The sequence below is a fragment of the Algibacter sp. genome, from assembly GCF_039977455.1.
GTDB lineage: Bacteria > Bacteroidota > Bacteroidia > Flavobacteriales > Flavobacteriaceae > Algibacter_B.
This window is the reverse complement of the sequence record NZ_JBDWDG010000020.1, coordinates 1-115,343: the sequence shown is the minus strand read 5'-3', so window position 1 is coordinate 115,343 and position 115,343 is coordinate 1. Positions and strand designations below refer to the sequence as shown.

At 32.6% G+C, this 115,343-nt stretch carries 73 protein-coding genes and 1 tRNA gene (1 of these 74 running past the window's edge); 32 read left to right on the top strand and 42 right to left on the bottom strand.

What is annotated here, in order from left to right; genetic code table 11:
- On the bottom strand, positions 1-90 hold the 5' end (the start) of the coding sequence (locus ABJM36_RS08825; protein WP_348451094.1) for a CPBP family intramembrane glutamic endopeptidase. Its footprint begins 537 nt before the window's first position; only the first 90 of its 627 coding nucleotides appear in the window; it begins with the start codon at positions 88-90; its stop codon lies beyond the left edge, outside the window.
- Complete coding sequence (locus ABJM36_RS08820) at positions 91-549, bottom strand: Lrp/AsnC family transcriptional regulator (RefSeq protein WP_348451093.1); 459 nt, start codon at positions 547-549, stop codon at positions 91-93. It abuts the gene before it with no gap.
- Positions 550-707: 158 nt separating this feature from the next.
- Between ABJM36_RS08820 and ABJM36_RS08815 the strand changes: the two genes are divergently transcribed.
- From ABJM36_RS08815 to ABJM36_RS08775, 9 genes are all read left to right on the top strand, one after another.
- Entirely contained in the window at positions 708-1,907 is a 1,200-nt protein-coding gene (locus ABJM36_RS08815; protein WP_348451092.1) for an aminotransferase class I/II-fold pyridoxal phosphate-dependent enzyme, read from the top strand.
- A 482-nt stretch (positions 1,908-2,389) separates the two neighbouring features.
- On the top strand, positions 2,390-3,859 hold the full coding sequence (gene nhaC / locus ABJM36_RS08810) for a Na+/H+ antiporter NhaC (RefSeq protein WP_348451091.1): 1,470 nt from the start codon (positions 2,390-2,392) through the stop codon (positions 3,857-3,859).
- Between the two features lie 146 nt (positions 3,860-4,005).
- The gene (locus ABJM36_RS08805; RefSeq protein WP_348451090.1) at positions 4,006-4,650 is read left to right on the top strand and encodes a peroxiredoxin; all 645 of its coding nucleotides are present in this window, start codon (positions 4,006-4,008) and stop codon (positions 4,648-4,650) included.
- A gap of 92 nt (positions 4,651-4,742) precedes the next feature.
- On the top strand, positions 4,743-5,051 hold the full coding sequence (locus ABJM36_RS08800) for a thioredoxin family protein (protein ID WP_348451089.1): 309 nt from the start codon (positions 4,743-4,745) through the stop codon (positions 5,049-5,051).
- A gap of 73 nt (positions 5,052-5,124) precedes the next feature.
- A complete protein-coding gene (locus ABJM36_RS08795) occupies positions 5,125-5,382 on the top strand; it encodes a hypothetical protein (protein WP_348451088.1) in 258 nt (85 codons plus the stop codon).
- Positions 5,383-5,582: 200 nt separating this feature from the next.
- Positions 5,583-6,338: an ABC-three component system protein gene (locus tag ABJM36_RS08790; RefSeq protein WP_348451087.1), complete on the top strand. Its 756-nt coding sequence runs from the start codon at positions 5,583-5,585 to the stop codon at positions 6,336-6,338.
- The gene (locus ABJM36_RS08785) at positions 6,339-6,572 is read left to right on the top strand and encodes an ABC-three component system middle component 7 (RefSeq protein WP_348451086.1); all 234 of its coding nucleotides are present in this window, start codon (positions 6,339-6,341) and stop codon (positions 6,570-6,572) included.
- Complete coding sequence (locus ABJM36_RS08780; RefSeq protein WP_348451085.1) at positions 6,556-8,157, top strand: DUF2326 domain-containing protein; 1,602 nt, start codon at positions 6,556-6,558, stop codon at positions 8,155-8,157. The genes ABJM36_RS08785 and ABJM36_RS08780 overlap by 17 nt, the downstream gene beginning before the upstream one ends.
- Positions 8,158-8,485: 328 nt before the next feature.
- Positions 8,486-9,706, top strand: coding sequence for a hypothetical protein (locus tag ABJM36_RS08775; RefSeq protein ID WP_348451084.1), 1,221 nt, complete (start codon positions 8,486-8,488; stop codon positions 9,704-9,706).
- Between the two features lie 181 nt (positions 9,707-9,887).
- Here ABJM36_RS08775 and ABJM36_RS08770 read toward each other — a convergent pair whose 3' ends face one another.
- Both ABJM36_RS08770 and katG read right to left on the bottom strand, forming a co-directional pair.
- Positions 9,888-10,358 (bottom strand): ankyrin repeat domain-containing protein, encoded by a 471-nt coding sequence (locus ABJM36_RS08770; protein WP_348451083.1) that lies wholly within the window; start codon positions 10,356-10,358, stop codon positions 9,888-9,890.
- 273 nt (positions 10,359-10,631) lie between these two features.
- Positions 10,632-12,812, bottom strand: coding sequence for a catalase/peroxidase HPI (gene katG / locus ABJM36_RS08765; RefSeq protein ID WP_348451082.1), 2,181 nt, complete (start codon positions 12,810-12,812; stop codon positions 10,632-10,634).
- A 312-nt stretch (positions 12,813-13,124) separates the two neighbouring features.
- Here katG and tpx point away from each other — a divergent pair, with 312 nt between their 5' ends.
- From tpx to ribB, 6 genes are all read left to right on the top strand, one after another.
- On the top strand, positions 13,125-13,631 hold the full coding sequence (gene tpx / locus ABJM36_RS08760) for a thiol peroxidase (RefSeq protein ID WP_348451081.1): 507 nt from the start codon (positions 13,125-13,127) through the stop codon (positions 13,629-13,631).
- A complete protein-coding gene (locus tag ABJM36_RS08755) occupies positions 13,624-13,992 on the top strand; it encodes a diacylglycerol kinase family protein (RefSeq protein ID WP_348451080.1) in 369 nt (122 codons plus the stop codon). The genes tpx and ABJM36_RS08755 overlap by 8 nt, the downstream gene beginning before the upstream one ends.
- A 160-nt stretch (positions 13,993-14,152) precedes the next feature.
- A complete protein-coding gene (locus ABJM36_RS08750) occupies positions 14,153-16,546 on the top strand; it encodes a DNA translocase FtsK (protein ID WP_348451079.1) in 2,394 nt (797 codons plus the stop codon).
- A 46-nt stretch (positions 16,547-16,592) separates the two neighbouring features.
- Positions 16,593-17,228: an outer membrane lipoprotein carrier protein LolA gene (locus tag ABJM36_RS08745; protein ID WP_348451078.1), complete on the top strand. Its 636-nt coding sequence runs from the start codon at positions 16,593-16,595 to the stop codon at positions 17,226-17,228.
- Between the two features lie 9 nt (positions 17,229-17,237).
- Positions 17,238-19,208 (top strand): LptF/LptG family permease, encoded by a 1,971-nt coding sequence (locus ABJM36_RS08740; protein WP_348451077.1) that lies wholly within the window; start codon positions 17,238-17,240, stop codon positions 19,206-19,208.
- A 16-nt stretch (positions 19,209-19,224) separates the two neighbouring features.
- Positions 19,225-20,385: a 3,4-dihydroxy-2-butanone-4-phosphate synthase gene (gene ribB / locus ABJM36_RS08735; RefSeq protein WP_348451076.1), complete on the top strand. Its 1,161-nt coding sequence runs from the start codon at positions 19,225-19,227 to the stop codon at positions 20,383-20,385.
- Between the two features lie 126 nt (positions 20,386-20,511).
- Here the strand turns inward: ribB and ABJM36_RS08730 are convergent, their stop codons facing one another.
- Both ABJM36_RS08730 and ABJM36_RS08725 read right to left on the bottom strand, forming a co-directional pair.
- On the bottom strand, positions 20,512-21,705 hold the full coding sequence (locus ABJM36_RS08730) for a DegT/DnrJ/EryC1/StrS family aminotransferase (protein ID WP_348451075.1): 1,194 nt from the start codon (positions 21,703-21,705) through the stop codon (positions 20,512-20,514).
- Between the two features lie 134 nt (positions 21,706-21,839).
- Positions 21,840-22,544, bottom strand: a complete 705-nt coding sequence (locus tag ABJM36_RS08725; protein ID WP_348451074.1) for an NAD(P)H-dependent oxidoreductase — start codon at positions 22,542-22,544, stop codon at positions 21,840-21,842.
- A gap of 113 nt (positions 22,545-22,657) precedes the next feature.
- Here ABJM36_RS08725 and ABJM36_RS08720 point away from each other — a divergent pair.
- The 6 genes from ABJM36_RS08720 to ABJM36_RS08695 all read left to right on the top strand — a co-directional run bounded on the left by ABJM36_RS08720 (position 22,658) and on the right by ABJM36_RS08695 (position 32,530).
- Positions 22,658-22,742 (top strand) — tRNA-Ser (locus ABJM36_RS08720).
- A 1,215-nt stretch (positions 22,743-23,957) separates the two neighbouring features.
- Positions 23,958-24,551 carry an RNA polymerase sigma-70 factor gene (locus ABJM36_RS08715; RefSeq protein ID WP_348451073.1) on the top strand — a complete coding sequence of 198 codons (594 nt, stop codon included), beginning with the start codon at positions 23,958-23,960 and terminating at the stop codon, positions 24,549-24,551.
- Between the two features lie 132 nt (positions 24,552-24,683).
- Positions 24,684-25,895 carry a FecR domain-containing protein gene (locus tag ABJM36_RS08710; protein WP_348451072.1) on the top strand — a complete coding sequence of 404 codons (1,212 nt, stop codon included), beginning with the start codon at positions 24,684-24,686 and terminating at the stop codon, positions 25,893-25,895.
- A 205-nt stretch (positions 25,896-26,100) separates the two neighbouring features.
- A complete protein-coding gene (locus ABJM36_RS08705; RefSeq protein WP_348451071.1) occupies positions 26,101-29,526 on the top strand; it encodes a TonB-dependent receptor in 3,426 nt (1,141 codons plus the stop codon).
- A 21-nt stretch (positions 29,527-29,547) separates the two neighbouring features.
- Positions 29,548-31,062, top strand: a complete 1,515-nt coding sequence (locus tag ABJM36_RS08700; RefSeq protein ID WP_348451070.1) for a RagB/SusD family nutrient uptake outer membrane protein — start codon at positions 29,548-29,550, stop codon at positions 31,060-31,062.
- A gap of 262 nt (positions 31,063-31,324) precedes the next feature.
- On the top strand, positions 31,325-32,530 hold the full coding sequence (locus ABJM36_RS08695; protein WP_348451069.1) for a TlpA disulfide reductase family protein: 1,206 nt from the start codon (positions 31,325-31,327) through the stop codon (positions 32,528-32,530).
- Between the two features lie 1,429 nt (positions 32,531-33,959).
- Here ABJM36_RS08695 and ABJM36_RS08690 read toward each other — a convergent pair.
- The 15 genes from ABJM36_RS08690 to ABJM36_RS08620 form a co-directional block, all read right to left on the bottom strand.
- Positions 33,960-35,381, bottom strand: coding sequence for a DUF3526 domain-containing protein (locus ABJM36_RS08690; RefSeq protein ID WP_348451068.1), 1,422 nt, complete (start codon positions 35,379-35,381; stop codon positions 33,960-33,962).
- Between the two features lie 3 nt (positions 35,382-35,384).
- A complete protein-coding gene (locus ABJM36_RS08685) occupies positions 35,385-36,788 on the bottom strand; it encodes a DUF3526 domain-containing protein (RefSeq protein ID WP_348451067.1) in 1,404 nt (467 codons plus the stop codon).
- A 1-nt stretch (position 36,789) separates the two neighbouring features.
- On the bottom strand, positions 36,790-37,503 hold the full coding sequence (locus ABJM36_RS08680; RefSeq protein WP_348451066.1) for an ABC transporter ATP-binding protein: 714 nt from the start codon (positions 37,501-37,503) through the stop codon (positions 36,790-36,792).
- A 525-nt stretch (positions 37,504-38,028) separates the two neighbouring features.
- Positions 38,029-39,531, bottom strand: coding sequence for an aminotransferase class V-fold PLP-dependent enzyme (locus ABJM36_RS08675; RefSeq protein WP_348451065.1), 1,503 nt, complete (start codon positions 39,529-39,531; stop codon positions 38,029-38,031).
- A gap of 98 nt (positions 39,532-39,629) precedes the next feature.
- Complete coding sequence (locus ABJM36_RS08670; protein WP_348451064.1) at positions 39,630-39,965, bottom strand: hypothetical protein; 336 nt, start codon at positions 39,963-39,965, stop codon at positions 39,630-39,632.
- Positions 39,966-39,969: 4 nt separating this feature from the next.
- Positions 39,970-41,925, bottom strand: a complete 1,956-nt coding sequence (locus ABJM36_RS08665) for a cytochrome c biogenesis protein CcdA (RefSeq protein ID WP_348451063.1) — start codon at positions 41,923-41,925, stop codon at positions 39,970-39,972.
- Between the two features lie 16 nt (positions 41,926-41,941).
- A complete protein-coding gene (locus ABJM36_RS08660; RefSeq protein ID WP_348451062.1) occupies positions 41,942-44,746 on the bottom strand; it encodes an insulinase family protein in 2,805 nt (934 codons plus the stop codon).
- A 497-nt stretch (positions 44,747-45,243) separates the two neighbouring features.
- Positions 45,244-46,632 (bottom strand): TlpA disulfide reductase family protein, encoded by a 1,389-nt coding sequence (locus tag ABJM36_RS08655; protein ID WP_348451061.1) that lies wholly within the window; start codon positions 46,630-46,632, stop codon positions 45,244-45,246.
- A 1-nt stretch (position 46,633) separates the two neighbouring features.
- The gene (locus ABJM36_RS08650) at positions 46,634-48,004 is read right to left on the bottom strand and encodes a TlpA disulfide reductase family protein (RefSeq protein ID WP_348451060.1); all 1,371 of its coding nucleotides are present in this window, start codon (positions 48,002-48,004) and stop codon (positions 46,634-46,636) included.
- Positions 48,005-48,007: 3 nt separating this feature from the next.
- Positions 48,008-49,393 (bottom strand): TlpA disulfide reductase family protein, encoded by a 1,386-nt coding sequence (locus ABJM36_RS08645; protein ID WP_348451059.1) that lies wholly within the window; start codon positions 49,391-49,393, stop codon positions 48,008-48,010.
- A 227-nt stretch (positions 49,394-49,620) separates the two neighbouring features.
- The gene (locus ABJM36_RS08640; protein ID WP_348451058.1) at positions 49,621-50,703 is read right to left on the bottom strand and encodes a DUF4465 domain-containing protein; all 1,083 of its coding nucleotides are present in this window, start codon (positions 50,701-50,703) and stop codon (positions 49,621-49,623) included.
- A 15-nt stretch (positions 50,704-50,718) separates the two neighbouring features.
- Positions 50,719-52,236 (bottom strand): RagB/SusD family nutrient uptake outer membrane protein, encoded by a 1,518-nt coding sequence (locus ABJM36_RS08635; protein WP_348451057.1) that lies wholly within the window; start codon positions 52,234-52,236, stop codon positions 50,719-50,721.
- A gap of 13 nt (positions 52,237-52,249) precedes the next feature.
- Entirely contained in the window at positions 52,250-55,675 is a 3,426-nt protein-coding gene (locus ABJM36_RS08630) for a SusC/RagA family TonB-linked outer membrane protein (protein WP_348451056.1), read from the bottom strand.
- A gap of 140 nt (positions 55,676-55,815) precedes the next feature.
- Positions 55,816-56,970, bottom strand: a complete 1,155-nt coding sequence (locus ABJM36_RS08625) for a FecR family protein (RefSeq protein ID WP_348451055.1) — start codon at positions 56,968-56,970, stop codon at positions 55,816-55,818.
- 196 nt (positions 56,971-57,166) lie between these two features.
- On the bottom strand, positions 57,167-57,727 hold the full coding sequence (locus tag ABJM36_RS08620; RefSeq protein ID WP_348451054.1) for an RNA polymerase sigma-70 factor: 561 nt from the start codon (positions 57,725-57,727) through the stop codon (positions 57,167-57,169).
- Positions 57,728-58,241: 514 nt separating this feature from the next.
- Here ABJM36_RS08620 and ABJM36_RS08615 point away from each other — a divergent pair.
- On the top strand, positions 58,242-59,150 hold the full coding sequence (locus tag ABJM36_RS08615) for a serine protease (protein WP_348451053.1): 909 nt from the start codon (positions 58,242-58,244) through the stop codon (positions 59,148-59,150).
- A gap of 1,043 nt (positions 59,151-60,193) precedes the next feature.
- Here the strand turns inward: ABJM36_RS08615 and nagB are convergent.
- The 10 genes from nagB to ABJM36_RS08565 form a co-directional block, all read right to left on the bottom strand.
- On the bottom strand, positions 60,194-62,134 hold the full coding sequence (gene nagB / locus ABJM36_RS08610; RefSeq protein WP_348451133.1) for a glucosamine-6-phosphate deaminase: 1,941 nt from the start codon (positions 62,132-62,134) through the stop codon (positions 60,194-60,196).
- 27 nt (positions 62,135-62,161) lie between these two features.
- Positions 62,162-65,080 carry an FAD-linked oxidase C-terminal domain-containing protein gene (locus ABJM36_RS08605; protein WP_348451052.1) on the bottom strand — a complete coding sequence of 973 codons (2,919 nt, stop codon included), beginning with the start codon at positions 65,078-65,080 and terminating at the stop codon, positions 62,162-62,164.
- A 23-nt stretch (positions 65,081-65,103) separates the two neighbouring features.
- Complete coding sequence (locus ABJM36_RS08600) at positions 65,104-66,570, bottom strand: glycosyl hydrolase family 18 protein (RefSeq protein ID WP_348451051.1); 1,467 nt, start codon at positions 66,568-66,570, stop codon at positions 65,104-65,106.
- Between the two features lie 19 nt (positions 66,571-66,589).
- Entirely contained in the window at positions 66,590-68,275 is a 1,686-nt protein-coding gene (locus tag ABJM36_RS08595) for a glycoside hydrolase family 3 protein (protein WP_348451050.1), read from the bottom strand.
- Between the two features lie 23 nt (positions 68,276-68,298).
- Entirely contained in the window at positions 68,299-69,108 is an 810-nt protein-coding gene (murQ, locus tag ABJM36_RS08590; RefSeq protein ID WP_348451049.1) for an N-acetylmuramic acid 6-phosphate etherase, read from the bottom strand.
- Positions 69,109-69,271: 163 nt separating this feature from the next.
- On the bottom strand, positions 69,272-70,723 hold the full coding sequence (locus ABJM36_RS08585; protein ID WP_348451048.1) for a sodium:solute symporter: 1,452 nt from the start codon (positions 70,721-70,723) through the stop codon (positions 69,272-69,274).
- A 59-nt stretch (positions 70,724-70,782) separates the two neighbouring features.
- Positions 70,783-71,022 (bottom strand): hypothetical protein, encoded by a 240-nt coding sequence (locus tag ABJM36_RS08580; RefSeq protein ID WP_348451047.1) that lies wholly within the window; start codon positions 71,020-71,022, stop codon positions 70,783-70,785.
- A 133-nt stretch (positions 71,023-71,155) separates the two neighbouring features.
- Positions 71,156-72,643: a SusD/RagB family nutrient-binding outer membrane lipoprotein gene (locus ABJM36_RS08575; RefSeq protein WP_348451046.1), complete on the bottom strand. Its 1,488-nt coding sequence runs from the start codon at positions 72,641-72,643 to the stop codon at positions 71,156-71,158.
- 12 nt (positions 72,644-72,655) lie between these two features.
- Positions 72,656-75,844, bottom strand: coding sequence for a SusC/RagA family TonB-linked outer membrane protein (locus ABJM36_RS08570; protein WP_348451045.1), 3,189 nt, complete (start codon positions 75,842-75,844; stop codon positions 72,656-72,658).
- 136 nt (positions 75,845-75,980) lie between these two features.
- Positions 75,981-77,090 (bottom strand): DUF5009 domain-containing protein, encoded by a 1,110-nt coding sequence (locus ABJM36_RS08565; RefSeq protein ID WP_348451044.1) that lies wholly within the window; start codon positions 77,088-77,090, stop codon positions 75,981-75,983.
- Between the two features lie 145 nt (positions 77,091-77,235).
- Here ABJM36_RS08565 and ABJM36_RS08560 point away from each other — a divergent pair, with 145 nt between their 5' ends.
- The gene (locus ABJM36_RS08560) at positions 77,236-77,985 is read left to right on the top strand and encodes a DeoR/GlpR family DNA-binding transcription regulator (RefSeq protein WP_348451043.1); all 750 of its coding nucleotides are present in this window, start codon (positions 77,236-77,238) and stop codon (positions 77,983-77,985) included.
- A gap of 43 nt (positions 77,986-78,028) precedes the next feature.
- Positions 78,029-79,288: a DUF1343 domain-containing protein gene (locus tag ABJM36_RS08555; protein WP_348451042.1), complete on the top strand. Its 1,260-nt coding sequence runs from the start codon at positions 78,029-78,031 to the stop codon at positions 79,286-79,288.
- Positions 79,289-79,724: 436 nt separating this feature from the next.
- Here ABJM36_RS08555 and ABJM36_RS08550 read toward each other — a convergent pair whose 3' ends face one another.
- The gene (locus ABJM36_RS08550; RefSeq protein WP_348451041.1) at positions 79,725-81,218 is read right to left on the bottom strand and encodes an arylsulfatase; all 1,494 of its coding nucleotides are present in this window, start codon (positions 81,216-81,218) and stop codon (positions 79,725-79,727) included.
- A 359-nt stretch (positions 81,219-81,577) separates the two neighbouring features.
- On the opposite strand from ABJM36_RS08550, the gene ABJM36_RS08545 reads away from it, so the two are divergent.
- From ABJM36_RS08545 to ABJM36_RS08530, 4 genes are all read left to right on the top strand, one after another.
- The gene (locus ABJM36_RS08545; protein ID WP_348451040.1) at positions 81,578-85,690 is read left to right on the top strand and encodes a response regulator; all 4,113 of its coding nucleotides are present in this window, start codon (positions 81,578-81,580) and stop codon (positions 85,688-85,690) included.
- A gap of 1 nt (position 85,691) precedes the next feature.
- Positions 85,692-87,143 (top strand): sulfatase, encoded by a 1,452-nt coding sequence (locus tag ABJM36_RS08540; RefSeq protein WP_348451039.1) that lies wholly within the window; start codon positions 85,692-85,694, stop codon positions 87,141-87,143.
- Positions 87,144-87,557: 414 nt separating this feature from the next.
- Positions 87,558-88,703: a leucine-rich repeat domain-containing protein gene (locus tag ABJM36_RS08535; RefSeq protein WP_348451038.1), complete on the top strand. Its 1,146-nt coding sequence runs from the start codon at positions 87,558-87,560 to the stop codon at positions 88,701-88,703.
- 81 nt (positions 88,704-88,784) lie between these two features.
- Entirely contained in the window at positions 88,785-90,635 is a 1,851-nt protein-coding gene (locus tag ABJM36_RS08530) for a sulfatase (RefSeq protein ID WP_348451037.1), read from the top strand.
- An 82-nt stretch (positions 90,636-90,717) separates the two neighbouring features.
- Here ABJM36_RS08530 and ABJM36_RS08525 read toward each other — a convergent pair whose 3' ends face one another.
- The 5 genes from ABJM36_RS08525 to ABJM36_RS08505 form a co-directional block, all read right to left on the bottom strand.
- Positions 90,718-91,827 carry a glycoside hydrolase family protein gene (locus tag ABJM36_RS08525; RefSeq protein WP_348451036.1) on the bottom strand — a complete coding sequence of 370 codons (1,110 nt, stop codon included), beginning with the start codon at positions 91,825-91,827 and terminating at the stop codon, positions 90,718-90,720.
- Positions 91,828-91,847: 20 nt separating this feature from the next.
- A complete protein-coding gene (locus ABJM36_RS08520) occupies positions 91,848-94,148 on the bottom strand; it encodes a glycoside hydrolase N-terminal domain-containing protein (protein WP_348451035.1) in 2,301 nt (766 codons plus the stop codon).
- 21 nt (positions 94,149-94,169) lie between these two features.
- Positions 94,170-95,984: an alpha/beta hydrolase-fold protein gene (locus ABJM36_RS08515; RefSeq protein ID WP_348451034.1), complete on the bottom strand. Its 1,815-nt coding sequence runs from the start codon at positions 95,982-95,984 to the stop codon at positions 94,170-94,172.
- Positions 95,985-96,173: 189 nt separating this feature from the next.
- A complete protein-coding gene (locus ABJM36_RS08510) occupies positions 96,174-97,616 on the bottom strand; it encodes a sulfatase-like hydrolase/transferase (protein WP_348451033.1) in 1,443 nt (480 codons plus the stop codon).
- Positions 97,617-97,831: 215 nt separating this feature from the next.
- Positions 97,832-98,917, bottom strand: a complete 1,086-nt coding sequence (locus tag ABJM36_RS08505) for a glycoside hydrolase family protein (protein WP_348451032.1) — start codon at positions 98,915-98,917, stop codon at positions 97,832-97,834.
- A 341-nt stretch (positions 98,918-99,258) separates the two neighbouring features.
- Here ABJM36_RS08505 and ABJM36_RS08500 point away from each other — a divergent pair, with 341 nt between their 5' ends.
- The 4 genes from ABJM36_RS08500 to ABJM36_RS08485 are packed head-to-tail and all read left to right on the top strand — an operon-like array spanning position 99,259 to position 106,162.
- Positions 99,259-101,817 carry a hypothetical protein gene (locus ABJM36_RS08500; RefSeq protein ID WP_348451031.1) on the top strand — a complete coding sequence of 853 codons (2,559 nt, stop codon included), beginning with the start codon at positions 99,259-99,261 and terminating at the stop codon, positions 101,815-101,817.
- 15 nt (positions 101,818-101,832) lie between these two features.
- Positions 101,833-103,596, top strand: a complete 1,764-nt coding sequence (locus tag ABJM36_RS08495; RefSeq protein ID WP_348451030.1) for an FAD-dependent oxidoreductase — start codon at positions 101,833-101,835, stop codon at positions 103,594-103,596.
- Between the two features lie 8 nt (positions 103,597-103,604).
- On the top strand, positions 103,605-104,711 hold the full coding sequence (locus tag ABJM36_RS08490) for a hypothetical protein (protein WP_348451029.1): 1,107 nt from the start codon (positions 103,605-103,607) through the stop codon (positions 104,709-104,711).
- Positions 104,708-106,162 carry a carbon starvation protein A gene (locus ABJM36_RS08485; protein ID WP_348451028.1) on the top strand — a complete coding sequence of 485 codons (1,455 nt, stop codon included), beginning with the start codon at positions 104,708-104,710 and terminating at the stop codon, positions 106,160-106,162. The genes ABJM36_RS08490 and ABJM36_RS08485 overlap by 4 nt, the downstream gene beginning before the upstream one ends.
- Positions 106,163-106,444: 282 nt before the next feature.
- On the opposite strand, the gene ABJM36_RS08480 is transcribed toward ABJM36_RS08485, so the two are convergent.
- The 5 genes from ABJM36_RS08480 to ABJM36_RS08460 form a co-directional block, all read right to left on the bottom strand.
- On the bottom strand, positions 106,445-108,040 hold the full coding sequence (locus ABJM36_RS08480) for a sulfatase (RefSeq protein ID WP_348451027.1): 1,596 nt from the start codon (positions 108,038-108,040) through the stop codon (positions 106,445-106,447).
- A 5-nt stretch (positions 108,041-108,045) separates the two neighbouring features.
- Entirely contained in the window at positions 108,046-109,980 is a 1,935-nt protein-coding gene (locus ABJM36_RS08475; RefSeq protein ID WP_348451026.1) for a glycoside hydrolase family 97 catalytic domain-containing protein, read from the bottom strand.
- Positions 109,981-109,987: 7 nt separating this feature from the next.
- Positions 109,988-111,487 carry a sulfatase-like hydrolase/transferase gene (locus ABJM36_RS08470; RefSeq protein WP_348451025.1) on the bottom strand — a complete coding sequence of 500 codons (1,500 nt, stop codon included), beginning with the start codon at positions 111,485-111,487 and terminating at the stop codon, positions 109,988-109,990.
- A 10-nt stretch (positions 111,488-111,497) separates the two neighbouring features.
- A complete protein-coding gene (locus tag ABJM36_RS08465; RefSeq protein ID WP_348451024.1) occupies positions 111,498-114,101 on the bottom strand; it encodes a fibronectin type III domain-containing protein in 2,604 nt (867 codons plus the stop codon).
- Between the two features lie 68 nt (positions 114,102-114,169).
- Positions 114,170-115,343, bottom strand: a 1,174-nt coding sequence (locus ABJM36_RS08460; RefSeq protein WP_348451023.1) for a T9SS type A sorting domain-containing protein, incomplete at its 5' end; no start/stop codon positions are given.

Sequence of the window (115,343 nt, the reverse complement as noted above, 5' to 3'; positions counted from 1 at the left end):
TAGCCAAGGCGAATAAGGCACCACAAAACTTATTGGGATAACTATAAAAATAATAACAAACTCTATAATTTTATATGTAACAGATTTCATTTAGAAACTAATAGCGTTAGTGTATTTTACTTCGGAAATAACAAACATACTATGCGTACTACCTATATGGTTTATATTAGTAAGTTTATTAACCATAAACTCTCGGTATTCAGCCATATCCTTAACAATAATTTTAAGTAAATAATCGTAATCACCACTTAAATGATAGCACTCTAAAACCTCGTTTATAGAAGTTACTTCTTTCTCAAAACGTTTTACAAACTCCTGACTATGCTGCAAGAGTTTTACATGGCAAAACACTACAAAACTCCGCCCTACTTTTTCTTTATTAACAACAGCTACGTAACTATTTATATAACCTTCTTTTTCCAGTTTTTTAATTCGTTCGTAAACAGCGGTTACCGATAAACCTAATTTATTAGACAGTTCTTTATTGGTTTGTTTACTATCCGCTTGGATATATTCTAGTAATTTTTTGTCGGTATTATCAAATATCATAATTTAAAAAATGTCGTTAAATAAGCCTATTGCACTACTAATTTAAACTTTTAATCTAACAAATAGATAATTTTTAGTTTTATTTTCTAATTACCTAACAAACTATTGTTTATAAATCTAAAATTACAGAATATTGTATTAAACCTAAAATCCATATTATGTCATTTAATCCAGCTAATAATATTCAAGACTTACAGTATTTTGGAGAGTTTGGAGGCGTTAATCCTTCAATTTCAGACTCATCAACCTATACGTTTCTTTCGGCAAAAACCATGTTTGATACCTTTGAAGGAAATGCAGATGGCTGCTATCTATATTCACGTCATTCTACCCCTTCAAATTTATATTTAGGCGAAGCATTAGCTGCTATGGAAGGTACAGAAACCGCTAATGTATCTGCCTCTGGAATGGGTGCCATAACACCAGTTGTACTTCAGTTATGTGGTGCAGGAGATCATATTATTTCTAGCAGAACCATTTATGGAGGCACCTATGCTTTTTTTAAAAATTTCACTCCAAGATTCAACATTAAAACAACGTTTGTTGATATTACGAAACTGGATAGTGTTGAAGCATCAATAACAAAAAACACAAAAATTTTATATTGCGAGTCTGTAAGTAATCCCCTTTTAGAAGTTGCTGATATAAAAGGCCTATCTGAAATTGCCAAAAGACATAATTTAAAATTAGTGGTCGATAATACATTTTCGCCATTATCCATATCTCCAGCAACTTTGGGAGCCGATATTGTTATTCATAGTTTAACCAAGTTTATTAACGGCTCTAGCGATACGGTTGGCGGTGTGGTTTGTGGCACCCAAGATTTTATAGATGAATTGCGAAATGTAAATGATGGTGCGTCTATGCTTTTAGGGTCTACTATGGACAGCCTAAGAGCGGCTTCTATTTTGAAAAACTTAAGAACGCTTCACATTAGAATGCAGCAACACAGTAAAAACGGATTGTTTTTGGCCGAAAAATTTGAAGCAGATGGTTTAAAAACGGTCTATCCTGGACTAAAATCACATCCTTCTCACGAGTTATTTAAAAGTATGATGAATGAAACATACGGATTTGGAGGCATGCTAACCATTGATGTTGGTTCCTTAGAAAAAGCTAACGAACTTATGGAATTGATGCAACATAGAAATTTAGGATATCTTGCTGTTAGCCTTGGCTTTTACAAAACTTTATTTAGCGCTCCTGGAAGCTCTACGTCTTCTGAGATCCCGGAAGATGAACAAGAAAAAATGGGATTAAGCCATGGTTTAATTCGGTTTTCTATTGGCTTGGACGCTGATATTGAGCGCAGCTATAAAGTAATGCGTGACTGTATGGTTGAATTACATATCATATAATTCTTAAACATGTAACTCTTAAAGATACAAATCAGGAAAGTACTAAAAAACGAATTTATTATTTTAAAAAAGAGGATATTGTTGGAAGCGTAAAGGATTCTGCAAACGCTCTAAGCAGCATAACTTTTTAAATGACAGCGAGAAGTAAATAACTTACATCCTTGTATTCAATAATTTTTTAATACGGAAAATACACTTCGTCCGGAAGTAAAATCGCTGAAACGCAAGTTTTAGTTCGAAAAATAATTTTGTCTTTTTCTGTAAGCGCCTTCTTTTTTAAAACTTTTATCGAATTAGCCTTTGGACTAAATTTAATATATATCAATACATATAAAGCGGCTAAAAAAAGCACTATTACTACTGTCAAAATCATGATCTAATGTGTTATTTATTACATAGTTAGGACTCTAATTTTCAAATAAGTCACATTATTTTGAAAGAATTTAAGAAAATCGTAACATTACAACACCAAAATATTTTACATGGAAGACCAAGAAAACATTTCTGAAATTAAGGCAGACCACCAAACTATTATAGAAAATAAAGAACTTAATTTCATTGAAGCCCTTATACCGGTTGTTCTTCTAATGGCTCTATTGTTTTATAATATCTTTTTTGCCGATGGCGTGCTTTTAGGTGATTATTCCAATCAATTTATTTTATTAATAGGCGGTGGTATTGCTGCCATTGTTGGTTTTTTTAATAAAGTATCTTTAAAACGGATGTATACCGAAATTTGGGAAAATGTAAAAAGTGTTTTTATCCCAATCATGATTTTATTTCTAGTCGGTGCCTTAGCGGGTACATGGCTTGTAAGTGGTGTAATACCGGCTATGGTTTATTACGGTTTACAAGTGCTAAGCCCAGAAATATTTTTGCCCGCTTCTGTTATTATTGCAGCTATAATTTCTATTGCAACAGGAAGCTCTTGGACCACTTCTGCAACCGTAGGCATTGCGCTTGTAGGTATTGGAACCGCTTTAGGTATAAACCCTGGAATGATTGCTGGTGCTGTAATTTCTGGAGCCTATTTTGGAGATAAAATGTCGCCATTAAGCGATACCACTAACCTTGCTCCTGCTATGGCTGGAACCGATTTGTTTACACACATTAAATACATGAGCATTACAACAGTACCTACCATAATTATTACACTTGTTGTATTTGCTATTATAAGTGCTTTAATTACCACTACAGGTAGTGCCGATGTTAGTAACTTACTAAGCACAATAGACTCCACGTTTACCATTACACCGTGGTTATTTTTAGTTCCTGTTACTGTTGTTGCCTTAATTCTTTTAAAAACGAAACCTTTAATAGCCCTATGTTCAGGCGTTATTTTGGCAGCTATTTTTGCTTTTATTTTTCAAGGTACCATTCTAGATGGTTTAGGGGATTCTAAATTTTCATCCATAACAACTTCTATCCTTACAGATACTCAAATTACTACCGATAACGAAAAACTAAACGACCTTTTCTCTGCCGGAGGCATGCAAGGTATGCTTTGGACTATTTATTTAATTCTTTGTGCCATGGTTTTTGGTGGTATCATGGATGGTATTGGTGCACTTGCTAGAATTACTAGCGCATTACTTTCTGTGGCCACTTCTGTGTTTGGGTTATTTGCAAGCACCGTTATAAGTTGTTTAGGTTTAAATACTATTGCTTCCGATCAGTATTTGGCCATAGTAATTCCTGGAAAAATGTTTAAAAAAGCATACCAAGATAGAGGTTTAGCACCAGAAAATTTAAGTAGAACCTTAGAAGACTCCGGAACCGTAACATCGGTATTAATCCCTTGGAATACTTGTGGCGCATACCAATCTGGCGTTTTAGGTGTGGGTGTTGGTGAGTATTTCTTGTATGCTATTTTTAATTGGCTAAGTCCTTTTACCACGCTATTATTTGCAGCTTTAAACCTAAAAATCAGACAGTTAAAAACAATCAAATAAACCCAAACTATACAAAATCAACTTTAGTATAAATTATATCTATTCCTAGATAAAAATTTAAAATTTTATTCATTCTGATAACACATTTTCAAGTGTATATTTGCACAAGAAAAAGAACAATCAATTAATTATAAAATTTTAATAAAATGGCATTAGTAGGAAAAAAATTTCCAGATTTAAACGTTGACGCAATGAACGAAATGGGCGATACTTTTAAAGTAAACGTTCTAGAAGAAGCGGTAAACAACAAAAAGAAAGTTGTATTATTTTGGTACCCAAAGGATTTCACTTTTGTTTGTCCAACAGAATTACATGCTTTTGAAGCTGCTAAGGCAGAATTCGAAAAAAGAAACACGATTGTAATTGGAGCATCTTGTGATACACCAGAGGTTCACTTTGCATGGTTAAGTACTGCTAAAGATAACGGCGGAATTGAAGGAGTAACTTACCCAATTCTTGCAGATAGCAACCGTAACTTATCTAGCATTTTAGGTATTTTAGATATTACTAACGAAACTTACGACGAAGCTACAGGAACTGTACAAGTTGAAGGCGATAACGTTACATACAGAGCTACATATATTATTGACGAAGATGGTGTTGTACAACACGAAAGCATTAACAATATGCCATTAGGTAGAAATGTTGGTGAGTACCTTCGTTTAGTAGATGCTTTAACTCACGTTCAAGAAAAAGGAGAAGTTTGTCCTGCAAACTGGGAAGAAGGAAAAGATGCTATGAGCGCTAATGCAAAAGCAACTGCTGAGTATTTAGCTGCACATGCTAACTAATTAATTATTCCTTTTAGTAAAATCCAAATTCCAAATACTACGGATTAACAGCTTTTGGAATTTGGAATTTTACTTCTGAAAATTTAAACATTATGATACAAGAATTAAGTCAAGATAATTTAGCTGAAATCATTGCTGCTAACGATACTGTTGTGGTGCAATACTCTGCAACGTGGTGTGGTAACTGTCGTATTATGAAACCAAAAGTTAAGAAATTAGCTAGCGAGTTAGAACATATTACGTTTGTTATCGCCGACGCAGAAAAATTCCCTGAATCAAGAAAATTAGCTACGGTAGATAACTTACCAACTTTTGCAACCTTTAAAGATGGTGCTTTTGTAAACCAAACGCAAACCAATAAAGTAGATGTTTTAAAAGAATTAGTTGACGAAGTAGCATAATAAAACAACTTACGTTTTTGCAGATTACACTGAACGCAGTCGTAGTGCGGAAAAGAAAAAAATATATTAATCAATGAAATTACCAGTAATAAAACACTTAACCCAATTTATAGAAGACAATGATGAAGACTATATAGTTGAAACCATTGAAACTCTAGAAGCCTTAACCGAAGTTTCTTCGTTAAAAGATGAAGAACTAGACGTTATTGGAGAGTTAATCTCTAACATGTACGGCGCCATTGAAGTTAATAAAATGATTAAAGAAGGCTCCTCTAAAAAGGACGCCGTTAATAACTTTATGAAACGTGTTTTAGGTTCTATTGATAAATAGATTTAGAAAAAGAAAAATGACTATTTAAAAGCCACTTTGCGAAAGCAAGGTGGTTTTTTGTTTATAATGAGTTTTGTAAGAAAAATTATTTATATTTACGGGATATCAACAACAAAAAACTTACTATATCCTGGTTTATTTCTGGGATATGAAACATAAACGTAACTATATAACGTATTAGCAACAAGGGAAAACAAACATTGAGCAAACCAAGAAGAAAAATACCGCCAAACGAACAACTGATTTTACATTCAGAAGTAAATGGAGTTTGTCCATTGTGTCCAACTACTTTAATCTATGAAAAAAACGGAAGAAATCAGAAAGGATTTGAAATTGCTCACATCTATCCATTAAATCCACTTCCGAAAGAAGTAATACTTTTAGAAAAGGAAGAACTTTTGAATACAGATTTAGACCACGGAGACAACTTAATTTGTTTATGCAATCCTTGCCACAAAAGGTATGACAAAGAAAAAACCGTGGAAGAATATCGAGAACTGTTTAAAATAAAAAAAGACATTCTCAAAAGAAAAATGGAGCAACAAATTTGGTCAAAGACAAGTATAGAAAATCAAATATTTGAAATAATTGAATTACTAGTTGACAAAGATTTGGATTTTGAAGATAACATAGAATATAGCCCAAAAACGATTGATAAAAAGACAAATGATACAATTACCTTTTTAACAAAAAGGAAAATACATCAAAACGTACAAGACTATTTTTATAAGATTAGCGCAAAATTTAAAGAATTGGATTTTCTAGTACCAATGACAACTGAAATTATTTCATCACAAATTAAAACCCATTTTTTACTACTTAAAAAGCAAGGAACCAATCAAAAAGAAATTTTTGATGCAATGACAACTTGGTTACAAAAGCAAACAAAACAGGATAATCGTGAGGCTTCAGAGATAATTATATCATATTTCATTCAAAACTGCGAAATTTTTTAAATGATATATCCAAATAAAAATATACGCTTTGAAGAATCTATAATTTATAAGATGATTTCTGTTTTAGAACAACGAGAACAGCAGACTATAAATATTCACGATTTATATAATGAAACAAAAACGAAGTTTAAAAATACCGATGAATTTATAATCTCTTTAGATGTTTTATATGCTTTAGATATGATAAATGTAGACTTCGAAAACGAAAACGTAGAGTATGTTAAAAGAGATTAGATGCGACAAGTTTATTGAACCTGTTATCGAATTTAGAAAAGGATTGAATTCAGTATTAGGAGATGATGTTTCAACCAATTCTATTGGTAAGTCAACATTATTGATGATTATTGACTTTGTTTTTGGTGGAAATACTTTCATTAGTAAAAATTCGGGAAGTATTGAGCATTTAGGAGATTTCACATTTAAGTTCAAATTTAAATTTGGCAACGAAAAATCATATTATTTAAGGCAAACAGCAAATCCAGATGTTGTTAGTGTTTGTGATGAAAAGTATAATCCTCTTAACGAAATATCTACAAAAGAATATACATCAATCCTTTTAAAAAATTACGAGATAAACCATCCACATATATCATTCAGAGATGTTGTCGGTTTATTTTCTAGAATTTGGGGTAAAGATAATTATAGTGTTGATAAACCTTTATTATCTTTTCCCAAAGAAGCTGATGAGATTTCAATTTCTAGAATAATCAAGCTTTTTGGTTTATACGATAAAATTGTTGAAACAACAAAAAAATTAAAAGACAAGAAAGATTCAAAGAAATTTTTAAATGGAGCAATTCGTAAAAATTATATACCAAAAATTACTAAAACTACATTTCAAAAAAACAGTAAGCAATTAGAAGATATAGAAAAAGAGATTCTGGATATCAAAGAAAATATTTTGAAATTCACTTTAAACGTAGAAGAACTAACAAATAAAGAAGTAATTGAATTAAAAGTAGAAAAGAGCAAACTATTAAAAGAACAATCGCTCATTTTAAATAAAATTAAGCGTCTAGATTTAAACTTAAATCAAAAAAGAATTAAGAGTAAACATTTTGATAGACTATCCACATTTTTTGAAAACCCAAATGAGGAAAGAATAATTGAAATTGAATCTTTTCACAACAAAATAAGCTCAATTCTCACTAGAGAATTAACAACAACAAAAGAACTTTTAGAAAAAGAAAATCAAATTTTTATCGAAAAAATAGAAGAAATCGATTTAAAGATATCTTCATTATTAAGCAATGTAAGTAGTCCGAAATACATAGTTGATAAAATTTACGAGCTTACCATTGAATCAAATAAACTAAAGAACGAGAATCGTTTTTATCAAGAAAAAATAGATATTACAGAAAAAGTAAAAGAAATTGAAATAGATATCGATGCTCTGATTGGAGATATTTTGACTGAAATAGAGGTTAAGATTAATAAGGAATTGATAGAGATTAATGAGAAAATCCACGATAAGGGCAAAAAAATACCTAAAATTAAATTGGGTAGAAAGACATATCAATTTGACCATTCGTCAAATACTGGAACCGGCAAATCATATGCTGACCTAATAGAATTTGATTTAGCAATTTTAAAGTTAACTGTACTTCCATTTCTTATACACGACTCAATATTATTCAAGAATATAGAAGACGTTGCTGTTGACAAGATAATAGAACAATATTCGAATTTTGGAAACCAAATCTTCATTTCTATTGATGGAATTGGAAAGTATGATAGTAAATCTATAAAAACCCTAAATGAATCGAAAGTATTGGAATTGTCAAAAGACAGAAAGTTGTTTAATAAAGATTGGAGCTAAAGCCCAGTTGCTAACCAATGTATAAAAATAATAGCGGTTAAATCGCCAAATTGAAAGTAAGTAAATATAAAAAAGGTCTGTGTTCAACCGAACAGCTAGTGCTTAAAAATCTGGCACTATTCTTACACAAAACTGTTGTACATAATTTTTAATCGTCCCAAATAAATGCTAATTAGAAATTAAATTAATTTTAATTAACTTAGTATTGAAATTAGCACTTTTTTCTTTCCCTTAAGAATTCATAATTAATAGTGATTAAAGAATTTCAAACAACTAGTTTGTTTTGGAATTTAAATATTACTCCTAAATAATTTAAAAACTATTAATTATGAAAATCTCAAAAATTGTATTACTAATTATAATGACATTCTTTATGATGCCTTGTTCATCTCAAATTACTGAAAAAACAAACCTAAATCAACAAATTAAAGCTAACCTCGAATCTTTAAAACAATTAGAGAAAAAATTAGAGTATGAAGAAGCTTTTTTAAATGAAATATTAAGTACAGAAGGTGACAATACAATATTAATTCAGAAAAAAACTAAAAGTAAAAATGAAGTAAAAAAAGGAATTATATCATTGAAAGCATTACTCTTTGAGTTAAATGAAAAGTTAAAAGTGGAAACACAAATTAATGATAAAAATAATTTTATCAATCAAAATATTATTCCTTTGGATTCAAGCAAAAAAAAGTATTGGTATAATGAAGATATTCGAAATCCAATTTCTTTTACTGAATTTATCGTTAGAAACCCTAGAACTAACGGAACAGATAAATTAACAAAACCTTCAAATTTATCTTCATATCATTATATAAAACCAGGGTCAATAATTAATATTCTATTTAAAGATGAAGTTTATGACCAATTAAATGATGGTGTTGAATTAACAATAAAAGCATATTTAAAACGTATAGATGAATCAGTCGTTCCAATTGCTGTTAGTGGTTATTTTGATGTTAAATTAGATACTAATCAAGAAGAGTTTGAAAAAAACATTACAAAATCTAATCAAGACGGTTTAGAATATACTTACAAGGTAACACCAACTATTAGAGGTCCTATTCAAGCTGAAGTAAATTCTAGTATGGCAAATCCTCAACCTCAAGACAAACTAATCATAACAATAATAAACAGTTCAGATGGTAACGTCTCGTTTACTACTACATTTGAATTTGAAGATTTTGGTTGGGAATCTACTCCAAGTGGTGGCTTTTCATGGGTGAATACAATCAACCAAAATAATTCTAATTTTAGACCAGCTGGAAGCTCAGGGATAAGCTTTCATTATAAATTAAACAAAGGGTCAAAATTTTTATTGAATTTTATCAATCCAAGTTTTGGTCCTGAATTACTTGTGCTACAAGATTCAAATGAAGATACTCTTATTGGTCTTGGATTATCAGTTTCAACTTTTCTACGAACTGTAAAAGTTGGATATGGCTGGTATTTAGTTGGTGAAAATGGAAGGCCTTACGTTTCAATCGGTGTTAACTTTATTGAAGGATACAAATCAATCTCTTCAATTTTAAGTAGATCAAAAGAATAAAACTATACACCACGACACGCATTTAAAACAAATTAAAAAAAACCATTTACTTATAGCTCATTAACTTTACCAGTTTTCACGCGTTAGGGATTGCAACGACATCCTTTTTTTGCTGCCATAAATGGCAAAAAAAGATACAGTGTAAAGCCCGACCCTCGTGGTAACGCCCAAATTATAAATTCTACTGCAAAAGCTCTACAAGCTCACTAAACCCTTTTTCTTGTGCATAATTTAAAGCTGTTTTGCCTTTAAAATCTTTAATCGTTTTATCGGCATGATGCTCTAACAGTAATTTTACGCTTTCAATTTTATTGTATTGGGTTGCAAAAGACAAGGCTGTAGTGCCGTTAATATTCACTTCGTTTACATCGGCGCCATGTTCAATTAAATACTTAGCACATGCTATATTGCCTTTAAAACTCACGCCAATTAAAGCGGTATTACCCGAGGCATCTTTTGCATTTATTGGTGCATTATGCTCTATTAATATTTTGGTTGCAGCTTCATTATCAAAATAAGTGGCCAGAATTAATGGTGTAAACCCACGTTCGTCTTTGGCTTCGGCTAATTTAGGGTTGGCACTTAACAAGGTCTTTAAAACGCTGGTTTGTCTGTTTTTTATACTCTCAAAAAGGCTATCAATGTTTTCCATTATTTTAATAGGTTTTATACCCGTTGTTCACTTTGAGCTAAACAGTTACGTCGTGTCAGTTCGAGTGATTTTTTGATAAAAAAATGGTATCGAGAACCGGTAAAGTAACTAAAACTCGTATTCTCTAAATAAATTTCATTCATTTTAAATCGTAAAATACACTCAAATTCACAGCATGTCATAAAAATGCAAAACGGGATTATTTTTATTTCTTTTCAATAAAAAAGGAATGGATTTTTCAATCCACTCCTCTTTTCTCTATGTTAATTACTATTATTTTATATCAAAACGATCAGCGTTCATCACTTTAGTCCAGGCAGCAACAAAATCTTTAAAAAATTTTTCTTTGCTATCATCTTGTGCATATACTTCGGCATAAGCACGTAATATGGAGTTAGAACCAAATACTAAATCTACTCGTGTGGCTGTATATTTTACAGCACCTGTGTTACGGTTTCTAATTTCGTAAGTTCCGTTTTCCAAAGGTTTCCAATCGTAAGTCATATCCGTTAGGTTTACAAAGAAATCGTTTGTTAACGCACCTACATTTTCAGTAAACACACCATGTTTAGTACCGCCATAGTTTGTTCCCATAACACGCATACCTCCAACTAAAACAGTCATTTCGGCTGCTGTTAAACCTAATAATTGAGTATGGTCTAACATGATTTCTTCTGGACTTACCGCATATTCTTTTTTCTGGTAGTTTCTATAACCATCTACTAACGATTCCATAGATTCAAAAGATTCCACATCGGTCATCGCCTGTGTAGCATCACCTCTACCTGGAGCAAAAGGCACAGTAACTTGCATGCCTGCATTTCTAATAGCTCTTTCCACGCCTACATTACCTGCTAGCACAATAGCATCTGCAACGCTAATTCCGAATTCCGCAGCTATGGGCTCTAAAACCGCTAGAACCTTTTGTAGTTTTGCTGGCTCATTACCTTCCCAGTTTTTTTGAGGCTCCAAACGAATACGAGCACCGTTGGCACCACCTCTAAAATCGGATCCTCTAAACGTTCTTGCACTATCCCAAGCCGTAGTAACCAATTCTGAAATACTTAAGTCTGTAGCGCCAATTTTAGCTTTTACTGCTTCAACATCATAATTATGATTTCCTTTTGGAATTGGATCTTGCCAAATTAATTCTTCTTGTGGCACGTCTGGACCAAACCAACGATCTCTAGGTCCCATATCACGATGTGTTAATTTAAACCAAGCACGAGCGAAAGTATCTGAGAAATAATCGAAATCATTTTTAAATTTTAATGAAATCTCTCTGTAAATTGGATCCATTTTCATGGCCATATCTGCATCTGTCATCATCGGGTTATGCCTTGTGGTTAAATCTTCAACATCAACAGGTTTATCTTCTTCTTTAATACTAACAGGTTCCCATTGATCGGCTCCCGCAGGACTTTTTCTAGATTCCCACTCATGATTAAATAGCATTTCGAAAAACCCGTTATCCCATTTAGTTGGGTGTGTTGTCCAAGCTCCTTCTAAACCACTAGTAACCGTATATTTTCCTTTACCAGATTTTGTTGGATTTGCCCATCCTAAGCCTTGTGCTTCAACACCCGCCGCTTCTGGCTCCGGACCTAAAATACTCGCATCGCCATTACCGTGTGTTTTACCTACGGTATGTCCACCAGCTGTTAAAGCCACTGTTTCCTCATCATTCATGGCCATACGCTTAAAAGTTTCTCTAATCTGAGCTGCTGTTTTTAAGGGGTCTTGCTTACCATTAACACCTTCTGGGTTTACGTATATTAATCCCATTTGTACGGCTGCTAGAGGGTTTTCCATAGTGTCGGGTGCATCAACATTAGCGTAGCGTTCATCACTTGGCGCTAACCATTCTTTTTCTGCTCCCCAATACACATCTTTTTCTGGGTTCCAAATATCTTCACGTCCAAATGCAAAACCATAGGTTTTTAAGCCCATATTTTCGTAAGCAATAGTTCCTGCTAGAATAATAAGATCTGCCCAACTTACTTTATTACCATATTTTTTCTTGATTGGCCATAGTAAACGTCTCGCTTTATCTAAACTTACATTATCTGGCCAAGAGTTAAGTGGCGCAAAACGTTGGTTGCCTGTGCCTCCGCCTCCACGTCCGTCGGCTAACCTATACGAACCTGCAGCATGCCACGCCATTCTAATCATTAATCCGCCATAATGCCCCCAATCTGCTGGCCACCAATCTTGACTATCTGTCATAAAATCATGAAGGTCTTTTTTAAGCCCTTCAACATCTAAGGTTTTTAATGCTTCTTGATAATCAAAATCTTCACCTAGAATATTTGTTTTTTTATCGTGCTGGTGCAAAATATCTAGATTTAAACTATTAGGCCACCACTCGGTAACCGTATTTACAACTGCTGTGTTCGATCCATGCATAAACGGACATTTACCACCACCTGATGAACCATTTTTTAGATTTTCCATGTTATATATATATTTTTTTTTAAAAAAGAGTTAAATATTTCTTGAACCAAAATTATGATTTATAAAGCCCCAACGAAACCATAATTAATTCTTATGACTTATACATAAATCAATAAAATTTATCGATAATTAAAAAACCATAACTTTTCCTTATAAATATAAGAAAAAATAAAGTTCAAAATAAAATGAATGTGTTAATTAAAGCTTATTTTTTTTAAGTTAAGTTAATTAATAAAATTAAAAAAAACTGTATTTAATATCAATCCAAAGTGCTAAATATTCTTATTTTTATAAAAATTTAAAAATAATATTATGGCAACAGTAACCTTAAAAGGAAACCCAATAAACACCTCAAGTAAATTACCAGAAGTAGGAACAAAAGCACCTGACTTCTTGTTAACTACAACCGATTTAGCAGTACATAGCTTAACTAACTACCAAGGTAAGAAACTAGTTTTAAATATATTCCCGAGTATTGATACAGGTACTTGCGCACAATCTGTTAGAACCTTTAATAAGGAAGCTAGCGAATTAGAAAACACAAAGGTCCTTTGTATTTCTCGCGATTTACCTTTTGCTCAAGGCCGTTTTTGTGGTGCGGAAGGCTTAGATAATGTTGTAAATTTATCTGACTTTAAAGATGGAAGCTTCGGAAAAGCATATGGTTTAGATTTTGTTGACGGTCCATTAGAAGGTTTACACTCGCGTTGTGTAGTAGTGGTTGATGAAAACGGCGTTATAAAACATACCGAGCAAGTTGGAGAAATTGTAGACGAACCGAATTACAAAGCTGCCTTGGAAGCGCTTCAAGATGCCTAAAAAAGAATCATTTTTAGTAAACCGATTAAAAAGTATTGGATACGCTTTTAAAGGCGCTGTCCTACTTTTAAAAACCGAGGCAAGTATAAAAATCCAATTTGCAATAGCTATTGCTGTTACGATAATGGGTTTTTATTATGATATATCTACCACAGAATGGATTGTCCAAATATTAGCCATTGGTTTAGTTATGAGTGTAGAAGGTGTAAATACAGCAATTGAAGAAATTGCGAATTTTATTCACCCAGAACGTCATGATAAAATTGGTTTAATAAAAGATATAGCTGCAGGGGCTGTTTTTATAGCCTCTGTTTTTTCTAGTATTATTGGTCTTATTATCTATCTTCCAAAAATTTTTTAAAGGCAATTTAAAAGTGTTCCTAGTATTCTTTTTGCACTTTAAAAAAAAATTACAAGCCTTGCTTAGCAATTTTTAAAAATAAAGTTTCGTTAACGTTAGTAATTTGTATTTTTGCTCAGTTATAAAATACAATCCAAATTTTTGAAATCGCAAACCATTAATGGCTAAAAGCAAAGCAAAAACTAAAAAAGAACCTAGAAAAAAATTAAAAGCACCTAGTTTTAAATTGTCTAGTCAACAAAAGTTGGTTTTAGGGAGTTTTCTTGTTATTACAGGCCTATTGCTTTTTATTGCCTTTGTTTCTTTTCTATTTACAGGAGAAATAGACCAAAGTGCCTTATCCGATTTTACATCTCGCGATGTTAAAACGCAAAACTGGTTAAGCAAATCTGGAGCTTGGTTAAGCGACTTTTTTATTCAGCGTGGATTTGGTATTGCTTCTTTTATATTCTCCGGACTAATCTTTTTATCTGGTGTTTATGTTTTAATGAACATAACAACAACTAAACTAAGAAGACATTGGTTTTGGGGTACCCTTATAATTATTTGGTTATCTATTCTTTTTGGTTTTTTCGGAAACAAAAATGATATTTTGGGCGGTGTAATTGGTTTTGAAATCAATAGTTTTCTTCAAGACTATATTGGTAAAATTGGCATTGTACTCCTACTGCTATTTGGATTGATAACCTATTTAGCTATTCGATTTAAGGTGACTTTTGAAAGTATTACAAAACTTTTTAAAACAGCTAAAAAAGATATTAAAGATGAACTTTCTGATATGAAAGATGATGTTGTTGTACCTTTTGACAATAGTTTATCTGAAGAAGCTGAAGCCATTAAAACAGCGCATGAAATAGCCTTAGAAAGTAATAAACCTGAACCTAAACCCGTAGTCACTAAATCCAAAACAGAAACTGCGCCTTTAGAAGTAAAAATACCAGAACCAGAAATTGAAGAGGAACCTGAAGCCTTAGAAATAAAGGTTGAAGAGGTTATTGAAGAAGGTTCTGAAAATGATAATTTGGCTAACAAACTCGTTGAAGACTTTGGTCAATTTGATCCGACCTTAGAATTATCAAAATACCAATACCCACCACTCGATTTATTAAAAAAATACGACACCGAAGGTATTACTATAAATCAAGAAGAGCTTGAAGATAATAAAAACAAAATTGTTGATACTTTAAACAATTACAAAATTGGTATTTCAAGTATTAAAGCCACAATAGGACCAACAGTTACATTATACGAAATTGTACCAGAAGCCGGAATTCGTATTTCTAAAATTAAAAATTTAGAAGATGATATTGCTTTGTCACTTTCAGCATTAGGGATTCGTATAATTGCACCCATTCCTGGAAAAGGAACTATTGGTATTGAGGTTCCAAACAAAAATTCGACTATAGTTTCTATGCGTTCTGTTATTGCTTCAAAGAAATTTCAAGCCTCAGAAATGCATTTACCTGTTGCCTTAGGAAAAACCATTAGTAATGAAACTTTCGTGGTCGATTTAGCTAAAATGCCTCACTTACTTATGGCTGGTGCTACGGGTCAAGGTAAATCGGTTGGTTTAAATGCCGTTTTAACCTCGTTATTATATAAAAAACACCCTGCCGAAGTTAAGTTTGTTTTAGTCGATCCTAAAAAAGTAGAGCTTACACTTTTCAACAAAATTGAACGTCATTATTTAGCAAAACTTCCAGATGAAGCCGATGCTATTATTACAGATAATACTAAGGTTATCCATACCCTAAACTCGTTGTGTATAGAAATGGATAACCGCTACGAAATGCTAAAAAATGCACTTTGTAGAAATATAGCAGAATACAATGCTAAATTTAAAGCTAGAAAATTAAACCCTAATGATGGGCATCAATATTTACCTTATATTGTTTTGGTGGTTGATGAGTTTGCCGATTTAATTATGACTGCTGGTAAAGAAGTAGAAACACCAGTTGCCCGATTAGCACAATTAGCACGTGCTATTGGTATTCACTTAATTATTGCAACGCAACGTCCTTCTGTTAACGTTATTACAGGTATCATTAAAGCCAATTTCCCCGCACGAATTGCCTTTAGAGTATCTAGTAAAATCGATTCGCGTACTATTCTAGATGCCGGAGGAGCCGACCAGCTTATTGGTCGTGGAGATATGCTTTATACACAAGGAAACGACATGATAAGAATACAATGTGCCTTTGTGGACACGCCAGAAGTCGAAAAAATAGTAGACTTTATTGGTGCACAAAAAGCATATCCAGATGCCTATTTACTTCCTGAGTATGTTGGCGAAGAAAGTGGCACAAGTCTTGATATAGATATATCAGACAGAGACAAACTTTTTAAAGATGCGGCTATAGTTATTGTTACGGCTCAACAAGGTTCGGCCTCATTATTACAACGTAAATTAAAATTAGGTTATAATAGAGCTGGTAGAATTATCGATCAGTTAGAAGCAGCAGGAATAGTAGGTCCGTTTGAAGGTAGTAAAGCAAGGCAAGTTTTAGTACCAGATTTAATTGCCTTAGATCAACATTTAGAAAACGAAATATAATTAAGTACCTTTTTCGCTTAGGCGGAATTAAAAATTTAAATTTTCAATGAAAAAATTATTAACTGTATTATTAATTACACTTTCAATAAACGCCTTTGCTCAAAATAAGGCTAAAACATTGTTAAATGAAGTTTCAGAAAAAGTAAAAAGTTATGATAATATTGCTTTGGACTTTAAATATACTTTAGAAAATATTTCGGAAAACATAAAGCAAGAAACCAAAGGTGATGTGGTTATGCTAGGTGAAAAATACCGATTAAACATACTAGGTATTACTAGACTTTTTGATGGTAAAACTATGTATAGCATTAGTACGGAAGATGAAGAAGTTACTATAACATCTAATATTGATGACGAAAACGATGCCATTACACCCAGTAAAATGCTATCGTTTTATGAAGATGGCTATACTTACACTTTAGATATTGTTCAAAATATAAATGGTAGAAAAATACAGTATATTAAACTTTTACCTATCGATTCCAATTCCGAAATAAAAAGTATTCTTTTAGGTATTGATGCACAGACAAAACACATCTATAATTTGATTCAAATTGGTGAAAACGGAACAAAAACAACACTTACTGTTAATTCTTTTAAAACTAATGAGCCTGTATCAAAAACCTTATTTACCTTTGATGCTAATAAATATCAAGATTATTACATTAACAAATTAGATTAGGCCTAACGAGTGAAAATTCTAGATCGCTACATAATAACCACATATCTTAAAACTTTTTTCAGCGTGTTTATCATACTCATGCTGATTTTTGTTTTACAAACCATCTGGCTTTATATAAAAGAGCTAGCCGGTAAAGATTTAGATATCATGGTTATTTTTAAATTTCTGGCCTATTTTATGCCAAAGCTTATACCATTAGTTTTACCGCTTACTATTCTTTTAGCTTCCATTATGGTATTTGGTAGTTTTGCAGAAAACTATGAGTTTGCTGCCATGAAATCTACAGGTATTTCGTTACAGCGTGCCATGTCTGGATTAAGCATATTTATTGTAGGTTTAGGAATTATTACTTTTTTCTTCTCAAATAATGTAATTCCTTGGGCAGAACTTAATTCCTATAACTTAAGAAAAAACATAGCGAAACTGAAACCTTCTATGGCTATTGCCGAAGGTCAATTTAACCCTATAGAATCAACGCCATATAATATTAAGGTAGAAAAGAAAAGTGGTGATAGAAATCAGTTTTTAGAAGATGTAACTATCCATGTTAAAGGAAATGATGGCAGAACGAATACAACTGTTATAAAATCTAAAACCGGAGAACTTGCTAGTCAAGAAAATTCAAACGTTTTAAAACTTATTTTAAATGATGGTCACTATTACAGCGATCTTAATCCTAAAAAAAGAAAAGATAAAAACAAAAAGCCTTTTATAAAAAGTAAATTTGAAACTAAAATTATAAACATCGATTTATCCAACTTGAATGATGTTGATTTTGATGAACAATCGCAAACCGACAAATACAACATGCTAAATGTTAGCGGATTGACTAAAACCATCGATTCTTTAGTTTTAAAATACAACGATGAAAACGAAGCTTTCACTAAAAATTTATTGACTAGAACTGGGATTAGCCAAAAAATGCCAACAAGAAAAAGAAGTGTTGATACCACAGAATATGTTGGTCCGATTTTGGATTTATTCGACACCAAACAGAAAATACAACTGGTTGATGTGACTTCAAAATCCATGGTAAGTTCCAAACAATTTATCACAACCAGAGAGTCGGCAATGAAAGTCTCAAAAGCTTGGCTTAACAGACATGTTATTTCACTACATGAAAAATTTGCCCTAGGTTTTGCTTGTGTTATTTTATTCTTTGTTGGTGCACCTTTAGGCGCATTAATTAGAAAAGGTGGTATTGGTTTACCGTTAGTAATAGCTATACTCCTATTTTTAACGTATCATTTTATAGGGATTTTTGCTCTTAACAGTGCTAAATCGGGAGATTTCAACCCCATTCTAGCTCCTTGGTTTTCAACCTTGCTCATGCTTCCGCTTGGAATTTTCTTAACAAAACGAGCAACCGCCGATAGAGGTTTAGTTGATTTTGGAGGTGTTATCGACCCCTTGAAAAAACTATTTAAAATTAAAGAAAAAGACGCTATTGATTTTAAATTTTTACAAGATTACAATAATGAAGAATTAATTAACACCATTACTAATTTTGATACCCTAAATCATGACGAGGCTGTAAAACCTAAAGCACTTGAGTTATTACATTCAAGAGGTTTGACTTCATCCGATTTAAGAGCAAATGGTTTAAATATTAGTAATGAATATGATAGTGTTGAAGCAATTAGCGTAAATTATAAAGAACATTCTAAATTTACTTTAGTGCTTTACATCATAGGCATTGTATTGCTAATTCTGTTCTTTGTGTTTAAAAACAATAAACTATTACCCTTGGCAACAGCATCCATACAGCTTAGTATCATTTCGTTTGTATTATATGTTGTTTACTATATAAAATCGATAATTAACACCTATCAATTTTATAATCAAATCCATAAAAAAGAAAACAAACCTAGTATTGGACTTTTAATACTTGGGCTGCCTTTATATTTTGTTACACATTTTCTGTTAAGAGAACAAATGAAAACCGACTTAAAGACAAATTGTTTAGAATCCTTAAAATAAGCCATATCTTTGCATTATGATAGTTAGTACTATGACACAAAAAGTAAAAAAAGAGTTTAAGCTTAACACAATACACGAGGCTATAGATGACATAAGAAACGGAAAAGTTATTATAGTTGTTGATGATGAAAATCGTGAAAATGAAGGTGATTTTTTGGCCGCTGCTGATAAGGTTACACCAGAAATGATAAACTTTATGGCAACCCATGGTAGAGGTCTTATTTGTGCACCATTAACTGAAAACAGGTGTAAAGAGCTTGAGTTAGGGATGATGGTTCGTAATAATACTGATCCTATGGAAACCGCATTTACCGTTTCGGTAGATTTAAGAGGTAATGGTGTTACTACCGGTATTTCGGCAAGCGATCGTGCCAAAACTGTTCAAGCCTTAATTAATGAAGATACCAAGCCATTTGAATTGGCTAGACCAGGGCATATTTTTCCCTTAGTTGCTAAAGAAGGTGGTGTTTTAAGACGTACGGGGCATACTGAAGCTGCGATAGATTTTGCAAGATTAGCAGGTTTAAATCCCGCTGGTGTGATTGTTGAAATCATGAACGAAGATGGTACTATGGCGCGTTTACCACAACTTTTTAAGGTGGCAAAAAAACTAGATTTAAAAATAGTTTCTATTGAAGATTTAGTAGCCTATAGAATGCAACACGACTCTTTAATTAAGAAAAAAGAAGATTTTCAAATAGAAACCCGTTTTGGAAGCTTTAGATTAAGAGCTTACAAACAAACAACTAATAATCAAGTTCACATAGCCTTAACTAAAGGGCAATGGAAAGATAACGACAAGGTTCTTACTAGAATAAACAGCACATTATTTAATAATGATATTTTAGGAACACTTACCAACAATGCCGACCAACAACTAGACGATATGTTTAAGGTGATTAATGATGCTGGTAAAGGGGCTATTATATTTATTAATCAGGAATCGCAATCGATGAATATTTTGAGTCGTTTGTCATTTTTAAAAGAAAATCAAGCACAAAATGAAGTCGCTAGAGCACCTAAAATAAATATGGATAATAGAGATTTTGGAATTGGTGCACAAATTCTACACGATTTAAACATACATAAGCTTCGCTTAATTTCTAACACCGAACAAACTAAACGTGTTGGTTTGATTGGTTATGGCTTAGAAATAGTAGAATATGTTAAATATTAATTGTTAGACCTTGTTTTTATAACTTAAGACTATAAAACAAACATAAAATTCTTTTAAAGAAAAGGAGCATAACGTGTTTAACTTTATGCTCCTTTTTTTAAATCCTTGTGCTTAACCAAGTTTCAATTAAATACTTGCCTTAATAGCTTTTACCATTTTTTCTGCACGAGATTTAACTTCGGCTTCTGTCCAAGATAGCTTTATTAAACAAGATATGTTTCTGCCAATATAATAATCGGATTTTTCAAAAGTTTTTGATTTAAGATAGCTTAAACCTTCCTTAACCTCTTTAGAGATTGGAAATAGTGATTTTAAATCTTTTAAATGGTCCCATTCGCGTATGTAATGCCAGTTGTTGTGGTAATAATTCCAACAGGCATCGACACCTTCGTGTTTAAACTTTTCAATTACTTTTCTTGTGGTTTCTAAATCTGGTAAGAAGAAATTTAAAAAAGCGCAACTTTCTACTCCGCCTTCTGGTACGGTTCTAAAGGTAACTTCTGGAATTGCTTTTAAGGCCTCTCGTAATATATTGAAGTTCTTTTTTTGAAGTTCTAAGAACTCTGGCAAGCGTTTAACTTGTGCTAATCCTACAGCCGCATGAAGCTCTGAAATACGGAAATTATAGCCTAAAAACGGGTGTGTTTCGGCTCCTCTATCATTTCCAACATGATCATGCCCATGATCGCTGTAATGGTCGGCATTTAAATAATAGTCTTTATTATTTGTTATTACGGCTCCGCCTTCGCCACAGGTTATGGTTTTAACAAAATCGAAAGAGAAACAACCTAAATCGCCAATGCTTCCAAGTGGTTTGCCTTTAAAGGTTCCTCCAATGGCCTGACAAGCATCTTCAATTAATAATATATTATGTGTTTCTGCAATGGTTTGCAAGGCATCCATATTTGCCATACTTCCGCACATTTGCACCACCATAATAGCTTTTGTTTTTGGTGTAATAGCATCTTGTACTGCTTCGGGGTTTAATCCTAAGGTATCATCTATATCGACCAAAACGGGTATGGCACCAAGCATCATTATGGCCTCGAAACTGGCTACAAAAGTAAAGGTTGGCATGATTACCTCGTCGCCCGATCCTACTCCTGCAGATGCTAAGGCTACCGATACGGCTGCTGTACCAGATGATACTAATTGTACGTGTTTGGACTGAAATGTGGTTTGAAGTTCGGTTTCTAACTCTTTAGCTTTCCAATGACCGTTACGCATACCATCAAATCCGTAGCGCATAAGCACGCCGTTATCTAAAACATCGTTTACTTGTTTTCTTTCTAAATCTCCAAATAATTCAAATCCTGGCATATTCTATTTTATTTTATGTTGATTGGGACCTTGCCATTGCGTTAGGGATTGTAGCGGCATCCTTTTTTTGCTGCCATATATGGCAAAAAAAGATATAGCGTAAAGCCCGACCCTTGTGGTAACGCCCAAATTATTTAAATGTTTATTACTGCTTCTTCTATTGGTTTTCTAACTTTTTTTAGCGTTGAAAACATATCGTCTTCGGCGCGATAACCTATAGGTAAAAGTAATACCGATTTTAGCCCCTTTTCTTTTAATTTAAGGATGTCGTCGTATTTGGTAGGTGAAAATCCTTCCATAGGGCAGGAATCGATTTCTTCGATTGCGCAAACGGTTAGCAAATTACCTAATGCAATGTACGCTTGATTTTTAGACCATTGTTGGCGTTCTTGTTGCGACTTACCTTGCATTATACTTACTAAACCTTCTCGGTAAGGTTTTAATATATTTTCTGGGGTGTTGCGCGTATTTTTTATATTTTGGTAATAGCTGGAAACATCGATTTCCTCTATATTATCTTGTATGCAGATTACCAGTAAATGCGAAGCGTCTAGCACTTGTTTTTGATTATATGAGTGCGCTACTAGTGATTCTCTTAGGTTTTTATTTTCGATTACCACCAATTTTATGGTTTGTAAACCAAATGAAGTTGCGGTTAGGTTAAAGGCTTCTGTTATGATTTTTAATTTGGCCTTGCTTAATTTTTTTGTGGCATCGAATTTTTTTGTTGCATAACGCCACTTTAGCTGTTGTATGGTATCCATTAATATGTAATCTATTTTTGCAAAAATAGGGTTTGCGTTTCTGTTTTTATAATAATTACCCTGTAAAATATGCACATTTTGAAGGACTTAAAATTTATTATAAAAAAAGTTTAGATTTTATTTGAATACAAAGAAAAAGGCTCTTATATTTGCACCCGCATTCAGGGAATACCTGATGAGGCACTCAAGGAGAATTGGCAGAGTGGTCGAATGCGGCAGTCTTGAAAACTGTTGAGGGTCACACCTCCGGGGGTTCGAATCCCTCATTCTCCGCTGAAAATGGCATTAAATGCCACCAAAAGCCCATAAACTTTATGTTTATGGGCTTTTTACATTTTCATAACTAGAAGGTCACGGGATCGTGCCCCGCTCTCGCTACAATTCGAAATTACCCAAAAACAAACGGTTTAGTTCACTCTAAACCGTTTGTTTTATGTCTACATTTAATAATACTCCTACTTTTGAGAACACAAATGAACACGTTTTGAAAATAAGAATGTAGGAAACCCTATAAACAGGCTATTTAGAATATATTCAATTCCTAAATAACTCTGTAATGTTAATAATTTTATTCAAAAAAAATTCAATATATATTTACCAATAAAAAACTTTAAAATCTATAACCATATTCAAAGCCTCATCCACATCTCTTTTTATAAAACTAGCTTGATAAAGCATAATTGTTGTTGCCGAAGATTGCCTTTATAAATTTTGAAATATTTGGGTAGGGGTTTTATTTGCAGAAATATTACCAAAACTATGTCGGGCAATATGCATGTTTATTTTTTTATCTATAGAAGCTTGCCGTGCAACAATCTCTAACCTGTTATTAAAGTGTTTTGAAGCTATTTTTATTCTTTAACTATTTTAGCTTTTATTTACAATCCCTAAACGGCTTCCACCAAAGTTTTATCATACTCATTCAATCTCCTGATAAAAACGATTGTTAAATTAACAATTAATCCAATAAAACCTACACTTAAATGAAGTGTTATTGTTAAAATAGCACACTATTAGGTTAAAAACAAACAAATATTTATTTAATAATTATTGTAAGTTTGTGTAGAGAAATCATGGTATACCCTTGAACTGCCTGCCTATAACAAGCAAGTTGTTAACTTTTATAAACAACTATCGTAAGACCCACGTAATTATGCGAAAAAAAAAATTGATTACCCCATGCTTTATCTTTTATGTTTTTGCAATAACCACAAGATCCATATTTGCGCATTACTTGCCCCTAATACATTTAATTAAGCATTCAAGTCAATTTTATCAAATAACGAATTGCAAAGCCAATGCTACTTGTATTGAAACAACACCTCAAACTTTAGTAAACAAAACCTTATATAAATCACTATTAGGCGCCTCCACTAAAACTTCTTGGATCTTTAATGAAAAGTATAAATATTCACCAATAGGATTAGAAATAAATCTAGAAAACAAATTTATTTAAGATAACAATTGCCATTAAACAACAAAGCTTGAATGCCTTATAAACCACTTATTAATGAAAAGCAATTACTAGCTTGTACGGCAGACGGTGACACCTTGGCGTTTAAGCAGATTTTTGATCATTATAGACCTGGTATTTATAGTTTGGCTTTAAAACTTCTTAAATCTTCTGTATTAGCTGAAGACGTTGTCCAAGATGTTTTCATTAAAATTTGGAATAAAAGAGTACAATTTCCACAAGTAATAAATTTTAGAGCTTATTTATATAAAACTGCTAAAAATCAAGTTTTCGATGAATTTAAAAAAATAGCCAAAGCATCAATTAATGAAGAAGAACCCAATAAAACCTTAAACGCATTAAATGATACCGATTATGGTATTCGAAAAGAACAGTTAGAAACATTATTAGAAGAAGCTCTCAATAAACTACCTCCACAACAAAAAAACATCTATCAGCTTTCTAGAAATCAAGGTTTAACATATCCTGAAATTGCTATACAGTTAAACCTTTCTCCGCTTACTGTTAAAACACATATGAAACATATTTTAGCATTTCTTAGAAACCATTTATCTGAATATATGGAGCTTTCTGTTATTCTATTTTTGATAAATATCTACTTTTTTTGAAATAATACTATATGGCATATTACGTAGTGTTTAAAAGGCTTTAGGCGTTTTTTTAGTATTAAATAACAGAAATTCAAAAAAAATACTGGAATTTTATACCCCCATCACCTATTCTTAGAAGTCTTATTAATAATGAGACAAGAATATTTTATTACATTACTACATAAATATGTAAACAACTCGGCTTCTAAAGAGGAAACACGAATGTTAATACATGCTGTTAATTCTGGCAAGTATGATATCCTATTAAAGCAGGAGATAGCACTAATGGCTGAAGATAAGGCTACAGTAGATATTTCTGAAGATAAGGCAATTGACATTTTCAAAAATATAACTGAAAGCACAGATTCTTCTACACTTCCTTTAGAAAAACACGAAAAACAACCTATAATTTCACTATATAAAAAACCATGGTTTAAATATAGTGTTGCAGCCTCAATAGTTACTCTTATTTCAATAGGAGTTTGGTTTAAAAATACGAATAAAACAAATTCGCAGCTTGAAACTTCTATTATAGTCAATAATCAAATTAAAACAGGCACCAATAAAGCCACCCTAACATTAGGAAATGGAGAAGAAATTAGCTTATCAAAAGGTATAACCTTTCAAACTAAAAAATCCACAAGTAACGGCGAAGAAATAACCTACAAACCCACCACCAATCAATCTGCAACAACTAGTAACAAGACGTCATACAACTATTTAACAATTCCTAGAGGAGGTGAGTTTCACCTTATACTTTCAGATGGCACGCAAGTTTGGCTAAACTCTGAAACTAAATTAAAATATCCAGTTGCTTTTACAAAAGGGGAACCACGAGAAGTAGAACTTGTTTACGGAGAAGCCTATTTTGATGTATCACCGAGTAGCGAACACCATGGTTCCAAATTTAAAGTATTAAATAATGCTCAAGAAGTAGAAGCTTTAGGTACGGAATTCAATATTAAAGCTTACAGAGATGAAACAACCATTTATACAACCTTAGTAGAAGGAAAAGTAGCTGTTAATAATGCTCATAAAAGCGTTCTACTAATACCTAACCAGCAAGCCAGTCTAAATACAAAAAATAACAACTTATCAATTAATAATATTGATATTAAAAGTGAAATTGCTTGGAGAAATGGAGAATTTATTATTAAAGGTAAAAACCTCAAAGAGATAATGAAAATGTTATCGCGTTGGTATGATATGGATGTAACTATTGTGAAAAAAGACTTAGAAGAAGTTAGATTTATAGGAATACTTCGTAAAAACCAAAACATTACAGATATTTTAAACACAATCAAAAGTTTCGAAGTAATTAATGATTATGAAATAAACAACAAAACCCTTATCGTAAAGTAGCTATGAATAAGACGGCTAATTATTTATTTTATTAATAATCTAGAAGTTCGCAACAATAATTATAAAAAAATAAACGCTTATGTAGAAAAATTTTTTGACACAAAATAAAGGAGGAAAACAGTTCACACCCTGAGAAAGTAAGACACTGTACATCCCCCCTATAACGTATTAATTAAAGTTTAATTAACTAATAACAAGCAAATTTATGAAAATTAAATTAACTAACCGTCATTTCGGTATTCGAAAAAGTTTCCTAAAACTACTCATGAGAACATTCCTGTTTTTATTATGTACCACAGTCTTCAGCTTTAATGTTGAAACCACGTTGGCACAAGAAAAAGTAACAATTGATTCTGATAGAGAAGTCACTGTTGACCAGGTGTTTCAGCTAATTATGGAACAAACAAAGTACAATTTTTTGTACCCAGAAAATTTATTTAAAAACCTCCCCAAAACACAACTAAAAAAAGGGGTGATTAGAGCAAATAAATTGATACGAGAAAGTATTTCAACAACCAATTTTAAAATCATTCTCTCCAGTGACAATACCATCTTAATCAAAGAAAAATCCAAAATTTATCAGCAACAAGTCTTTGGCAAAATTACCAATAAAGATGGTTTACCTTTATTTGGAGTTACAATTTTAATAAAAGGAACCAACACAGGAGTGTCTTCTAATTTTGAAGGAGAATATCAAATTACAACACCAGACCCAGCAAGTGTATTGATATTTTCTCATCTAGGCTATCATAGTCAAGAGGTTGTAGTTAGAACCAAAAAAGAAATTAATGTAACGCTACAAGAGGACTTTAGCGACTTAGATGAAGTTGTTTTAGTTGGTTACGGAGCCACAAAAAAGAAAGACCTTACAGGCTCTGTTGGCACGGTAAAAGCAGATGAAATATCTCAGATAAAAACCCAAACTATAGATCAAGCATTAGTAGGTAAAATACCGGGAGTTTACGTTAACGCATTGAGTGGTGCCCCTGGAGCAGGAGCCATTGTTCATATAAGAGGTTTAAGTGCTTTACGTGGTGATAACCAACCTTTGTATGTCGTTGATGGAGTACCAATTATTGTAAACCCTATTTTTGAAGAAAATGGTATTGGAATTTTTGGAAACAGAGAAAACCCCTTGTTAGCTATTAATCCAAATGACATTGAACGGGTTGATGTCTTAAAAGACGCTTCGGCAGCCGGTATTTATGGTTCTAGAGCAGCCAACGGTGTAGTTCTTATTACCACCAAAAAAGGAACTAGAAACCAAAAACCTCAATTTACATTTTCTTTAAACTCCACCATATCCAACCCTGTAAATACTTGGGATGTATTAAACGTAGAACAATATAAATCATTTGTAACCGAAGGAGCACAACATAGAATTGATACAGGCTCAGGAAGTTCAACAGATAATATTATTGTAAATACACCAGATCAATTTTTTGGTACTGAAAATACAAATTGGCAAGATAAAATCACTAATAATAATGCCTTATGGAATGATTATAGGTTTGGGCTAAATGGAGGAACAGAAAATTTAAATTATTTGATTTCTGTGGGCGTTACGGATCAAAAAGGTATTATGATTGGAAGTGAATTAGATAGGTATAGTTTAAGTGCGAATATAGATGCTGATGTTACGGAACGTTTTAAAACTGGAGTGTCATTTAATTATAATTATTCGGTAAATAAAACTTCTGGGGTAACTAGTTTAACATCTGGATTTTTTAGACCAGATTTAGGAGTTTATGACAATAATGGACAGTACACTGGCACACCAGCATTAGGAGGTGTATTTGGACCTGACGTAATTTCTAGAAACCCAGTAGGCGGCTCTGGTTTAGCTACAAATAAAATTATAGGCCAATATGTATTTGGTTCAGTTTATGGAGAAGTCAAGGTTATAGATGGTTTAAAATTTAGATCACAAATTAATCTTTCAGTGAGTAATGATAAGGCTTCTAATTTCGACCCATCCTTTTCTGATAATGCTATTTTCAACCTCTATAATTCACCAGTTGCTGAAGCAACACTAGAACAACAACGCACAGATGCTTTTGCAACTGTATTTAGTAATACCTTAAATTATTCGAAGTCTTTTGGAGTTCATAAATTAGACGCCATAATTGGAATGTCATGGGATCACAATAGAACAGATATTGAAGCACAAACTTATTCAGGCTTTCCAGATGATTTTATTTTGGTCGATCCACGTTCTGCTAATCGTATTTCAAGTTATGAAAGTGAATCCATAGAAGGTGGGCTTAATTCATTATTTGGTCGTGTAAACTATAATTTTGAAGATCGTTACTTGGCTACATTAACGGTTAGAAGAGATGGATCTACTAAATTTGGAACAAACAACCAATATGGAACTTTTCCTTCAGGTGCGTTAGCATGGAACATGCACAATGAAGATTTTTTTAGTATGGATGCTATCAATCAATTAAAATTAAGAGCTTCTTTAGGGCGTACAGGAAATGATAATTTAGCTTCATTTTCATATTTAGCTTATATGTCATCTTTAGCAAATAATTACTCGCTTTATGCTAATGTTAATGGCATTGCAATTACAGGACTACCAAACCGCAACATTCGTTGGGAATCAACAGATCAACTGGACCTAGGTTTAGAATTTAGAGCCTTAAATAATCGATTGCATGGAGAAATTGTTTATTTTGAAAAAATCACTTCAGGAATTATTTTATACACGCCATTGCCATCTGAAACCGGTTTTGCTGCTTATAATGCAAATGTTGCCGATGTGAGCAATAAAGGATGGGAAATAACCATAGGAGGTGACATTGTGAACAATTCGAATTTTAATTGGAATTCTTCATTTAATATTTCTTTTATCAAAGGAGTTGTAGATAATTTATATGATGGTTCAGTAGCTTCAAGTGGAAGTTCTCCAAATATTTTAGAAGGACAACCAATTGGTGTAATTTCTGGATATGTTCAAGAAGGTATAGCGCAAGATCAAGCACAAATTACAGCATTAAATGCTGGCGCTTCCGATGGAAGTTACTTCTCTGGACTTACACAACCAGGAGATTATATTTATAAAGATATTAATGGAGATGGTGAAATAACAACCTTAGATAGAACTGTTCTTGGAGATATAAATCCTGATTATTTTGGAGGATGGAACAATTCATTTAGTTATAAAAATTTTGATGCTAGTTTTAATGTTCAATTTGCACAAGGACATTCTCGTCAAGTTTCAAACTCATTACTTCCACAACTAAGTAATTCAGACCCTTATTTAAATACAACTACCATTGTATATGATACTTGGACTCCAGAAAACACTAACGCAACATATGGGCGACTTGGTGCGCCTGCAGAAACTCTCAGTTCTACATTCATTAGTGATGCATCTTATGTCCGATTGCGTTCAGCATCTATAGGATATAATTTTGAAAATCAGTGGTTAACTGAAATGGGAATAAAAAGAGCCCGTTTAAATCTATCTGGAAACAATTTATTAACGATTACAGATTACGCTGGATTAGATCCAGAATCAGTTAGTGATCCTCGAGGAGGTGAAACAACAGACCTTATTCAAGATGAAGGCTATGCTTACCCCCTAGCTCAAACATTTACTTTAGGTCTAACTATTAGCTTTTAATCAATAATAAAACTAGAAAACATGAAAAATATAATATACCTATATAAAAGTCTTTTTTGCATTCTTTTATTGTTATCGACATCTTGCCAATTAACTGAAGACCTTGATGAATATGAACCATTATACTCATTACCAGGAGAAACAGCAATTTCTAATCAAACTTCCGCAGAATTAGCACTTACTGGAATGTATGCCAGTCTGCGTCAAACATCATTAGGTGGGTTTCCACATTATACTATTGTTCCAAGTACACTTAGTGGTTTAGATACAGGTGGACTTTTTTCCACAGGGGTTGAAGATAGAGGATTTCAATCCAACAATCCAGATCCTACTGGGACAAAAACTAGAGCAATTTACACGAACTTATATACATTAATAAATAGAGCAAATTGGGTCATTGAAGGAACTGAAAAATTAGTATCAAGTGATTTTGTTAACCCAGAGAGACAACTAGAAATAATTGGTGAGGCTAAAGCCATGAGAGCTACAGGTCATTTTTATTTATTGCGTTTGTACGGGCAATTTTATGATTTAACTTCCGAATACGGCGTTGTCTTAAATTTAGTTCCGGCAAAAGATGCTAATCCAAGACCAAGAAATACGGTTGCTGAAACGTATACTGCAATTTTGGATGATTTAGAAGATGCCATTGTAGAAGCACCAAATGCAACCAACAAATACTACGCAAGTAGTGTGTATGCAAAAGGACTAAAAGCTAAAGTTTTACTCTATCAAGGGGATTACTCTCAAGCAGCTCTAGTAGCAGAGGATGTAATAAATAATTCTGGTTCTAATTTTGGGTTAATGCCTACTTTCGGCGAGTTGTTTCAACATGATGGTGCTAATGACTATTTAAACACTCTTGAATCACTATTTAATACCTATTCCGATTTGGATGAAGGTATTGGAAGTGGGAATTTTTGGGATGGAATTTTCGCCAATACTTCAGATACGTATTATGAGCTAGGAGAAAATGGTACAATGACCATTAATGGGCAAGTTATTAAACATGATGCCACAAGAATTCCATATATGCAATTAGGAACTCCTTTTAATTCTAGTTTTAATGGTAATTTTAAATATAAACAACGCCAAGGCATAAACTTATATGAAACTCATTATCATTTACGAATGGCTGAAATTTATTTAATTTATGCTGAAGCCGAAGCTCGTAGAAATACTGAAGTTACCATAGAAGCTTTAAATGCTCTAAATGCAATTAGGCTAAGAGCTGGAGCTACAACAACAGGTGCAGATGGATTTGAAACTTATCCAACAACCATTAGTTATCCAGAATTTTTAGAGGCAGTACGGATTGAAAAATTAATGGAATTAGCTACTGAAATGGGAGAGGATTTTTATGATATGGTACGCTATGAAATTTTAGTAACTCCAACACCTAGCGGTGAAGATTTTAAAGTTTCCATGGTAAATCCAACTGCAACAAATCCGGACAAATTTATTATACCAATTCCTGAAACATCTATTATCGCGGGTCAAGGCATAGTAAAGCAAAATCCATCCTATGAACAGTAAAACAAAGTCCAATTAATTAGCTTATATCTTTTACAACAATCACCTTTAAATTTGAAATATATTATTTACATAAGGGTTTCGCTCTTAAGCAAATACATTTAAAAGAATATCACGTTTTATTAAATTAAATGAAACGAAAAAAGGTGATTATTGTAAAAGACTAATTAAATGGAATACCCCGTATTACCTCATATATTTCGATACAGTAAATTGTAATACAAGACTAAAAAAGTTATGGCTAATTATACAAAATTTAAACCCCATGAAACTCATTAAAATTTTAATCGCAGCCCTACTCGTTTTTAGCTGTGAAACTAAAATAGAACCACTTAAAGATGGCACCTATAACATAAAAGGAATGGTATCTAATATGGAAAATGGGACTCTATTTTTAGCAAGCCCCAAAAACAACACGTATTTAGTTGATACTATTTTTGTAACCAATGGAACATTTAATTACGAAGGAACTATAGATAGATCCGTACAGGTCATTTTAATTTCTAAAAATAAAAATGATTATTCAATGGATTCTATGGCAAAATTATTTGTAGAACCTGAAAGAATGGAATTAAAATTAGATGTAAACAATATTACTTCTGCTAAACTATTAGGTTCTAAAGCACAAGTTGAGGCTGATAAACTAAATGATTTAAAAGCTCAAGTAGATGAAAAATTTAAGTCCGAATTAGATGCTTTTAATGCCAATAGAAAAATGATGAGTACTGCTATTACTGATGATGATAAAAAAAAATATAAATGGAAAGACGATGAATTAAGAACTAAATTAGAACCGTATTTTTTAGAAAGAGATGCTGTTGTAAAACAATTTGTAATAGACAACCCTAGTTCTTATACTAGTTTTCAAAATATAATATTTATTATTGAAGATTTTGAGCAAAAGGAGGTTAGAGCAATTTTTGATAAATTTCCAGAAGAATATAAAAAAGACCCAATTGCAGAACGGATAGACAAACAAATTTCCGATATGAATAAAGGTATTCCAGGAGTTATGGCTGGAGACTTTAATACTATTGATATTAATGGCAAACCAATAACTTTAACCGACTTTAAAGGTCAGTATTTATTAATCGACTTTTGGGCTTCTTGGTGTGTACCTTGTAGAAAAGGAAACCCTCACCTATTAGATATCTACTCAAAATATAAGTCTCATGGTTTAGAAATTCTAGGAGTTTCTGATGATGATAGAAATCCAGATGCTTGGAGAAAAGCGGTAAAAGATGATAAAATTGGAGTTTGGAGACATGTACTTCGAGGTATGAAAGTTGACCGATCAAATGGCATGTTCAATGTATTAGATGATGGCGTTAGTAGAGGTTATAATATATCTTCATTACCAACAAAAATTTTAGTTGGACCTGACGGCATTATTATTGGCCGTTACAACGGACAAAATGAAGAAGAACTCATGTTGGATGAAAAATTGGCTGAAATTTTTGGTATTCAATAAATATTGGTGAGTTTTTGTTTGCACTTTACATACAGGTATGGAAAGTTTCATTTTCTTATTACTTCCTTTAAAATTGAATAGGTCTAATTTGGAGGTTTGGTTAAAACTCCAAATTCAATACGTTCATTAGTATTAATGAATAATCATAGCCACTTATAGAAGTAATCTCAACTTTCTTTCATTAGCACAAAACTTGGCGTGCAATTTAGGGTAATGGATTAAACTTAAATTCGAAAATTGCTTAAAAAGCTCAAAATCTTTTTTCCTTACTTTATTTCTTTCTTCCCGAATATTACTATAATTTTTAAAAATTCAAAACGTTTAGGATTGTTAAACAGTATTTTTAAATGTTCGTCTGAGTTTATAAATGGAGAAACCATTACGAGATTTCGTAATTATGAATCATTAAAAACTTGAAGTATATACTTGTTTATACAAGTTAAAAGGTATAAATAAACCTAAAATAGTTTTAATTCTAAAGAACAACATTAAAGGAAACAAAACTCTCGAAAAGTAAAAAATTTATATTAATAATCAGTGAACACGAAACTTAATAGTTTTTGAACACGATTTTGAAAACAAGCATCTGGGAAGCCCTATAAACAGGCTGTTTGGAATATTTTAAATTCCTTCATAACTCGGAGGTCGCGGAATCGTGCCCCGCTCTCGCTACTAATTAAAGGAAAAGCTGAAGATGAATCTTCAGCTTTTTTATTATAGGTACAACAAATGACCTATTTTTTTAGTGCAAATCACATTAAATTTAATGAACTAGTTAACAAAATAAAACGGAGGTCTTTTCCTGATTTCATTATTTAGGGTGGTAGAGTTGAGATAAAATTCAACATTACCCATTCTGAAAGAAACTTAAATTGATTTACTTATTATGTCCTGAGCGTTTCCTTACTTTGTTTTTTTAACTATTGTTCCGCTTCCTTTTTTATTATTTTATAACATTTCATAAGATTCATTTTAAATTTACTTCCTTTAGAGCCCCCGTTGTTACCTTCTTTTTGTTGATTTGTGCAGTTCAATATTCAGCTTTGTATAGACATATAAAAAGTGCGAGTGAATTTATCCTGAGCGGAGCCGTAAGAAGTTTGGTTATACTGTCATTCATGTCTTAATATTCTTTTTTTTATTGTCAAAAAAAGGTTTGGAAGTTGTGCCTCTGGATGTGAACCTAAATTCTTTGTGAAATACTGCATTGTGCGCAAATAACGCCTTAAATAGTTTCATAATATATCTTTTGTCTGTCTCAGTTTAATAAATTTAATACACCTCAATTATTTAAGGCGCATATATTTCGTCAATTAAAATTAAAGAGAACTTACATTAAAATAGTCGCTAAACTTTCTCATATTTCAAACAGTAACCTTGTAACTGCCAATAGGTTATATTTAAAATTATCAAACTTAAGGCTATACATTTACTCTAAAACAGCGTTAGATTTTAAACCTTTACCCATTATCCCAAAAAACAATAATATACTAACACCAACAATCACCAATAGATTCAACCAAAAATTAGTTTCAACTCTATTTTCATAGGTAAACTCTGGAAGCTCATAATAATTTTTCTCTTTAAATTTTTGATTTTTAAACAACATAGGCACCAAATAGTTTCTCCAAGTCGTAGAAAACTCAAAAACCTGATTTTTATAATCATTATAATGGTTCTCGGATGTGCCTGCTAAATTGTTTAGGGTCTGTTGCATTAAAATAGCTGGCGATACATACTTGAACGTACTTATCAAATTTTGCTGCTTTTTTAATTGCGATTCGTATGCCGTTAGAAGCGGTTTGGTTTTTTCTTCCATTATTTTTTCGGATGCAAAATAATTATGCCAAAAACCAAAATCCTGATTGCTACCTCCTTGAGATAACTCCGGATGACTTCTCATATAGTCATCCATAATTTCATTTTGCTTCGCTTCGTTTTCTTTTTTGATTAATCGAATTTCATTAATCATATTTAAACGCGATGGTATTGGGTATAAAGAATTACCAATTTGGTTAATTGTAGCCGGTAACACCAATACGACCAACAACCAAACCCCGATTAAGGTTAATGCATTTTTAGACGAATCGTTAATTTTAATATTTACAATAGCCCCTATAATAAACCAAAACAAGTTATACCCTGCAATAATTAAAAACAACTCGACCCATTGATTTATTTGAGTCAATGCGCCTGCTGTAAAAATAGCCAAGGTTATTAATAAAATAGCAAACACTACGAATGTAAACACCATATACCTTATCGCCATTTTTTGTAATAACCACCGACCAATAGATATAGGCTGAGCTCCAATAATTCTTAAGGTCCCCAACTCTTTCTCTTTCGATAAAACATTAAAAGTAAATGCAATAATTAATAGTGGTAATATATAGATAATGACAAATGCTAAATCGAAATTCCCAAATAATAATTGCACCGGATTTACCATTTCAGAATAATCTAAAGCAAAGTTATTTCCATAAACGGTTGGACTTTTAAAATGCGTATACATATCACTTTGGCCCGTAGACAAAAAAGACAGTGTTTCCGGCTGCATAATGGCTAAACGCGGATGCCTGTATCCTATAGTCATAGGTTCAGAAGGTAATTTCCAATAAGGGACATTGGTTTTTTCGCCCTTTTCAATTTTTTTAAGCGTGGCTAGCATTTCGCTATCCTCTTTATGTAATTTCTCTTGGACTACGGAAATATCATAAAGCCTTTTTTCTACATTTTTACTCCCATTATAAATGGCAAATGCAAACAAAAATAGAATGCTAACACATAAGATTAGCAACCAGTTGCTCCGTCTTAATAGTTTTATTTCGTATGATAGGTTGTAACTAAACATAATTTATATTTTTTTTGAAGTCATCATTAAAGCTGCGAAAGGTACTATGAGCCACAAGGCCAAAAACAACAGGTTTTTTGTGTTTTCTTTTAAAATTTGAGCTAAAGTTGGTGGTGTGAAATTAAATTTTGGTAATGCTTTAAATTTTTCTGCACTCATTTTATAACCACGTTCCCCAACCTTGGCATTATCTTTTATATCAAAATTTAAAAACTCCTGTTGTTTAATACGATAGGCTTCGGCAGCTTGGGTAAATTTTTCGTGTAAATTAGCGCTGGTATGCGCAATATCCATAGATAAAAATCGTACTGAAATAAACGGAGATACAAAAGCAAGGTTTTGGTAGGTGTTATTTTGATTTACAGCTATTTCGTTTAAAATAGCATAATGTTTTTCATAAATTTTAGCTTCGTGCTCCTCACCTTTCTGCATTCTGTATCCTGCATAGTTAAAAGGTAACTGATGTAAACTATCTACGCCATATTCTTTTAACGTTTCTTGTTCCAACTTTTTAGCAGCTTCATTCCAAGGATTATGGCCATCTAACCCATTTTTTTTACCCTCTGCAATGCGTGCACTAAATTCTGTTTTAGAAGGATACGGATGATTATTATTAGCAATATTTGTGGCAACTTTTGGTGCTATAAAACTAAATACAATCCATAATACTAAACTACTTACCAAAGACATCCCTGAAGATTTACTCCACATAGAAACCCATACAATAATTGTCGTCATAATTAAATAGTAAAACGAATAGGATAGAAATAAAGTAAACAAACTACCCCAACTAAAAAACGACAAATTATCTAAACTAGACAATACAAGGCCAACACTAAAAAAGATAATTATGACTAAAACAAACACCGGAATAAACGTGGCTAACCATTTACCTAAAGCCAGTTTTATAGGATTTACACCCTGACTTTTTAGCAAGGTAAAGGTTTTATGCTCCACCTCTTTAGTATAGACATTATACCCGATTAAAATAATGAGTAATGGCACCAAATAAATTAATACAAAATTAATAGACAAGGTCCCAAAACGCGCTAAGCTCGACTGATCGCTTGCTTCACTAAATGAGGCCTCATTTCTATTATGCGCCTCTAAAAAAATAGTATTCCCCGTATACTTAGTTACCCCATAATCAAAAAGAGATAAAGCAAACTTAGGTTTAAAAGCATAAGTACCATAATGCGCTGCAGAATGTGGATTTTTAGCGCCTTGCGTTTCCCAAATATTACGTTCTTTATTTACAGACTCTAAATACTGATCATTATTTTTTTGGTACTGATTAACACTGGTTATGGTAGCAATAACCAATAGCACTAATGAAATAATTAACGCCAATTTAAAACGACCATCACGAATTAACTCCTTAAGTTCTTTAAAAATTATGTTTTTCATTTTAACTTACGTTTTTAAAGTTCATGATATCCAAATAAATGGTTTCTAATTCCTTTAAAGAAAGCTCAGATGTGTTGGAGTAGTTTTGTAAAACGCCCGAACGCATAATACCAATATGTGTACTGACTTCTTTAGCTCTAAATAAATCGTGAGTAGCCATTAAAATAGCGACCCCTTTGTTTTTCATTTTTGTAAGCAACTCTATAAATTCGTTACTCGATTTTGGATCTAAACCAGAAGTAGGCTCATCTAATAACAACACCTTAGATTCTTTTGAAATGGCTAGGGCAATCCCTACTTTTTGACGCATCCCTTTTGAAAATGTTTTTACGCGCTTATCATGTGCTGCATCTTGTAGTCCAGCTTCCGATAAATACGATTTTAATTCAGTTTCGCTAAATTTTTTACCAGACAGTTTGGTGAAATAATCTAAATTTTCAACAGCATTTAAAGTCGGATACAGCATTAAATTCTCTGGGATATAGGTTATAAACGCCTTAGTTTTTATTGGGTTTTTAACCACATCTAAACCATTTATTTCTGCGGTTCCAGAAGTTGGCTCTAAAAAGTTTAATAACATATTAATAGTGGTCGATTTTCCTGCACCGTTAGCTCCTAAGAGACATAAAATTTCGCCAGCCTTTACGTTAAAAGATAAATTGTTTACTGCTGTAAAATCACCATAGGTTTTTGTGATGTTTTTTGTAGTTATCATAAATAAGATATGTATGTAAATTAATATTTAGTGCTTAGCCCAAAAAAAGCCAAACACAGTTTGTTATCAAAAATTAAAAACTCTTGACAACTTAAATAAAGTAATAGTAAATGGTTATAAAGCCTATGCTATAGGAGGCGGTCTGCAAAAAAGATTACTACTGATTATGGTATTACTAACCAGACAAAAACACCCATAGACCTTTGGGGGTTCATAATTGTGTTGAACACGTTGTTCAACAGTGTATAGTTCGTTTACTATACATGGAATTTTATTAGAAACAATAACATGTTCACATACTTCACAGTCCTCAACAGACGCTTCATTATCATGAAACAGCCCATGTACTTCTACAAGTCTAAGACTTATAAAAAATACTAAAAGGACAAATACAATATGTTTTTTATAGTTTCTCACGTAGACAATAAATCCTTAATGTTTTAAAATAGTATTACTAATAGACATAGGAATTTCTTTTATCCTGCAGCTATCATCTGCATATTATTTAAGATGCAAAAATATGGATTATAAGTTAAACCAATGTTTAGAAATTTCCTTTTCAACATTGAGGTTCCCGTTATGAATGTACTCATTTTTAATAGCGTTATAAGTATAATCTTCCTCCCATGATTTATAATGTTTAGCAACCGCTTCAATAGCATCGCAAATGTATTCAATGTCATTATTGGTCATTGTTGGATGGATGGACATGCGCACCCAGCCTGGTCGCTCCATTAAGCAACCTTCGAGTATTTTCTTTTCTATGGATTTTGAAGTTGGTTCGTCTACGTTTAGCAAATAATGTCCATAAGTCCCTGCGCAACTACACCCTCCACGAGTTTGCACGCCAAACTTATCATTTAAAAGCTTTACTATTAAATTGTAATGTGCATCTTCAATATAAAATGAAAACACTCCCAATCTATCGGTATGGTTTTCTGCAAGAATGCGTAAATTATCTATAGCTTTTAGACGTTTAAATATAATCCCATTAAGCTCATGCTCGCGGTCTAAAATATGCTTCACCCCCATTTTTTCTTTCAACTTAATGGATAGTGCTATTTTTATAGCTTGGAGAAATCCTGGAGTTCCGCCGTCTTCTCGAGTTTCAATATCGTCCACATAATCATGATCTCCCCATGGATTCGTATAACTTACCGTACCTCCACCGGGGTTATCTGGAACTAAATTTTTATATAGTTTTTTATTAAACACTAATACCCCTGAAGATCCTGGGCCTCCTAAAAATTTATGTGGAGAAAATGAAATGGCATCCAAATATTCATCCTCATTTTCAGGATGCATATCAATATTAACATAGGGTGCCGAACACGCAAAATCTACAAAACACAATCCGTTGTTTTGGTGCATTACTCGAGCAATATCACTATAATTCGTTCTAATTCCTGTTACATTAGAGCAACCGGTAATCGCTGCAATTTTTATAGGAACGTCTTTATACTCTTGAAGTAGTGATTCTAAGGCATTAATACAAGGCAAACCATTAGCATTAGAAGGAATAACCCTTACTTTAGCAATAGTTTCTAACCATGAGGTTTGATTAGAATGGTGTTCCATATGGGATACAAAAATGATAGGGCGCTTCTCCTCTGGAACCTGAGTGTTTTCTTTTAAGTTTTCGTTAAGTTTAATGCCCAAAATACGTTGAAACTTATTAATAGCTCCAGTCATTCCGGTTCCTACAGTAATTAACACATCATCATTTGAGGCGTTAACATGATTCTTGATCACCTTTCTAGCATCATGATAAGCTAAGGTCATTACAGAACCCGTAATAGATGTTTCTGTATGGGTATTAGCGACAAACGGCCCCATTTCCTTAACGAGTTTTTCTTCAATAGGACGATACAATCTTCCACTAGCCGTCCAATCTGCATAAATAATTTTCTTGCTACCATAGGGGGATTGAAACGTTTGCTCTACACCAACAACTCCCTCTCGAAACGGCTTAAAATAAGCCTCTAAACTTGACGCCTCAGATTTAGCTTTTCTTTTTATTCTAAACATTATGATATATTTTATAATAAATAATCCCTTTAATTAAATAACAGGAAGGTTATTATGCGCTTCAAAAAACTCTAAAACCTGAGCATTAAAAAAACACATCATTTTAATAGACGCTTTAATTGCATTAATAAATTTTGTTCTTCTATCGCATATTTACCATCTACAAGAAATAACGCTTTCATACTATTGAAAAGTTCATCTGTATTTTGACTTGAATAGTTTAACCTATCGAAAGTGCTAATGATTTTCTGCAAACTATTATAATCATTATCTAATTCAAATTCTTCATGAATGCTATTAAAAACAGCATCAGACGTTTTAGATTTTACAAATGAGAGTTCTTTTTTTGTTTCTTTATAATCTGCATTGATACAGTAAATAAACAAATAGGTTAAAAATTCATTTTTGTCCCATGTTGTAGAATAATTGCTCATAGTCTTATTTTTTAAATTTTGAAACGCCTTCTTTTAACCATTTAGTATAGGTGTCAACATCTGGAGTATAAGCAACAGGATCTATTAAATTCTCCTCGTCATGTCCCATCAACACATAAAACGGTTGTGAATTGGCTTTATATTTTATGGTTTGTAACTCACTCCATTTCTGCCCAATATATTTAAGTTTTTTCCCTGGCTTTAATTGAGATTCTACAACCTCATCACTTTCTAGTTTTCGCTTATCATCGACATATAGTGAAATTAAAACCACATCATGCTTTAAAATATTTAATACCTCTGGCTTTGGCCAAACATTTTGTTCCATTTTTCTACAATTTACACAAGCCCAACCCGTAAAATCCAACATCACAGGTTTTCCTACCTGTTTTGCATACGCTAAGCCTTTATCGTAATCGTTAAAAGCTAAGATATCATGTGGAGCTAATAAATGCGCACCTTCTGGAAGTTCTCCGTGATTAGCTGCAGCTGCTCCACCTGTTTTAGTATACCCGACACCATACGGAGACTCACTATATTCTTGTGGTGGAGGAAACGCACTAATTAAATTAAGAGGTGCTCCCCAAAGTCCTGGTATCATATAAATAGTAAAAGACAATACAATTAATCCTAAACTTAGCCTACCAACCGATATGTGCGTTAATGGCGAATCGTGAGGTAATTGTATTTTCCCAAATAAATATAAGGCTAATGTACCAAAAACAGCAATCCAAATCGCTATAAAGACTTCACGCTCTAGTAAATGTGCTTGTAACACCAAATCGGCTTGACTTAAAAATTTAAATGCTAAAGCTAATTCTAAAAAGCCTAGAACAACTTTTACTGTATTTAGCCAACCACCAGATTTTGGCAATGAATTTAACCAACCTGGAAAAGCTGCAAATAAGGCAAAAGGAAGTGCTATAGCTAAAGAAAAGCCAAACATACCAATTATAGGCGCTAATCCGCCTTTGGATGCTGCTTCAACCAATAAGGTACCTACTATAGGCCCAGTACACGAAAACGAGACAATAGCTAATGCTAAAGCCATAAAGAATATTCCGATTAACCCTCCTCGATTGGCCTGAGAATCCACTTTATTGGCCCAAGAATTTGGCAACATGATTTCGAAAGCACCTAAAAAAGACGCCGCAAAAACCACTAATAAAATAAAAAATATAACATTAAACCAAACATTGGTAGCTAATGCATTTAAGGCATCTGCGCCAAAAATCCCCGTGACTGCTGTACCCAATAACACGTAAATTACAATAATACATACTCCATATACAATAGCGTTTCTTATACCTAAGGCTTTTGTTTTACTTTGCTTGGTAAAGAAACTCACCGTCATTGGAATCATAGGAAAAACACAAGGTGTTAGTAATGCTGCAAATCCCGATAAAAATGCAATAATAAAAATTCCAAATAACCCTCTATGGCCTTCTTCTTTAGGAGTAGCAACAGTTTCACCTCCCGGATTAGACGCCTTGACATTTTGAACGGTAGGCTCTGTTTTTAATTGAAATGTTAAATCGATTTCCGTTGGAGGCAAGCATCTGGAATCATCACAAACCATAAACTCTACATACCCCGAAATGGATGTTAAATTGCCCTCAACATGTACCGTCTGAGTAAAGGTTGCTTGGTTTTCAAAAAACTTAATCTTCATTCCAAATACAGGATCATCTACCGTATGTCCTTCCTCTTCTTTGGTATTCCCTACAATTTTGAAACCGCCCTCACTATCGTCGTACACAAAAGTAGTAGGTATTGGACCATCTTGAGGAACCTCTTGAGAATACAAATGCCACCCGCCTTCAATAGACGCTTTAGATATCAGATTATACTCTGTTTCAGAAATTTTCTCAACAGAAGTTGACCATTCTACAGGGTCTAAAATTTGACTATTTACAAGACTACATGTAAATAAAACAATGGCTAATAATACATTTTTCATTTAAACTAAATTTATTTTATTGCAGTGGTTTAAAAACAACTTGATAAGATTTCCCGTTTTGTAATACTTGACGAGCAACCTCCTGTATATCTTTAGCAGACATTTTATTAACAATATCTTCAAAGGTTTTTGGGTCGTTTAGATTTAAATCATATCTAAAAAAACTAGTTAGCAAACTCATGTCATAACTGTTTTTATCTTTAGATTGTACGCGTTCCTTTAAAAAGTTTGTTCTTGTTTTATTTAAATCTGCTTCTCTTATAGTACCATTTGCAATGTTTTGTAATTCAGCGTTTACTATATCAACTAATTTGTCGGCTAAATCTGGATTACAATCAAATGAAAACGATACATTTAATTCCGATTTAGGCTCTCTAGACAAATAAGCACTAGCTCGAGGACTATAAGCTCCACCCTCCGATTCTCTAACACTTTCTGTTACTCTTAATTGTAAAATAGCTCCCAATGCCTTAGCATAAATAGATGTATCATTAGCATAAGGCACCCCTTTTTTATACCCTACATTTACTGTCGCTTTAGGATCTTCCATCGCTAAATAAATAGACTCATTAATCTCATCCGACAACCATTCTGCTCCGTTATCTTCAAATGATTCTTTAGTATTATAAGTTGATAAACTCGCCATATATTTTTCTAGTAACGGCTTTAGTTGTTCTGCTTTTAAGTCGCCCACAATAAAAAACTCAAAATCAGATGCATCGTGGAATCGTGATTTATAAATTGTTTTAATTTTATCAAAATCAATTTCAGAAATATATTGTTCATCTAAAAGACGGGCTTTAGGATTATTTTCACCATAAATGGCTACCGTTAGACTATCTTTCATTTTACTACCTACACTTTTAGATTTTCTAATAAGATAGTTATCTAGATTACTTTTAAGTACTTGAAAGGCAGATTCATCAAAACGAGGTTTTACAAAATATAAATGAAGCATTTGCAGCATGGTTTCAACATCTTTTGTATTTGATGCTCCAGATAGATTTTCCGAAATAGAACCTAATCCAATAGTTACGCCTGCTGTTTTTCCTGCTAATACTTTTCTTAAATCTGTACTATTAAATGCTCCTAAACCAGACTGTTGAATTAAATTTTTAACAAAACTAGCCGAAGGGAGATCCTCTGCATCCAATAAAGAAGTTCCTCCATAACTAAGTGCTTTTAAACTCACTTTGTCTTTTTCTTTATCTACAAATTTGTAATGCACTTTTATGTTATTACTCAACACATAAGTAGTCGAATTTATATCATTATTTACCGAAGTATCTATAATTTTACCAGGCTTAAAGTTAAGTCCAGAAACAAGTGTTTTTCCTGCCATTGCTTCTTGGTAAGGCGTAATACTTTTATCGTTTTCTAATTCACTAATAATTCCTAAAGCCTCTTCTTTAGTTAGGCTATCTTGCCCTTCTACTCCGGTAACATTTATAAACCTATTATAATCTGTGTATAAATTTTTAAGAGCTTTATGAAACTCCTCTTTAGTGACCGTATTAAAAATTTGCGACACCAAGTCATATTCTTTATCTAAATCCTTAATGGTTTTATTTTCTAAATAATTTTTCTTAATAGCTCCCATAATACTTTTATGACTCGCACTCGCTTTTTTAGCTATTCTATTTTCATAAGAAGTTTTATAACGCACCTTAGTACGTTCAATTTCAGATGTTGTAAATCCAAAATTCACAGCTCTTTGCACTTCTAATAAAACCTCTTTAAAGGCTTCTTTTTGCATATTAGGTTTTGGAGATACTCTGACATTAAAAGCATTTGAAGTTCTTGAAACGCCACTATACCCAATTCCTGCTCCTAAAAATGAAGCCTCAGGTTTTTGTTGTTTTTCAGTAACCCTAGAGTTTAGCATACCAATAGCCATAGATTCCAAAAGAGAACGTTTAAAATCGGCAACAGTTTCCGATTTTAACGACTTTTTATGTCTAATTCCAAAGCTTACACTTGCTGTAGAGACTTCTGAGTCCATACCTAAACTATAAAGCATTTCTTTATGATCTGGGATATCTACAATAAATCGTTCCTTAGGATTTTCTATAGCTGGAATTTTAGAGAATTTAGCTATAATTTTTTGTTCAATATCTTCAACATCAATATCACCAATTACTGCTATGGCTTGCAAATCGGTACGGTACCAATCATGATAAAAATCACGCAATGCTTTGTATTCAAAGTTTTCTACAATATCCATTTTACCAATCGGTAATCTTTTGGCATACTTAGAATGGTTAAAAGTGATAGGAAGTGACACCTCAAACAAACGCATTTGTCCATTTTGTCTTGTTCTCCATTCTTCCTTAATCACACCACGTTCTGCATCAATTTCCTCTTCTGTTAACAACAAATAATTAGACCAGTCTCTTAATACTGTTAAGCAAGTATCTATAAGTTTATTGCTAGCAGGAATATGATTCATATTATACACCGTTTCATCAAAAGAGGTATAAGCATTTATATCTTTACCAAAAACAGCACCTTCGGCTTGAAGTGTATTTAGCATGGCTTTCCCTGGAAAAGTTTGAGTACCATTAAACGCCATATGCTCTAAAAAATGAGCTAAACCTTGCTGATTGTCGTCTTCGAGAACCGAACCTACATTTTGAACAATGTAATAACTTGCAGCGTCCTTTACAACATCGGTACTTTTTATATAATAGGTCATACCATTTTCTAAAACACCTTTTTTAATCGTTGAATCAACCTCTAAAAGCTGATTTAAATCTAAAGATTGACCTAACACTAAAAAACTAGTTGATAAGGTTATTACAAATGAAAAAATATACTTCATGAACTTTTTGGTTTTAAGTTTTACTGTTGTTTATATATTATTAAGTAATTGTTAAAAAGGGTTAATTGCTTTAAATAACCCTTTTGGTAATCTTTCAATATTTTAATTGTGACTAACTCAAAAAAATATACTAAATGAAAGATAGATTCCTAAAATATCTCAAACTAAAAAAATTACTTTAACTACACTTAACACTTATATAGAGTGAAAATATTGATAATACCCTTGTTAATATTCTGTTAAATCGTTAAAAAACATTTTATTCTTTTGAATTAAAGTATGTCTCGTTAAGATTTTTTTTAGAAAATTTCTTGCACGGCCGTCTTTCAAAAAAACACAACACAATTTTTTTGATAATTTAGGATTAGCCTACTCTTAGATTCTATTTATAATATAAGACCTTTTTATATACCAAGATTAAATACTTCAACAAAACATTACCAAAAACCAACAAGCGTATGACTTTTACCTGGTTAAGTTTTTGATTTAAAATAAAATTATATCCCAAGTTCATTAAACAAGGCAATCAAGTTTGCACTAGACGGACGAGGCGCTTTAGCAGCAATAATATTCCCATTTGGATCTATTAAAATAAAACGCGGAATGCTTTTAATTTGATACTCTTTTATCAAATTACTACTCCATGCATTGTCTGCAAGTAACTGAATTCCACTCAATTCTTTATTGGTAACCATTTTTCGCCATGCATCTTCCATTCGCTTCAAATCTATAGAAACACTAACAAACTCAATGTTTTTACCATGGTACTTCTCTTCAACTTTTTTAAGGAAAGGCACTTCTTTTAAACATGGAACACACCAAGTTGCCCAAATATCGATATACACATATTTACCTTTAAAATCACTCAACGAACTTGTTCCTCCTGCATGATTAATGTAATCTGTAAACACAGGAGAAGGAGACCCTTCAGATAATTTTTTTAACTCTTTATATCGTTTAGTTGCATTTTCGTTGTTTTCTTTTGAAGTCGATACCGTTAAAAAGGTATTGTAAAAATCATCCAAATTTGGAATTTCACTTAAATCACTTGACACAGCTCTTGCTAACAAGGTGTTTTTAATATGTTCATTTGGAATTTCTCCAAATGTTTTTAGCTTGGTGACATGGTAATTACTCCCCGTTTTTTCGGCTATTTTTTTTGCTTGAAACTCGAAATATTCTTTTACTAAACTTTTGTAATACCCTCTACTCCTAAATGCATCTTCATTATAGTAATCTACGCCTTCTAACTCTTCTAAAAACTGATCGTTAACTCTAAAAGTATCTAGTTCGCCTACAACTTGGCCGTGGATATATTCGTATCGTATGAGATATAATAAGTAATAATTAATTATTTCTTCACGTTCAAATTTAACAAAGTCCTTTGGCATATCAGAAAAGCTCATTAAATACTCTAAAAGGTTTTCTTTTATTAAAGTTGCCTTGGTTTTAAATTCCTCTGGACCTAAGGTTATATATTTTGTAAAACTCATCCCTCGAAGTGAATCCACACGTTTATCCTTCGTCATTAAATAAACCGATGGGTTTGGAGCAGGCCCAGTTAAAACAGCGGTGTCTACCATTTTTTTCTCGTCGAACGTTAGGTTATATGTTCCGCCATTGGTAAGATACATTGTCACCCTATTTACCATATCGCCTTCAAATCTATAGGTTCCAGAACTAGATCTTATAGTATCTACAACAAAAGTACCATCACTAGCGACATGAGCAGGAAACCGACCCCGTCCATCTCTATTAGATAATAAAAATTTTTCTGTTGTCGGGTTATTAATAGTTCCCGTAAGTAAAATATAATCTTTAGTAGGCTCTGATTTGCAAGATGTTAAAACAAATACTGTAACTACAATTAATAGTACTTTATACATATTATAGTTTTAACTCATTAAATAAATTTATTAAATCTGGACTTGAAGGTCTAGGTGCATTTGCACTCACAATATCTCCATTAGGATCTATTAAAATAAAACGAGGAATTCCTTTAATTTCGTAAGCTGCTACAAAATCACTTTTCCAATTTTTATCTGCAAGTAACTGCACTCCTGAAAGGGCTTTATCGGTAACCATTTTTTTCCAAGCATCGTATTTCCCTTCTACATCTATAGAAATACTAACAAACTCTATGTTTTTGTTATGGTATTGTTTTTCAACTTTTTTAAGCGCTGGCACTTCCGCTAAACACGGACCACACCATGTTGCCCAAACATCTATATAGACGTATTTACCTTTAAAATCACTTAAAGACGTGGTTCCGCCAGCATGATTTTCGTAAACCGTAAATACAGGAGACCGCTGACCTTTAGAAAGCTTTTTTAGGTTTTCGTATTTTTCTGTAATCGTTGCATCGTTAGTTGTAGATGTCGATACAGACATATAAGTGTTATAATATTCGTCTAGGTTGTTGGCATATGTTATTCCACTAGAAGCAACAGACATTAATAAATCATTTTTTATAAAGTCGTTTGGAATTGCACCAAAAACATTAAGCTTGGCTAAATGCCTATCAACACCTTCATGTTCGGCCAATTCTTCTGCTTTTCTATTAAAATGTTCATTCACTAGTTTCGTGTAAGAAGCTCTAAGTTTATAGGCCCTTTCATTAAGGTAATCGAGGCCTTCTAATTCTTTTAGAAAACCGGACGAAACTTTAAAATCGGGTTGTTTGGTATATCTTTGATGTAAACTTTCGTATTTAACCAAGGTTAACAGGTGATAGTAATGTAACTCTTCATGTTCGGGTTCTAAAAATGCTTTTGGAACATTAGGAAAACGATCTAAATAGTTAAGAAGGCTATCTTTAATAGCTGTTTCTTTAGCAAGAAAATCGGATTCAGTTAATGAATTAAATTCGGCATAATCGCCTCTAACTTTAATGATGTTAGCTATTTTAGTCATTAAATAATTTGAAGCATCAGGATCTGTTCCTGTTAATTTCACTGTATTTTTAAAATCTTTACCATCTGCGGTTACCTTATATTCGTTGCCGTTGGTAAAATAAAAATCTGTTCTATTTCTAGGGTCGAAAAAGATGTATTTTCCTGTTCCGGTTCTTATAGTATCTGAAAAGGTGCCGTCTTCTGCTATTACAATGGAAGTTAATCCCCCTTTACCACTTAGATTAAATTTATTTGATGGCGGATTGGTTATTTTTCCAGAAAACAAGATGTAATCTTTAGCGGGTTCTGATTTACAAGATGCTAAAATTAACACTGCTACGAAAGTTAAGAGTATTTTATTCATAATTTATATTTTCAAGTCATTAAATAAATTAATTAAATCTGGGCTTGAAGGTCTTGGTGCATTAGATGCCTCAATATTTCCATTTGGATCTATTAAAATAAAGCGTGGAATACCCGAAATCTGATAAGCTTGAACAAAGTCGCTTTTCCATGCTGCATCTGCTAACAATTGAATACCTCCTAACTCTTTATCCGTTACCATGTTTCTCCATTTTTCGTGTGCATTTTCTACATCTATAGAAACACTAACAAATTCTACGTTCTTTCCATGGTATTGCTTTTCTACTTTTTTAAGCGCAGGAATTTCTCTTAAACACGGCCCACACCATGTGGCCCAAACATCAATATATACATACTTCCCATTTAAATCGCTTAAAGATGTTGTTCCACCTGCATGATTAACAAAATCTGTAAACACAGGGGATGGATTTCCTTTAGCCAGTTTTTTTAAGGATTCGTATTTTTCTGTTATGGTTTCTTTATGGGTATCTGATGTGGAAACAGCTAAAAACTCTTGATAATACTCATCCATATTATTAGTGTAAGTAATATCAAAACCAGCCGACCCAAACAGTAAGGCATTTTTAATATGATCGTTAGGAATGGTACCAAACACTTTAAGTTTAGCTAAGTATTTATCCATATCTTCCTGCTCTAATAGCTTATCAACTTTCGCGCTGAAATAATCATTAACCAAGCTTGTATAAGACCCTCTTCTGTCGTATTCTTCCTCGTCGGTAAAATCTAGACCTTCTAATTGTTGTAAGATCTTGTCTGAAACTTTAAAATCGGATTTTTTAGCATATCTTCTATGGGCTTTTTCATACTTAGATAAAGTTAAAAGATTATAATAGTATAATTCTTTACGCTCTTGGTCTGCAAATTCTTTTTGAATATTTGGAAAACTGTCCAAATAACTTACATAGCTTTCGTTTAGTTCTTTTTGTTTTGCTAAAAACTCTTTTTCATCCAATGTATTAAATTCAGCATAATCACCTCTTAATCGAATAATTCTGGCAACTTTAGTCATTAAGTAATTAGAGGCATCAGGGTTCGTTCCTGTTAATTTTGCAGTAGTTCTAAATTGTTTTTCAATTGCAGAAAATTGATATACTCCACCAGCTTCTAAATAAAGTTCTGAGGTGTTTCTTCCATCGCTAAACACATAGCGTCCTGTTCCTAATGTAATCGTATCGGACACAAAAGTACCAGCGTCGGCAATTTTAATTGAAAGTGGACTATCTTGATCACTAAAGCGTTTTACTAATCTATAATCTTTAGAAGTTGCATCGGTAATAGTACCAGACAACAGAATATAATCTTTTTTAGGACTCTCATTACAACCGAATATACAAACAGCTGTACATAATAAAATAATAATTTTTTTCATTTTTCTTAATTTTAGACTTATAGTAAAACTATCCTTGTAAGTGAAGTAAACAAAACATAGGCAAGTGAATTACTTGTTTTTTTTATGTATAATAGTGATGCTTTAAAAGATAGCAGAAAGTAGCAAAACTTATAATTTTGCCCTTATCTGCTATTTTTTAAATTGAATATTAGCCCCTGTTATTTATTAAATCCATAACTAAGGGTTTTAAATTTTAATGTATAATCTTACTGAAGTCTTATACCATCTAAACAAAATGTAGATGGATATACCATAGTACCGTCTGGATGAACATAAGAAGAAGACATCTTAAATAATACTTTATCCACTTCCCCAAAGGAAGTTAATTCCACTCTTCTCCAATCGGTGATTGTGTAAACATAATCAGGGTTCTCAGGATCCACGCCTTTTAATAAAGCTAAATAAACATCTAAAGACCCAACGCTAGCGCCATTAAGAAAACCTTCAATAGTAAGTGTTACATCACCAATTGCTAATGCATCATAAGCAGCATCATAGGCTTCTTGGTAAGCTTCATCCTGCTCCTCTTGAGTGCTACTAGGGTTCGCCTGGATATACGCTGCTAACGCTGTATCGCCTGCGGCTTCTCCTGCAGCTCTTTTTTCTAAAACTTGATGACCTTCTAACTTCAACGTATTAAGTGTACCATCAACCCCAGGTAGCGTAAACACCCCTTCCACAGCTTCGTCTGGATTCTCAATATTTGGATTAGATACATTTGCTCCATTTATATCATACATTTGCGTATCTGTATCTAAATCATCAGAATAAATAGAACCATAAAATCTTAAAAGCGCATTGTAACTTGTATTGGCTACTAAAACATGTTCTACAATAGTAGGCGAAGACAATGTAAAATAAGCATTATCATCATTTGTGTTTCCAACTAGATAATTTTCAGTTCTATTGACTTCATCTGTATAAACACTAAAAGCTGTAGTATTTATTGCATCTTGAGTTTCAGCATCTGAAAGTCCACCAGCAGGTTCGAACGTAGGAGACAACTCCCACGGGTAAGATCTAAAATTTTTGTTCGATAAAGCGAATCCGCTATAAGTTCCATCTGTGTTTTTGGATACATTAACGGTTACTTCTGCTCCAGTTTCACTAGCCTCGGCAGTAAACGGCGCATCAGGAATATCATAGGTAAACCTATCTAAAGTAAGCTCATTAAATGTGACATCATTTGGATAAGGAATTTCATTTTCAAACCTATCTGAGCAAGAGTTAAACACAGTTAAACCAATTATGGCTGCTGTGATACTTATATATTTTTGAGTTATTTTCATATTTTCTAAATTAAATTATTCTAAATCTGGGTTTTGAATGATTTCTTTATTTACTAACATCTCTACAGCCGGAATTGGATAACATATTCTGTTAAACTCTATTGAAAAATCTTTCAAACCTTCCATCCATAGTACACCATCTTGATTTTTCATTCGTAAAGACGCGAAAAAAGAACTCCCATTTTCTAGGAATGTTTCTAAGGCATATTCCTGAAATATAAGATCCATTAATTCTCCTTCAGAAGTCGGGTTTAATGTTTCTAACACGGGATGAGTTCGCATAGAACGCATTGTGTTTATTGGCGCAATAGCATCGGCTACGGAAGCTCCTGTTCTAGCTAATAACTCGGCCTTCATAATATATAATTCTGGATATCTAAAAAAGTAGGTGTTATACTTATTATCTTGAGGTTCTGCATTAAGCCCCCAGTATTGTCCAAGTCTACATACTTTTTTCCAAGCATAATACTTATAAGGTGTTGTTGCATTATATGGCCAAGCCATTAAACCCGTAGAAATTGGCCAGCGCCCATCGGCTTTAAACCAATTATCGGCATCATTAACTAATCCTGCAGTAATTTGCTCTTCAGTAGTCCAATCCCATATCAATGTTCCTCTAGTAATTAATGTTGAAAAATAGTAAGACGATGCATTCCAAATATCAGCATTACCATCCTGTTCTAAATACCCTGAGAATAAATTTTCTTGAGAATCCCAAGAATCGGCATACACCTGTTCTAAATCGGATTGCAAAGAAAACCCAGGAATATTAGAGTTTAAAATTTCGTCTACTAAGGCCAAAGCTTCCTCTAATTCGGGTTTATTTCTTCCATCATTAAAACCATGTCTGTAAAGTAAAACTTTAGCTTTAAACACCTTTGCAAACTCTTTAGATACATAACGATTTCCGCGTTCCTCGAAATTAGGTAAGTTTTCAATAGCAAAATCAATGTCTTCCATTATTCTAGCATAAGACTCACCAACACTAAGTCGACCGACTTGAAGATTATCTACCGTAGCCAAATCATCTCGGTATAATATTCCATAAGGACTCTCATCATCAGATTCCCACCAGTGTCCATATTTCCAAAATACGTAAGTACAGGCAAAAGCTTTTAAAAATCTAGCTTCGGCTATTAATTCTGTTTTTCTTTCATCGGTTATCACATCTGACCCTAATTTATTGATACCATTTATAGCGTAATTGGCAGCATTAATAGTTTCGTAGTACCCTAGCCATAGATATTGTTGCGATGGACTATTATTGGTTTGGGTCGTAGTCATATTATAATCACTAGTAGAGAATCTGGCAAGACCACTTCTAGAAGCTAAAGCATAAACTAGCCCCCCTGAATAATTATTACCTTGTACGATATACGGATATATTCCGTTAACAGCGGCTTCCGCCTTAGTTTCATCTGTAATTCCTGTAAGTTCGTTTAACTCGTAACTTGGTGTTATATCTAACTCTTCAGAGCAAGAACTAACCCCCAAAATCAGAGTTACTAACACTAAATAAAATAACTTTTTCATATAAATATGTATATTATAAATTAACTTTTAATCCAAGACTGTAAACCGACGCAGAAGGGTAAGTACTAGTATCCTCGGCAGAAGCTGTACCTACTTGAGATAATCCTGCACCCCCATCTGGTCTAAACCCTGGATATTTTGTGATTGTAAATAAATTAGATGCTCTAAAATTTAAACTAGCCGATTTAAACACTGAATTTTGAAATATTTTCTTAGGTAGATTATAATTCATAGACAAGGCATTTAAACGCAGGTAAGATGCATCGTGTAAGTAAAAATCTGAGAACAAACCATTTCCTCCAATTGCACTACCTAAAATTCTTGGAAATGTAGCCTCTTCTGGACTTAATAGTACCGTACTTGACCCTGCAATATTGACACTACTATTATAATCTCGCATACCATATCTCACAGCATCTCGAGCCGCTGTCCAGTGTCTTAAGTGTCCGTAAGCATATGTAAAGCTAGTCGATATAGTAAAGTTTTTATGTGTGTAATTGAAACCAAAACCACCATAACCTTTAGGTACCGAAGTCCCGATGTTAGTTCGATCTTCGTCTTCGGTAATTAAACCATCTCCGTTTTGATCTACATAAATAATATCGCCTTTTCTTTCTGTATTAATATAGTATGGTTCTTGATTACCGTATGCATCTACACCGTTTCTATAAGCATAAGCATCTTCAGCAGTAGAATAAAATCTACCAGCAGTTTGGTAACCGTACCACTCTCCTATTTCGTCCCCAACATTTAAAATCATACGTTGATCATAACTATAAAATATAAGCTGATCTACATTTCCTGTAATTTTTTCAACGGTCGAACTATTAGTAGCCCAGTTAAAGTTAAAGCTTAATCTGTCATCTTTTGTACGAAGAATATCGGCTTTTAAACTCAGTTCTACACCATTTGCACGCATAGATGCAATATTAGCAGAGGTATATCGCTCGGAGGAACTCCATGGGATATCATTATCGAAAATTAACTTATCACTATGTTTTTTATAAAGCCCTATGGAACCAGAAATACGATCATTAAGTAAGCCAAAATCTAAACCTAAATCAAACATTTTAGTTTGTTCCCACTGTAAGTTAGGGTTCCCTAATGAGCTCGGACTAATTACAGGACTATTGTTATACGTCTCTGCTTGAATTCCTGTAGCCCAATCTGAGTATCCTAAGCCACCGGTAGATCCCGTAATACCAATTGAAGTTCTTAACTTTAAATAAGAAAGATATTTTTTCACGTTTTCAGTTTTCATGAAATCTTCTTCGGTAACCAACCATGCTAAAGCACCAGACGGGAAAGTACCCCATTGTTTACCTGGACCAAATCGAGATGACGCATCTCTACGAATGGTTCCTGAGATAATATAACGATCATCATATTTATAATGTACACGAGCAAATTGACCAATTAAAGCTGATCTACTTTCACTTTCACTTACTTCCGGTACCGATGCATGAGAACCAAAGTTATTAAGGAGCTCATCATCTGCAAAATCTTCGGCATATATAGAATAACTGCGTGTTCCAAATTTTTCTAAACTATACCCTAATAAAGCGGTTACATTATGTTTGTCCCCTATAAGTCTAGAGAAAGTTAAAGTATTATCGAATAAATCACGAGATCTTTTCGAAGACCTCCAACGTCTTTCCCCTAATTCTGTTTGATAGGTTCCTGTATAATTAAAGCTTAAATATTCCGTATCGGCATAAGCATTAGTATAAGACGATTTCCATTTTAAACCTTTTACAATTTCGTACTCCAAAAAGGCTGTTGTATTAAGACTAAAAGACTTCGATGAGTTTTCGTTTAATATGGATGTAAATGGGTTCTCTACATAGTAACTGTAGTATAAAGACCCATCCTCATTATACGGTATTAAATCTGGACGTATTCTATTTACAACTGTTAATAATCCATCTTTATAACTCGCATCACGAGTAGACCCTCTTAAATTGATTCCAAAAGTTAACTTGTCATTAAATTTAGTATCTAATCGTAGGCTTCCGTTATAACCATTATTATATCCAGATTTTACAACGCCTTCATTATCTACAATCCCTAAAGACACATAATAACTCGTGGTTTCCAATCCGCCTCTTACAGATAAATCATGTTTTAAGTTTATAGGATTCTGGGTAATTTCATCTTGCCAATCGGTATCACCACCAAAAAATGCATTAGGAAGCAGTACTAAATCTGAAGCATCAAACTCACTGGTATTTAAATTATAGAAAGCCTGTTGGTCAAAAAACTGATCGGAATCACCAGAAAAACCTTCGGTAAGAATTTGTTCTTTGTAAGCCGCCGTCATATAATTTTCATATTGCGGACCATCAAAATATTCGAACGCATTAAAATCGGTTACCGTATTGGAAACATTTGTAGAAAACTGAATTTGCGGTGCAGTATTTCGTTTTCCTTTTTTGGATGTAATAATAACTACACCATGAGCAGCTCGAGATCCATATACTGCAGTTGCAGAAGCATCTTTTAAGATATCGATACTTTGAATATCATCCATATTTAACTCATTTAACACATTAACTGGATCATAATAAGATCTATACTCACTTGGTTCTTGTGGCACACCATCTATAACCCATAATGGTTGGTTGGTGCCATCTAAAGAAGACATTCCACGTATAACAACACTTACTGGTGATGTTGGTGAAGCCGATTGTATTTGCACATTTACACCTGCTGCTCTACCTTGTAATAACGATTCTACAGTAGTAGCCATTGGGGCGGTTTCAATATCTTCCGATTTAATTCTAGAAATAACACCCGTAGCATCTCTTACCGTAGATGTACCGTATCCAATAACTACGACCTCATCAAGACCAGATAGTTCTGGAACCATTTTCACTTTAATTAAAGCTTTGCTTCCAACTACAATTTCCTGTTTTTTATAGCCTATAAAACTAATAACCAAGATTGGGTTTTCTCCTTTATCCGTCAAATTAATTCTGAAATTACCATCAAAATCAGTTGAAACACCATATCTAGTATTTTTCACAATTACACTTACACCAGGAAGCGGCACTCCATTTTCATCTGTAACACTACCAACCACGAGTTGTTGCGGCGCAATGTATGTATCCTCTTCTGGATTATCTATAACCACTTTATTTTTTATCACAATAGTGTTTTCATTAGAAAACTCATAGGTGAACATACCATTAGACAAAGCAGTCTCCAGCAGTTTATTTGCTTTAATAGTACCCTTCTTTAAACTTACTTTGGGGTAGTTTGTGAACAAATCGGATCGGTAAACAAACCGGTATTCAGTTTGGTCTTTAATAATTTTAAATACTTCGTCGACGGTAACAACTTGATTGTCCTTAATTTTAATTTTTACACTTTGTGAGAACCCATTTTTCGGAGATAAACTAAAGACGGCCATCGAAAATAGAAAAAGAAATGTTTTCATGATGATCGTTAGAAACCTGCTCTTGGACAAGAGAGGTAGATTAGTAATGTTTTTTTTCATAAATTTACATTTTGGTTAATTAATCAAATAATCTAGGGGATATTACTAGCGGTTAGAGGTTAAGTTTTATCCCTTTTTTTTTATTTTATTATTATTTTATTTTCATCAATTTTATAATTTAAGTTATTAGTATTTTTAATAATTTCTAGTATATTTTCTATGTGTTGTTGTTTACTTAAAACACCTGTAAAACCAATTTTCTTTAAATCTTCATTAGCGATAATGATATCTATATCATACCATCGAGATAATACTTTCATAATATCATTCAAAGACCTATTAGTAAAACTAAACTCGCCTTCACGCCAAGAAATTATTTCATTGACATCCACCAAAGAAATTTCAAAATCATTTTTAGATTGAGATAAACGAGATTGCTCTCCGGGCTTTAAGATATTTTTATTAATATTATTACTTACACATACACTTCCTTCCACTAGGGTGGTTAAAATTTCAGTATCATCTTTATAAGCTTTCACATTAAACATGGTTCCCAAAACTTTAATACTTTGTTCGTTGCTTTTTAATATAAAGGCATCTCCGTTATGTTTCTCGCTTTTTGAAACTTCTAGGTAAGCTTCTCCGTATACCAACTCAATTTCTCTAGGATTTCCTTTTATAAAATTGACCGGATATTTTAATTTAGAATCGGAATTTAACCATACTTTACTACCATCTGATAATTCCACAAAAAACTGTCCGCCTCTAGGAATAGTTAAGTAATTATAAACTAGTTTTTCTTCTACTTCTTTTGATTTATTATACACTAAAGATTTACCATCACTCTTTAATTTAGCAGTCTCATAATTGGTATCCTTCTTCAATGCTACATTACTCCCATCTTCTAATGTTAAGGTTGCTTTATTTGTACCTATTTCTATTACCGAAGTTTTTGCTACAGTTTGTTGCTCGTTATTTTGCTGTAATTCATAAGCAAGACCAAAAACAACTAACCCTACTAAACATGCTGCCGCAGCATATTTAAAAATAGCTTTTTTGTAGAATGGAATATATTTAACCGATGGATTTTCTTGAATAGTTTCCAGAATATTAATAAGCATTTTTTGTTTTATCTTATTTTCTGAACCTAAGTCTTCAACCCATTCATGGGTCTCCTGAAAACTTTCGTAATAGTTTACAAGTTTTTTAACTTCTTTAATGGTTATTTTTCCATTAAGGTATTTTTCAATTAATTCTTGAAAATGTTGATTTATATTTTGATTTGGCTTCGACAATTACATTAATATTTTATGTGTACACTAATTAAGTGTCGAAATTAAGTGGCACCCCCTAAAAGAAAATCAATTATTTTTTAATTATTCAAAAAATAATAATACAAAAACAAAAAAACACCTAATATAAATCAATAAAAAAGCATAAACACTAAATAAAATGCAATGCAATAGTATTGTTATTTAGAAAGATAATTTCTTAATTTATATATAAGGCTAAAAACAAAACTTGCCCTAATGAAGTACGAAGCACACGAAGCGCATTTGTAATGTGGTTTTCTACCGTCTTAACAGAAATCCCTAATTGCTCCGCAATTTCTTTATGACTCAATTGTTCGTGCCTACTAAGTTTATAAACTCTTTTGCACTTTTCTGGTAACGTTTCAACAATAAGTTTAACCTGTTGTTTAAGTTCCTTATGCATGGCTTTTGTCTCTGGAGTTGTGTATTGTACACGTCTGTCAATATCTTCTAATAATTCTATTCTAGTTGTTTTTTTTGACCTAAACTCCGCAAAAACTTTATACCTTACACAAGCATACAGGTAACTTTTTAAAGACACTTTAATTACAACTTCTTTACGTTTATTCCAAATATCAATAAACACATCCTGAATTATTTCCTCACAAACCTCCTTATCTTTTAGTAGATTATAAGAAGAAAGAAACAACAATTTCCAATAGTTATTATACATAACTGTTAAGGCCCTTTTATCGTCAGCCTTCAATCCTTGTATAATTTCTTTATCGGAGTTATACATAATTTATTTGAAAATTTCAGAAGAAATAATCATTGGTTATAATTAATTTATAAGTTAAATTTTTAGCAATATATATTAAATTATTAAATATCATTACCTGGCATTTTCAAAAAAACTTAGAGTACTTGCTTTTTTTTACTTTATAAATTCTCAAGACTTATTTTATTAATTTAAATAAAAAAGCCCTCAATTTTTCCATATTTATACCATAAAAAAAACTTTTTTTTTAATACATTACCCAAACTTCAAACTAGTCCCCGCCTCTTTAAACCCTTTATTAATCAGATCTAATTAACTTAATACAAGTTATATCATACCGCTATTTTTTTGTGTCTGAAATTGAAGCAAAAACTAACTTTAACATTTCCCTAACAGGGGTTGAAGCTTTTTAAATCAACCTATTAAGTATTAGCATGTATTTAAATAAATTTTATCAATAACATAAAACTCTGGCTACAAACAAAACATAAAGACAACCAACTCCAGAAATTAATTAACTTAAAAAAAATTGACCATGAAGATTAATTACATAATCTATTTATCCCTCATATTAGGGTTTCAAGCCTGTAACTCATCTAAAAACATTCCAGAAAACGAGGATACATTAAGCAAAACAATACTTGATGAAACAGAAAATAGCTCGGCATTTATAAGAGATGCAACTAACGCGATAAATCAATTAATTCTGGAGGATAAACACACACCTTTTGAAAAAATTAAACACGATAAAATTGAAAATCACGAAGTAAACTCTGGGGTTGATATCATGTACGCTTTGGCCGATAAAAAAACAGGTAATGAAATGTATCATCACCTACAAAAAAGCACATTATACATAGGTATTTCTTATTTATGTGGTAAATGTCCAAACGTACATTTAAGTGCAGCCACAGGTTTTGTAATTCACGAAGATGGTATTGTAGTAACCAATTATCATGTTATAACCCCCCAAGAAGGTCTTCAACATTTTGGGGTTTTTGCAGTGAGCCATGAAGGCGTAGTTTATAACGTCACCGAAGTTTTGTCTTCCAGTAAAGCCAATGATTTAGCTATTCTAAAAATAGATACGCAGGGTGCTAAACTAGATGCGCTACCATTAGCTAAAACCGAACTTGTTGGAGAAGGTGTTTACATGATGGGGCATCCGTTTCAAAATACATTTTTAATGACCAAAGGAATCATTTCTAGAAAATATGAAGGCTCAAAAAAAATTCCTAGAATAACAATTACGGCAGAATTTGGTAATGGTGCTAGTGGAGGCCCAGTAGTTAATGAATACGGACAAGTTATTGGTATAGTAAGCTCTACACGTTCTCACTATACTAACGGCTCTAACCCCAAAAATAAAGGTGATTTACAACTAACCCTAAATATAGTCGTACCCGTTAGCCAACTTAATAAGTATGTTAAACTTATAAAATAAAATATCAAAAACAGTGTCAGTTTTAAAATCTTAGATTAAAACATAATCTGATATTTTTTTATCTATAAATTTTTAAACACCTATGATTTCTTGATAAATTTTTCAGAATAAATCAAATTTTTGTTACCTTTTAACAATTTTGAAATTATAAGTTGATTTATTTCTAAATAATCAAGACGGTTACTTTTTACACGACAATTTTTAGCAGCTCCTTGATTTAATTTAATTACTTGTCCTAGACTTATATATGAAGGTTTTCTATCTCTTATATTGTTATCGGATGCAAATTTTTTGAATTAGTTCGATTTACTAAAAATGAACTTACTGAGAACAGAAATATTTGACAATAAATTAAATATAAAATACTTGATAACTAAACTCTGCAAATACATTCTTTGATATTGCTTCATATTATTTAAAACTAAATAAAATTAAAAGTCACTTCATTATTTGATTAAAAAAGACGTTTACATTAAAAAGATATAATGCGCTCTAAATTCATAACTTGGATGGGGCAATTATATTATTTAAATCAAATTGACTTTAAATAATTTAAAAGAATATTTTATCCATATTCATTCAAACAAAGCCAAATTTTATTTGATTTCATAAAAAAATCAGAGCGGTGCGTAATTCGGTGCGTAATTCGGTGCGTAAAAAACTATGATATGAGCTAAAGCCCTATGAATGCTATAAAAAAATTGATTTGGATAGTTCCTCATTCTCCGCTGATAAAGTTGTCAAAAGACACTTTAAAAGTTAAAACCCTTTAAACACTACGTTTAGAGGTTTTTTTTTGTTTTTAGTATATATTCAAAATACACATTACATATCAAAGTACTGTTACCCTATTGGTTACCCTTCAAAAATTAAATGTTTTAGACTTGGCATTATGTTGCGAGATTTATAGTTACATAAATTAAATTCGAATCATGAAAAAAAAGAAACAGAAATTACAGTCCATCATTTAAGCAAAAGACAATATAATTATATTATGCCCGATGCAATTTTCCCAAAGTTTCTATTCTATTTAGTTTTTTATATTAATAATGCCATCTTACAAAAGCTTCCATGGCTGCATAATGCGATAAACCTAAAACATCATATAAGTCGGCCGTTTCTTTATTTCTATCCTCAGCACGCTGCCAAAACTCTCTACTATCTGTACCTTGAAACACCACACCATCTTTTTGCGATTGATGTTTAAAGATTCCTTTACGCTTCTCCAATACTTGATCTGGCCCCATAGGCACTGCCATTTCTATCTCGTCAATACCCCATTCCTGCCATGCACCTCGGTACAACCATAACCAACAGTCTTTCATAAACTTTTTAGGTTTCAATTCTTTAACAGCCGCAAATACAGCGTCTAAACACACTTTATGCGTACCGTGTGGGTCTGCCAAATCTCCTGCTGCATAAATTTGATGAGGCTTAATCCTATCTATTAAATCCATAGTTATTTTTATATCGGCAACACCTATTGGATTCTTTTTTATGGCTCCGGTTTCATAAAAAGGCATTTCCATAAAATGAATGTTTTCTTCTGGAACACCTACAAAATGACAAGTGGCTCTTGCTTCTCCCTTTCTTATTAAACCTTTTATATATCGAACTTCTTCGGTGTCTATTTCACTAGATTTTTTATTTTTAAGAAAAGCTACGGCTCGTTTATAAATACCTTCAGCTTCTTTACTTTCAATACCAAACCGATTGTTATAGTCGATTACAAAATTGGCAAAACGTAACGCTTCATCGTCAGCAACTGCAATATTTCCTGAAGTTTGATAACCTACATGTACCTCGTGCCCTTGCTCTACCAATCTTTTAAAGGTGCCTCCCATACTTATAATATCATCATCTGGATGCGGACTAAAAATCAGCACGCGCTTTTTAGCTGGCTCTGCACGTTCTGGTCGTTTGCTATCATCAGCATTGGGTTTTCCTCCAGGCCAACCTGTAATCGTGTTCTGTAATTCGTTGAATATTTTAATATTGATGTCGTAGGCAGGTCCTGCATCAGCCAATAAATCACTCATGCCGTTTTCAATATAATCTGCATCAGTTAACATTAAAATGGGCTTTTTCACATGAAGCGCTAAACTTAATACGGCCTTTCTTATAAGTTTGTCCGTCCATTCTATTTTTTCAACTAACCAAGGTGTGTTTATACGCGTTAATTTTGAAGCGGCAGCCTTATCTAATATAAAGGTGGCATTGTTATGCTCTTGTAAATAGGATGCTGGAACTCTACTTGTTACTTCGCCTTCGGTCGAGGCTTTTATAATATTAGATTTTCCTTCGCCCCAAGCTAATAAAATTACGCGTTTAGCTTCCATTATTTTCTTTACACCCAATGTGATAGCAGTTCTTGGGGTGTTATCGAGTCCTGCAAAATCTCCACTAGCTGCTACTCGTGTAATATGATCGAGAGCTACTAATCTGGTTTTCGAATTTTGAAGTGAGCCCGATTCATTAAAACCAATATGACCATTACCACCAATACCTAGAATTTGTAAATCGATACCTCCTAAAGCCTTGATTTTTGCTTCATACTGATCGCAATATTCGGCAATAGCTGCTTTAGGTAATGTGCCATCGGGGATATGATAATTCTCTGGCAATATATCTACATGATTAAACAGTTGCTCTTGCATAAAACGCACATAACTATTTACTGAATCTGGTTCCATAGGATAGTACTCGTCCAAATTGAATGATATCACATTTTTAAAACTCAAGCCTTCCTCTTTGTGTAATCGAACCAATTCGGCATACAGTCCTTTTGGCGAAGAACCTGTTGCTAAGCCTAAAATACAGGGTTGTTTTTGAGCTTGTTTTACTCGTATTAATGCTTCAATTTCTTTAGCTACAGCCACGGATGCTTCACTTGAAGTTTCAAAAACTACGGTGCCAATATTTTCAAATCGTTTTTCGAACCCAGTGGCTTTGTCTATATTACTTTTTAGCATAACTCGTTTAATTTTTTTATGTTTAGTTTTTTTATTTCTTTATACAAGAGCTTCTCTTAAAACGCTTATAGGATGTTTAGATTCTTTATTGGTACCATCTTTAATTTGATGTCTACAACTGGTTCCTGAGGCTACGATAATAACCTCATCACTTGTGTGTCGAATTTTTGGAAATAAAGTATCTTCACCAACTTTCATGCTGATATTATAATGCTCTTTTTCGTAACCAAAAGACCCCGCCATACCACAACATCCTGATGTAATTATAGTAGCCTTATAGTTTTTCGGTATAGTTAGCATTTGGTAAACTGACGTTGTATTACTCAATGCTTTTTGCTGGCAATGCCCATGAATTTTTAAAGTTTTAAAGCCATTTGTAAAACGCTCAGGTTTAATTTTCTTTTTATCAAATTCTCGTTTAATAAACTCTTCAATGGTATAGGTGTTTTTTGCAATTGTTAGTGCAGCTTCTTTATCGCTTGCCAATCTTAAATACTCGTCTCTAAATGTTAAAATCGCTGATGGCTCTATTCCTACTAACGGTATATCTTTTGAAAGCTTGTCTTTAAAAAATTCTATATTAAAATTTGCTATTTTCTTAGCTTTGCCTAAAACTCCTTTTGAGATAAACCCTCTACCACTTTCTTCGTGCTTTGTGATATTTACTTTATAACCTAAATCTGTTAAAAGCTCAATACAGTCAATTCCAATATTAACGTCGTAGTAGTTGGTAAATTCATCTACAAATAGGTATACTTCTCCTTGTGTTTTAGATTTAGAAGAAAGCCTTGTTTTATTTTCTGCATACCAATTAAACAAGGTTTTATGAGCTAACCTTGGAAGGTTTCGTTCTGTAGCTAACCCTAACATTTTTTTTGCAAATTTAGTATTTAAAACTAAATTAGTAACCGCTGGCATAATGCTTCCTAGTTTATTTAACTTAACATTATTTGCAAATACCCTAGTTCTAAAAGACATGCGATTTTCCTTATAGTATTGATATAGAAACTCGGCTTTTAAAGTGGCTACATCAACATTACTAGGACACTCGCTAGCACAAGCTTTACAACTTAAACATAAATCGAAAACCTGATAAAGTTCTTTGTGATTAAACCTATTTTTCTCATCTGAATTAGTCAAAAACTCTCGTAAAGCATTAGCCCTTGCCCTAGTTGTATCTTTTTCATTTAAAGTTGCTCTATAGCTTGGACACATCGTACCGCCTGCACTAGGAAGTTTTCTACAATCGCCCGATCCGTTGCATTTCTCTGTAGCTCTTAAAATCCCTAAACTATCCGAAAAATCTTGAATGGTTTCAATAAAAGGTTCCTTTCTATCCACCTCATACCTAAGACTTTTGTCCATGGGAAACGCATCAACAATTTTTCCTGGATTAAAAACATTCTGAGGATCGAACGTGTTTTTTATACGTTTTATAAGCGCATAGTTTTTTTCACCAATCATTAACGGAATAAACTCTGCTCTTACAATGCCATCTCCATGTTCTCCACTAAAAGACCCGCCATATTTTTTTACTAGTTCTGCCGTTTTAGTTGTAATTTTTCTAAACAGGACCACATCTTGTTGCTTTTTTAAATTCAAGATTGGTCTTAGGTGAAGTTCTCCTGCCCCAGCGTGAGCATAATAAACTGCCTCTTGACCAAAATCTTTCATCATATTAGAAAATTCTGAAATATAATTCGGCAAATCATTTACATCAACAGCAGTATCTTCAATACAGGCAACAGCCTTTTTATCACCAACAATATTTCCTAATAAACCTAAACCTGCTTTTCTTAATTCAACCGCATGATTTATTTGAGACCCTACCAATTTAGGATAAGCATACCCCAGCTTATTTATTTCTAAATCTGCAATTAACAGGTTCGCTAATGCATTTGACTCTTCTGCACTATTGGTGCAAATCTCGAGCATTAATATGGCTTTGGGATCGCCAGTAACAAAAAACCTGTTTTTTAGTTGTTCTCTGTTGTTTTTAGTACAGTCTAAAATGGTTTTATCCATTAGCTCGCAGGTGTACAAATTGTGTTGCATGGCTACAACGACCGCCTTCATACTTGCTTCTATACTATTAAAATGGGCCGCTACTAAAATATTCTCTGAAGGAGGTAATTCATCTAATTGTAACGTGATTTCTGTTGTAAATGCTAGAGTCCCCTCGCTACCTGTTAAAAGTTTTGCTAAATTTATAGTTTTACTTGAGCCTCCAAACTTTTCAAATCCCAACAACTCATCAATAGGGTAGCCATTATTTCTGCGGTGGATGTTATTTTTAGGAAACTCTCTTATAATTTCGTCTTGGTGTTCTTGATTAGCTAATTCGTTATAAACAGCGTTATAAATTTTATTTTCTAATAAATTTCCTTGCCTTTTATCCTGAAAACCTTCTACAGATAATTCATTAAAAACCGCTGTAGAGCCATCGCTTAAAATTGTTTTTAATTCAACCACTTTATCACGAGTAACCCCATATTTAATGGAGGTTGTCCCTGATGAATTATTACCAACCATGCCGCCTATAGTACACCTATTACTGGTAGAAGTATTAGGTGCAAAAAACAGCCCATAAGGTTTTAAAAAATTATTTAACTCATCTCTTATTACTCCTGGTTGAACTGTAACTGTTTTATAGTTTTCATCAAAATTTAAAATGTTTGTGAAATGTTTAGAAATATCGACCACCAGTCCATCACCTACACATTGACCTGCCAAAGAAGTACCTGCCGCTCTAGGTATAAGGCTTATATTATTTTTTGAGGCAAAATGAATTAGCGTCTTTAAATCCTGACTGTGTTTTGGGTAAACGACACCTAAAGGTGTTTTTCTATAAACGGAAGCATCTGTGGCATAAATACTTTTATGTAAATTATCATAAAAAACCTTACCCTCTAAAATACGAGACAGTTCATTTAAAGTCTGTTTTATAGTAGTTTTCATCTGCTGCAGCGATTATTATCTATTTAATTAGATTTTAAAATTTTAAAAGATTCTTGTAGCCCCAATTCACTTTTAATTTTTAGAATATACATACCGTGTTCCAGATTACTTATATTAACATATTCCTGAGTAGGCTCAATTGTCATTATTAATTGTCCCATAACGTTATAGAGTTCTATGGTTTTTAATTTTTCATTAGCTATAGACGATATGGTAATCTCATCTTTAGCTGGATTTGGAAATACTTTAACCATGTTATTAACACCAACCTCGTCTAGAGATGCTGTAGCTCCAAACTTTGTATTTATTAAGTCCCACAACTCAGGGCGACCACCATCATAGTTTAAAGCCCACATACCTACACCACCTAGGTTATTAGTTATAGCTAAATCGAACTTTTTTGAAATACTTGCTTCATTATCGGCCCACACTTGATTCCAATTGGCCCCATCATACCATACATACCATGGCGACTGAAAATCTGAATTCCAAATAAAACCACCATGTGCAGCCGCCTCTGTTGCTGTATCTCTATATCTGGTAGAGCCTTCCGATGATATGGTTGAGGATTCTGAAAGGTTAGTATCGGTTTTCCAATGTTGCCCATAATATGGCACTGCTAAGATTAATTTCTCTGGATTATTGGCTGTAGGCACAGCATAGGTACCTGTTTCAATTGTTCTTGTTACAAACCGTTTCCACGAGGTATGATGTGTTAATGGAGCTACAGGACCAGAGTAACCATCGCTGGCTCCTGTATAATCATATGCCATGACAATTAAATAATCAACACTATCTACCAAATCATCCATTATCCAACCACCCCAATTAACTGCTGGTCCATCAATAGAAACTTCTTTTCCTGGTAGTTCTGTGTGTATGTAGGTGGTTAAATTAGCCATAAAAGTATTTAATTCAGCTCCTCTATGAGCGCTTGTTAGTCCTTCAAAATCTATATTTACACCATCTAAACTATAAGTTTCAATTAAATTTTTAACGTTTTCAAAGAAGGTGTTTTGCTTAGCTGTGTTAGTAAACAACTCCCATGCTACAGCATCAGCATTATCGGCACCTCCAAAGTTTACAACCGTCATAACAACCTTGGTTCCTACGCTATGTGCTGCATTTATTTCGGTTGTCCAAGGCCATCCTGCTGGCGGGGTTATTGAGGCATCTAACTGAACTAAAAAATCAAAGCAAGCTAAATGCGTAAGCAACTCATATTGTATGTTATTGTGCGCACTACTACTTTGCTCCCAATAAGGCAAAAACCCAAAGACTATTTTATTTAATGTATTTGTTTGGACTTGATTTAATGCTATAATGGATTGCTCCCTTGTTTTCAAGCTTTTATTACTTTTCACTTGCTTTCCATAGCTCTCTTTTTGTAACTCGTGTGCCCCTTTTCTATATAATTCTTGAGATATAAGGATATTGGAAAAAAGAAATATTAAAACTACTAATACTGAATAATGAAATGTTTTTTTCATAATAAAATAATTTAATTACTTAGATACCATAATTAACAGGGTAATCACTATTTATTGACGCTGGTAATTTACCCATAGCTTGTTTTTCACCTAAAACCATTTGTGCCGATATTTTTTGCGTTAACTCTGAATTTTCAAATGAAACAAGAACGCCTTCAATATTTTCGAAAGCTATATTCTTTAATGAATACTGACTGGCAAACACATTTAAAATCACCGTTTTTTCTTTAGCTATAGTTTCTATAATGGCTTGGTCTTGTTTTGATATAGCTTTTGTTAATCGGCTATTAGACTGATGATACCCAATGATTACCTTATCATATTTTCTTAACTCATTTAACAGTTTTTCTTGAGGCACACCAGTAACATCTTGAATTTGCATTCCTGATTGTAACGCTCCTAAAAAGACATGATAGGTTCCTTCCCCTAACTTAACGTAAGCTATTTTTTCGTTTTTAGCTTTTCTTATAGGTAAAACATGATTGCTATTTTTTAACATTGTAATAGCATTACTAAAAGCTTTTTCATTTAAAAGCGTATTTGAGTTATCATTTAAATCTTCAACAATATTAGTGATGTTAATAGGCTTAAATTTATTGAGATTAGTATCGTATTTAGCTCCAAGAATTTTTTTTACAGAATGTGCTAATCTTTCTGCTGTAATGTCCTTGTTATTATATGCTTCTAAAATTTTTGATATAGCTTTTGGTGCATTTTCTGTAAATAGCAAAACATCATTACCTGCTTTAAAAGCTGCTAAATCGATATCTCCTGGATCTTTATAATTAGCAGCACCTTTCATATTTAAAGCATCTGTAAAAATTAACCCCTTGTAATTAAGTTTCTCTTTTAAAATATCTGTAACAATAGTATAAGATAAAGAAGACGGCACTCCCGCTAAAGGCTCTAAACTTGGTACGTTTAAATGCGCTACCATAACACCTGCTACATTTTTTTTAAACAACTTTTTAAAAGGATATAATTCTACCGAGTCTATGCGTTGCGTACTAAAAGACACTGTTGGTAATATTTTATGCGAATCTTGATCCGTATCTCCATGTCCTGGAAAATGTTTAGCACAAGCCATAACCCCTTCACTTTGCATACCTTGGGTAAAGGCTATTGCTTTATTAGCTACGTTCTCTTTATCTTCTCCAAAAGACCGAACTCCTATAATTGGATTCTTTGGATTTGTATTGATGTCCACTACAGGCGCAAAGTTTATGTGTATCCCTAAACGCTTACAATGCTTACCTATTTGGGTACCTATTCTATAAATTAAACTGTCATTTTTAATAGCGCCTAGCGTCATATTATATGGAAATCTAGACGTACTATCTAGTCTCATATTTAAACCCCATTCGCCATCAATACCAATTAATAATGGCACCTTAGATAGAGATTGGTATGTGTTTGTTAACTTAGCTTGACGCACAGGCCCTCCTTGAAAAAATATTAAACCACCAATTCCATGACTTTTTATTAGTTTTTGAATGGAATCTGTATGCTTTTTATCTCTATTGGAATAGGTTGCAACCATAAATAATTGAGCCACCTTTTCTTTGGTACTCAAACTACTATACACACTATCTACCCAGTGTTCTTTGGCATCATAAATATTATTATTGTTTTTTTTGCTGGGACTATTGCAACTAATTCCTACGAGCAAAAAAGCGAGAACACCAACTATTAAAACCTTCTTCATGACTTAATTAAATTATATTTCTACTACTTATGTGCTTCTATAACTTTTCTAACATTTTTATGTTTGAAAAGTAAACTATTAGCAGTTTCTTCATCCACACCTAATTCTGCCATTATCATCCTTACCCCTCTATTTACTAATTTTTTATTAGAGAGTTGCATGTCTACCATTTTGTTTCCCTTTACTCTTCCTAACTTTATCATAACGGTAGTAGATATCATATTTAAAGTTAGTTTTTGAGCAGTTCCTGCTTTCATTCTTGTACTGCCTGTAACAAACTCAGGTCCTACAATTAGCTCAATAGGATAATCTACTTCTGCAGATAACGGAGCGCTTTCATTACAGGTTATGCAACCTGTAACGATATTGTTTTCTCTACAGGATTTTACACCACCAATAACGTATGGTGTGGTACCAGAGGCAGCAATACCTATAAGCACATCGTTTTCATTAATGTTATGTTTCTGCAAGTCTGCCCAAGCTAGTGTGGTATCGTCTTCAGCATTTTCTACAGCTTTTCTAAGGGCTACATCGCCTCCAGCAATCAAGCCTATTACTAAACCATCACTAACCCCATAGGTTGGCGGGCATTCAGAAGCATCAAGAACCCCTAATCTACCGCTAGTTCCTGCCCCTATATAAAACAATCTACCACCATTACTCATTTTTTGGTGAATAACATCTATTAATTTTTCTATGGAAGGAATAGCCCGTTCAATAGCTAGTGGCACTGTTTTATCTTCGGCATTCATATTTGATAATAAATCAAATGTGCTCATTTTTTCTAAATTATTGTAAACTGAAGATTGCTCAGTCGTAAGTTTATTTTTCATTTTTAACATCTTTTTTTATTTCTACAATACACACTTGTCTAGGTTTGAGTGTCAAATCTAGCTGTAGGCTTCCTTCACTATAATCTGTTAATTTTTTTTTACCCTTATCATCTATAATACTTTTTCATCTTATTTTTAATTAAGATTAACTATGCATTACTCTTCATGCCTTTTTTTTTAAAATAATCAGGCAGATTACCGTTAAAAATCCATTCACAAATATGTTCATAAACCCGAAATCAAAATTTAACCAAAGAATAAAGTAGTAGTTTAAAGCATAGGTTAACAACGGCATAAGTATGCATATAAAAGGCACCGCCTTATCGTTAATTTCTATCTTAGTAAAAATTCCGAACATATACAGCCCTAATAGTGGTCCATATGTATAACCTGCCACCTTAAAAATGGTAGAAATCACGTCCCCCTTACTTTGAGAAAAAGCCATTATAATGGTAAAAACAACTACCGAAAACCCAAACAAAACGTAATTTTTTAATCGCTTTTTTTGCTTAGGATTTTTATGCTGTATATCTAAAAAATCATGCGTAAACGAGGTTGTTAAGGCCGTTAAAGCAGAATCTGCACTAGAAAACGAAGCTGCAGTTATTCCTAAAATAAAACTTACGCTAGCAAGGGTACCGAAATGATTTAGAGAAAGCATAGGGAACAAATTATCTGTATTAACAAACTTCCCATTTTCAAGTATTAAGTCAATCCCAAATTTTTCAGCATATAAATACAGCATAACTCCTAATCCTAAAAACAAGAATTGAGTAACCGCTAAAATTAAACTGAATGATAGAATGTTTCTTTGTGCTTCTTTTTTATTCTTACAAGTTAACGTTTTCTGCATCATGTTTTGATCCAAACCAACCATGGCAATAGCAATTAATATACCTGAAATAAATTGCTTAAAAAAGTTACTTCCCGATTGAATATCCCAATCAAAAACCTTAAAATAATCATGATTAACCACAGAAGTAATCGTTTCAGAAAAGCTTAACTCTAATGAATTTTTAATAACATAAATAGAGACTATTGCTGCGAGTATCAAGAAAAAAGTTTGAAGAGTATCCGTCCACACAATAGTTTTTATACCAGATTTATTTGTATAAAACCATATTAACACCAATATTAAAATAACGGTGACAGAAAAGGGCACATTAAAGGCGTCAAACACGGCATATTGCAATATTTTGGCAGCCAGTAACAAGCGTAATGCAGCACCAAATGATTGAGATATTAAAAAAAACAGCGAGCCCGTTTTATAGGTATTAACTCCAAAACGCGATTTTAAATAAGTATATATGGAAACCAGTTTTAGATCAAAATAAATTGGCAACAATACATAGGTTATAAAAACATAGCCTACCACATTACCTAAAACAAACTGTAAATAATAAAAATAATTATTACCTACCATGCCTGGAATTGACACAAAGGTAACTCCAGATAACACCGCACCAATCATTCCAAAGGCAACTACTTGCCAAGGTGATTTTCTGTCGCCTGTATAAAAAGATTCGTCACTTGTGTTTTTTGAAACTATGTACGAGATTAACATTAACAGCCCAAAATACGACGCAATGATTATTAAAATAAATGTGGCTCCCATGTGTGTATAATTTACTTGAAACTATTAAACAATAGCTTGGATGTTTTTATAGCTTATAATTAATAAAATTTTATTTCCGTGAGCTGTAATTGATAGTCTTGTAGATTTTCAAAACTATTTAAAGCGTTTACTAACCCAAATGGTTCTGTTTTTGGGTGTCCTAGAATTTCCAACCGTTGTGTAGTACAAGTTGAATCATTAGATGTATTATAACAAAGTAAAGCAATACGGCCTTTAAAAGAGTTCTGCAAACTTACATCACTTAATAGCACATCAAGACCTGTCATAACTTTTTTCAAAATAATAGACTAAATAATTAATTAAGAAAAATGTAACTGAATAAAAAATTAAGGTGAGAGAGGCAAACAACACACTCCCACCTCAATTAATATCCGACCTAAGATTCCATAATAATTTTTAAGATACAAGGTGTTATTCTTTATCCCACCACATTCTAGTTAACAAGCCATCACCTCCTTGTTGGTCTATAGCAGCTTCAACATTAGCTGGATTATTAAGCTTTTCAGAAGATGGGTAAACTAATCTTCTAGGAATTTCACCTCCTGTAAGCGTTTCGGCTACGTCTGCAGAGATTAACTCTGGGTAACCTGAGCGCTTCCAGTTAGAAAACGATTCTAACCCATTTCCAAAAGTAGCCACCCAATATTGTTCATTAATCATTTTCAAAGCTTGAGAAGAAACAAAAGGATTATCGGCCAAATAGTCGTTAATTTGATCTGATGTAATATTAACGTCATGCCCATACATAGACAGGTATTCCATTGCTGCTGCTACACCTGCGTTGTAATGAGCTTCAACGTCACCCCCTGCTAAGCCCCATCGTTCTGCCGCTTCTGCTATCATAAATTCTACTTCTGCATAAGTTTGAAAGAATAAAGGCGCATCGTATATTACAACACCAGATCCTCCAAAAATATTAATATTGGGTTTTGAATTAGCTTCACCCCTAGTGGCATCATTAATATCTTGACCGAACTGCAAATCGAATGCGGTATCACCATCAGTCGTTGAACATAAAACAGAAACACGTGGATCATTCCTATCCTTCATAAAATCCATAAATGTTTTAGATATTTTAACCTGAGTAGATGCTCTTGAGGTAAAACACTTAGTTAGTGGATTTACATTTGGGCCGCCATCATTAGCATGATTTTCATATTGAAGATAAGCAATATCATCATTACTTTCCATAACTCCTCCAGCAATAGCTTTTGTTGCCCACTCTTCTGCAGAAGCATTATCAACATTTACCATGCGCATTGCTAAACGCAGCATTAGAGAGTTACCAAATTTTATCCATTTAGATTTATCACCAGAAAAAAACAAGTCTCCAGAACCGTAAGAACTTTCTCCACTTGCACTTAATGTTGCTACCGATTCCTCTAAAGTAACTAACATATCTTCATAAATATCACTTTGTTTATCATATTTTGGAAAGCGAATACCTTCTATAAACCCATTTCCTGCTTCACTATAAGGCACATCGCCATAAGCATCAGTTAACCTACTAAAGATTAACACCTTTTGGATTCTTGTTATCGCCAAATCAGCTTCTGCTGTAGGCTCACCACTTGCCTCTAATTGGGCCTCTAAATCTACTATGTTTTTTACTGTAGTGTCATATTGCTCTTCAAACAACCAATTAGTACTACCTTCTTTATAGAGGAAAGACACATACGAAGTAAGATTAAGGTGTTGTACATTTTGCATTAAATGAATAACATTCCAAAATAAATTTGCCACATAACTACTTCCTCCAGTATACAACTGCACGTAAGTAAACTGGGTTGCAGGCGCTAATGTTGTTGCCTTAGTTGGGTTCACGTTAATTTCCTCAAAATCTTTATCACAAGACCCAAAGGTTATAATTACTGCTAATAATATTAATAGTTTTCTCATTTTCATTTTTTTTTAAAATTTAACATTTACAGAAAAACCATAGCTTTTGGTTGATGGCACACCAAACCTTTCTATACCTTGTGAATTCAAATTATTTAAAGAAGCCTCAGGATCAACATTTTCAATATCCCTTGATATAAAGAATAAATTTCTTCCTATTAAAGAAAACCTAACATCTCTAATAAACAAACTCTTAAGTAGACTTTTTGGCAAGTTATACGATAAACTTAACTCTCTAAATTTTATAAAATCTGTACTATAGACAAACTCTTCTGAAATACCTGAATTCTCTTCACCTATAAGCCCATAATAAGTTCTTAAATTTTCTGGCGCTACAATTGTTGAAAACGAATCACCCGTGCTATAATCTATCCCTGATACTTCAAGACCAGTTTCTCTACCTTCTAATGTTTTTTCATGCAATCCTCTTAACATTAACTCTCTATTGGTTCCAGAATGTACACTACCACCAAATTTTGCATCAATTAAAAAACCTATTGAAAAATCTTTATATTTAAAATTATTTGAAAAACCAAAAGTATATGGCGCAACACCTTGCCCAAGCACCTTATATTCTCCTTGTATTGGTGTTGGTATAGAGCCACTTATATCATACATAATATTACCCTCATCATCGCGTTCGTATGAAGAACCATAAATAACACCATAATGCTCTCCTACTATATGAGAAATAATTGCTGTATATGACCGTGTTTGACTACCATCTACATTAATTGGGGTATCCTCATCATCAGTATGTAAAATTTCACTGTTATTATACCCTACATTAAAGGATGTATTCCATGTGAAATTATTCGTTTTAATAGGCGTACCCCCTATTAATAATTCAATACCCTTATTCTGTAATTCTCCTATATTTAAAACTGCTGAGTTAAAACCTGATGATAATGAAGCGGCTGCTTCTACAATATCATTAGTTGTTTTATTTGAATAGTAGGCCACATCTAGATTTAAACGATTGTTAAAAAATCTTCCTTCAAACCCTAGTTCATATTCTGTTTTTTGAAAAGGCACTAAATTAGGGTTTGGAATATAGTCTCCGTTTAACTCACCAAATGATTGACCTTGAAAAGAACCTGTAATGGCATAGTCTAAATTTAACGCATATGCATCAGTAGCACCTCCAGCAACTTGTGCATAACTAGCTCTTACTTTCGCATAATTAATTTCTTGTGGCAGCTCTAATGCCTCAGACAGTAACAAACTTCCACTTAATGACCAGTAAAAATCATTATTTGGACTTGTTTTACCTGGATAAGACAATGTTGAAAACCAGTCATTTCTTCCTGTAAAAGTTAAATACATAAATTGGTCATAATCAACCTCAAAAGACCCGTACAACGAATTTGTTTTCGTTTGGAAATAACTATTATCCGGCTCTGGTAAAGTAGTATTATTAATATCTTCTAATCCAACAACTATAAACCCTCTACCTGTAGCACTTAGGGACTCGAAAGTTGATGTTCTGGTATTAGCACCAATAATACTATTGGTTGAAATTTTATCTGTAATTGCCTTTTCTACTCCAATCATAAAATCGGCATTAAACAGTGAATATGTAGACTTTGATTGCGTCATTTCTCCTGTAGGTCTATAAGCCGTTCCAAAGGGCACCACTCTACTTCTGCTCAACTCATAAGTATCTAAACCTGCTCGTCCAGTTGCATACAACCAATCTGTAATATCATATCTTAATGTCGTGGAAGCCGTTAACCTATTTTTTTTATCATCGTTATTAAAATTATTAACCACCCAATAAGGATTTGAAATAAACTGACTTGGCTGAAACAAAAGCTCAGTTCCTTCACTGTTAGCGCCTGGTTTTAAATCAGAAATATCTAAACTGCTTGGCAACACATAAGCCACAGTATTAGCGTTACCTGGTGTATCTCCTAGGTTAACACGATTATGAACCTTTTCAATAACATATTTAGCATTTATAGTAGATGTTAATTTTGGATTAATATTCGCAGATCCATTAAAAGAAAGTGATTTCCTATTTAAATTTGAACCCGGAAAAATATCTTTATTTTCTAAATTAGAAAAAGAAAATCGATAATTATGATCTTCACCTCCTTTAGTTAGTGCCAATGTATTAACAGCAGTAGTTCCAGTTTCATAAAATTTATCTAAATTATTTCCAGTGTAAGAATATGGTCTTTTCACTCCATCCCAATTATAAACCATTGAGCCATCCATTTTGGCTCCCCAAGAATATAATGAATTAGTAAAAGCATCATCAATTGCCAAAGCCGTGTCCGAAATCTCAATCGGGTTATTATTAACGTCATATTCATAACCAGGCTTTAAACCTTGATTTCCTTGTCCATAAGTAGTCTGCAAACTCAAAAGATCAGTGTTTATTTTCTCAAAAGTGTATGAAGAAGAATACTCAACACCTAAACCCTGTTGGTTTTTCCCTGATTTTGTAGTAATCATTATAACACCATTAGAAGCCAATGAACCATAAAGAGCTGCTGCAGAACTACCTTTTAAAACAGATACAGACTCAATGTCATCAGGATTAATGGACGATATATCATCTCCTCCATCACCAGTTCCATCATTTGTAGCGCCAACAACAGAACCATTTGTATTATTAATAATAGGAATCCCATCAACAACATATAGAGGCTGATTACTCCCTGTTAATGAACTAGCACCACGAATTACCACCCTACTTGATCCGGAAGCACCACTACTTCCTGTTGAAATATTTACACCAGCAACTCTTCCCTGCAGGGAATTAACTGCACTTGTTGTTTTTACCTGGGTCATCTCATCCCCTTTGACTTCTGTTAAAGAATAGCCCAAGGCTTTAGCTTCCCTCTTAATACCTAAAGCGGTTACCACCACCTCATCAAGATTAGTAGCATCTTCTTCCAAAACAATTTCAAAATTTTGATCTACACCACTCAATACAACAGAATATGTTTTAAAACCAACAAAGCTAAAAACAAGAGATTTACCTTTAACAGCATCTGCTTTTATTAAGAATTTTCCATCAAAATCTGTTACAGCTCCATTAGAGGTACCTTCAACAGCAACATTTACTCCTATTAAAGGCATGTTTGTTTCCTTCTCCGTAACAACACCAGATATAGCTGCCGTTTGCGCAATAGCATTGTGTGAAAAAAACAATAACACCACAAGGGTTAATTGAAAACAATAATTTTTCATATTAGTTAGAATTTAAGTTATTCGTTAAAAGTATAAAAAAAAAACAAAACACGCATTTTTTATGCAAAAAAATGCGTGTTTTATATAATTAACAAGAAACTATTTCGACAAACAAGGTTTAAACATGTAAAAATTATCAAATCTTTATAAAAACCTTCTTCATAAAAAGAAAATAACAAATTAACCAGAAAACAACAATATGACTTAAAGCAAACAATAAAGAACCATTCATATTCCCTGCAATAGCAGAAAACACGAACTCAAATAAATATGTGTAACCCGATATTTCAACAGCCCTTTCATCCATTGGAATTTTTATTAAATAACTAATTGTTTTTACATACAAACCGGAAAAAACGAAAATAAATAAAGGATTAGTTCCAAAATGAACAAAAGGTTTTGACCACCTAGAGTAACCTTTGTAGTCTATAATAAAAATTAATACAGCCAAAAGCAACATTGCCAAACCCCCAGCATAAACAACATATGAACTTGTCCATAAAGCCTTATTAATAGGAAAAACAATTCCCCAAACAAAACCTAAGACAACCAAAAAAACACCATATATTGATAACGCCTTAGTTTTCTCAATAACCGATGTTCTTGTTCCTATTAACTTACCTGATAAAAAACCAATAATTACAGTACCGACAGAGGATATAGTTGACAATAATCCTTCAGGATCAAATGGAACACCAAACCCTTTATAAATATGTTTTTCTCCTAGTAAAAACAGATCGAACCTTCTAATAATGTTATCCTCTAAAGAATACAATTCTGCACCTGAAGTAAAATACAATAGTGCCCAATACCCCAACAATAAACCTCCTAAAACAAATAATAACTTATTTTGTTTTAGACCTAAACAAAGCACTGCCCCTAAGCCATAAGCTATTGCTATCCTCTGTAAAACTCCCATAATACGTACATTTTCAAAATCGAAATACGGAAAAAGATTTAACAAAAACCCTAGAAGAAAGATTGTAATAGTTCTTTTTAATATTTTTAAAAGACTAGTTTTAGAAATTTCAACTTGGTACTTTTTAAAAGAAAAAAATATCGACACACCTACTATAAACAGAAAAAAAGGAAACACTAAATCCGTTGGAGTACAACCATTCCACTCAGCATGCCTTAAAGGTGGATATACATATTTCCAACTACCAGGAGTATTTACCAATATCATAAAAGAAATTGTCATTCCTCTTAAAACATCTAACGCAACTAATCTTTTTGAAACAATCATATTTTTTATTATTAGGTATATTCAAATGTATAAAAAAACAATTAAATGCATTTTTAAAGACTAAAAAACGCAAATCTATGCGTTTTTTTACCTTAAATTTGCGTTATAATATATTAATATCTTATTTTTGAAGAAAGCCAACTAAATGAAAAAAAAGGAAAGACAACAGAAAATAATAGATGAGGTAAGTATAAATAGAAAAGTTAGTTCTAGTTTTTTATCTGAAAGACTCAATGTTTCTGAAGACACCATTAGAAGAGATATTAAAGAGCTGCACGATAAGGGCTTGATTACAAAAGTTCACGGTGGAGCAATTTCTAATATTCAGAAACTTTATCATTATAATGAAGATGTTATATATAATAGAGAAGGTAAAGTTCGTATTGCTCAAAAAGCTATTTCTTTGATAGAAGACGGCATGGTAATAATAATTAGCGGAGGAACAACAAACCTAATGCTAGCCAAATTACTACCAAAAAAAATAAAAGCCACTGTATACACCTACAGCTTACCAATTGCAATGCAATTAACAGAACACCCTTTAATTGAAACCATATTTATTGGTGGAAAAATCCACAGAAGCTCCATGGTTACTACAGGTATTGATGTCATTCAATATTTATCTAACCTAAGAGTAAATATTTGTTTTATGGGTGTAAGTGCTTTAGATGTTAAACAAGGTATTACAGATGAAGGATATGAAGTCTCATTAATAAAAAAAGCCATGATAAATGCTTCTGAACGCGTTGTCTATTTAGCTACCACAAACAAATTAAACTTAATACATAATTATAATGTATGCGATTTAAAAGAAATTGACACTGTAGTAACAGATCTTGATATAAACAACCCAAAGCTAAAAAGTTACATATCAGCAGGCACAAACCTCTTATAACTAACCTTTACACAATTAACAGCTCATTTTTAAAGTTTAAATTATGCTAAAACAAATTTCAAAAATTATTTTACAACTGTTATTCTTATTTTTATGCTTAACTAATTGCACAAACAAAAGTAAAAAACAAGCACCATTAAATGAGACAACAAAACCTACAACAGAGCATATCATTGTTGGAGCTAATCAAACAGAAAAATATTTAGATTTATTAAAAGGTAAAAGAGTTGCTTTAGCCGCTAATAACACTTCGGTTATTTTTAAAAGTAAGGACCACAAAACTTATACTCATCTAGCAGACTCGCTAAAATCCTTAAACTTAAATATTGTGAAAATTTTTGCTCCTGAACACGGTTTAAGAGGCAAAATAGATGCTGGTGAGGTTATAAAAAGTAAAGTTGATGAACAAACCGGAATTCCTGTTGTTTCTTTATATGGAACTAATGATAATAGTAATTCAGAAGACAAATTCAAACCCTCTGAAGAGCAATTAAACGATTTAGATGTTGTTGTTTTTGACATTCAAGATGTTGGTGCTCGATTTTACACTTATCTTTCTACTTTGCACTACATTATGGAAGCCTGTGCAGAAAAAGAAATCCCTGTAATTGTATTAGATAGACCAAACCCTAACGGACATTATGTAGACGGCCCTATAGTAGAAGATAAATTTAAAAGTTTTGTAGGCCTTCACCCTGTACCCATTGTATACGGCATGACTATAGGTGAATATGCTAAAATGATAAATGGTGAAAAATGGCTAAAAAACGGCGTTAAATGTAACCTTACCGTAATTCCTTTAAAAAATTACACACACAATTCAACTTACACCTTAACTTTAAGACCATCTCCAAATCTCCCAAATGATAAATCTATAAATTTATATCCTAGCCTATGTTTATTTGAAGGCACTAATGTTAATTGTGGTAGAGGCACAGATATGCAGTTTCAAATTTTTGGATCGCCAGATTTACCTAGTAACGAATACAAATTTAGTTTTACTCCTCAACCAAATTTCGGTTCTAAAAACCCAAAAAATATAAACCAAGAATGTTTTGGATTAGACTTATCTAAAACCACCAGATTAAACGCTTTAAATTTTGAATGGCTTATTAAAGCCTATAACACAACTGCAAACAAAGACAAATTCTTTAGAGAACGATCTTTTAACATTTTAGCTGGTACAGATAAATTGAAAAAGCAAATTGAAAACGGTTTAAATTTTGAAGAAATTAAAGCAACTTGGAAAGACGGCTTAATTACGTTTAAAAATACAAGAAAAAAATACTTAATATACCCGTAACATTTCACTCATTAATTACCAATTAATTATAGAGTAATTCTTTAGCTGTGATTATCCCCTAAACCTTCACAACTATCTCCATCAAGAAATATTTAGTTTGGGATTATTTTTCAAATTTGTAATATTTAGCCACGTTTAGACTAAAGTAATCATAAAACTTTGTTATAAAGGGACTAATTAGGTGTCAGTATTTTTTTTAAGATCGCTTTAACTCCCGAAAAACATCAAAAAACAAGGTTTTGAATAGTTCCTCATTCTCGGCAAGGAATTGCTTAAATCCCAAAAAAGCCCATAAACATAATTGTTTATGGGCTTTTTACATTTTATATAATATCCAATAACTATATTTTAAACAATAACCGGAACAACATAAGTTACTTAATTATCAAAACGTTTTAATCTAGACAACCTAAACAAAAATACTATTCTTTTATTTTTAATCTACATTTAAAAATGTTTCTTGACTAAATGTAAAAACGTCCGATGAAGTTCTTGCTTCAAGAAAAATTGCTTCCATTTCTTCTACCACTTTCGGGTTTTGTTTCGCTACATTATTTTTTTCTCCCACATCGTTAGCAAGGTTGTAAAGCTCCATTGGTTTATTAGGCTTTTTTAACACGTTGTATTTAACAGCTTTCCAATTACCCATTCTTAGAGCTTGACGACCTCCTTTTTCATGAAATTCCCAATATAGATATTGGTGTTTTTTCTGGTTTTCTTGATCTCCTAGTATTTCGGGTAAAAATGAAATACCATCAATATTACTTGGCACTTCTATTCCTGTAATTTCAGAAAACGTCGGAAAAACATCCCAAAATGCAGATATATGGTCGGATTTACTATTTGCTTCAATTTTCCCAGGCCATTTCACTATCATAGGCACTCGAATACCACCCTCATATAAATCTCTTTTAGTACCTTTAAAATTACCGTTACTATTAAAATAATCAGGATCTGCCCCACCTTCTTTATGTGGTCCATTATCTGATGTAAAAACAATAATGGTATTATCTTCAATTCCAAGTTCTTTTACCTTGTCCATAATTTCTCCAACTTGTTGATCTAACAGATCTACCATTGCTACGAATGCTGCATGAGACTCACTTTGCGACGCATAAGATCCTTTTCTATATTTAGGACCATCATCAACACCTTCAAATACTTTTTCGGGTAAAAACTTATTTCTATATTTCTCCATAAGTACTTCCGGTGCTGCAAGTTCGGCATGCGGAATTATGGACGCTACATACAAGAAAAATGGATTTGACTTATTTTGTTCTATGAATTGCAATGTTTTCTCATGTATTAAACTTGGCGCATAAATCTTTTTTGATAAGCCAGCATTCCCTTTTAAAACTATTGAGTCCTTATTAGACCATAAATGATTTGGATAATAATGATGCCCCAAACGTTGGCAATTATATCCATAAAAGGTATCAAACCCTTGACTTATAGGATCACCCTCTGAACCTGGGTAACCAAGTCCCCATTTCCCAAAAGCGACAGTTCTGTAACCTGCTTTTTTCATAACTTCGGCTAGCGTATAAGTATCGTCAGGTATTGGGTATTGACCTTCGGGTTCCATCTCTTTATTTCCCCGAACTACAGTATGCCCAGTATGCATACCTGTTAATAAAGCTGAACGAGAAGGTGCGCATACTGTGCTTCCAGAATAATGTTGCGTAAACAACATACCTTGCGTTGCAAGCTTATCGATATTGGGCGTTTTAAACTTCTCTTGGCCATAACAACTTAGATCTCCATAGCCTAAGTCGTCTGCAAGAATGTAGATTATATTTGGTTGCTGTAATTCTTTTACCTCATTAATCTTTCCTTCAGAACCTATTGCCTGACTTTTGTTAGCAAAATTACAGCTCGTAAGAAACAAACTGGTGACTAATACTGAAATCCTTAAAAAAAATTTATTCATTATAACTATAATTAAAAAAACAGAACGATCTGCTGTATTGTAATGTCTATAATTTAACGTATCAATTCTTAGCTGTCAAAACCAATTAACCCAATAGGATTATTCAAAACTAAAAACACATAACGCAATACCAAAACTACAAAAATCTACATATGCAATATTCTCTTTTATTAGTTGTGTTTGTTGCATAAATACACAAAACTCATAAATTTCAGTTTAAATGCAACAATAACACTCTGGAGATACAACATAATTACCCTTTACACCCCTTGCTTTTTTAAAAATATTTGAGATATTGTATTATGGTTAATTTATTATAAAATTTTTGGACCTTATTTATTAATTAAACATCCACACGTATGTTTTTACACAATAAAATTCACTTATCATATTGCATATCTTTACTTTGTTTTTTAAGTTTTACATTAAGTTTTTCTCAATCTAGCGAAACCTATTTTCATAAACTAGAAGTTCAAGGAATTCCCCTAAACAAAAAAATTAACACTCTATTTGTAGACAGTATTGGCTACCTTTGGATAGGCACAGACTCGGGATTGTATCGCTACGATGGAAACGATTTAATTTCTTACCAACATGATGTTTTTAACCCAGACTCTTTACCAAATGATGGTGTAAATTCTATTTTAGAAGATGACAACAAAAACCTATGGATAGGAAGCGAAAGTTACCTGATCCATTTTAATCGAATAGAAAATAAATTTAAAGGGTTTTACAAAAACATTACAGTATCGGTTATTCATAAATCCTCCAATGGAGATGTTTGGGCAAACATTAGAAATACAGGGTTGGTTAAAATTACTCCTGGTAAACATGTGGATGAGGCTAAATTTGACACCCACTTTAATTATATTAAAAATTCAAATTTAACGGGTTCTGGAAGACAAATAAATTCTTTTGTTAAAGATAATTTTGAAAGACGCTGGCTAGCCACTCCGAAGGGAATTTTTATTCTAAATTCTAAAAACGAGTATATTCCAACTAATTTAAAGGAAAATATAAAGTTTTTAAAAATCCACGAAAACAATAAAATAATTGCCCTAACCAAAAACGTACTTTTAATTATTGGTTATAATAAAAAGGATAACAATCTAGAAATACTAGAACGCCATAATAACTTTATACCTGCCAACCTTGTAAAAGGTACAACTACATCCTTAACCATTTCTAAAGACAACAACGTAATTTGGATTGGTACTACCGGAGGCCTAATAAAAGCTACTAGGAGCAATAATAGTTACGATTTTACTTATTTCGCCCATAAGGATATAAATGGTAGCTTAAACCACAATCATATTACAAGTACCACGTTTGATAACTTTGGAAATTTATGGATCGGATCTTTAAAAGGTATAAATAAATACACAGATAGAACATCTATATTCAATTTTAATGGGCTAAAAACCAATTATAATAATGATAACGAGGTTATAAGAAGTATATTACATTATTCTTCCAACACAATTTTAGTAGGAACGTCAGACGGATTATGCTGGTACAATCCAATTACAGAACAATTTCACAAAATTAAAACTGGAATTAAAAATATTACACTGATTTCACAAAATTTTGAAAAAGATAAACTGTTGTTAGTAAGCAACAATAAACTTTATATTACCGATAACTTTGAACAAGGAAAGAAAGAATTACAATTAACTGAAGTAGCAACCTATAAAAATCGCATAAATGATATTGCCCTGATTAATAAAAATGAGATTTGGGTTGGTCTTTGGAATGATGGTGTGAAAGTAATTAACGCTGCAAACAATATAACAACGTTTAAAAAAAACGTAATAAACACACTTGGTAACAACCATACCTCTTCCTTACTGTTTTCCAAAACTAATGAATTATGGGTAGGTACACGGGGAGAAGGCCTTTTTAGAATTGATTTCACCAATGAATCTATAAAAGAATATTTACCATCTTCAAAAAATGGTTTATCATCAAATGCTATTTTAAACTTGCATGAAGACGTTCGCGAAAATATTTGGATTGGAACTAGAGGAGGCGGATTAAATAAATATAATCCAAAATCCAATAAATTTATACATTATACCAAATCTAATGGTTTATTATATAATACTATATCTGCCATTGAAGAAGATTATAATGAAAATTTATGGTTAAGCACCCCAGATGGATTAGTGCGTTTCAATTCTAAGGAAGAAAAATTCAGGCATTTTGGTATCGAAGATGGAATAAAGGAAATTCAGTTTGCTAATAAATCCAATACATCCGATGAGGAACAAAAAAAGATTTATTTTGGGTCTTATGGAGGATTTTACACAATTTTTACTGATAAATTTTATCAAAACTCTACCACTCCATCTACAGTAATTACCAGTTTTAAAACGCTTGGTGTCACTAAAACTAACGAAACAAACTCGGTTGCACCTGCATCAACAAATTTCAAAACCGATACTAAAACACCAATAATTCTCCCACATAATCAAAATAATATTGCCATTAACTTCTCTTCATTAGACCTTACACATCCTATCAAAAATCAATACGCCTATATGCTAGAAGGTTTAACCAATTATTGGATTAATACTGTTGGATATGATACAAAGGTAAACTACAACGATCTTCCTCCAGGGGATTACACGTTTAAAGTAAAAAGCTCCAATAGTGATGGTGTTTGGAACGAAATCCCTACAGCCTTAAAATTTACAATACAACCTCCCTTTTGGCTAAGTAACTGGGCTTATTTAGCCTATTTTACTCTTACTTTATTATTAATTTGTATAGGTGTAAAATTAATTAGAAGATGGTATCGTTTAAAAGAAAACTTAGTAAAAGAAACCGTTAGTCGAGAAAAAGATAATGAACACAACAGAATGAAAATGGTGTTTTTTACAGATATTTCACACGAATTAAGAACACCTCTTTCCTTAATTTTTGGGACTGTTGAAAAAGCAATAAAAGAAAAAAACTTCACACTAAGCCCATTAACTATACAACGCATTCATAATAATACTCTAAGAATGCGCAGATTAATAAATCAAATAATGGATATTAGAAAGTTTGATGGAGGTAAATTTAAATTAAGAATTTCCAAAAACGATATTGTCAAAGACATAGAGATTATAAAAAATGCATTTAATGATTTCGCTAGGATTTACAATATAAATTATAGTTTTATAACACAAGAAAAAAAAATAAAAGGGTGGTATGATGTAGATATACTAGAAAAAATACTTTTTAATCTGCTTTCCAACGCATTTAAACATACACCAGAACATGGAAAAATAAATGTCAAATTAGAATTGATAACTATAATACAAAAAAAACCAGAAGACCTTAATCTCGAAAAAGGCACCTATGTTAAATGTAGTGTCCAAGATAATGGCGTTGGTATTTCGGCTGAAGATTTACCATTTATCTTCAACAGGTACTATCAAGCTACAAATCAACCTAAAAATCATGTTCCGGGAACAGGTATTGGGATGGAATTAGTACAAAAACTAATAGAAAGACATCATGGAAGCATTATTGTAGAAAGTAAGCCAAATACCTTTACCAATTTTATTTTTCACTTGCCAATAGATAAAAATAGGTATAGTAAAAATGAGCGACTAGAGATGGCTGAGCCTTTAAAAAGAAACTTTATTAAAAATTCAGAATTTCAAGTCATAGAAGAAGTTTCCTTAGCTCATGATGCTAAAACAAAGCCTAAAACCAATAAACCTACAGTTTTAATTGTAGAAGATAACAGAGATTTAAGGGAGATGATAAAAGAAGAATTAAAAAAAGATTTTTCTATTAAAGAAGCCTCTGATGGTAAAAAAGGGTATGAAGCAGTACTAAAAGAAAGACCTCAACTTATAATTAGTGATATTTTAATGCCTGTTGAAGACGGTATTTCGATGTTAAAAAAAATTAAAGCAAATCCCGAACTTAATAGTATACCAATATTTATGCTTACGGCAAAAAACTCAGACGAAACCAAAATTGATTGTTTAAGTTTAGGAGCGGACGACTATATTGAAAAACCATTTAGTTTAGAATTTGTAAAATGGAAAGTAAAAAATACGTTTATCTCTAGAGGGCAACTTAAAAAACAATACAGTAAAGTTATTACCGCGGCACCTTCAGAAATAGTAGCCGACTCTAATAGCGAAAAATTTATTCGTAAACTCGTAACCATTATAGAAGAGTCTATGAACGACAATCTTTTAAGTGTTGAATATTTAGCTTCAGAAGTGGGTATGAGTAGAGCTAACTTATACAGAAAACTGCAAGCTATCTCTAATGTTACTCCTGTTAATTTTATAAAAAAAATAAGATTAAAACGCGCAGAACAACTTTTAAAGGATAGTGACCTATACCTTTCTGAAATAGCATATATGACCGGATTTAACAATCAAAAATATTTTGGAAAGTGTTTTCAAAAAGAATATGGAATGAGCCCTACCCAGTACATAAAAAAGCATAAGAATTTAAAATAATATGATAAAAAAATATAGCTGGACAATTATATTTAGTCTATTCTTATCATTACTTATTTGTTGTAAACCTAAATACAACAACAAAACGGCTAAAAAGCCTAACATTATTTTAATAAATGTTGATGACCTTGGTTGGAAAGACTTAGGGGTTATGGGAAGCTCTTATTATGAAACACCCAATATTAATGCATTAGCAAAACAAGGCCTTACATTTACAAATGCTTATGCAGGTGCTGCAAATTGTGCACCTAGTAGAGCATGCTTAATATCTGGATTAAATACACCTAGACATGGAGTATTTACTGTTAGTCCATCGGATAGAGGTCACAAAAAAACTAGAAAATTAATACCAATACAAAACACAAAACATCTTAACAACTCCATTTACACACTGCCCGAAATGCTAAAATCTAGTGGGTATTTAACCGCAAACTTTGGAAAATGGCATGTTGGTGCAAATCCAAATAAACAAGGTATAGATTATAATATTGGAGGTAGCGACAGAGGAAACCCAGGAAAGGATGGGTATTTTTCCCCATACAATATAGATTTTATTAAAAATGGACCTAATGGCGAATATTTAACCGATCGATTAACTAACGAAGCCATTACTTTTATGCAGAAAGCTAAAGACACTAGTTTTTTCGTGTACCTCCCTTATTACTCAGTCCATACGCCTCTATTAGGTAAAAGAAAACTAATAGAAAAATACAAAAACAAAAAAGGAGATAACAAACAAAACAATGCAACATATGCTGCCATGATTGAATCTATGGACGAAAACGTTGGCAAAGTATTGCATGCGCTTAAAGCATATAATCTAGAAAAAAACACCCTAGTAATTTTCACTTCAGATAATGGAGGGATACGCCAAATCTCTAATCAAGACCCATTACGAGCCGGAAAAGGATCTTACTATGAAGGTGGTATTCGTGTACCATTAATTATAAAATGGCCAAAACATATTACACCTAACACTGTTTCCCATCAAATAGTATCGCAATTAGATTTTTACCCAACGTTACAAGCCATTACTAAACCAAAAAAAAGCAACACACTTTTAGATGGCATAGATTTAAACCCTATACTACATGGGGAGACTACCAAAGTTAGAGAATTGTATTTTCATTTTCCTGTGTATTTACAAAACTACAGTAAAGGAAACGATGGCAGTCGAGACCCGTTATTTAGAACTAGACCAGGCTCTGTTATTATCTCAGGAAGTTGGAAGCTACACCACTATTATGAGGATAATGCTCTAGAATTATATAATTTAAAAGATGACCTTAGTGAGCAACATAATCTCGCAGACTTAAACCCTCAAAAAACAAAGGAACTTTATAAAAAATTAGATGCTTGGCGATTAAAAACAAATGCACCTACTCCAACCGAAAAGAATCCTTACTATTCTTCAGATTTTGAAAAAGATAAAATAATAAGTTTTAACAAATAATTTATTTAAGTAACTCTTTTTAATAAAACAATAAATAGCGTGCAATTAGAAAAAATAAATACTTCAAATTTACATTCAGTAATTTATCTATTCAAAGTAACAACTGATAATGGAACGTGTGTAAAGCGAATTATTAAACAATAATTGCAAAATTAACTTTAAATTAACTAGGAAAAATTATTAAAACTAGTCAAGACTATTTAGGTACTAAATAGTAAAATAATTCCATATAAATAACTATCTTCTATGAATACCCCAAGAATAACAATATTCATGTAAAAATATACGCTGTTATCAGGTTATAACAATAAATGCAACATTTTTCTCCATAATATGACACTGTTGTATCCCATAGTTAATCATTTTAATAAGTAATTTTAATCAATATTAATTAACTTATTAAACTATAATAAAATGAAAAAAACAATACTATTATTTGTTACGTTATTAAGTATAACGATAACAAACGCTCAACTTACAGCAGGAGCCACATTCGATGACGGTTTATATAACTATATAGTGACAACTGATGCTGATCCTGGTTCACCAAATACAGTATCACTTACCGGAGTTAATGCAGGCGGAACTCTTACCGCCAATGTAACAATACCTGCTTCTGTAAATGAAGGCGGATTTGATTATGCTATAACATTAATTTCGGGTGCAGCATTTAAAGGCCTAACAGTTATTGAAACTTTAGTTATACAAGGAGATACTGAACCTGGATTTCAATCGTTTATGGATTGCTCTAATCTTACAAGCATAGACCTTCCAGTTTCTTCAGGAGCTATAGGTGCACAGGCATTTAGAAACTGTACAGCACTTGCAACAACAAGTATTCCTAATATAACTTCTATTGGTGTACAGTCGTTTAGAAATTGTACATCTCTTATAACTATAAGTCTTCCTAGTGTAACTTCAATTGGAGCGAGTGTAGCTGCTGGTTTATCATTTTGGCAATCTACCAATCTTACAACAGTAGATATGCCTGTTGTTGAAAACATATATGTAGGAGCATTCAATAGTACAGGACTTACTTCAGTAACACTTCCTGCTTCCTTAACTGTACTTGATGAAACTAACTGGAACATATTTAAGTTCTGTAGCTCTTTAACACAAGTAACAATTGAGTTTACAACACCTATAGCCTTAACATATAATGGAGCCTCAGGTAGTTTTGTTGGAACAATATTTGAAGGCATTGATACAAATGCAACATTAACGGTTCCAAATGGTTCTCTTGGCGATTATACCGGGGCAGATGTATGGCAAGAATTCTCCACTATTAACGAAGCAACAGCTTTAAGTACCCATTCTCAAGAAACGGAATTAGGGTGGAGTTTTTATCCTAACCCTGCGAAAGATGTTGTTTCTATAACGAATAGTCAATCTAAAAATGCCGCTATCACAATTTATGATTTCAATGGTAGATCTATATTAAGTAAAAATATAAGTAAGGTTGAATCTGAAATTAATATTTCTAATTTACAGTCTGGTATTTATTTGTTTAAAGTTTCAACAGATACTGGTTCATTTGTAAAACGAATTATAAAAAATTAACTATAAATTTTATTAAAAGAAAGAAAGTCCGATTTAAATTAATCGGACTTTTTTTATCAAAAAAACTCATACCTATCAAAAATGATTTTATATAAAAAAAATATTTTCTTTTTGTTATTAGTCATTTTTTGTATTTCTAGCAAAGCTCAAGAAGATAAGCCCAACATTTTATGGCTAGTTGTAGAAGATATGAGTCCGTATCTATCTACTTACGGAAACCATTACACCACCACTCCAACTTTAAATGATTTTGCCAAAAAAAGTGTTGTATTTACAAATGCTTTTTCTAATGGCGCACAGTGTTCTCCTGCCAGATCAACACTAATTTCTAGTATTTATGCCCCAATGCTAGCAACAGATTTACATAGAGAGAAAAGAGCTGTTCCAAAAGAATTTTATTATCCGAAATATTTAAAAGATGCAGGCTATTATTGCTCAAATAATAGTAAAACAGATTACAATGCTAATAATGGTCCTAAAAATATTTGGACAGCATCTAATAAAAAAGCAAGCTATATAAATAGAGAAGATAAAAGTGAACCGTTTTTTTCTGTATTTAATTATAATGGCACACATACAAAGCGCATAGCTACAAAAAACACAAAACAAAGAGATTCTAGAACTATAGCGCTAGATAGCGTAAAGCTACCACCATATTTACCAGATGTAGCAGAAATACGTGATGATATCGCTTGGCATTATGATGCTGTTAATGAAATGGATGGTTGGATAAAATCTAAACTTGACGAATTAGAAGCTTCGGGAGAAGCAGAAAACACCATTGTGTTCTTTTATTCTGACCACGGAGGGTGTTTACCTAGAGGAAAAGCATATTTATATGACACAGGTACACGCGTACCTTTAATGGTTCGGTTTCCAGAAAAATATAGACATTTAGCAGGCGTAAAAACACCTTCAACCAATAACAACTTGGTTGGTTTTGTAGATTTTGCACCTACTATTTTTAATTTGTTGGATGTTGATATTCCTGATTTTATGATGGGCCAACCATTTTTAGGAAAAAATTTACCAGAGCCTAAATCTGAAATATTTTTATACAGAGCAAATCAAGAACAAAATTATATTCCTTCTAGAGCTTTAACTACAGGAAGGTATAAACTTATTTGGAATTTTAATTGTGCCTACCCTAACGGAACAAGACAGTCCTACCAGTGGCAAATGCCGTCTTACCAAGGGTGGGATAATGCAAATATGAAAGGTGAAGTTAATGAATTACAAAGTATATTTTGGAAACCTACAGAAGCGTTAGAGTTTTTTGATACTAAAACAGATCCTTATGAGGTAAAAAATTTGATAGACTCAGAAGAACATCAAGATTTAATAGCTACCATGAAAACGAAGTTGCTAGATATGATGAAAAAAGAAAAGGATTTAGGTCTTTACCCTTGGTCAATGCGTAACAGAAAAAACATCATTCCTTTTTATAATTACGTTAGAGAAACTCAGCAACCAGTAAGTTCTGTAATTGACGCTGCAGCGTTTTCTAGCACAGCAAAAGAAAAAGACATTCCTAAACTAAAAACTTATTTAAAATCTAAACAATCTGCCATTCGCTACTGGGGAACAATAGGTATTTTACAGTTGCTAGAAAGGAAATTGATACATGAAATTCCTGAAGAAATCAATAATAATTTTAACAATGAAGACGAAAATATTGAGGTACGTTTATTAAGTGCAGAAGTACTTATAAAACATCATCAAAACCCCGTGGCATTAAAATACATTTTAAGCAAAGTAAAGGATAATCATTTTATCGCTTATGCCGTGTTGCAAAATTTAGGGAATCATGCAAAACCAATTGAAAAGGACCTAATTAAGTTGTTAGAAAATAAGAAATTAAATCAATTTTATTTAAAATCAGCTTTAATTAATACGGGTTATATGCCATATGAAGAGTTATGGAAATTTTAATCTTATGGTTAGAAATTCTATCACAAAAAAAGACTTACAGAATATATGTAAGTCTTTTTTTTGTGTCTAAAAATACATACCGCTAATCGACAACTTCACTGAACTTTAAAACATAGTTATTTGTACCATCGCTACCATCTAAAGCCACTCCACTAGGACAATAAAGATATTCTGGTTCATTATCAGTACTCATTAATAATTGTGGCCTTTCAAATTTTACTTTTTTCCCACCATAACGAATATTGACACCTTCCGGAAATGCGCCATTTAGATAATAATCCTGATAGTTATGAAATCCAGATAATGGTTTTGCGTTAAATTTAAGACCATCGTCTGAGACCCAAAGTAAACCACCGCCTTTTTCTAAAATACCATGATTGTCTGTGGTCATTAAACATATTTTGTTTCTCCATAAAAAAGCATTACCATCTTCAATTCTAACGCTATTGGTTGTGATTGGTTTTGGTTGAATAATATAGGGCCCTTCTAGAGTATTAGAAATAGCAACGCCCATGCTAACTTTTGCCCCCGTACCTTTAGGTCCCGCCAAAGCTTTAAAATATAAAAGATATTTTCCGTTAGGATGCTTAATTAAACTAGGATTGTTTACTCCCAATCCACTATTAGCACACCAAATGGTTTCATCATTAGGTGGGCTTAGTAAAGGTTCGTTTTTATTGGGAATTTCTGTCCACGGACCATTAAGATCATCACTAATTAGCATGCCAATTCTTTGACTAGCCCCATAATTTGGTGCGCCATCATTAGCTATAAAAACCAATACATATTTATCGTCTATTTTTTTTATGCTAGGATTATGAAAACCAGCAGCATTCCAGCTACCATCTTTCTTACCTTTTCTAACAGTTTCTACAAATATGAAAGGTCCTTTTGGTTTCTTTGCAACATAATGAGCTATTTCACTATTGTATCGCCAAGCTTTTTTAAAAGGAGTTTCTGATGGCCATCGTGCCGAGAATAAATGTATATTTCCATCCTTATCTCTAATTGGAGAACTGCCCCAAACATCATACCCAGGTTCATTTATTGCCTCTCCAATAAATTTCCAATGATCTGACATGGAGGTCGGAATTCCAACTTGCTTCTGAGACGCTTTGTTGTATTTTGCGACCTTACAGGAAGCATAAAAAGACAGTATTGTTAGTATAAATATTACTCTTACATATGGCATATCATGTGGTTTATTGGAGATTAATAATTATAAACCAAAACTCCCCCTTTCTTTGTTTCTATTTCTTCTACGGAATTTTGATAACGAAGTTTTAAGGGGTTTCCTAATTTTGATTTTATGACCAATTTTTTAAGCTTACCTAATTCCCAAGTCATATCAATTTCAAAACCTTTTTTAGCGACTATTCCATTAATATTCCCGGAAGCCCATGCTTTTGGTAATGCAGGAAGTATATGAATTTCATCATTGTGACTTTGCATTAACATTTCTGTAATTCCAGATACCAAACCAAAATTTCCGTCAATTTGAAAAGGTGGGTGTACGTCCAAAAGGTTTGGTAAGGTAGATTTTCTTTGTAGCGCTAAAATATTTTCATGAGCCTTTTCTCCCTCTAATAAACGAGCATAAAAATTAATAATCCAAGCTCTGCTCCATCCTGTATGTCCACCTCCATGAGACAACCGACCTTCTAGTGTTTTTTTAGCAGCTTGAAACAGTTCAAGTGTTTTTGATTTTGAAATTTGATTTGAAGGGTGTAGCCCGTATAAATGAGAAATATGTCTATGTCCTGGTTCTGCTTCTTCTAATTCTTCTACCCACTCTAACAATCTACCATCACTACCAATTTTAAGAGGAGGCATTTGTTTTATTTTACTTTCTAAAATATGACTAAAATCTTGATCGATATTTAAAATTTCTGCTGCTTTTATACAGTTACGAAACAATTCAAACACAATGGCACGATCCATAGTAGGTCCCATATTTAAGGTCGCTTTTTTTCCTTCTTTGGTTAAAAAGTTATTTTCTGGAGAAATTGATGGTCCTGTTACAAAAAGACCTGTTTTAGGATCTTTCACCATAAAATCAACAAAAAACAAAGCGGCTTCCTTCATAATAGGGTAAGCTTGTTTTTTTAAATATTCTTTATCTTCTGTGTATTGATAATGGGTAAATAAATGCTGACAAGCCCATGCTGCACCCATTGGCCACATACCGTATCTTGCTTTTCCAAAAGCAGCCGTTGTAAACCAAGGATCACTAGTATGGTGGGCAACAAAACCACGAGCATTGTATGTCTTTTTTGCGGTAATACGTCCCATTTCTCTTAAATTACCAATGAATTCTAAGAAAGGTTCATGACACTCAGCAAGGTTTGACATTTCTGCCATCCAGTAATTCATTTGAACGTTGATGTTTGTGTGATAATCTGAATTCCAAGGTGGCGTAAATCCGTTAGCCCATATACCTTGTAAGTTTGCAGGTAAAGTACCTGGTCTCGAACTACTTATTAATAAATATCTTCCAAATTGATATTGTAACTGTGTTAGATAATTATCTGTAACTCCCTTTTTTACTTTGTTTAAACGAACGTCTGTTGGTAAGTCTTCTCCTGTGTTGTCAGATATTTTAAAAGAAAGTCTATTAAATAAAAATTGATAGTCTGAAACATGTCTGCTTAACAATTCGCTGTATGAAGTTTCTGCGATGTTGTTTAGTGTTTGCTTTGTAACTTCAACAGGATTTTGACCACGGTAATTACTAGCAGCTACTATTTTAACAATTACTTCATCAGCATTATTAATTACTAATTTGTTTCCTTTAACCTCAGTGGTTCCTCCAATAGTTTTAAAACTAACAATGGCATTAAATTTAACCCCATGTCCATTACCTACATGCTCAGAAAATTCAATTTTATTTTTAGTTAGATTTATTTTCGTCTGTTTATTACGTTTTACCCAAGTAGAAATATTGATACTACCTTTTTTGTTAGCCGTGTATTTGTAGACCATGGCTTTGTCTGGAAAACTAGAAAAATACGCTCTTTTAAAGTCAGTACCATTACTTGTAAACGTTGTATTTGCTATAGATGTTTGAATATCTAATTCACGTCTGTAATTACTTATTGAGTTTATATTTACTGTTTCAATAAATAAATTGGCCAACATTTGATAAGTGTTTTTTCCTGATGGCAATCTATTTGTTAAAATTTTTTCATCAACAATTTTTTCTGCAATTTTATATTTGCCATCAAACAGTAGTTTTTGAACAGTATCTATATATTTTCCTGCATCTTTTTTATCTCTGTTATAGTCTTTACCTCCAGTCCAAATGGTTTCTTCGTTTAGACATATAATTTCTTTTTCGGGAGTACCGTAAATCATAGCTCCTAAACTTCCGTTACCAATAGGAAGACCTTGATTCCATTTAAGTGTAGGTTGTTCAAACCAAATTTTTAAAGGTGTTTTAGGTAATTCTTCATGACTATTGTTACAACTGATGAAAGAAATCAGTAAGATAAAGGAACATAAATATTTTATCATTATTTTGATTTTAAACAGTTGTTAGTCTTTTAAGGTACTTGTTAGTGGTAAGAATACAGTATAAGAATCATCACCTTTTTTTATAGCCAAACACAATACTGTGGGTTTGTTATTTTCTAAATAAACAAAAGGGCGTTCCATTCGACCAGGTTTAAAAAGAGTACCATCTTCAAGTGTTATTTTTTTATCTGTTACTTTATAGTTTGCTGCTTTTTCCCACTGAATTCCATCAGGAGAAGTCATTAAACCTATGTAAGAATGGGCATGGAAAATAGCATAAAAAGCATCTTGTGTTTCATCATACCAAATAGATACATCTTCGGTATCTAGATTCCCTATTACGGGATTGGGTTGTATGGTAAAAGGTCCTGTAGGTTGGTTAGAAACAGCTATAACTTGATTTCTGATGAATCTTTTTTCGTTAGGCTTATCACCTTTTACAATTAAATAAAATTTGCCATCTTTTCCTTTACTAATTGCGGGATTTACAGTGATGGTTGCAATAGGTCCACTAGGTTCTATTATAGAGGTTTCCATTTTTTTCCAAGGCCCATTAAGAGACTTAGAAATCGCCACCCCCGTTCGCTGATTTTTACGTAACATGCCTCTTTTTCTATCTTTTAAAGAGGCGGTACTTAAGTCTATTAAATCTTGATGTGTATATTTTTCTCCACCTAAATTAGTAGCAATATAATACAAGTAGTAATTTCCGTTAAAATATTTAATTTTAGGATTATGAGCTGTAATTTCATCCCAATTACCATCTTGTTCACCTTTTAAAACTGTCTCTTTATACTCCCAAGGCCCTGTTGCATGTTGTGATATAGCATGTGCTATTTCTGAAAAAGTTAACCAACCATTAAACGTATATACTCTTTTCCATCTTGAATAAAACAAATGGTATTTCCCATTTTCATCTTTTATGATAGATCCACCCCAGTTGTAATAATTTGCATCACGAAAGATTCCTTCTTCTTTTAAAGGTTTGATCATTTTGCCTATATCTATCGTGTCTTTTTTGTGCTGACTAAAAAGCCAATCAATTAATTTGGGATTTTTCCAAGCGTATTCGTAAGAGTTGTGTCCTACATTTTTATATATGGTTAGTTGAGCGTTGTTGTTTTTTTCAGCATATAAAGCTTCCATCATATCTGTGGAACCAGAAAGAGGCACCGTAAGATCTGCATCTCCATGAAAAGCCCAAATAGGAAGGTTCTTTATGATTTTTGCCATAGAAGGATCTCCTGCTCCACAAATAGGAATGGCAGCGGCAATCATTTTATGATAACGTGTTACAAAATTCCAGGTTCCGTATCCACCCATCGAGACCCCCATGACATAAACACGATTTTGGTCTACCGATTTTTCCAGAATCACCTTGTCTAAAATTTCTTTGGTTAAGCGCATTGGTGTACTTATGGGAATATCTTGCATTTTATAAGACCCTTTTTTCCATGGCACCTCAACCCATTTTTGCTTAACTGGGCACTGCGGCATTACAATGATACAGGGATGTTTTTCTTGCACTTCTTTATCTACCCAGCCGGCAACCCAAGGTCGTAGTTGTTTCAAATTATCACTACCTCTAGACCCTGCCCCATGAAGTGAAAGCACCAAGGGGTATTTTATATTAGGATTGTAATTAGGAGGTAAAAACAACCTGTAAGGTAACTCTACCCCCTTTTGATCTACATATAAATGAGCAGTTGTATTTTTTTCATAATAAGATATATTATGCGCTTCGATTGCAACAGGGTAAGAATGATGGCTTGAATTGGTTATTTGGGCAAAAACAAACTGATTTACCAAACACAAAATTATTATAGTTCTTTTCATTACTATTTCACTTAACCTAATTCAACGTTTTAAATCATTCAATTCCCCATGCATATCTCTATGCATTAAAAATTCCTTTCTAAATAAATATTATTTGACAAGGCCTTTTCAGAGCATATTTGCCCTAAGCAATTAACATATTTAGCTAATATTCTTTCCTACGAAAAAATTTTAATGAACAAAAAAGTTCTAATTTTTGGATAATGATTTCTTCATTTTTTTAGGACTGTCATATAACACCTTTTTATTCTCCATTAATCTTTGATGAATATGATAAGTAACATCCATCCACGCTCTTTCTTCAACCCATAACGGTTCCAATACCTGCGTTTCCCACTTTTTTAACTCATTTACTGTCTTCTTAAAATTTCCTTTTTCTTGTAAAGACAAATCAGTAGTTTCTCCGAGATCATTATCTAGATTATAGAAAGTATAGCCATAGTTTTTTAAGCCAATTAGTTTATAATCCCCTATTCTTGCCGCCGATTCTTCTAACTTTCGCCAAAATAATTTTTTATGCGGATTACCCGTTTTTTCTCCTTTTAAATATGGCAATAAATTAACCCCATCTAAAAGTAAAGCTGGTTCTTTTTTAATATTGGCCGCAGCAATTGATGTTGTGAAAATATCTAACGAAGAACTTAAACCTGAAAATGTTTGACCAGGCTTGATAACAGACGGCCAACTAACAACAAATGGCACACGATGTCCGCCCTCAAATTTATTTCCTTTCCATCCTTTTAAAGGACCTCCGCTAGAATTATTATTGGCTGCACCTCCATTGTCACTTAAAAAATATATCAGTGTATTTTCTTCTAACTCTAACTCTTTCAATTTTTGTTGAATTTTTCCGACATTCTCATCTAAAGACCATGTCATAGCCGCTAATTTTTGTCGGGGGTGGTTTTTATATTTTTCAAGATGTTCCTGTTTAGCCTCCATAGGTGTATGGACCGCATTAAAGGCTAGATACATAAAAAATGGTTCTTTTTTGTTCGCTTCGATATAGCTCACAGACTGATCTCCTAATACATCGGTCATGTAACCATTAAAAAAAACGCGCTCCCCGTTGTGTTGTAACATTTGTTTCTTCTGTGGATTTTTCATTGGAAAATAGGACCGACTTCCAACTTCAAAACCATAAAACTCATCAAAACCTCTATTATTTGGATGGTCGGATTCGTCATAGCCCAAATGCCATTTTCCTAAGGCTATCGTTTTATATCCATGTTTTTTAAAGACATGTGCCATCGTAGTTACATCATCAGAAAGACCAATATCGCCCACATGCTCATCACCTGTGTTATTTGCCTCGAAACCAAAACGCTGCTGGTATTTTCCTGTTATTAAACCTGCTCTAGATGGCGCACAGACTGTGGCACTTACATGAGCATCAGTTAAAACAACCCCGCTAGTTGCCAACTTATCTATATTGGGAGTTTCAAGATCTTTACTCCCCATAAAGCCAAAATCAACATAACCAGCGTCATCAATTAAAATAACAATTATATTGGGTCTTTTTTCATCTTGGTTTTTACTTGTATCAGACTCGTCATTGATTGTTACTGTAGCACCAAACATGAACATTACAGCAATTAATAGAGAACTAATAACCCATTTTTTCATTTTCATTCCTAAAAGCTTTTTTGCAATATGTAACACTATTTAATTGAATTTAAAAGCATTACTTTTATGATGTTTTACTGTGGTTTAAAATGTTTATTAATTTAATATATCGTTTTCATTAAATACGCTAGATTAAACTAGAAAGCATTTTTTTTAGCTGAATTAAAGTACTAAAGAAAAACTCAAAACCTATTTAATTATTCCTGATTTTAGCCTCTAAATTAATCGAAACTAATTTTAAAAACATGAGAACTACTACCATAACCCGGTTTGGTTTGTACACCTGTAGCCAAATATAAATAGGTAGGAATTCCGTTTTCAAAAAGAAGTTGAGCGCGCTCTAAATGTCCATCTTTTTTACCTCGGTAAGAAACAGCATCTTTTAAATGTTCTTCACCCACATAATGCAATAGATCTTCATAAGCACGTTTTGTGTTTTCTTTAGGGAATGACAATCCGTCTGCAGATTTCCATAACAACCCACCGCCTCTGTTTCCTAGAGCACCTCTAAAATCACGACTTATCATATACACAGAATCATTCATTGTAAATGCATACGCATCTTCTAACGGCATTTTTTCTTCTGTTACTCTTGTTGGTTGATGAACATAAGGACCTTCTACATGATCTGCAACGATCAAACCATAAGAATACACATATCCTTTAGGTTCTTTTCTTACTACAGATTTATGATATAAGAAATATTTTCCTTTGTATTTAATTAATGAAGGATTAGAAACCCCTAATCGTGCGGTGTAGTTCCAAACTGTTGAATCTTTTGTTTGACGTAAAATAGTTCCGTCTGGTTCTCCTCCTTTAGCAGGTCTCCAAGTATCATTTAAATCATCTGCAACCAACATTACAATTCGTTGTGTTTTTAAATCATCATTTTCATTTACAATAAAACATAGTTGATACTGACCATCTATATTACTAATTGTTGGATTGTGAGGCGAATTGAAAAGTCCATTTTTATCTTCTACAGCAACTCCTACATATTTAAAAGGACCTTCTGGTTTGTCTCCTACATAATGACCAATTTCACAATCTTTATACCATCCATTAAAGTTAGGCTGTGTATTTGTAGGCCATTGTGCTACGTATAGGTGAATTTTACCATCTTTACCCTTTATTGGTGAAGAACCCCATACATGCATTCCTTCATTTTCAGCAGCTCGACCTATATATTCATATTTAATATTATTTGAATTCACAGTTTTAGCCTGTTGATTATTCTTTTTTTCAAAGATTCCACAAGATGTAAATACAAGTATTGTTACAAGAATAGTAAGTTGTCTTAATTTCATTTGTTATTGCTATTTATGGTGTAAAATTTTGGTTTTAGTTAGGTATCCTCAAATTACGTAATCCTAAAAAATGCCGTAAGTATAAAAATACTTATTCTCATTTTATACAATGGGGTCAATTTGATTACAGTATAGGGTAATTATGTCTCTTTATCATCTAAAACAAGCTTCTATTAGGGTTAATTACTGTAAAAAACCGACGTTTCTACTAAAATATCATGATTTTTACTCCTTATTAGTTACAATATCGCCCTACAACAAATCAATTGATTCTTTATTTTTATAATTCATAAGAACACTTGTAGCGTTCTTCTAATATTCAATTATAACTTCAACAATAAATGAAAATCCATTTACTAAAAACCACATTAATAATTCTTGTCTTATATTTTTTAAGTTGTAACTCTTCTCAAGAAAAGAACAGCAATACACAAACTGCCATTAAAGCTAATAAAGGAGAAATAACATCTGTCTCCGGAACAAGAAATATTAGTGGTATTTATCCACATTTATCTTCCTATGCACATGCTAGAGAAAATGGGACTTATGATTTTGGAAACGAGTGCGGAATTGGAGGTTTAGCAGTTTGGAATGAAAAACTGTACATGATAAATTATGCAGCGCATGAGCCAAAAGGTAGTGAACACAAACTATATATTATCGATAAAGATAAAAACATGGAAGTGTATCAAGGAAGTATTGGTGGCACACCTGCTGCAAGAATGATTCATAAAGAATCTAACCAATTGCTTATTGGGCCTTATGTTATTAGTAGCTCTGGAGAAATACGAGTAATACCTATCAAAGACATGAAAGGTCGTTTAACAGCCATTGCAAGGCACTTAAAAGATCCTGAAAATATGGTGTATTACTACGATATGGAAGGCATGTTATACGAGGTAAATGTTCATACGTTAAAGGTAAATAAATTATACCACAATCCTTTACCTGGTTGGCATGGAAAAGGAGCTTATACAAGTCAGAATAAATTAATTTTGGCTAATAACGGAGAACATGGTCATGAAGGAAGTAAAAATTGGCAAATAAAAATAGCCAATAAAAAAAGCAAAGAAGACAATGGAATTTTAGCTGAGTTTGATGGCGAAAATTTTAAAGTAGTAGAAAGAAGACAATTTACAGATGTTACTACTAAAAACGGAATTAATGCCGTACCAAACGAACAATCTCCATTATGGGCAATGGGCTGGGATAAAAGGTCTATCCGATTAAAAGTTTTAGAAAATGGTGAATGGAAAACGTTTTTATTACCTAAAGCAACGTATAACAACGATCCATCACATGGGTGGTTTACAGAATGGCCAAGAATTAGAGAAATTGGCAATGGAAAAATGATGATGGATATGCACGGAATGTTTTTTGATTTTCCTGAAACATTTTCACATAACAACACAGCCGGAATTAAACCCATAGGATCGCATTTACGTTATATACCCGATTTTTTAAGCTGGAACAATCAGATTGTTTTGGCTACCGATGAAACTAGTATACAAGGAAACCCTTATGCTGGTCAGCCACAATCTAATCTTTGGTTTGGTACCCAAGAAGATTTAGCCAATTGGGGACCAAAATCTGCCTACGGAGCTATTTGGATCAATGATGAAGTTGTTGCTAACAAACCATCACTTCCTTTTTTAATTTCTGGTTTTGATAACAGAATTTTACACGTATATAGTTCAGATAAAAAACCAGTGGATATTACCATTCAGATAGATGAAAACGGAACAGGTGATTGGAAAGAGTTAGAAAAACTATCATTAGGTAAAGAAGGTTATCAATATTACATTTTTGATGAAGATGTAAAAGCAGAATGGGTACGTTTGGTTGCTAATAAAACAAGTAAGTTAACAGCAGCATTCCACTTTACGGATCAAAATCTTAAAGACAGAGCTAACGGAGTTGAATTATTTAAAAGTCTAGCTGATATTGATGAGACTGGTAAAGTATCTCATACCAAATTATATAGCAATAAGACAAACTACAACTTAAGTGTGTATGCAGGAGAAATAGAAAATAACACTTTTAAAACTACGCAATCTTATGAGTTTTTAAAATACGACTTTACATATGCAAACGGCATCAAAGACAGTACCTCTGTAGCTGCTTTAAAAAATAAAAAAGTTGGAGAAGAAGTTGATTTCTTTAATAAAAAATCAAAAGATAATTCTGAAGCAAAAGAAGACGGAAAAGAAATTTGGTCAGAAGATGAAGCATCTGTAATTCTACATGCTAAAAACTATCAATTAAGATTACCAAAAGGACATGCTAATTATTCTAAACAATTTTCTGCTAAAACAGCTAGAGTTGCTAGAGAATTAGAATCAGAAAGAGAATTGGCAAATATTGCAGGTACTTTTTACGAACTACCTTTATTTAAAGTAGGTAAAGAGCCATTGTATAAAATGTTGAGACCTGTAGCTACCCACAACAAACAAATTACCGAGTTTAATACATGGAATGGTTTGTTGGTTTTAAGTGGTGTTAAACAAGATGCAAAACCATCAGAACATGTCTATAAATCAGAAGATGGTAATGTAGCACTTTGGTTTGGTGGTATTGATGATTTATGGAGTTTTGGAAAACCTGTAGGAGAAGGTGGGCCATGGAAAAATACGCAAGTAAAAGCAAATCAATTATCAGATAGGTATTTAATGACAGGTTACGATGAAAAATCACTTACTTTAACATCTGATGTTGATACACAATTCAAATTATACATTCATGTAAATCATTATGCAAAAGAACCGGTTTTATTTAAAACATTTGAAGTAAAAGCTGGTAAAAAAATTACTTATAAATTTCCAAAAGGATTTAGTGCACATTGGGCACAAATAGCATCCACTAAAAATTGTAATGCCACTGCGTGGTTTGTTTATCAATAATACTTATCAAGGAATATGAAAGCACTAAAAATAACAGTATTTGTAATTTTACATCTCTTATTTGCCAAAGGAATTGCGCAAGAAGTACTAATAGAAGCCGAAAGTTTTATTCACAAAGGTGGTTGGGTTGTAGATCCTCAGTTTGTAGAGCAAATGGGATCCCCTTATTTAATGGCTCACGGTATGGGAGTACCCGTAGAAAATGCCAAAACGGAAGTAAACTTTAATAAAAAAGGGAAATACTATGTTTGGGTAAGAACCAAAAATTGGGCTCCAGGAAATTGGGAGGCTCCAGGTCAATTTAAAATTTCCGTCAATGGTAAGGTTTTAAAGAAAAATTTAGGTACAAATCCAGATTGGAATTGGGAGTATGTTGGTAATGTTAAAATAAAATCAGAAACGGTAGCTGTAGAATTTAAAGATTTAACAGGATTTAACGGAAGGTGTGATGCCATTTATTTTAGCAAATCTAAAAATCTTCCTGCTGATGCAAATGAAACAACTTGGAGAAAAGAAAAGTTAGCTGAAACTTTAGCGCCAGAAACACAAAAAACATACGATTTGGTTATTACCGGAGGTGGTTTGGCAGGATGCGCTGCTGCCATTGCTGCCGCAGAACAAGGTTTAAAAGTTGCTTTAATTCATGATAGACCTGTATTAGGTGGTAATGCAAGTGATGAAGTGCGTGTGCATAGTTTAGGTATTTATGGTAAGTTTGAGCGTATTTTAAAAATGATAGATACCAAGCATTATCCTAATGGATCTTATAAAGCAAAGTACGATCAAGAAAAAAGAGATAAAAATGTTAAGAGTTTTAAAAACATAGATCTTTTCTTAAATTGGAGAGCTTATGATGCCGTATCAAAAAATAATAGCATTCAGTATGTAGATGCAAAAAACACCTCTACAGGTGATAGAATCCGTTTTAAAGCTCCAAGATTTGTAGATTCTACAGGAGATGGATGGATTGGTTTTTGGGCTGGTGCCGAATATTCTTATGGTAGAGAAAGTTATAAGACTTACAATGAGTCTTGGGATAAATGGGGAGAACTTTGGAGTCCTGAAGAACCAGATGATTTTGTAATGGGAGCTTCTGTACTTTGGCAAACTAAAAAAACAGATAAAGTGCATGATTTCCCTGAGCTGCCATGGACCAAAGCGGTGGCTAAAGACCATAAAGCCATTTCAGGTGAATGGTATTGGGAGTTTTCTAGAAATGATCTTCATCAAATACATGATGCGGAAGAGATAAGAGACCACATGTTAAAAGCTATTTATGGTTCTTTTGCCAACGCAAAAAAGTTAGAAAAAAATAAAAATCACAAATTAGAATGGGTTTCATATTTGGTAGGAAAAAGAGAATCTAGAAGGTTAATTGGTGATTATATCTACACTTTTAACGATGTAAAAAATAATACTAAGTTTAAAGATGCTGTTGTTGAAGAAACTAGAGAAGTAGATGTACATTACCAGAGAAATTTAAAAGATCATGAAGAGCCCGATTTTCTTTCTGAGGCACTTTTTTATAAAACTGAAAAATACTACGTACCATATAGAACGTTGTACTCTAAAAACATAAAAAACTTATTTATGGCTGGTCGTAATTTTAGTTCATCTCACATTGGTTTAGGAGGACCTAGAGTGATGCTTACAACTGGTCAAATGGGTGCTGCAGTAGGTTTAGCTGCGGTTATTTGCAAAAAACACGACGTTAACCCAAGAGAAGTATACGCCAAATATTTACAAGAATACTTAGATTTAATAGACACACAGCAATAGTGCATAAGTTGTTAACTTTAATACTTGTTCTGTTTTTAATTACAGGGTTTCATCATCAAAATCATATGGGTGATGAACCTCTGTTTTTTAATATGGGTGATGAATGGAAAGACATAGCAAAAGATGTTCCTGTTTTTAATTTTAAAGTCAAATCAACAGATTCCAGTTATACAACTTCAATAACACACCAAGTTAGATTATTATCTAACAGTAAAAAACAACCAGTTCTGTTCTTCTCTGATATAGAAACAGCGGTTTGTGCAGATGGCAAATGCAAACTAGCCAATATTAAAATGTATTGGAATCTATTGGGTAATTATGTCGGTTTTGGAATTGATCCGGAATTACCGCTCACAAAATATGAACATGATGCTTTTGAAACTCAAGATTACGCGAAACTTCATCAATTACTTTTAGATGAGCATTCTATTCTTAAAAGACGAAAAATGTCTGATTTAATAGATACCGTTCATATTTCGAAACCAAATCTGTTCTCAAATAGTATAGATGCTGTTTCTGGAGCAACCAAAGCAGAAATAAAACAATCGGTTGTTAAAGGCGGGTTGTATTCATGTTATACGTTATGGCACATCGTGCACGGAGAAGTGAAAGAAAAAATGAAAACATACATCGATTCTTTACACTCTGATGAACTTATTACTTACTTTTTAGAATCCCCTTATAAAGATTATCAGCAATATGCTTTAAAACAGATTACTGCCAAAGAATATGAAAAACATATCGAATCCATTTTACAAATTTTTAAAAGCAATAATGCGGTAACAAGAGCTTATATTATTAAAAAAACACCAGTTTCTGTTTTTTCTGACAAAAAAATAGCAGAACAAATTTATCAGACATTTCCTGATTTAGATATTAATACACGAACACTTTTAATTAAAAAAATTGAGCACACTCATGTTATTGCTGTTGAGGTTTTATCAGAAAACTTAGAAAACATGACAAAAAATCAACTCAAATTTTACTTGAGTTATTTAAAAAACAACTCAAATAATATTCATAAAAGCATTGAACTTAACTTGATTAAAACGAGTAAAAATCAAGATTATACTTATAGTTATTTGATAAGTGAATATTTAAAAAACAAAAAATGATTTCATTTATCACATCAATTATTCTATTAATCACTGCTTATTTTATTTACGGCAAGTTTATAGAAAATGTATTTAAAATAGACATAAATAGAAAAACTCCGGCTATAAAATTAAAAGATGGTGTAGACTATATGCCACTACCTACATGGCGAATTTTTTTAATACAATTTTTAAATATTGCAGGTCTAGGACCAATTTTTGGTGCCATAGCAGGTGCAATGTTTGGACCATCTGCTTTTTTATGGATTGTTTTTGGAACCATTTTTGCCGGAGCTGTTCATGATTATTTTTCGGGGATGCTATCTGTACGTCACGATGGTTTGAGTATTAGCGAAATTGTAGGTCTATACTTAGGGCCAAAACTAAAACACGTAATGAGAATATTTACCGTGATTTTACTAGTATTTGTAGGTACTGTATTTCTTGTAGGCCCAGGAAAAATAATTGATGGAATGACAGGTAATACCCTAGGCGTTTGGTTATGGGTGCTTATTATATTGTGTTATTATATATTGTCTACTTTATTACCAATAGATAAATTAATTAGTAAAATATATCCTTTATTTGGTTTTGCAATGTTGTTTATGGCTATAGGTTTAGGGATGGTCTTGCTTTTTGGAGATTACCAAATACCAGAATTGGTACCTTCTAATTTGGTGAATATGAAAACGAACCCAGATAAAAACCCTATGTTCCCCATATTGTTTGTTACTATTGCTTGTGGTGCCATTTCAGGTTTCCATGCTACTCAATCCCCTTTAATGGCACGTTGTATCAAGAATGAAGCCTTAGGTAGAAAAGTGTTTTTCGGGGCTATGATAACCGAAGGTATTGTTGCTTTAATTTGGGCAGCAGTTGCAATGGTATTTTTTGAAAATGTACAAGGCTTAAATATAGCAATGGCTGAGCACGGAAATAATGCCGCATGGGCTGCCAACGAAATATCTTTAAACATGTTAGGAAACATTGGCGGCGTATTGGCTCTTTTAGGTATTGTTGCAGCTCCAATTACTTCTGGAGATACTGCTTTTAGGTCGGCAAGATTAATTTTAGCAGATATATTTAAATTTAATCAAAAGCCCATTAAAAATAGACTTTACCTAAGTGTACCTTTATTTGTTATCGCTTTTGTTCTAACCCAAGTAGATTTTGCCATTATATGGCGTTATTTTGCATGGAGTAACCAAACACTTGCTATGGTTGTATTATGGACCATAACAGCATATTTAATTAAAGAAAAGAAGACTTACTGGATTACGTTAATACCAGCCCTCTTTATGACTATGGTTTGTAGTACTTATATTTTAATTGCACCCGAAGGTTTTCAGTTAAATCACACTATTTCATACGGCGGTGGAGTAGTAATTACGCTTATAATTTTTATTTTGTTTAAGCGATATACTAAAAAAATTAATGAATTAAATAAAGTAGAGTTAAGAGATACTTTTTAATAAATAAAGGATAACTAAAAATAGTTATCCTTTATAACAAGCTTACTAATGTTGTTAATTGTGTAACGATTAAATTCATTTTTGTCGAATCTCGGAACCAGTATGAACTAACTTGAAAACTTCTTCCAAAATCCATTACAAAGAACCTACTTAAATAATATCGCTAGGACTCCACGTTTAACATTATCTTCTAAGGCTTTAAAACACCATCACCTTACTTAATTAGCTATTTTAAGAGATTGAGTTTATTAAACATCTATATTTTTATAATTTAATAGAATTCTAATTTTTAATCTCACTACCCCACCAATCTTCATTAGGTTGCCAATTAGGATCTAACATTTTTTTACGTTGCTTCTCTCGACCAGGTAAATTATTAGTTCTCTGATTTTCTAACCATTTTTCACGAGCTTCTTCATCCCATTCTGGGTCCACTTGTGCATAGTGTGTATTCATTGATTTTAACCAAGTTAACAACTGTACTTCCAACTCTTTTGCTTTTTCAGGATGCACTTTTGCTAGATCATTACGTTCACCTAAATCTTCATCTAAGTTATATAATTCAGCACGTAAATCTTCCCAATAATAAATTAATTTCCATTTTCCTTTTCTAATGATAGAACTTGGTTCTCCACCTTGATTTCCATAGTGAGGATAATGCCAATACAATGGTCGATCCGCTATCTTTTCTCCTAATAATAAAGGTTTTAAACTAACACCATCATTATGTGCTTCTGGCTTAAGAGGTAAACCTGCTAAATCTAATAAAGTTGGATATAAATCTGTACCAGAAACTGGCACATCAATTTTAGCTCCATTTTGCTTTAACCAAGGAATATGAATAAAAAATGGCACTCTTGTACCGCCTTCCCACTGATATCCTTTTCCTCCTCTTAAACTTAATTGGTTGGTAGAATAATTATCTCCAGAAGTTACACCTCCATTATCAGAAGTAAAAACAACTATAGTATTTTCATCTAAACCTAAGTCTTTTAATTTTTTTAATACGGTGCTAATAGCATCATCTACATGCTCTATTAAACCCGCATAAACAGGATTGTCTTGATATTTTCTTGCTGGTAAAACACGTTCCATTTCAAATCCATTTTCATGAATTCCCATTTTTTCTGCTTTGTTACGGTACTTAGTCCATTTTTCTTTTGTTGTTTGTATTCCTCCGTGTACAGCATAAAAAGAAAGGTATGCAAAAAACTGATTATCTTTATTTTCTTCTATGAATTTACTAGTTTCATTGGCAAGTTTCATTGATAAATTCAACCCTTTTTCTTCTGGTAGATTTGGCAAATTATCATTTTTATATGGAGAAAAGTAACCTCCTCTAGGACCTCCAGAATCATTTCCTCCAACATTTACATCAAAACCATGATCTGTAGGCAGAGATTTTTGTTCTTTACCTCCTAAATGCCATTTCCCCGCGAAAAAAGTTTTATAACCTTGTTCTTTAAATGCTTCTGGTAAGGTTACAGAATTTGTATCTAAATGATGTCTATATTCTGGCGGAAGTAACTTAGTATAACGCTTACGTTCTTTCCAAGATTGCCCACTATTTCTAGGTCCTTCAAATTGAGTAATACCATGTCTTGCCGGGTTTTGTCCCGTCATTAAACTTGCTCTAGATGGGCTACAAACCGTACAAGCCGCATACCCGTTTGTAAAAACGGTTGCCGTTTTAGCTATATTATCAATGCTTGGTGTTTCATAATATTCGCTACCCATTATCCCTAAATCTGCATATCCTAAATCATCCACTAAAATGAAAAGAACATTTGGTTTTTTAGATACTGCTTGTTTTTCTTCTGCCTGATTACAAGATGAAAACAAAAATGATAAGCTAATTACTAAAATAATATTTTTCATGCTTTTTACTTTAATTTTGGTTTAATCCACATACAATGCCCGCCACCTGCAGCCATTATTGCTTTTATAACATCTCCTTTTTTAACGGTTCCTTTTTTAATTTGATATGTCTCCGGATTCTCTATTCCGTGTGTTTTTTCTGTATCTTGATAGTAAGTTACAGTATATGCTTTGTTATCATCTAAAAAATCTAATTTAATATCTAAGGTTTTTGCCTCTTCATTATTAACAGAACCAACAAACCATTCTTGCTCAAATCTTCTTGCTGTAGAAATGTATTTAGCCATTTTACTAGTTAAAACGATGCTTTCATCCCATTTACCAACTGGCATTTTTTCTATAAACTCAAAAAGATCTGCTTTTTTATTATAGGATTCTGGTGCATCTGGTAAACAAACCAATCCGCTATGAATAACCAATGTTCTTGCTGCTTCTGAGACTACAGTAGAGAAATACGTATTTTTCTTTTTAGGTCCTTTTAATCTATCACCTTTATTAATACCGATTAAATCAAAGTTTCCGTTATTCATGTCCAAAGGACCTTGAATAGCATTAATTAATGCCATTTTTATAAAAGTTTCTGGTGTAAATGCCTTTCTAGAATCTTGTTGTGCATGACAATATTCTCTAGTAATTGCATTGGGAAATGTTCTTTCCATACCAGTAAAAGGAACTGGAGAATCGTGAAAATCTACTAATAAATGGTTTTTTGCACTTTGCTGAATGGCATTACTAGTAAACGACACATTATTTCCCATAAAACCATACTTTATACCACTCATACCCAAAGAAGCAAAGTGAGAGAATAATTGATCATCACCATAATCACCTTTATGTCTATCGTAATAAAGTATAAGCTTAACCCCTTTTGTTTTTGCATATTCGGAAACCTTTTCTAGGTTTAATTTGCTTGTTACTGTAAAATGACCCTTGGTTACTTTTGTATACCAACTCGCATCAATTAAAAAATATTCAATTCCTTTTTTCGCAGCAAAGTCAATAAACCTAATATAACTTTCTGTATCAAATCCATAGGTAAAACCATCATCTGTTATATAACCATGCACTCTCCAATCCCAAAGTGATTTACCTGGTTGAATCCAAGACGTATCTTCTACTTGACTAGGAGTTGCTAAATTAAGCGGAACTGTATTGGTAACTAAATCTCCTATTTTTTCTTCTACTAAAATAACTCGCCAAGGTGTGGTTACTTTTGTGCCTTTTAGTTTTATTTTGTTTGTAGCTGCTAATACATTTTTATCTTTATTAAACTTAAATTTAATCGTACCAAACTCTGGTGCTACATATAAATCTGATTCTAAAAGAGACAAATAAGACGTCTCTGAGTTTTTAACAACCAAAGGCGTCAATAATCTTGGTTGTTTTTTAACTTCTTTTAAACTTTCTATATTAATTGGTCCTAATGGCGGATTTTCTCCATTTGGAGCATACAATTCGTTTGTATTATTCAAATTATATTCGCAGTAAAAAGTTGCTTCGTTACCTTCTTTAAAACCTTCTAATTGATATCTAAAACCAACGCCTTTATTAAAAACACGTATGTATAGTTTTGCCTTTACTTTATCTAATAAAATATCTAAAACAAGTTCATTATACTCATTTTTAATTTCACTAAACTGCCCCCAAACAGGTTTCCAATTGGTATTGTTAGCATTTAAAGAACTATTTGTAATTTCGGCTAGTTTATTTGGTAGTATAGAAATTTCAGAGGTTCCTACAAGTTCTTTCCCGTTTTTAAAAAGCGCATAAGTTATCTTACCTTCTTTGCTTTTTATTATTACGGATGTATTTCCGTCAGAAGAATTTATAGAAAAATCAGTTTTATTATTACTGCATCCACTCATCACTAAAAGCAAAGCTAAAAGCGACAAAGTAAATTTGATATTTTTTATGAAGTATGAAAACAAGTTTAATTTCATCTGTTAACTATTTATTACTATACACTTGCTCTTTATATTTTTCTAAAAGAACATCTAAATCTTTTACAATTTCTGGATAGTCTTTATATACATTATTTTTTTCTTCTGGATCTTTTGACATATCATATAAAGTACCTTTTACTTCTCCTTTTTTAGGTTGAATTGATTTTGGTTTTGAAAAACCTCCTGAACCTAAACTTGGAGTATATTTCCATTTTCCTTTACGGATAGAAAATGTTCCATTAAAAGAATGATGCACAACCGCTTCTCTTATTTCTGATTTTGGATTTGAAGTATACGCAGACCAAAGATTGTAACTATCTTCTGCTCCGTTTTCTACTTTTGGTTTGTCTAAAACACCCGATAAAGTTGCAAATAAATCTGTAGTACACATTAGTTGATTAGACTCTAATCCTGCGGGAATTACACCAGGCCATTGTGCAATATAAGGCACTCTATGTCCGCCTTCGTAAATATCTGCTTTTTGCCCTTTGTAAATATAATTTGCACGATGTGCGTATTTCTTTTTGTCTTGAGATTTCCAATGAGAACCATTATCAGAAGTAACAATAATTAAAGTGTTCTCTAATTTATTAGCTTTCTTTAATGCTTCAACCACAGCTCCAACAGCATCATCTACCATAGTAACAAAATCTCCATAACGTCCTGCTTTAGATTTACCAATAGCTTCTCCCGTTGGCAACCAAGGCGTATGAGGTGCTGTTAATGCGAAATAAATAAAAAACGGATCGTTTACACCTTTTTGATGAGCAATATAATCTTCTGTTTTTCGGGTAAAATTATCTAATGTATTTTCAATAATAAAACTCGGTGATTTTTCGCCTGGTCTCCAAAAAATACCACGACCTGCTTTGTTTGCGTCTTTTCCATTGGTATATGCTGTTGGTAATTCTTTTGCTTTTCCGTTTTCTATATATACATATGGTGGCATGTCTAAAGATGCAGGAATTATATAAGAATAATCAAAACCTAAACTTGATGGATCTTTTATATTTTTAGTATAATCTACATTACTTTTTCCTTTATTTTCTATTATAGATTTTTCTCCATCCTTAGGTTGTAAGCCCGTTCCTAAGTGCCATTTACCTATACAAGCTGTATTATAACCATTACTTTTTAAATATGAAGCAACCGTTGGTCTATCATCTTCAATTAATGGTTTATCATAACCGTGTAACACTCCTTTTTTTAATGAACTTCTCCATGCATATCTACCTGTAATAATACCATATCTAGTTGGTGTGCAAACAGAAGAATTGGTATGTGCATCTGTAAAATGAACGCCTTGCTTCACAATTTTATCCATGTGAGGTGTTTTAATTCCTGAATTTGAATTTAATGCAGAAAGATCTCCATAACCCATATCATCAGCTAGGATATAAACGATATTTGGAGTTGCTAATTTAGTACTAACATTTTCCTTTTTTAGGTTTTTATTGGTACTACATGCGGTTACTAAAATGAATAAAAACAGAACTCGCTTCATGCGTTTAACTTTAATTTGTTTGAATATTTTTATTTGGCAACTTGCTAAAAAGATCTTTTCCATTTGTATTGATAAAAGCCTTAATAGCGTATTTTGAATTTTTAGCCAATTCCGTATTTGGAATAAACACATTATAGGTTTTTAAAACCTTAGACAAACTATTACCTTCAATAACTTGCTCTTCAACTGTTAGATAAGAAATGTTTTCTATTTTTAGTCCATATTTAAATTCGCCATCTAGTAAAATATTTTTAAAAGCAACTTTAACTAAAAAGCCATCGTCTTGTTTCTCTATTTGCTTTATTTCGATAGCATATTCATCATCTGAACTAAAAAGCGTTGCTGTGTTAGGATAAAAGTTACTTTCGCCAACCGATGTTTCTGCTTTAACGGTATAGAAATAAACCTTACCTTTTTCTGCAGAAGTATCTATAAACGATGACAATTTAATACCACTTGCTATTTTATGATAGTTATGAAGTTCTTCTCCTCGATAAATATTATATGTAGTTTCTGGTAAAGCTGAGTCTTGGGTAAACCATTTTACAAAAACATTTCCGCCTGCTTCTCTTACTGCCGATACGTTTCTGGGGCTTAATGGTATTTTTTTAGATAAAATAACTTTGGATGGTTTTGAAAACTCACTATCTCCTAGCCCATTATACCCTGCAACCGAAAAGCTGTAAGGAACGTTATATTCTAAATCATCAACACGAAAACCAAAGACATTATTTGCGTCAATATATGTGACTTCTCCTGAAACTTCATTTATACATTTAAGCTTATAACCAGAAGTATTAGCTACACTTTTCCAAAAAATAGTAGCAGCGTTATTTCTCCTAGAGGTTTTAAATATTTCTGGTGCTTCTGGGATACCATTTTTTATTTTTATAGTATTAGAAAACAAACTACTTCCTTGGCTATTTTCTGCTTGCATATTAAAATAATACGTAGCATCCTTATTTAAATTATCTATTTCTAGAAAATTAACCATAGCACCTTCAACCTTAATTTGTTTATCCAAATGTTTAGAATCTGTACCATAATTAACCACATAATTTGACACATTTTCTATAGGCCCCCAGGTTAGCTTTACACTTCCATTTAAAACCTCGCCTTTATAAATTGTAGGCGTATCCGGTTTTGTAACAAGTTTAGATTCCCACTTGGCAACAGAAACACTATACTTAGGAATATTAATTTCTCCATTACTAAAAACCATATTTTGTATTTCTGTATTTTGAACTTCTAACTCATCTCCCGATATATAATTAACCTCAATTTTTTTATTTAGCGGTTTATTATCAATTTGAATTTCGAATATTTTAGATTGATTAGTTCTGTTGGTAAACACTAAATAATCGTAGCCATTTATACCGCGATATGCTTGTGTATAAAACCCTTTTTCGACAGTATTTTTTAAACCAGGAGCTTCAAAACCATTTGTAACGGTTGAGTTAAATACAAAATTTGAATGATTGGTTACCTCGTGATAAATTTCATAGGCTTTCCCCTCCAAAGTTTTATTAATTCCTGTAGGTATACTATCGGTATTCAGTTTAGTCTTATTTTTATAGGCATTTTCTATTTCTTGATTTATATTCTTTTTAGGGGCATATTTACTACTAACTTCATGCGCCCCAACGTACCATGTATTTGTATGTTGTAATTGACGCATTACATATTCAATATTATAAATACTAGAGTAAATACCATTTAAAGGACGATTCCAAACACCAAATTCCGTAATTACCATAGGTACATCTTGCCATGTATAATCTTCTATCTCCTGCATCGCGTTTAATGAAGTTGCCTCTAATAATTTTGTATTTGCTCTTCTATAAGCTTGATTTACAGATTCTTTTTTTCCTGTGTGGGGTGCATACGAATGTTTTGAAAACACATTCCAAAATGCACCTTGCTCTTTTTGATAAGCATTAATTTCTTTCATAAACCCCCAAATGCCATCCCAGGTATTATTTAAAGCAAGAAAAGCATTTGGAAAAACAGATTTTATGGCCTCGGCATGTGGTTTCATTTTCATTGCATAGTCGTAACCATTGTTCCACCAATAGCGTTCTCTATGAGGCACGTAAAAATAGGGTTCGTTACAAAATTGCCATGTAGCAACTTCTATATTGTTATTTTTACAGAATCTTGCGAGTTCCAATGTCATTTCTGGAGTTTCAGAAAAGCCATTTATAGTTACAATTAACTTTCCATTTATTTCGCTCAATAAATCGTATAAATCTATAATGCGATGAGGCCCTTTAACCTCTGTAAACCGGTACCCTTTAAGATATTGTTTTGGATGATCGAACATCATGGCATAATCTATATCATATTGTCCAGTAGCACTACTAAATGCATCGCCCATAGTTCCAGAAAAATAACGAAGCCACCCGGGGTTTAATTCATGCACTGCTTTTCTAAAATCAGGATGTAAATAACTCCAGCTCTTATCTGCAATACGCACATTAAAACCACTAGAACCAATTTTGATACCATGTCCATTTTCAGTATCAATATGTATAACTCCATTGTCTATCTGAGAAAACGACAACTGAAAAAGCACACTAACACAAAGAAATAAAACCTTTTTTTTTATATTCATTTTAACAACATTAAGCATAATTTAAACTTACAAAAACATGGAAAAAATAAAGCCAATTTTTAATTTAATTACTGCTTAACTACTTTGAAAGTTTTTGAATAATTACCGCCATTAAGTTTTAATAAATAAATTCCTTTTACAAAATCACTTAAGTCAATTTCAATTTTGCTAGAAGTATTTATACTTTTATTGGTATGCACTATTTGTCCATTAATAGTAAATAAAGTATAACTATCAATCTCTGTATTTGGTGCAATTACCGTTAATTTATCTAACACTGGGTTTGGAAACATAGTGAATTGAATGTTCTCATTATCATCAACAGATAATCCTGACTCAGAAGCAAATACCTGAACCTCAGCCAATGCTAATGCCTCTACTGCATGTAATTCAATTTTAACTATTTGTCCTGTAACACTTCCTGTTTCGACAATTACTGCTTGATCAGGAATTTCGGTTAAACGCTCAGAAAAAACTGTTGTTCCATTACTATTTATAACGGACACCGTATAATCAGACATTCTATTTTTACAACAAGAATCAGTTCTTCCAAATATTTTAATACTTCCTATTTCTGTATTCTGACCAAGGTCTACTTGCCACCAAGTAGCTCCTCCTCCATCGTCTCCGGTAAGTGATATAGATCCATTACCGCCACTATAACTCCCTGAAATATCTCCATCAATAGCTTTTGATGCCGACATATTAAAACCTGTTGAAGATTGTGTTGCTGCACCAGAAAGCGCAAGATTTTCTTGTTGCTTTAAATATAAAGCCATCATCGTTTCTCCTCCATTGTTAACAGCACCAGAATTTAAATTGATATTGGTCCATGAATTATATAAAACCAGTCCATCAACTCCATATTCAATGGCTTTTTCTAAACGGGTTCCATTTCCTTTGGCATCATTATGATTAACTTCAGAATCCCAAACCGGTAAATTTTTTGCATCAGCCAATGCTATAAAATCATCCCATAAAGTATGATTAAAACCAAGATTATGAGAAGCTGCTACTGTTATATAATTTTCTGTGTTTGAATTATCAAACATATCGATAGCCGCAGGAAGCCCCCAAGTACATGGCCCTATTAATTCTGCCCCGTTTACGTTATTATAAAGCGCAGCATAAATAGAATTAATTTGATTTACACTCCACGTACTACTTGTTGCACGTCCGTCTTCATTAAAAGGATTTAACCATTTACAATCTGGATATTCTGCAGAAAATTCTAGCATCCTA

Coding starts and splice junctions, on each gene's coding strand:
- ABJM36_RS08465 (WP_348451024.1), bottom strand. CDS start 114,101: ATGAATATAAAAAAAAAGGTTTTATTTCTTTGTGTTAGTGTGCTTTTT.
- ABJM36_RS08715 (WP_348451073.1), top strand. CDS start 23,958: ATGCCTTATAAACCACTTATTAATGAAAAGCAATTACTAGCTTGTACG.
- ABJM36_RS08665 (WP_348451063.1), bottom strand. CDS start 41,925: ATGAAAAATGTATTATTAGCCATTGTTTTATTTACATGTAGTCTTGTA.
- ABJM36_RS08755 (WP_348451080.1), top strand. CDS start 13,624: ATGCCTAAAAAAGAATCATTTTTAGTAAACCGATTAAAAAGTATTGGA.
- ABJM36_RS08565 (WP_348451044.1), bottom strand. CDS start 77,090: ATGATTGTTTCAAAAAGATTAGTTGCGTTAGATGTTTTAAGAGGAATG.
- ABJM36_RS08575 (WP_348451046.1), bottom strand. CDS start 72,643: ATGAGAAAACTATTAATATTATTAGCAGTAATTATAACCTTTGGGTCT.
- ABJM36_RS08485 (WP_348451028.1), top strand. CDS start 104,708: ATGATTTCATTTATCACATCAATTATTCTATTAATCACTGCTTATTTT.
- katG (WP_348451082.1), bottom strand. CDS start 12,812: ATGGAAAATCTAAAAAATGGTTCATCAGGTGGTGGTAAATGTCCGTTT.
- ABJM36_RS08570 (WP_348451045.1), bottom strand. CDS start 75,844: ATGAAAAATTATTGTTTTCAATTAACCCTTGTGGTGTTATTGTTTTTT.
- ribB (WP_348451076.1), top strand. CDS start 19,225: ATGATAGTTAGTACTATGACACAAAAAGTAAAAAAAGAGTTTAAGCTT.
- ABJM36_RS08705 (WP_348451071.1), top strand. CDS start 26,101: ATGAAAATTAAATTAACTAACCGTCATTTCGGTATTCGAAAAAGTTTC.
- ABJM36_RS08615 (WP_348451053.1), top strand. CDS start 58,242: ATGAAGATTAATTACATAATCTATTTATCCCTCATATTAGGGTTTCAA.
- ABJM36_RS08550 (WP_348451041.1), bottom strand. CDS start 81,218: ATGAATAAATTTTTTTTAAGGATTTCAGTATTAGTCACCAGTTTGTTT.
- ABJM36_RS08745 (WP_348451078.1), top strand. CDS start 16,593: ATGAAAAAATTATTAACTGTATTATTAATTACACTTTCAATAAACGCC.
- ABJM36_RS08660 (WP_348451062.1), bottom strand. CDS start 44,746: ATGAAGTATATTTTTTCATTTGTAATAACCTTATCAACTAGTTTTTTA.
- ABJM36_RS08540 (WP_348451039.1), top strand. CDS start 85,692: ATGATAAAAAAATATAGCTGGACAATTATATTTAGTCTATTCTTATCA.
- ABJM36_RS08670 (WP_348451064.1), bottom strand. CDS start 39,965: ATGAGCAATTATTCTACAACATGGGACAAAAATGAATTTTTAACCTAT.
- ABJM36_RS08595 (WP_348451050.1), bottom strand. CDS start 68,275: ATGAAGAAGGTTTTAATAGTTGGTGTTCTCGCTTTTTTGCTCGTAGGA.
- ABJM36_RS08780 (WP_348451085.1), top strand. CDS start 6,556: ATGTTAAAAGAGATTAGATGCGACAAGTTTATTGAACCTGTTATCGAA.
- ABJM36_RS08775 (WP_348451084.1), top strand. CDS start 8,486: ATGAAAATCTCAAAAATTGTATTACTAATTATAATGACATTCTTTATG.
- ABJM36_RS08800 (WP_348451089.1), top strand. CDS start 4,743: ATGATACAAGAATTAAGTCAAGATAATTTAGCTGAAATCATTGCTGCT.
- ABJM36_RS08605 (WP_348451052.1), bottom strand. CDS start 65,080: ATGAAAACTACTATAAAACAGACTTTAAATGAACTGTCTCGTATTTTA.
- ABJM36_RS08505 (WP_348451032.1), bottom strand. CDS start 98,917: ATGAAATTAAGACAACTTACTATTCTTGTAACAATACTTGTATTTACA.
- ABJM36_RS08560 (WP_348451043.1), top strand. CDS start 77,236: ATGAAAAAAAAGGAAAGACAACAGAAAATAATAGATGAGGTAAGTATA.
- ABJM36_RS08730 (WP_348451075.1), bottom strand. CDS start 21,705: ATGCCAGGATTTGAATTATTTGGAGATTTAGAAAGAAAACAAGTAAAC.
- ABJM36_RS08510 (WP_348451033.1), bottom strand. CDS start 97,616: ATGAAAATGAAAAAATGGGTTATTAGTTCTCTATTAATTGCTGTAATG.
- nhaC (WP_348451091.1), top strand. CDS start 2,390: ATGGAAGACCAAGAAAACATTTCTGAAATTAAGGCAGACCACCAAACT.
- ABJM36_RS08675 (WP_348451065.1), bottom strand. CDS start 39,531: ATGTTTAGAATAAAAAGAAAAGCTAAATCTGAGGCGTCAAGTTTAGAG.
- ABJM36_RS08680 (WP_348451066.1), bottom strand. CDS start 37,503: ATGATAACTACAAAAAACATCACAAAAACCTATGGTGATTTTACAGCA.
- ABJM36_RS08750 (WP_348451079.1), top strand. CDS start 14,153: ATGGCTAAAAGCAAAGCAAAAACTAAAAAAGAACCTAGAAAAAAATTA.
- ABJM36_RS08470 (WP_348451025.1), bottom strand. CDS start 111,487: ATGAAGCGAGTTCTGTTTTTATTCATTTTAGTAACCGCATGTAGTACC.
- ABJM36_RS08515 (WP_348451034.1), bottom strand. CDS start 95,984: ATGAAAAGAACTATAATAATTTTGTGTTTGGTAAATCAGTTTGTTTTT.
- ABJM36_RS08495 (WP_348451030.1), top strand. CDS start 101,833: ATGAAAGCACTAAAAATAACAGTATTTGTAATTTTACATCTCTTATTT.
- ABJM36_RS08645 (WP_348451059.1), bottom strand. CDS start 49,393: ATGAAAAAAATTATTATTTTATTATGTACAGCTGTTTGTATATTCGGT.
- tpx (WP_348451081.1), top strand. CDS start 13,125: ATGGCAACAGTAACCTTAAAAGGAAACCCAATAAACACCTCAAGTAAA.
- ABJM36_RS08545 (WP_348451040.1), top strand. CDS start 81,578: ATGTTTTTACACAATAAAATTCACTTATCATATTGCATATCTTTACTT.
- ABJM36_RS08815 (WP_348451092.1), top strand. CDS start 708: ATGTCATTTAATCCAGCTAATAATATTCAAGACTTACAGTATTTTGGA.
- ABJM36_RS08620 (WP_348451054.1), bottom strand. CDS start 57,727: ATGTATAACTCCGATAAAGAAATTATACAAGGATTGAAGGCTGACGAT.
- ABJM36_RS08535 (WP_348451038.1), top strand. CDS start 87,558: ATGAAAAAAACAATACTATTATTTGTTACGTTATTAAGTATAACGATA.
- ABJM36_RS08500 (WP_348451031.1), top strand. CDS start 99,259: ATGAAAATCCATTTACTAAAAACCACATTAATAATTCTTGTCTTATAT.
- ABJM36_RS08695 (WP_348451069.1), top strand. CDS start 31,325: ATGAAACTCATTAAAATTTTAATCGCAGCCCTACTCGTTTTTAGCTGT.
- ABJM36_RS08785 (WP_348451086.1), top strand. CDS start 6,339: ATGATATATCCAAATAAAAATATACGCTTTGAAGAATCTATAATTTAT.
- ABJM36_RS08795 (WP_348451088.1), top strand. CDS start 5,125: ATGAAATTACCAGTAATAAAACACTTAACCCAATTTATAGAAGACAAT.
- ABJM36_RS08685 (WP_348451067.1), bottom strand. CDS start 36,788: ATGAAAAACATAATTTTTAAAGAACTTAAGGAGTTAATTCGTGATGGT.
- ABJM36_RS08770 (WP_348451083.1), bottom strand. CDS start 10,358: ATGGAAAACATTGATAGCCTTTTTGAGAGTATAAAAAACAGACAAACC.
- ABJM36_RS08630 (WP_348451056.1), bottom strand. CDS start 55,675: ATGAAAACATTTCTTTTTCTATTTTCGATGGCCGTCTTTAGTTTATCT.
- ABJM36_RS08475 (WP_348451026.1), bottom strand. CDS start 109,980: ATGAAATTAAACTTGTTTTCATACTTCATAAAAAATATCAAATTTACT.
- murQ (WP_348451049.1), bottom strand. CDS start 69,108: ATGAAAAATAAACTTACGACTGAGCAATCTTCAGTTTACAATAATTTA.
- ABJM36_RS08585 (WP_348451048.1), bottom strand. CDS start 70,723: ATGGGAGCCACATTTATTTTAATAATCATTGCGTCGTATTTTGGGCTG.
- ABJM36_RS08530 (WP_348451037.1), top strand. CDS start 88,785: ATGATTTTATATAAAAAAAATATTTTCTTTTTGTTATTAGTCATTTTT.
- ABJM36_RS08525 (WP_348451036.1), bottom strand. CDS start 91,827: ATGCCATATGTAAGAGTAATATTTATACTAACAATACTGTCTTTTTAT.
- ABJM36_RS08650 (WP_348451060.1), bottom strand. CDS start 48,004: ATGAATAAAATACTCTTAACTTTCGTAGCAGTGTTAATTTTAGCATCT.
- ABJM36_RS08690 (WP_348451068.1), bottom strand. CDS start 35,381: ATGTTTAGTTACAACCTATCATACGAAATAAAACTATTAAGACGGAGC.
- ABJM36_RS08640 (WP_348451058.1), bottom strand. CDS start 50,703: ATGAAAATAACTCAAAAATATATAAGTATCACAGCAGCCATAATTGGT.
- ABJM36_RS08600 (WP_348451051.1), bottom strand. CDS start 66,570: ATGAAAAAAACATTTCATTATTCAGTATTAGTAGTTTTAATATTTCTT.
- ABJM36_RS08520 (WP_348451035.1), bottom strand. CDS start 94,148: ATGATAAAATATTTATGTTCCTTTATCTTACTGATTTCTTTCATCAGT.
- ABJM36_RS08700 (WP_348451070.1), top strand. CDS start 29,548: ATGAAAAATATAATATACCTATATAAAAGTCTTTTTTGCATTCTTTTA.
- ABJM36_RS08635 (WP_348451057.1), bottom strand. CDS start 52,236: ATGAAAAAGTTATTTTATTTAGTGTTAGTAACTCTGATTTTGGGGGTT.
- ABJM36_RS08655 (WP_348451061.1), bottom strand. CDS start 46,632: ATGTATAAAGTACTATTAATTGTAGTTACAGTATTTGTTTTAACATCT.
- ABJM36_RS08820 (WP_348451093.1), bottom strand. CDS start 549: ATGATATTTGATAATACCGACAAAAAATTACTAGAATATATCCAAGCG.
- ABJM36_RS08480 (WP_348451027.1), bottom strand. CDS start 108,040: ATGAAAAATATTATTTTAGTAATTAGCTTATCATTTTTGTTTTCATCT.
- ABJM36_RS08805 (WP_348451090.1), top strand. CDS start 4,006: ATGGCATTAGTAGGAAAAAAATTTCCAGATTTAAACGTTGACGCAATG.
- ABJM36_RS08555 (WP_348451042.1), top strand. CDS start 78,029: ATGCTAAAACAAATTTCAAAAATTATTTTACAACTGTTATTCTTATTT.
- ABJM36_RS08710 (WP_348451072.1), top strand. CDS start 24,684: ATGAGACAAGAATATTTTATTACATTACTACATAAATATGTAAACAAC.